General features: G+C 59.8%; 111 protein-coding genes, 6 tRNA genes, 3 rRNA genes and 4 pseudogenes (1 of these 124 running past the window's edge). 88 read left to right on the plus strand and 36 right to left on the minus strand.

Annotated features, from left to right (window positions below; genetic code table 11):
* Window positions 1-720: 720 nt before the first annotated feature.
* The 3 genes from WN982_RS01085 to WN982_RS01095 all read right to left on the minus strand — a co-directional run bounded on the left by WN982_RS01085 (window position 721) and on the right by WN982_RS01095 (window position 2,082).
* Window positions 721-855: a hypothetical protein gene (locus WN982_RS01085; protein WP_341314025.1), complete on the minus strand. Its 135-nt coding sequence runs from the start codon at window positions 853-855 to the stop codon at window positions 721-723.
* A gap of 605 nt (window positions 856-1,460) precedes the next feature.
* On the minus strand, window positions 1,461-1,781 hold the full coding sequence (locus WN982_RS01090; RefSeq protein WP_341314026.1) for a hypothetical protein: 321 nt from the start codon (window positions 1,779-1,781) through the stop codon (window positions 1,461-1,463).
* A gap of 52 nt (window positions 1,782-1,833) precedes the next feature.
* Window positions 1,834-2,082 carry a hypothetical protein gene (locus tag WN982_RS01095; RefSeq protein WP_341314027.1) on the minus strand — a complete coding sequence of 83 codons (249 nt, stop codon included), beginning with the start codon at window positions 2,080-2,082 and terminating at the stop codon, window positions 1,834-1,836.
* A 455-nt stretch (window positions 2,083-2,537) separates the two neighbouring features.
* On the opposite strand from WN982_RS01095, the gene WN982_RS01100 reads away from it, so the two are divergent.
* The 5 genes from WN982_RS01100 (at window position 2,538) to WN982_RS01120 (ending at window position 5,547) form a co-directional block, all read left to right on the plus strand.
* Window positions 2,538-3,674, plus strand: coding sequence for a HAMP domain-containing sensor histidine kinase (locus WN982_RS01100; RefSeq protein ID WP_341315687.1), 1,137 nt, complete (start codon window positions 2,538-2,540; stop codon window positions 3,672-3,674).
* 184 nt (window positions 3,675-3,858) lie between these two features.
* Complete coding sequence (locus WN982_RS01105; protein WP_341314028.1) at window positions 3,859-4,242, plus strand: response regulator; 384 nt, start codon at window positions 3,859-3,861, stop codon at window positions 4,240-4,242.
* 346 nt (window positions 4,243-4,588) lie between these two features.
* Window positions 4,589-4,744 carry a DUF3309 family protein gene (locus tag WN982_RS01110; protein WP_341314029.1) on the plus strand — a complete coding sequence of 52 codons (156 nt, stop codon included), beginning with the start codon at window positions 4,589-4,591 and terminating at the stop codon, window positions 4,742-4,744.
* A gap of 126 nt (window positions 4,745-4,870) precedes the next feature.
* Entirely contained in the window at window positions 4,871-5,047 is a 177-nt protein-coding gene (locus WN982_RS01115) for a CsbD family protein (RefSeq protein WP_341314030.1), read from the plus strand.
* 98 nt (window positions 5,048-5,145) lie between these two features.
* Window positions 5,146-5,547 carry a PRC-barrel domain-containing protein gene (locus tag WN982_RS01120; protein ID WP_341314031.1) on the plus strand — a complete coding sequence of 134 codons (402 nt, stop codon included), beginning with the start codon at window positions 5,146-5,148 and terminating at the stop codon, window positions 5,545-5,547.
* 321 nt (window positions 5,548-5,868) lie between these two features.
* Here the strand turns inward: WN982_RS01120 and WN982_RS01125 are convergent, their stop codons facing one another.
* Window positions 5,869-6,381: a hypothetical protein gene (locus WN982_RS01125; RefSeq protein WP_341314032.1), complete on the minus strand. Its 513-nt coding sequence runs from the start codon at window positions 6,379-6,381 to the stop codon at window positions 5,869-5,871.
* Window positions 6,382-6,475: 94 nt separating this feature from the next.
* Here WN982_RS01125 and WN982_RS01130 point away from each other — a divergent pair.
* From WN982_RS01130 to WN982_RS01150, 5 genes and pseudogenes are all read left to right on the plus strand, one after another.
* Window positions 6,476-7,249 (plus strand): annotated as a pseudogene (locus tag WN982_RS01130) (agmatinase); the annotation flags it as partial.
* Window positions 7,250-7,260: 11 nt separating this feature from the next.
* The gene (locus WN982_RS01135) at window positions 7,261-7,980 is read left to right on the plus strand and encodes an amino acid ABC transporter permease (RefSeq protein WP_341314033.1); all 720 of its coding nucleotides are present in this window, start codon (window positions 7,261-7,263) and stop codon (window positions 7,978-7,980) included.
* A complete protein-coding gene (locus tag WN982_RS01140; protein WP_341314034.1) occupies window positions 7,977-8,633 on the plus strand; it encodes an amino acid ABC transporter permease in 657 nt (218 codons plus the stop codon). The genes WN982_RS01135 and WN982_RS01140 overlap by 4 nt, the downstream gene beginning before the upstream one ends.
* Window positions 8,614-9,113, plus strand: a pseudogene (locus tag WN982_RS01145) (ATP-binding cassette domain-containing protein). The gene WN982_RS01140 and the pseudogene WN982_RS01145 overlap by 20 nt, the downstream one beginning before the upstream one ends.
* A 616-nt stretch (window positions 9,114-9,729) precedes the next feature.
* Complete coding sequence (locus tag WN982_RS01150; RefSeq protein WP_341314035.1) at window positions 9,730-10,914, plus strand: porin; 1,185 nt, start codon at window positions 9,730-9,732, stop codon at window positions 10,912-10,914.
* A 148-nt stretch (window positions 10,915-11,062) separates the two neighbouring features.
* On the opposite strand, the gene WN982_RS01155 is transcribed toward WN982_RS01150, so the two are convergent.
* A complete protein-coding gene (locus WN982_RS01155) occupies window positions 11,063-12,103 on the minus strand; it encodes a LacI family DNA-binding transcriptional regulator (RefSeq protein ID WP_341314036.1) in 1,041 nt (346 codons plus the stop codon).
* Window positions 12,104-12,197: 94 nt separating this feature from the next.
* Here WN982_RS01155 and WN982_RS01160 point away from each other — a divergent pair, with 94 nt between their 5' ends.
* The 11 genes from WN982_RS01160 (at window position 12,198) to WN982_RS01210 (ending at window position 24,209) form a co-directional block, all read left to right on the plus strand.
* Window positions 12,198-13,391, plus strand: coding sequence for a phytanoyl-CoA dioxygenase family protein (locus tag WN982_RS01160; protein ID WP_341314037.1), 1,194 nt, complete (start codon window positions 12,198-12,200; stop codon window positions 13,389-13,391).
* Between the two features lie 197 nt (window positions 13,392-13,588).
* Entirely contained in the window at window positions 13,589-14,503 is a 915-nt protein-coding gene (locus WN982_RS01165; protein ID WP_341314038.1) for a LysR family transcriptional regulator, read from the plus strand.
* Between the two features lie 146 nt (window positions 14,504-14,649).
* Window positions 14,650-15,573 carry an intradiol ring-cleavage dioxygenase gene (locus tag WN982_RS01170; protein WP_341314039.1) on the plus strand — a complete coding sequence of 308 codons (924 nt, stop codon included), beginning with the start codon at window positions 14,650-14,652 and terminating at the stop codon, window positions 15,571-15,573.
* Window positions 15,574-15,648: 75 nt separating this feature from the next.
* Complete coding sequence (locus WN982_RS01175) at window positions 15,649-16,530, plus strand: sugar phosphate isomerase/epimerase (protein WP_341314040.1); 882 nt, start codon at window positions 15,649-15,651, stop codon at window positions 16,528-16,530.
* A gap of 41 nt (window positions 16,531-16,571) precedes the next feature.
* Entirely contained in the window at window positions 16,572-17,564 is a 993-nt protein-coding gene (gene iolG, locus WN982_RS01180; protein WP_341314041.1) for an inositol 2-dehydrogenase, read from the plus strand.
* Between the two features lie 24 nt (window positions 17,565-17,588).
* On the plus strand, window positions 17,589-18,677 hold the full coding sequence (locus WN982_RS01185) for a Gfo/Idh/MocA family oxidoreductase (RefSeq protein WP_341314042.1): 1,089 nt from the start codon (window positions 17,589-17,591) through the stop codon (window positions 18,675-18,677).
* Between the two features lie 96 nt (window positions 18,678-18,773).
* Window positions 18,774-19,844, plus strand: a complete 1,071-nt coding sequence (chvE, locus tag WN982_RS01190; RefSeq protein WP_341314043.1) for a multiple monosaccharide ABC transporter substrate-binding protein — start codon at window positions 18,774-18,776, stop codon at window positions 19,842-19,844.
* A gap of 91 nt (window positions 19,845-19,935) precedes the next feature.
* Window positions 19,936-21,465, plus strand: a complete 1,530-nt coding sequence (gene mmsA / locus WN982_RS01195; protein ID WP_341314044.1) for a multiple monosaccharide ABC transporter ATP-binding protein — start codon at window positions 19,936-19,938, stop codon at window positions 21,463-21,465.
* A gap of 1 nt (window position 21,466) precedes the next feature.
* On the plus strand, window positions 21,467-22,675 hold the full coding sequence (gene mmsB / locus WN982_RS01200; protein WP_341314045.1) for a multiple monosaccharide ABC transporter permease: 1,209 nt from the start codon (window positions 21,467-21,469) through the stop codon (window positions 22,673-22,675).
* A 152-nt stretch (window positions 22,676-22,827) separates the two neighbouring features.
* Complete coding sequence (locus tag WN982_RS01205) at window positions 22,828-23,124, plus strand: Dabb family protein (RefSeq protein ID WP_341314046.1); 297 nt, start codon at window positions 22,828-22,830, stop codon at window positions 23,122-23,124.
* Between the two features lie 23 nt (window positions 23,125-23,147).
* On the plus strand, window positions 23,148-24,209 hold the full coding sequence (locus WN982_RS01210; RefSeq protein WP_341314047.1) for a maleylacetate reductase: 1,062 nt from the start codon (window positions 23,148-23,150) through the stop codon (window positions 24,207-24,209).
* 378 nt (window positions 24,210-24,587) lie between these two features.
* On the opposite strand, the pseudogene WN982_RS01215 reads toward WN982_RS01210, so the two are convergent.
* The 6 genes and pseudogenes from WN982_RS01215 to WN982_RS01240 form a co-directional block, all read right to left on the minus strand.
* Window positions 24,588-25,032 (minus strand): annotated as a pseudogene (locus WN982_RS01215) (type II 3-dehydroquinate dehydratase).
* Window positions 25,033-25,051: 19 nt separating this feature from the next.
* Window positions 25,052-25,885, minus strand: coding sequence for a shikimate dehydrogenase (gene aroE / locus WN982_RS01220; protein WP_341314048.1), 834 nt, complete (start codon window positions 25,883-25,885; stop codon window positions 25,052-25,054).
* A complete protein-coding gene (locus tag WN982_RS01225; protein ID WP_341314049.1) occupies window positions 25,885-27,105 on the minus strand; it encodes a CoA transferase in 1,221 nt (406 codons plus the stop codon). The genes aroE and WN982_RS01225 overlap by 1 nt, the downstream gene beginning before the upstream one ends.
* Entirely contained in the window at window positions 27,105-27,563 is a 459-nt protein-coding gene (locus WN982_RS01230) for a MaoC family dehydratase (protein ID WP_341314050.1), read from the minus strand. Before WN982_RS01230 ends, WN982_RS01225 begins: the two co-directional genes overlap by 1 nt.
* Before the next feature lies 1 nt (window position 27,564).
* Window positions 27,565-27,957 (minus strand): VOC family protein, encoded by a 393-nt coding sequence (locus WN982_RS01235; RefSeq protein WP_341314051.1) that lies wholly within the window; start codon window positions 27,955-27,957, stop codon window positions 27,565-27,567.
* Window positions 27,954-28,904: a 2-dehydropantoate 2-reductase gene (locus WN982_RS01240; RefSeq protein WP_341314052.1), complete on the minus strand. Its 951-nt coding sequence runs from the start codon at window positions 28,902-28,904 to the stop codon at window positions 27,954-27,956. The genes WN982_RS01235 and WN982_RS01240 overlap by 4 nt, the downstream gene beginning before the upstream one ends.
* Before the next feature lie 95 nt (window positions 28,905-28,999).
* Here WN982_RS01240 and WN982_RS01245 point away from each other — a divergent pair, with 95 nt between their 5' ends.
* Complete coding sequence (locus WN982_RS01245) at window positions 29,000-29,905, plus strand: LysR family transcriptional regulator (protein ID WP_341314053.1); 906 nt, start codon at window positions 29,000-29,002, stop codon at window positions 29,903-29,905.
* 76 nt (window positions 29,906-29,981) lie between these two features.
* Here WN982_RS01245 and WN982_RS01250 read toward each other — a convergent pair whose 3' ends face one another.
* Window positions 29,982-30,251: a LysR substrate-binding domain-containing protein gene (locus WN982_RS01250; protein ID WP_341314054.1), complete on the minus strand. Its 270-nt coding sequence runs from the start codon at window positions 30,249-30,251 to the stop codon at window positions 29,982-29,984.
* A 59-nt stretch (window positions 30,252-30,310) separates the two neighbouring features.
* On the opposite strand from WN982_RS01250, the gene WN982_RS01255 reads away from it, so the two are divergent.
* Window positions 30,311-30,523 carry a hypothetical protein gene (locus WN982_RS01255; protein ID WP_341314055.1) on the plus strand — a complete coding sequence of 71 codons (213 nt, stop codon included), beginning with the start codon at window positions 30,311-30,313 and terminating at the stop codon, window positions 30,521-30,523.
* Window positions 30,524-30,827: 304 nt separating this feature from the next.
* Here the strand turns inward: WN982_RS01255 and chrA are convergent, their stop codons facing one another.
* From chrA to WN982_RS01270, 3 genes are all read right to left on the minus strand, one after another.
* On the minus strand, window positions 30,828-32,180 hold the full coding sequence (gene chrA, locus WN982_RS01260) for a chromate efflux transporter (protein WP_341315688.1): 1,353 nt from the start codon (window positions 32,178-32,180) through the stop codon (window positions 30,828-30,830).
* 130 nt (window positions 32,181-32,310) lie between these two features.
* Window positions 32,311-32,571 (minus strand): DUF6723 family protein, encoded by a 261-nt coding sequence (locus tag WN982_RS01265; RefSeq protein ID WP_341314056.1) that lies wholly within the window; start codon window positions 32,569-32,571, stop codon window positions 32,311-32,313.
* A 159-nt stretch (window positions 32,572-32,730) separates the two neighbouring features.
* Window positions 32,731-33,378, minus strand: a complete 648-nt coding sequence (locus tag WN982_RS01270) for a glutathione S-transferase family protein (protein WP_341314057.1) — start codon at window positions 33,376-33,378, stop codon at window positions 32,731-32,733.
* A 118-nt stretch (window positions 33,379-33,496) separates the two neighbouring features.
* Between WN982_RS01270 and WN982_RS01275 the strand changes: the two genes are divergently transcribed.
* The 4 genes from WN982_RS01275 to WN982_RS01290 all read left to right on the plus strand — a co-directional run bounded on the left by WN982_RS01275 (window position 33,497) and on the right by WN982_RS01290 (window position 37,435).
* Window positions 33,497-34,462 (plus strand): YafY family protein, encoded by a 966-nt coding sequence (locus tag WN982_RS01275; RefSeq protein WP_341314058.1) that lies wholly within the window; start codon window positions 33,497-33,499, stop codon window positions 34,460-34,462.
* A gap of 418 nt (window positions 34,463-34,880) precedes the next feature.
* A complete protein-coding gene (locus WN982_RS01280) occupies window positions 34,881-35,531 on the plus strand; it encodes a transglycosylase SLT domain-containing protein (RefSeq protein WP_341314059.1) in 651 nt (216 codons plus the stop codon).
* Window positions 35,532-35,708: 177 nt separating this feature from the next.
* Window positions 35,709-36,392, plus strand: coding sequence for a DUF2242 domain-containing protein (locus WN982_RS01285; RefSeq protein WP_341314060.1), 684 nt, complete (start codon window positions 35,709-35,711; stop codon window positions 36,390-36,392).
* Between the two features lie 791 nt (window positions 36,393-37,183).
* Window positions 37,184-37,435, plus strand: coding sequence for a hypothetical protein (locus WN982_RS01290; protein WP_341314061.1), 252 nt, complete (start codon window positions 37,184-37,186; stop codon window positions 37,433-37,435).
* 36 nt (window positions 37,436-37,471) lie between these two features.
* Here the strand turns inward: WN982_RS01290 and WN982_RS01295 are convergent.
* Window positions 37,472-37,610: pseudogene (locus tag WN982_RS01295) on the minus strand (RtcB family protein); the annotation flags it as partial.
* Between the two features lie 84 nt (window positions 37,611-37,694).
* A complete protein-coding gene (locus WN982_RS01300; protein ID WP_341314062.1) occupies window positions 37,695-38,624 on the minus strand; it encodes a DMT family transporter in 930 nt (309 codons plus the stop codon).
* A 375-nt stretch (window positions 38,625-38,999) separates the two neighbouring features.
* On the opposite strand from WN982_RS01300, the gene WN982_RS01305 reads away from it, so the two are divergent.
* Together WN982_RS01305 and WN982_RS01310 are read left to right on the plus strand one after the other, a co-directional pair.
* A complete protein-coding gene (locus tag WN982_RS01305; RefSeq protein ID WP_341314063.1) occupies window positions 39,000-39,752 on the plus strand; it encodes an IclR family transcriptional regulator C-terminal domain-containing protein in 753 nt (250 codons plus the stop codon).
* A 227-nt stretch (window positions 39,753-39,979) separates the two neighbouring features.
* Window positions 39,980-40,192 (plus strand): hypothetical protein, encoded by a 213-nt coding sequence (locus WN982_RS01310; protein WP_341314064.1) that lies wholly within the window; start codon window positions 39,980-39,982, stop codon window positions 40,190-40,192.
* A gap of 194 nt (window positions 40,193-40,386) precedes the next feature.
* Here the strand turns inward: WN982_RS01310 and WN982_RS01315 are convergent, their stop codons facing one another.
* Both WN982_RS01315 and WN982_RS01320 read right to left on the minus strand, forming a co-directional pair.
* Window positions 40,387-40,665: a hypothetical protein gene (locus WN982_RS01315; protein WP_341314065.1), complete on the minus strand. Its 279-nt coding sequence runs from the start codon at window positions 40,663-40,665 to the stop codon at window positions 40,387-40,389.
* Between the two features lie 54 nt (window positions 40,666-40,719).
* Complete coding sequence (locus WN982_RS01320) at window positions 40,720-41,511, minus strand: Mut7-C RNAse domain-containing protein (RefSeq protein WP_341314066.1); 792 nt, start codon at window positions 41,509-41,511, stop codon at window positions 40,720-40,722.
* A 94-nt stretch (window positions 41,512-41,605) separates the two neighbouring features.
* Here WN982_RS01320 and WN982_RS01325 point away from each other — a divergent pair, with 94 nt between their 5' ends.
* Together WN982_RS01325 and WN982_RS01330 are read left to right on the plus strand one after the other, a co-directional pair.
* Window positions 41,606-42,475 carry an NAD(P)-dependent oxidoreductase gene (locus tag WN982_RS01325; protein ID WP_341314067.1) on the plus strand — a complete coding sequence of 290 codons (870 nt, stop codon included), beginning with the start codon at window positions 41,606-41,608 and terminating at the stop codon, window positions 42,473-42,475.
* Window positions 42,476-42,656: 181 nt separating this feature from the next.
* The gene (locus tag WN982_RS01330; RefSeq protein ID WP_341314068.1) at window positions 42,657-43,292 is read left to right on the plus strand and encodes a LysE family translocator; all 636 of its coding nucleotides are present in this window, start codon (window positions 42,657-42,659) and stop codon (window positions 43,290-43,292) included.
* Window positions 43,293-43,573: 281 nt separating this feature from the next.
* Here WN982_RS01330 and WN982_RS01335 read toward each other — a convergent pair whose 3' ends face one another.
* The 6 genes from WN982_RS01335 to WN982_RS01360 all read right to left on the minus strand — a co-directional run bounded on the left by WN982_RS01335 (window position 43,574) and on the right by WN982_RS01360 (window position 50,476).
* On the minus strand, window positions 43,574-44,398 hold the full coding sequence (locus WN982_RS01335; RefSeq protein ID WP_341314069.1) for an OmpW family outer membrane protein: 825 nt from the start codon (window positions 44,396-44,398) through the stop codon (window positions 43,574-43,576).
* Window positions 44,399-44,571: 173 nt separating this feature from the next.
* On the minus strand, window positions 44,572-45,819 hold the full coding sequence (locus tag WN982_RS01340) for a DUF2957 domain-containing protein (RefSeq protein WP_341314070.1): 1,248 nt from the start codon (window positions 45,817-45,819) through the stop codon (window positions 44,572-44,574).
* A gap of 100 nt (window positions 45,820-45,919) precedes the next feature.
* Window positions 45,920-47,353: a DUF2957 domain-containing protein gene (locus WN982_RS01345; RefSeq protein ID WP_341314071.1), complete on the minus strand. Its 1,434-nt coding sequence runs from the start codon at window positions 47,351-47,353 to the stop codon at window positions 45,920-45,922.
* Window positions 47,354-47,840: 487 nt separating this feature from the next.
* On the minus strand, window positions 47,841-48,788 hold the full coding sequence (argC, locus tag WN982_RS01350; RefSeq protein WP_341314072.1) for an N-acetyl-gamma-glutamyl-phosphate reductase: 948 nt from the start codon (window positions 48,786-48,788) through the stop codon (window positions 47,841-47,843).
* A 296-nt stretch (window positions 48,789-49,084) separates the two neighbouring features.
* On the minus strand, window positions 49,085-49,654 hold the full coding sequence (locus WN982_RS01355; protein ID WP_341314073.1) for a flavodoxin family protein: 570 nt from the start codon (window positions 49,652-49,654) through the stop codon (window positions 49,085-49,087).
* Between the two features lie 219 nt (window positions 49,655-49,873).
* Entirely contained in the window at window positions 49,874-50,476 is a 603-nt protein-coding gene (locus tag WN982_RS01360) for a YbhB/YbcL family Raf kinase inhibitor-like protein (protein WP_341314074.1), read from the minus strand.
* A 269-nt stretch (window positions 50,477-50,745) separates the two neighbouring features.
* Between WN982_RS01360 and WN982_RS01365 the strand changes: the two genes are divergently transcribed.
* A complete protein-coding gene (locus WN982_RS01365; protein ID WP_341314075.1) occupies window positions 50,746-51,435 on the plus strand; it encodes a response regulator transcription factor in 690 nt (229 codons plus the stop codon).
* A gap of 110 nt (window positions 51,436-51,545) precedes the next feature.
* Here WN982_RS01365 and WN982_RS01370 read toward each other — a convergent pair whose 3' ends face one another.
* Window positions 51,546-52,232: an orotate phosphoribosyltransferase gene (locus WN982_RS01370; RefSeq protein ID WP_341314076.1), complete on the minus strand. Its 687-nt coding sequence runs from the start codon at window positions 52,230-52,232 to the stop codon at window positions 51,546-51,548.
* 377 nt (window positions 52,233-52,609) lie between these two features.
* Here WN982_RS01370 and WN982_RS01375 point away from each other — a divergent pair, with 377 nt between their 5' ends.
* Window positions 52,610-53,842: an MFS transporter gene (locus tag WN982_RS01375; RefSeq protein WP_341314077.1), complete on the plus strand. Its 1,233-nt coding sequence runs from the start codon at window positions 52,610-52,612 to the stop codon at window positions 53,840-53,842.
* A 291-nt stretch (window positions 53,843-54,133) separates the two neighbouring features.
* Window positions 54,134-56,416, plus strand: a complete 2,283-nt coding sequence (locus tag WN982_RS01380) for an NADP-dependent malic enzyme (protein WP_341314078.1) — start codon at window positions 54,134-54,136, stop codon at window positions 56,414-56,416.
* 130 nt (window positions 56,417-56,546) lie between these two features.
* Here the strand turns inward: WN982_RS01380 and WN982_RS01385 are convergent, their stop codons facing one another.
* A complete protein-coding gene (locus WN982_RS01385; protein WP_341314079.1) occupies window positions 56,547-60,146 on the minus strand; it encodes an indolepyruvate ferredoxin oxidoreductase family protein in 3,600 nt (1,199 codons plus the stop codon).
* Window positions 60,147-60,504: 358 nt separating this feature from the next.
* Between WN982_RS01385 and WN982_RS01390 the strand changes: the two genes are divergently transcribed.
* The gene (locus WN982_RS01390) at window positions 60,505-60,702 is read left to right on the plus strand and encodes a hypothetical protein (protein ID WP_341314080.1); all 198 of its coding nucleotides are present in this window, start codon (window positions 60,505-60,507) and stop codon (window positions 60,700-60,702) included.
* 135 nt (window positions 60,703-60,837) lie between these two features.
* Here WN982_RS01390 and hppD read toward each other — a convergent pair whose 3' ends face one another.
* The gene (gene hppD / locus WN982_RS01395; protein ID WP_341314081.1) at window positions 60,838-61,935 is read right to left on the minus strand and encodes a 4-hydroxyphenylpyruvate dioxygenase; all 1,098 of its coding nucleotides are present in this window, start codon (window positions 61,933-61,935) and stop codon (window positions 60,838-60,840) included.
* A gap of 242 nt (window positions 61,936-62,177) precedes the next feature.
* On the opposite strand from hppD, the gene WN982_RS01400 reads away from it, so the two are divergent.
* On the plus strand, window positions 62,178-62,675 hold the full coding sequence (locus WN982_RS01400; protein ID WP_341314082.1) for an Lrp/AsnC family transcriptional regulator: 498 nt from the start codon (window positions 62,178-62,180) through the stop codon (window positions 62,673-62,675).
* Between the two features lie 80 nt (window positions 62,676-62,755).
* On the opposite strand, the gene WN982_RS01405 is transcribed toward WN982_RS01400, so the two are convergent.
* The 8 genes from WN982_RS01405 to paaA all read right to left on the minus strand — a co-directional run bounded on the left by WN982_RS01405 (window position 62,756) and on the right by paaA (window position 69,029).
* The gene (locus WN982_RS01405; protein WP_341314083.1) at window positions 62,756-63,424 is read right to left on the minus strand and encodes a GNAT family protein; all 669 of its coding nucleotides are present in this window, start codon (window positions 63,422-63,424) and stop codon (window positions 62,756-62,758) included.
* 232 nt (window positions 63,425-63,656) lie between these two features.
* Entirely contained in the window at window positions 63,657-64,265 is a 609-nt protein-coding gene (locus tag WN982_RS01410) for a TetR/AcrR family transcriptional regulator (RefSeq protein ID WP_341314084.1), read from the minus strand.
* A 14-nt stretch (window positions 64,266-64,279) separates the two neighbouring features.
* Complete coding sequence (locus WN982_RS01415; RefSeq protein ID WP_341314085.1) at window positions 64,280-65,092, minus strand: DUF1835 domain-containing protein; 813 nt, start codon at window positions 65,090-65,092, stop codon at window positions 64,280-64,282.
* A gap of 148 nt (window positions 65,093-65,240) precedes the next feature.
* A complete protein-coding gene (gene paaE, locus WN982_RS01420) occupies window positions 65,241-66,329 on the minus strand; it encodes a 1,2-phenylacetyl-CoA epoxidase subunit PaaE (RefSeq protein WP_341314086.1) in 1,089 nt (362 codons plus the stop codon).
* A 1-nt stretch (window position 66,330) separates the two neighbouring features.
* On the minus strand, window positions 66,331-66,873 hold the full coding sequence (gene paaD / locus WN982_RS01425) for a 1,2-phenylacetyl-CoA epoxidase subunit PaaD (RefSeq protein ID WP_341314087.1): 543 nt from the start codon (window positions 66,871-66,873) through the stop codon (window positions 66,331-66,333).
* Between the two features lie 22 nt (window positions 66,874-66,895).
* Entirely contained in the window at window positions 66,896-67,699 is an 804-nt protein-coding gene (paaC, locus tag WN982_RS01430; protein WP_341314088.1) for a 1,2-phenylacetyl-CoA epoxidase subunit PaaC, read from the minus strand.
* A gap of 8 nt (window positions 67,700-67,707) precedes the next feature.
* Complete coding sequence (gene paaB, locus WN982_RS01435) at window positions 67,708-67,992, minus strand: 1,2-phenylacetyl-CoA epoxidase subunit PaaB (RefSeq protein ID WP_007179854.1); 285 nt, start codon at window positions 67,990-67,992, stop codon at window positions 67,708-67,710.
* Between the two features lie 38 nt (window positions 67,993-68,030).
* Window positions 68,031-69,029 (minus strand): 1,2-phenylacetyl-CoA epoxidase subunit PaaA, encoded by a 999-nt coding sequence (gene paaA / locus WN982_RS01440; protein ID WP_341314089.1) that lies wholly within the window; start codon window positions 69,027-69,029, stop codon window positions 68,031-68,033.
* A 216-nt stretch (window positions 69,030-69,245) separates the two neighbouring features.
* Between paaA and WN982_RS01445 the strand changes: the two genes are divergently transcribed.
* The 52 genes from WN982_RS01445 to rpsD form a co-directional block, all read left to right on the plus strand.
* Complete coding sequence (locus tag WN982_RS01445) at window positions 69,246-70,871, plus strand: NAD(P)/FAD-dependent oxidoreductase (RefSeq protein WP_341314090.1); 1,626 nt, start codon at window positions 69,246-69,248, stop codon at window positions 70,869-70,871.
* 72 nt (window positions 70,872-70,943) lie between these two features.
* Entirely contained in the window at window positions 70,944-72,212 is a 1,269-nt protein-coding gene (locus tag WN982_RS01450; protein ID WP_341314091.1) for an SGNH/GDSL hydrolase family protein, read from the plus strand.
* Window positions 72,213-72,705: 493 nt separating this feature from the next.
* Window positions 72,706-74,236, plus strand: a 16S ribosomal RNA gene (locus WN982_RS01455).
* A gap of 63 nt (window positions 74,237-74,299) precedes the next feature.
* Window positions 74,300-74,376, plus strand: a tRNA-Ile gene (locus WN982_RS01460).
* A gap of 70 nt (window positions 74,377-74,446) precedes the next feature.
* A tRNA-Ala gene (locus tag WN982_RS01465) sits at window positions 74,447-74,522 on the plus strand.
* A 328-nt stretch (window positions 74,523-74,850) separates the two neighbouring features.
* A 23S ribosomal RNA gene (locus tag WN982_RS01470) occupies window positions 74,851-77,729 on the plus strand.
* Window positions 77,730-77,935: 206 nt separating this feature from the next.
* Window positions 77,936-78,048: ribosomal RNA gene (gene rrf, locus WN982_RS01475) — 5S ribosomal RNA — on the plus strand.
* Together the 16S, 23S and 5S rRNA genes with 5 tRNA genes alongside form the textbook arrangement of a ribosomal RNA operon.
* 155 nt (window positions 78,049-78,203) lie before the next feature.
* A tRNA-Tyr gene (locus WN982_RS01480) sits at window positions 78,204-78,289 on the plus strand.
* A gap of 41 nt (window positions 78,290-78,330) precedes the next feature.
* Window positions 78,331-78,404, plus strand: a tRNA-Gly gene (locus WN982_RS01485).
* A 16-nt stretch (window positions 78,405-78,420) separates the two neighbouring features.
* Window positions 78,421-78,495, plus strand: a tRNA-Thr gene (locus tag WN982_RS01490).
* A 63-nt stretch (window positions 78,496-78,558) separates the two neighbouring features.
* Window positions 78,559-79,749, plus strand: coding sequence for an elongation factor Tu (tuf, locus tag WN982_RS01495; protein WP_025496714.1), 1,191 nt, complete (start codon window positions 78,559-78,561; stop codon window positions 79,747-79,749).
* A gap of 65 nt (window positions 79,750-79,814) precedes the next feature.
* A tRNA-Trp gene (locus WN982_RS01500) sits at window positions 79,815-79,890 on the plus strand.
* A gap of 36 nt (window positions 79,891-79,926) precedes the next feature.
* Window positions 79,927-80,307 carry a preprotein translocase subunit SecE gene (secE, locus tag WN982_RS01505; protein ID WP_341314092.1) on the plus strand — a complete coding sequence of 127 codons (381 nt, stop codon included), beginning with the start codon at window positions 79,927-79,929 and terminating at the stop codon, window positions 80,305-80,307.
* A gap of 1 nt (window position 80,308) precedes the next feature.
* Window positions 80,309-80,866 (plus strand): transcription termination/antitermination protein NusG, encoded by a 558-nt coding sequence (gene nusG, locus WN982_RS01510; RefSeq protein ID WP_007180147.1) that lies wholly within the window; start codon window positions 80,309-80,311, stop codon window positions 80,864-80,866.
* A gap of 165 nt (window positions 80,867-81,031) precedes the next feature.
* Window positions 81,032-81,463, plus strand: a complete 432-nt coding sequence (gene rplK, locus WN982_RS01515) for a 50S ribosomal protein L11 (RefSeq protein ID WP_111932936.1) — start codon at window positions 81,032-81,034, stop codon at window positions 81,461-81,463.
* Window positions 81,464-82,162 (plus strand): 50S ribosomal protein L1, encoded by a 699-nt coding sequence (gene rplA, locus WN982_RS01520; RefSeq protein WP_341314093.1) that lies wholly within the window; start codon window positions 81,464-81,466, stop codon window positions 82,160-82,162.
* 302 nt (window positions 82,163-82,464) lie between these two features.
* Window positions 82,465-82,968, plus strand: a complete 504-nt coding sequence (gene rplJ / locus WN982_RS01525; RefSeq protein WP_115110037.1) for a 50S ribosomal protein L10 — start codon at window positions 82,465-82,467, stop codon at window positions 82,966-82,968.
* A 63-nt stretch (window positions 82,969-83,031) separates the two neighbouring features.
* Window positions 83,032-83,406: a 50S ribosomal protein L7/L12 gene (gene rplL / locus WN982_RS01530; RefSeq protein ID WP_054043372.1), complete on the plus strand. Its 375-nt coding sequence runs from the start codon at window positions 83,032-83,034 to the stop codon at window positions 83,404-83,406.
* A gap of 369 nt (window positions 83,407-83,775) precedes the next feature.
* The gene (gene rpoB / locus WN982_RS01535) at window positions 83,776-87,882 is read left to right on the plus strand and encodes a DNA-directed RNA polymerase subunit beta (RefSeq protein WP_341314094.1); all 4,107 of its coding nucleotides are present in this window, start codon (window positions 83,776-83,778) and stop codon (window positions 87,880-87,882) included.
* A gap of 21 nt (window positions 87,883-87,903) precedes the next feature.
* On the plus strand, window positions 87,904-92,142 hold the full coding sequence (rpoC, locus tag WN982_RS01540; protein ID WP_341314095.1) for a DNA-directed RNA polymerase subunit beta': 4,239 nt from the start codon (window positions 87,904-87,906) through the stop codon (window positions 92,140-92,142).
* Window positions 92,143-92,344: 202 nt separating this feature from the next.
* Window positions 92,345-94,192, plus strand: coding sequence for a DNA helicase RecQ (gene recQ, locus WN982_RS01545; protein WP_341314096.1), 1,848 nt, complete (start codon window positions 92,345-92,347; stop codon window positions 94,190-94,192).
* Window positions 94,193-94,402: 210 nt separating this feature from the next.
* On the plus strand, window positions 94,403-94,783 hold the full coding sequence (gene rpsL, locus WN982_RS01550; RefSeq protein ID WP_006998493.1) for a 30S ribosomal protein S12: 381 nt from the start codon (window positions 94,403-94,405) through the stop codon (window positions 94,781-94,783).
* A 179-nt stretch (window positions 94,784-94,962) separates the two neighbouring features.
* Entirely contained in the window at window positions 94,963-95,433 is a 471-nt protein-coding gene (rpsG, locus tag WN982_RS01555) for a 30S ribosomal protein S7 (protein ID WP_006053291.1), read from the plus strand.
* A gap of 133 nt (window positions 95,434-95,566) precedes the next feature.
* Window positions 95,567-97,669, plus strand: coding sequence for an elongation factor G (fusA, locus tag WN982_RS01560; protein WP_341314097.1), 2,103 nt, complete (start codon window positions 95,567-95,569; stop codon window positions 97,667-97,669).
* Window positions 97,670-97,716: 47 nt separating this feature from the next.
* On the plus strand, window positions 97,717-98,907 hold the full coding sequence (gene tuf, locus WN982_RS01565; RefSeq protein WP_025496714.1) for an elongation factor Tu: 1,191 nt from the start codon (window positions 97,717-97,719) through the stop codon (window positions 98,905-98,907).
* Between the two features lie 154 nt (window positions 98,908-99,061).
* Window positions 99,062-99,373 (plus strand): 30S ribosomal protein S10, encoded by a 312-nt coding sequence (gene rpsJ / locus WN982_RS01570; RefSeq protein WP_006998489.1) that lies wholly within the window; start codon window positions 99,062-99,064, stop codon window positions 99,371-99,373.
* Between the two features lie 201 nt (window positions 99,374-99,574).
* The gene (gene rplC, locus WN982_RS01575) at window positions 99,575-100,234 is read left to right on the plus strand and encodes a 50S ribosomal protein L3 (protein WP_007180137.1); all 660 of its coding nucleotides are present in this window, start codon (window positions 99,575-99,577) and stop codon (window positions 100,232-100,234) included.
* Window positions 100,234-100,854, plus strand: a complete 621-nt coding sequence (rplD, locus tag WN982_RS01580) for a 50S ribosomal protein L4 (RefSeq protein WP_007180136.1) — start codon at window positions 100,234-100,236, stop codon at window positions 100,852-100,854. Before rplC ends, rplD begins: the two co-directional genes overlap by 1 nt.
* Window positions 100,851-101,165, plus strand: a complete 315-nt coding sequence (gene rplW / locus WN982_RS01585) for a 50S ribosomal protein L23 (protein WP_007180135.1) — start codon at window positions 100,851-100,853, stop codon at window positions 101,163-101,165. The genes rplD and rplW overlap by 4 nt, the downstream gene beginning before the upstream one ends.
* 2 nt (window positions 101,166-101,167) lie before the next feature.
* Window positions 101,168-101,995 carry a 50S ribosomal protein L2 gene (gene rplB / locus WN982_RS01590; RefSeq protein WP_341314098.1) on the plus strand — a complete coding sequence of 276 codons (828 nt, stop codon included), beginning with the start codon at window positions 101,168-101,170 and terminating at the stop codon, window positions 101,993-101,995.
* Between the two features lie 10 nt (window positions 101,996-102,005).
* Complete coding sequence (gene rpsS, locus WN982_RS01595) at window positions 102,006-102,281, plus strand: 30S ribosomal protein S19 (protein ID WP_004199273.1); 276 nt, start codon at window positions 102,006-102,008, stop codon at window positions 102,279-102,281.
* A 7-nt stretch (window positions 102,282-102,288) separates the two neighbouring features.
* Window positions 102,289-102,621, plus strand: a complete 333-nt coding sequence (gene rplV / locus WN982_RS01600; RefSeq protein WP_007180133.1) for a 50S ribosomal protein L22 — start codon at window positions 102,289-102,291, stop codon at window positions 102,619-102,621.
* Between the two features lie 11 nt (window positions 102,622-102,632).
* A complete protein-coding gene (gene rpsC, locus WN982_RS01605; protein ID WP_020070582.1) occupies window positions 102,633-103,439 on the plus strand; it encodes a 30S ribosomal protein S3 in 807 nt (268 codons plus the stop codon).
* 2 nt (window positions 103,440-103,441) lie between these two features.
* Window positions 103,442-103,858: a 50S ribosomal protein L16 gene (gene rplP / locus WN982_RS01610; RefSeq protein ID WP_007180131.1), complete on the plus strand. Its 417-nt coding sequence runs from the start codon at window positions 103,442-103,444 to the stop codon at window positions 103,856-103,858.
* A 10-nt stretch (window positions 103,859-103,868) separates the two neighbouring features.
* Entirely contained in the window at window positions 103,869-104,063 is a 195-nt protein-coding gene (rpmC, locus tag WN982_RS01615; RefSeq protein ID WP_007180130.1) for a 50S ribosomal protein L29, read from the plus strand.
* Entirely contained in the window at window positions 104,060-104,332 is a 273-nt protein-coding gene (gene rpsQ, locus WN982_RS01620) for a 30S ribosomal protein S17 (protein WP_007180129.1), read from the plus strand. Before rpmC ends, rpsQ begins: the two co-directional genes overlap by 4 nt.
* A 290-nt stretch (window positions 104,333-104,622) precedes the next feature.
* Entirely contained in the window at window positions 104,623-104,991 is a 369-nt protein-coding gene (gene rplN / locus WN982_RS01625; protein WP_006052212.1) for a 50S ribosomal protein L14, read from the plus strand.
* 9 nt (window positions 104,992-105,000) lie between these two features.
* Window positions 105,001-105,309 carry a 50S ribosomal protein L24 gene (gene rplX, locus WN982_RS01630; RefSeq protein WP_115109799.1) on the plus strand — a complete coding sequence of 103 codons (309 nt, stop codon included), beginning with the start codon at window positions 105,001-105,003 and terminating at the stop codon, window positions 105,307-105,309.
* Window positions 105,310-105,326: 17 nt separating this feature from the next.
* Window positions 105,327-105,866, plus strand: coding sequence for a 50S ribosomal protein L5 (gene rplE / locus WN982_RS01635; RefSeq protein WP_006052214.1), 540 nt, complete (start codon window positions 105,327-105,329; stop codon window positions 105,864-105,866).
* Between the two features lie 7 nt (window positions 105,867-105,873).
* Window positions 105,874-106,179: a 30S ribosomal protein S14 gene (gene rpsN / locus WN982_RS01640; RefSeq protein ID WP_006052215.1), complete on the plus strand. Its 306-nt coding sequence runs from the start codon at window positions 105,874-105,876 to the stop codon at window positions 106,177-106,179.
* Window positions 106,180-106,193: 14 nt separating this feature from the next.
* Window positions 106,194-106,589 (plus strand): 30S ribosomal protein S8, encoded by a 396-nt coding sequence (rpsH, locus tag WN982_RS01645; protein ID WP_006052216.1) that lies wholly within the window; start codon window positions 106,194-106,196, stop codon window positions 106,587-106,589.
* Between the two features lie 18 nt (window positions 106,590-106,607).
* A complete protein-coding gene (rplF, locus tag WN982_RS01650; protein WP_028199570.1) occupies window positions 106,608-107,138 on the plus strand; it encodes a 50S ribosomal protein L6 in 531 nt (176 codons plus the stop codon).
* Between the two features lie 12 nt (window positions 107,139-107,150).
* Window positions 107,151-107,516, plus strand: coding sequence for a 50S ribosomal protein L18 (gene rplR / locus WN982_RS01655; protein WP_006052218.1), 366 nt, complete (start codon window positions 107,151-107,153; stop codon window positions 107,514-107,516).
* Window positions 107,517-107,530: 14 nt separating this feature from the next.
* A complete protein-coding gene (gene rpsE, locus WN982_RS01660) occupies window positions 107,531-108,049 on the plus strand; it encodes a 30S ribosomal protein S5 (RefSeq protein WP_006052219.1) in 519 nt (172 codons plus the stop codon).
* Between the two features lie 11 nt (window positions 108,050-108,060).
* Window positions 108,061-108,243, plus strand: a complete 183-nt coding sequence (rpmD, locus tag WN982_RS01665; protein WP_007180126.1) for a 50S ribosomal protein L30 — start codon at window positions 108,061-108,063, stop codon at window positions 108,241-108,243.
* A 29-nt stretch (window positions 108,244-108,272) separates the two neighbouring features.
* Window positions 108,273-108,707 carry a 50S ribosomal protein L15 gene (rplO, locus tag WN982_RS01670; protein ID WP_074301421.1) on the plus strand — a complete coding sequence of 145 codons (435 nt, stop codon included), beginning with the start codon at window positions 108,273-108,275 and terminating at the stop codon, window positions 108,705-108,707.
* 46 nt (window positions 108,708-108,753) lie between these two features.
* Window positions 108,754-110,100 (plus strand): preprotein translocase subunit SecY, encoded by a 1,347-nt coding sequence (gene secY, locus WN982_RS01675; RefSeq protein WP_042329256.1) that lies wholly within the window; start codon window positions 108,754-108,756, stop codon window positions 110,098-110,100.
* Window positions 110,101-110,108: 8 nt separating this feature from the next.
* Complete coding sequence (gene infA / locus WN982_RS01680; RefSeq protein ID WP_004521905.1) at window positions 110,109-110,327, plus strand: translation initiation factor IF-1; 219 nt, start codon at window positions 110,109-110,111, stop codon at window positions 110,325-110,327.
* Between the two features lie 20 nt (window positions 110,328-110,347).
* Complete coding sequence (gene rpmJ / locus WN982_RS01685; protein WP_004199844.1) at window positions 110,348-110,464, plus strand: 50S ribosomal protein L36; 117 nt, start codon at window positions 110,348-110,350, stop codon at window positions 110,462-110,464.
* Window positions 110,465-110,505: 41 nt separating this feature from the next.
* Window positions 110,506-110,871, plus strand: a complete 366-nt coding sequence (rpsM, locus tag WN982_RS01690) for a 30S ribosomal protein S13 (RefSeq protein ID WP_006052223.1) — start codon at window positions 110,506-110,508, stop codon at window positions 110,869-110,871.
* A 28-nt stretch (window positions 110,872-110,899) separates the two neighbouring features.
* Window positions 110,900-111,304 (plus strand): 30S ribosomal protein S11, encoded by a 405-nt coding sequence (gene rpsK / locus WN982_RS01695; protein ID WP_006052224.1) that lies wholly within the window; start codon window positions 110,900-110,902, stop codon window positions 111,302-111,304.
* Window positions 111,305-111,462: 158 nt separating this feature from the next.
* Window positions 111,463-112,038 carry the 5' portion of a 30S ribosomal protein S4 gene (gene rpsD / locus WN982_RS01700; RefSeq protein WP_341314099.1) on the plus strand. 48 nt of this gene lie beyond the right edge of the window, so the window shows 576 of its 624 coding nt (coding positions 1-576); its start codon is at window positions 111,463-111,465; its stop codon lies off the right edge, out of view.

Below are 112,038 nucleotides of genomic sequence, written 5' to 3' on the forward strand. Positions count from 1 at the left end.
ACCACCGAACCACCTCTATCGGGATTGCGCACCACGACAACCATGCTGACGCACACGGGATAGCGCCGGCATAGCGAGAGGGAGCCGATGCGGGTTCACCCATTGGCCAACGGTAGGGCCGCCAGCATCAACGCAGGAGGAACAGGATAGGGTCGGTGGGTTCATGGGCGTTATCCGACATTAAAAAGTCGGCTATCGTTCCGAGCAGTCCGGGATGACCTTTCTGAATGTGGCCGTATCGAACGCGTTGAAACAGAAGTTTCAACGCGCACACGAATACGTTGCTCGTAACCCGGATTGAAGTCGGTACGGTGCCGTACCCGGTTTCAAACAATCAATATTGCGTCAGCGCAGCGGCGGCCGGACCTGATACGACACGATGCTGTGCCAAAGACATGATCATGTTCAGCACGTGCTGGCGACGCGCTGTTGCAGAGGGAAATTGGGTTCGACTCTTCGCTGGTCGACTTCTCACCAGGCCGGGTATGGCGCGACCGGACAGCGTGACGATCACTGCGGGCGAGATCCGCGCTTTGAACATGACGCTCGGGGTCCGTATCCACCTTTTTTACAGAACAGCGGATTTCTGATCGTTCGAACCCGTCTCTTTCCTCATAATGGGGGCATCTCAAGATTCGGAAATTGCGCACTAAGCCGAGATGAGTGCGGCCATTGGTAGCGCACAAACCCGTTGCCGTTGAATTTGGTAATGCAGCAGGTTTATGCAACGCAAACACGAGACATATTTTTTGCGCTGGCGTTGCGCAAGCGATCGTTTGCGCAATTCCAGTACAGCGGCGAACGATCCAGTTCAGCCACGAAGGTACGGTCGCCGGTGCTGGTTTGGATGAACATAGCCCGGATCCAAACCGGGCACTTTGTCGACGCGCAGCGTCACATTCGGGCCGCACGGGATCGTCCTGCGCGGTGACAGTGATCCCGGAGCCGCTGTTCGAATTACTCTTCTGTGACCGCAACATCGTTTCGCAAGACACGCTAACAACATGTACGCTAGCGTACCGACAGTCGTCCCGCGCGTGAGGATAATTGCATGGCGTATGGCTGATGCCAGCGTGTGTGATTCCGATGGCCGCGGCAGTCGCTGCGGCTTCTTTTTGGTGCGGACAGAAAAACAGCAGGTGGCACGGGCATTTCGCGATATGCGGCCGGGGCCGCCCGCAGCCTTTTACGCACAGGCGCGTTGCGTGGGCGCGAAGCGGGAACTTTAAACGGAGTTCCGTCATGCGGCAGCCGGGGTTGTTGCACATACTGTTGGATCATCTTGAAGCCGCCGACGCTTCAAAAGCGCAGATGGCCTATTTTTTCGACTCCTGGGTCAATTTGCGGGATGCGGAGGCACCCCTTTGTCCAGCCTGCAATCTCGAAGGGTCGAGGCAGTCGCTGGCTCTATTGATGGGTAGACGGCGCACGTGGCTGGGAGTCTGCTTCGCCTGCGGCCCTCAACTCGGGGCACCGCTTGAAAGTTCGCTTTTTTGCAGATGGCCTTCACAAACTTCGTAGATGCCGCGCGTGATCGGCGACCCGTAGTCAAGGCGCCAGCCCTTTATGAACAACTTCGCGAGCGCGGCGGAATCCGTGAAGTCGGGTATGGTTAAAAACTGCGGGGCAAGCTCCTCCAAAAGCCGCCCCAGTTCAATCCGCTCAAGCCAGTCGCAATGCGCACCATTGCCGCCAAGCCAGTTGTCCATCAGGTCGATCTTGTGATCCGTTCTCAGCCGTTCGCTGGTGCGCGCGTGTGCAACGAGCTGCGCGATAACCATGTAGGAGCAGTTCCGCGCGGCTTGATCGTCAAGGTTATTGAGGTAAGAATTTCTAAGCATGTTCGGTTTGAGTCTCCGCGACTTCGAAAGCGTTTTCTTCAATCCGGTGGACAGCCCATTCGTTCGAAAAGGCGATGGCGTCGGCTTCAGTCCCAAAATCCGGCAGATTGATCGCGGCGTAGATTTCGATCTCGTCGTGTGTATGGGCTTCGATCCGATAGATTCGCGCCTGCGCAAAAAAACGGCCAACCGAGAATGTGGGGATGCTGTCAACACTGAAGTTGCGGTATATGACTCGCATGGTAGGCCTCGATCGGGTAAGCCACCGCACTGAAAATGTTGCGGAAGTGACTCAAGTGTATGTTGTCACAAGTCAATGTCGGCAGGCTATTTGTGAACCTTGGTTAGCCTGCTGCCGCGGCACTGAGCGGGCTCCGCATGTTGGGCTCAGTGCCTTCGTATGTGCGCGATAACTTGATCTCCTCGCGTTCGCCGAAAGACCTCCCCGAACGCGCAGAACGCTAATATGATAAATGGTGGTAACTATTACCCGAAGGAGGCCAATCCGCTGCATCGCAGTGGTTAACTGCAATTTCGCGAAGCCGGCCCATAGTTTTCTGGTGGAAGTGTCGCGCCATCGTGTTTGGACGTCGTTGCTCGAAATGCCAGTGAGCAAATACACTCGCCGGGGCGGCTCCGGCGACACCGCTGGCGCCGCCCGTGGAGGTGCCAGAATCAGCAAAAAAGGGGCGCATCATGATGCACGTTTTTCTCGCAAACAACCGCAATGAACTGATAGAACGGTGTCGGGCGAAGGTGGCACAGAGGCCCGCGCGCGAGGCAACCGCGCAGCAACTTCAGAATGGTGTGCCGCTGTTCCTGGATCAACTCATCAGGACGCTTCGAATGGAACAGACATCGGAGCCCTTGGACAGCCGCAAAATTTCAGGTCCCTCGGGCGGCGGGGCGTCTTTATCGGAAATCGGTGAGTCAGCGGCGCAGCACGGACGGGAGTTGTTGAAGCTCGGGTTTTCCGTTGACCAGGTCGTTCACGACTATGGCGACCTGTGCCAGGCAATTACTGACCTCGCGTACGAGCGCGACGCTCCGTTTCTGATAGACGAGTTTCGAACCCTTAACCGCTGTCTGGACAACGCAATTGCCGAGGCGGTCACCGAATTCAGCTATCAGCGCGATTTTGCGGTTGCAGATCGGCAAGCTGTTGAAATGCATGAACGGCTGGGGCTTTTCGCACACGAACTGCGTAACTTTCTTCAGACTGCAACGCTTGCGTTTACCGCAGCAAAAACCGGAAATCTAAGTTTGTCTGGAGCCACGGGGTCGGTTCTGGAGCGGAGCCTGGACGGATTGCGCGATCTGATAGACCACTCTCTGGACGAGGTTCGTACCGCCGCAGGAATTTCTTTGCAATCGAGGATGTTTTCCGTTGCCGACTTCATCGCTGAAGTGAAATATGCCGCCGACCTTGCGGCCCAGATTCGCGGATGCGTATTGACGGTTTCCACTGTAGATCCGCGGCTTGCCATCAGCGGGGATCGTGACCAGCTTTATTCGGCGGTTGGAAACCTGCTGCAAAACGCCTTCAAATTCACGCACGATCACACCGAAGTGACGTTGGACGCGTACGCGTCGTCGGACCGCGTCCTGATCGATGTGAAGGATCATTGCGGTGGCCTCCCGTCCGGTGACGCAGAACGATTGTTCCTGCCGTTCACGCAGAACGGCGAGGACAGAACCGGACTGGGGCTAGGTCTTTCAATCGCGAGGCGCAGCGTCGAGGCAAATAACGGTGTTCTGAGCGTCCGCGATGTGCCCGGCACCGGTTGTGTCTTCACGATTGCCCTGCCTCGATATGCAGTCTCCGCAAGCTGAGCGTTACCGCTGTCGGGTCATCTACGCACGATACGCGGGTCGCGGCTCACCGCTGAACCGACCCGTGTGGGGCCTTGACGGTGAAACGTAGCGATATTTCTCCAGTCTCCATGCTGGCAAAAATTCTCACCGGTTCCCCAGGTCCTGAAATTGCTGCAACTGCAAAGCAACCTGGGGAATCGAAATGTTTACTGCCGGAGTCACGCGCCTGCTTATCGCGGACGACGATCCAGATTTATTGGCCGCGTACGTACTGTTCTTTTGTGTTTGCGGTTTCGACGTCCGGACCGCCAGGAACGGGGCAGACGCGCTCGCCGAATACTGCGCGTGGCGTCCCGCAGCAGTGTTGCTCGATATCGAAATGCCGCGTCTCGACGGGCGCGCCGTGGCGAGAGAGATCCGCCGCGTCCGGGCGACACCTGCGCCACTGCTGGTCGCCATCACGGGTCTAACTGCGCTGTCTGAACGGGCGGAATCGATGCACAGCGGATTCGATCACCATTTCGTGAAGCCGGTTCTGATGCCGCTAGTCCTGGCAGCTATCACCCTGGGGCTTGCTGCGCGTTGAACAGCGAACCTGTGCAACGCAGCAACCGCGCTTTATCACGGGCGGAAGTTGAAAGCGTCTTCGGGACGGCCCGGCAATGCCCCCAAGGCGGCCGCACCCCGGCACGCGGTAGTTGCGAACTCCAGGCGAAAAAAAGAAATCTCGATGTCCACCACCGTACCGACTGCGTGGCAAATCAATGCCAGCCTCACGCTACAGACCGGGTCTTTTCTGGGTTGTGCGGATGCCCTCCAACATCACATTGAGTTTTGTAGAGATACCTCGCAAAGGGCATGAAGATTCCGGGCACTTGGCGAGAGAACGGCGACGGACTCGTCGTATCACGGAGTCGAAAGGGAGTCGTCTCATGTTAAGCATACTTTTGATAGTCGTACTGGCGTTCATATTGATGGGCGCAATGCCGACCTGGCCATACAGCCGTTCGTGGGGCTATATGCCCGGCGGGGTGCTAGGTGCGCTGCTGATCGTCGTCCTCGTACTGTTGCTTCTGGGCAGAATATAGGAGCGCAAAAATTCCTGTCTGAATGATCCGTTCACGGGCAGTCGTTGTCGGACCGTGCCATGAGAAAACGAGCAGGCGGCACGCGTTGGTTAGTTCAGTCATCCGTCATTTTCAAGGAGCAATGTCATGAACAAGGATCAAGTGAAAGGTCGCGTCGAGGAAGCAAAGGGAAAAATCAAGGAAGCTGTCGGCAAGGCCACGGGAAGCGAAGCGACCAAGGTGAAAGGCAGGGTCGAACAGGTCGCTGGCAAGACACGAGCTTTGTACGGCGATGTAAAGGAGCAGCTGAAGAAGCAGCCGTAGGACGTTCGCGCGGACAGGTTTTGAGGCGTCACGTAGTGGGTCAAAGTGCTCGCGTGACGCCTTTCTCAACGTATGCTTTCGAACCGCGAGGGTGCCCGATGAAACGGGTAGTCACGCTGGTATCGGTGGCTGTGCTCGGAACGGCTCTGATCATGGGAGCGCTGCGGGCTCAGGAGACGCTAAAATCCATCACGGAGAAGCGCGGTGATGTCGTCCAGTTGGCGACGGGGTATCGAGCCTCCCGGATCAACGGATCGCCCGTCGATAACCGCAACAAGGACAACATCGGAAGGGTTGACGATCTGATCGTCAACCCAACGGATCGGGTTCCCTACGTTATCCTCTCCGTAGGAGAGTCTCTCGGTATGGGAACCCATCTCGTCGCAGTACCGTTTGGCAGCTTTCAGGTCGTCGATAAGCAAATGCGGCTAGCCGAGGCGGTGGATCTGATTGAAACACTCGGAGGCGGCTGGTCGGCAGACGAGCTTGAATCCAGGTAGGACCGAGGGCCGAGGGGGCAAGAACACGGCCTGCCGCTGGCGCACGCCCCGAAGGAAGTCCCTCGCGGAATGCGGCGATCATGCGCTGGGTCAGGCGCGTCACGCCGGAGATCGTCAAGCGGTGGAACCGCTTTGCTACGGCAACCTGCCAGTCGTGGCGAGTCGATGAAGGCCAACGGTTTGCTGCCCGAGGACACGACGGTCCGGTCCTCGAAGTCCCACAACAAACTGATCGAGCAGGACCGACGTTTCAACAATGGCGCTCGCAAGCTCTGCAGCACCAGCTCGGAAAACGCTCAAACACGACGACTCGCGCCAATCTCATGCAGTGTCGGTCACCGGATCTCTATCGCGCGATGACGTGATATGCTGCCTGGCCGCTGCGTTGCTGTGGGACAACGCGCGCAGCGCAAGAGCGAACGCCAGTTGCGTCTCATGAGCGACTGCGCCACAGTCTTGATCGAAATGCCTGACGGCGCTGCGCAGATGCAGCGCCGCCTGCTCGTAAAGCTCCGCTGCCATTGCGTGATGCTGGGCCGCGGTCGCGCTGCTTTCGACGGAGCACGGAGGTCGGGGCACTATCAGCGGCGTACTGGCGTTGTGTTTGAGGGCGTCGTTCGCCCGGTCGATGGCGTGCAACGCATGACCGTGCGCCATCATCGCCTGATGTGCGGCGTGGGCGAAGTCTTTGCCTGCCTCGAAATGCCGTGACGCCTCGCGGTGAAATCGCCCTGCCTGCTCGTGATGCGACGCTGCGGCTTCGAGGTGTGTCAGCGTCGGATAGGCCGGCCCCGGCCCGATGGCAATCGGCGGCAGGGCGGATACTGCAATCAAGCACGCGCGATCGAACTCGAACGCCCCGACCCGTTGTCAGCTGACTGAAGCGCTATCGGATCATTTCACTACCTCCGGCAGCAATTTTTCACTTATTGGCCGGGCGCTGCACCACTACGATTTCGATGTCGGCGGCCCGATCTACGACAATCGTGCATTGAAGGTTGTCGATTGCGGCAACGTGCCAGCAGACCCACGGGACCTGAGTACGCATGGTCCACGGTCCGAGCAGGCGGTGCGCAAGATCCTGAAAGCAGGCGCGATGCCGATCATACTCGGCGGCGACCATGCGATCCCGATTCCGGTTTTGCGCGCGTTCGATGACCAGGGGCCGATCACGCTCGTGCATATCGATGCACACCTCGACTGGCGCGATGAGATCAACGGCGTACGCGAAGGCTTGTCGAGCACGATCCGCCGTGCGTCCGAAATGGAACACATCGGGGAGATTTTCCAGATCGGGCTGCGAGCTCAGGGCAGCGGCCGGCAGGCTGACTATGACGCGGCAGTGGCATACGGCTCGCATCTGATTCCGGCATACGAAGTGCACGAAGTGGGCATGCAATCCGTGCTCGACCGGGTCCCCGCGGGCGGGCGCTACTACTTGACGATCGATGCGGATGGCCTCGATCCGTCAATCGCGCCGGGCGTTGCCGGCCCCGCACTTGGAGGGATCACCTACGTACAAATGCGTCAGTTGATCCACGGCCTGGTCAAGAAGGGCCGCGTGGTCGGCATGGACATCGTTGAGATCACTCCGTCGGCTGACGTGAACAACATCACATCGATCACCGCGGGCCGGCTCATCGTCAACATGATCGGTGCTGCGGTCCGCGCCGATTACTTCGACGCTCCGCGTGTCGGCTAGCGTATACGGCCATGACCTATCAGTTCGATTTCCTGTCGATTCTCGACTACGGGCCGGTGCTGGCGAAGGGCGTCGCGCTGACGGTGGAGCTGATCGCCGTCGGCGGCGTAGCCGGGCTGGCACTCGCCGTCGCGTGCGCGTGGGGCAAGACGCAGGGGCCGCGCTCGCTCCGCTTCGCTATCGACGCATATGTCGAGCTGTTCCGCAACACCCCGTTCCTGATCCAGTTGTTCTTCGTGTTCTTCGGGCTGCCCAGCTTCGGCATTCACATTTCGTCGAACTCGGCTGCATTGCTCGCCACGATGCTGAACCTCGGCGCGTACTGCACCGAGATTCTGCGCGCCGGGATCGCGAGCGTGCCGAAGGGACAGACGGAAGCTGCGCTCAGTCTCGCGATGACGCGCTGGCAGACGTTTCGCCACGTGATCCTGCGCCCGGCGTTGCGCAAGGTCTGGCCGGCGATATCGAGCCAACTCGTCATCGTGATGCTTGGCTCGGCAGTGTGCTCGCAGATTTCGGTCGAGGAACTGTCGTACGCGGCGAACTTCATTCAGGCGCGCAATTTCCGCGCTTTCGAAACCTACATGGCGACGACGCTGATCTATTTCGGGCTCGCGGTTGCGCTGCGTGCGGTGCTACGCGTGATTGGCGATCGCTACGTGGTCGCCCGGAAGGTGAACCCCGCCGTTGCGGCGCCGATCGTCATGGCGCCGGAAGGAGTATCGCAATGATGACTTTCACGCTGTGGGACGTCGTACGCGGCTTGTTGCTCGCGCTGCGCTGGACCATTGTGCTGTCGATCGCCGCGTTCGTCGCCGGAGGTGCGGTCGGTCTGCTGATGATGACGCTGCGTGTGTCGCAACGCCCGCTTGCCCGTGCCATCGGGCGCGGATGGATCGAGCTGTTCCAGGGAACGCCACTGCTGATGCAACTGTTCATGATCTTCTTTGGCTTGGCGCTCTTCGGCGTCGAGGTGCCTGCATGGCTCGCCGCGCTCGTGGGGCTCACCTGCTGGTCGAGCGCGTTTCTCGCGGAAATCTGGCGCGGCTGCGTCGAAGCGGTGCCGCAAGGACAATGGGAAGCGTCCGCAAGCCTGGCGATGAGCCGGTCACAGCAGATGCGGCACATTATCCTGCCTCAGGCATTGCGGATTGCGGTGCCACCGACGGTCGGTTTTCTTGTTCAGATCGTCAAGGGCACAGCCGTCACATCGATTATCGGCTTTGTCGAGCTGGCGAAGGCCGGCAGCGTAATTACGAACGCCACGTTCCAGCCATTCACTACGTTCGGGTTGGTCGCATTGATGTACTTTGCGCTGTGCTGGCCGCTATCGGTCTGCAGCCGTGTTCTCGAGAGGAAGCTCCATGTCGCTCATCACAATTGAAGATGTCAGGAAGCGCTATGGCGCACTCGAAGTGCTGAAGGGAATCGACCTGCGCGTCGACAAGGGCGAGGTCATTGCGATCATCGGCAAGAGCGGGTCTGGCAAGAGCACGCTGCTGCGGTGCGTGAACGGCCTCGAACTGATCGACGGCGGTGCGGTTCACATCAGTTGTCGGGCGGCCAGCAGCAGCGTGTTGCGATTGCCCGCGCGTTGAGCATGGAGCCGGATGCGTTGCTCTGCGACGAGATTACGTCGGCGCTCGATCCGGAGCTCGTCAATGAGGTACTCGCGGTAGTACGCCGGCTCGCCGACGACGGCATGACGTTGCTGATGGTCACACACGAAATGCGTTTCGCACGCGACGTCTGCGATCGCGTCGTGTTCATGCATCAGGGGCGCGTACACGAGGCCGGTGCGCCAGATGAGTTGTTCAACCAGCCGCGCACGTCCGAACTGTGCCAGTTCCTCGGCGTCGCATAGGCCGCGACGCCCTGAGTTCCGCTTCACTGACTCTCTGGCAGCGGTTCGCAATCGGTGCGCACAAATCAAACAACTTCCTCGGAGCGTCAGACAGGCGGGTAACGTTTTAGTCTTGATCGACGGCGCTTGACGTCTCTGATTTTCCCGATTTCCGCGAAAGAGATTCCCCATTCGGCTCTTTGTCTCCACGGTTGACGAATATACACTCGGCTCGAAGTTACACGAGAACAACGCCGGAGACACACCATGCCGCAAGCAATCCACTGCTTCGCAATTCCCGTACCTCGATAAAGCGTACTCAGCGGACGCGTTCAGCAACCGCCCGGGTCGAGTTGTCACCTTATGGCTAGCGGTTACAACGCGAAAGAGCGCAGTGTTTCCTGACGACTGATTTGTGCTCCACACTCTTCGCGAGGATCTGGGTGTATGAAGTGAGCACTACGCGCATCCTTCATAGCCAGATTTTGAGGCCTGAGTTTCGCATGACTGGTGAATAAATGATCAGTCTCCAGAGCGGCCAAAAAATCAGGCGCTACCGATAGTAGAAAATGCCAGGATCCGGTTATCACCGAACAGGTGATTAATATAGTTGTACTACAAATATATAGGAGATGCGATGAGAAAGGTTCTGTTTGGGCTGCTCGCAATGACAGCGACGGCATCGGTAAGTGCGCAAAGCAGTGTCACGTTGTATGGCATCGTAGACAACGGGCTCCAATACGAGACTGGTATGCCGAAGGGACACGTGTTTGGCGCGCAAAGCGGAGGATGGGCCCAGTCGCGATTTGGCCTCAAAGGTGCCGAAGATATCGGAGGCGGCACACAGGCTATTTTCCACCTTGAATCTCGCCTCAACACACAAAACGGCAGCCTGGCCAACGGCAGTTTCTTCGAGGGGCAGGCGACCGTCGGTTTGAAAAACGACAAGTGGGGTCAACTGAAATTCGGCAATATGGGTTCGGCGGAAATCAGTCAGTATTCGGGCGATGTCGACCCACAGCAGACGAAGAAGTATGCGATTGGTACGCTGGTGCGTGGCCGGATCTTTTCGCAGGCGGGTAACGGTGCAGAATATCTGTCGCCGACGCTCGCGGGATTTACGCTGCAGGGGCAATACGACCTGACGAACTCGACGAAATGGAACTCCGGGAATCCGGGAAGCGCGCCGGGCCAGTTGGGCACATCAAGCGGTCTGGGTAGTGCTCAGGGGCGAACGGACGGCATCAAGCTGTCGTACCAGACTGGCGGCCTTTTCTGGCAGGCGACATATGACGAGGTCCGCGATCCCAACGGGCAGTTCAGCAACGTGTACCTGGCCTCGCGCTCCATCCTCACAGGCGCGACCTACGAGTTTGGCCCCGTGGTTGCGTATATTGGCTATCAGCACCTCAGTGCACCCAAGGCGTCCAATGCCGGATACTTTGGTACGGCCACTCCAACAACGCTGCCGTCAGGCACGTCGTTGCCGACAGCAGTCAATCACGAATGGATTGGAGCCATCTGGCAGACCACGCCAGCCCTTTCGATCACCGGCGCGGTGTATCACGCAAACGCCAATAACGGCAACGGTAACGCGACGCTATACACACTTGGCACGAACTATTCGCTGTCGAAGCGGACGCTGCTCTATACCGAGCTTGGTTACGTTCGGAATAGCTCGACGTCCAATCTTGGGCTCGACAGCGGACTGTATGGCGCGAACACTAATAACGACCCCGTGAGCAGCGCCGCGTCCAACACAAACCCGAACTATGGCAAGAGTCAGTTCGGCGTGATCGCGGGTATCGCCCACCAGTTCTAGACGGAGTGGAAGGGTTTGGGAGAAGGAACCCGGCTTGGCTCGCGCCGACTTGTCGCGGGGCCGTCATATCGGGTCTGCCTGACGGAGAACGATTTCCGTCAGGCGGTTTGTCTCCGCCGCCTGCACGCTGCCGGCGCCGACATCGTTATCAACGAAACCGGCTCGCTATATGTTCGGGGATATTCTCTGGCGTCACGACAACGACCGATGAAGATGGCGACACGGCTGACGCTGGCAGGAGTTTATGGAAATGCATGATGTGTTGGCACGCAGAGCGCATGTCCTGACGCAAATCGTGATGGAGAATCGCCTGTACCTTCCCCTCGCGCAGCAGGCGCACGTTGTCCCGATCCAGGTCGTGCCCGATAAAGCAGACCGGGGATTGCTGTTGCGCTTCGAGCGCTCGAAGAATGGCGACATTTCCTCCTCCCATCGAGTAGACCGCGGCGATGTTGACATGTGTCGCGAGAACCTTTTGGACCCGCGCTTCAGTTTGCGTGTCGAGACCGTGGCCGCCACTGGCGTCAACTAACGTAAGCTGCGGATATCGGATTCTCAACGCTCGCCGAAAGCTTATTTCGCGTTCCTCCTCACCCCTGAACCGTTCATCGCTCATCGTGATCAGGATGTTGCCAGGCTGCGGGCTTAACCACTGCGCCAGAAGATAGGCGGCGGTAGCGCCGGCGACCCGGTTATCCAGCCCTGCATATGCGATGCGTCCGGACAATGGGATATCGGTGAAGATTGTGATGACAGGAATGCCGCGACGCTGCAGTTCGCCTATTGCTTCAGCAATCTCGGGAACATCGCGAGCCTTCAGGAAAATCCCATGGCTTCCTCGACGTCCAATCGAGTGAAGAGCCTCGACGACTTCAGCCGTTGTCATCGTTTCCCGCATCAGAAAACGCGACCGAAAGACGACCGGGTGCATTCCCGGCAATTCTGCTTCGAGTGCGTCCTTGATCTCATCAGCAAAGCGTGCGGGAGCTTCTACGACCACGTCGATCATGAGCTTTCTCCCTGTGGTGGCCAACTGCAGCTCCTGCTTCTCGAGCTCCTTGATTGCCTGCTCGATGCGCTTGCGCGTATGTTCACGAACGTGTGCGCGTCCATTGAGTACACGGTCGACTGTGGCTACCCCGACCCCGGCCTGTAGAGCTATCTCCTTGATAAGAAAGCGGTGAGCCATCGAAGATACCTCGGATTTGATGTGTTTTTGATGTATTAATGATACCTCGTTGACAATCCATGGCGCTATGCTTGATGTACAGAGGGAGAGAGACATGGGCCGCGGCCAGGATCGCATCGAAAAACGGGGGCAGGATTGGTACCGCGAGCGCGATTGCGCTTTAGATGAATTCGCAGATCTTTTGCAGAGCGATGACAGCCGCCCGACGCGCTATGCGGCGGAAATCATGCAGCGGATTCCCGTTTACGACTGTCAGCAACTCAGTGGCATTACAGGCGACGCATCCCAGAGAGCGCAGTTGCAAGCGGAATGGGCTCGCGTCTTTCACGATGGCGCAGGGGTGCTAGTGCTACGGCGGGCATTCGCCGATTTGGGACCTGTGGATGACGCTACGGCTGTCTTCGAATCCATTATCTGCAGTGAGCAGGAGCAAGGCCAGCGTGTCGCAGACCATTTCGCAAAGGCGGGTGCGAATGACCGGATCTGGAATGCCCAGGAGAAGCTCTGCCTCCGAGCGCCCGAAGTATTCACGGAATACTTTTCGAATCCGATGCTGAGGATCGTGTCGGAAGCATGGCTTGGACCGTGCTATCAGATGACGTCACAGGTCAATGTGGTTCGCCCCGGAGGTGCTGCTCAACAGGCACATCGCGATTATCACCTCGGTTTCCAGACGGCTGAAAAGGCCGAACGCTATCCCGCGCACGTGCATCAGATGTCCGCCTTCCTCACCCTTCAGGGCGCGGTGGCGCATAGCGACATGCCGGTTGAGAGCGGTCCGACGAAGCTCCTGCCGTATTCGCAGCGATACGCCGAGGGATATCTGGCATGGCGCCGAGCCGATTTTCGGGAATATTTCGAGGCGCATTTCGTACAACTGCCGCTCGCGAAGGGCGATGCCGTGTTTTTTAATCCCGCGTTGTTCCATGCGGCCGGCGCAAATCGCACTGCAGACGTTCAACGCATGGCGAATCTCTTGCAGGTCTCGTCGGCTTATGGCCGGGCGATGGAAGTGCTCGACCGCAGGAGAATGTGCGAGGCGGTTTATCCGGTATTGCGCGAGCGTCGCGCGTCAGGGCGCATGAGTGGCACGGAAGCCGCCGCGGCAATCGCCTCCTGCGCTGAGGGATACCCGTTCCCTACGGACCTCGACCGCGATCCTCCGGTCGGCGGGTTGGCGCCGGAAAGCCAGCAGGAGCTCATGCACCGCGCCCTTGACGAGGACTGGGACCCCGCCAGATTCACGCTCGCCCTAAACGATCATGCTGCGCGACAGCGCTTCGCGTGAATTCCTGCCAGACCCCGGCGAGCAAGCATCGGAATTGATGTTTTTTTGATGTATTTTCGCCCTTCAGCGATAGAAATACTGCCGTAGTATTGCCCGCTCGTAGCGAACAGGCGATCCGCGCGAGGTTCTCGAAGTTCGCGCGCCCAGACGCTCTGTCGCGCGGCGGTACTTTAGGAAAAGTGGAGTAGTGCAAGAAGATGGACCAGTTCAAGGAACTACAGCTCTTCGTCGAGGTTGCCGAGACCGGCAGTATCAGCCGGGCTGCGGAAGCTGTGGATCTTTCCATCTCGGCGGCAAGCCGCTATCTGATCTCGCTGGAGACCCGGCTTGCCGTCCAGCTCGTGCGCAGGACGACGCGCAATCTCTGTCTCACACAGGCCGGGGCAGAGTTCCATCGGCGCTGCAAGTCCATCCTGGCAGACCTCGGCGAAGCTGAGTCGGTCATCAAGGATGCGACGGTTCGACCGAGTGGCGTACTTCGCGTCACTGCATCGCTCTCGTTCTGCATGCTGCACATTGCACCTATGCTTCCGGAGTTTACAGCGCGCTATCCGGATATCACGGTAGATGTTGTGGCCGCCAACCGTTACCACGACATCATCGAAAATGGCATCGACGTCGCAATCCGTACCAAGGTTCTTGAGGCAGACAGCAACATAACGGTCAGGCGGCTCGCTGCAACCCGCCGAATACTGTCTGCATCTCCTTCGTATCTCGAAGCAAATGGTTTGCCACGCTTCCCGGCAGAATTGGTGAAGCACAAGGTATTGAATTACGGACTCGCCGACAATCCGCGTGAGCTCGCATTCTGTCGCACAGGCGAATCCGTTCTCGTCAAGGTTAAGCCTCTGCTTGAATCCAACGACGGCCAGATACTTCGAGTCGCCGCGCTCGACGGTATGGGCATTCTCGTGCAGCCCAAGTACATCGTGTACGACGATCTCAAGGCCGGCCGCCTGGTTCCAGTGCTGGATGACTGGGACTTGCCACGACTGACGATCAACGTTGCTTTCCAGACGCGGGCACATATGCCCGTGAAGGTCCGGTTGTTTATCGATGCACTCGTCGAGCGGTTTCGGCAGAACGAATACGAGCGCCACTGGACCGCGTGACGGTCGTGCGCGTAGAGCAATCCTGCCCGCGCTTTCCCACTTTCCCAATCTGCGCGAAAGAGATTCCCTTTTCAGCTCTGTTTTGCCGGCTTCGGGGAATATAGACTCGTCTCAAAGCTGTACGAGAACATTGAAGGAGACGCCTGATGCAACATGCAGCACCCTCTGTTTCGCCATCCTCGTCACCATATTTCGATGAAGCGCGCTCGGCCGACGTCGTCAACGCTCGCATGGGGCAGAATGCCGACGAGCGGCTGCGGCAGGTCATGACGATTCTAGTCAAGCATCTGCATGCGGCGGTAAAGGAGATCGAGCCGACGCACGAAGAGTGGTTTGCCGCCATCCGCTTCCTGACTGAAACCGGTCAGATGTGCACTGACTGGCGACAGGAGTACATCTTGCTGTCGGACATCCTCGGTGTCTCGATGCTCGTCGACGCCATCAACCATCGCCGGCCGAGCGGGGCGACACCCAATACGATTCTCGGCCCGTTCTACGTTGCGAATTCGCCCGAGTATGAGAACGGCGCGAACATCTGCCTGGACGGAAAGGGTGAACCTCTGGTCGTTGCAGGACATGTGACGGACATCGAGGGCACACCTATCCCGAACGCGAAGCTGGAGGTCTGGCAGACCAATGACGATGGCTTCTACGACGTCCAGCAAAAGGGGGTTCAGCCGGAATCGAATCTGCGAGGCGCATTTACCTCGGATGCAGAGGGTCGGTACTGGTTCAAGTCCGTCAAGCCGCGCCACTATCCGATTCCGTCGGACGGGCCGGTCGGAAAACTCCTCGGTGCAATGGGACGCCACCCGAACCGTGCGGCACATCTGCATTTCATCGTGACCGCGCAGGGCTACGACCCCGTTATTACTCACATCTTCACGCCTGATTGCCCGTATCTCCCCGAGGACGCGGTGTTCGGCGTCAAGCGTGAGCTGATTGCCGAATTCAACAAGATTGACGACCCGGAAGCTGCTAAGCGCGTCGGGTTCTCATCACCGTTTTGGTCAGTGTCGTGGGACTTCACTCTCGCGACGTCCACTAAGCCCACGCGGCAAATCCCGTAATCGTTTGGCACGCGGGAGCGTGTGCTGTCGACGAACTGATGAAATTGATTAAGCTGACAAACAGGACTACTGTATATGAGCGCGAAAAACATTGAACTGCTGGCTGCGTATTGGACCCTTGCCGGCGACGTCTATCCGTGTGGGCCAGTCGAAATCAGTCCGTTCCCGCTGCGAGACCGTTGCGAAGCGGCATCGCGTGCTGGCTGGAGCGGCGTCGGCCTCATCCTCGATGACCTCGAGTACAGCATCGAAAAATACGGGCTCTCCGGCGTCAAGAATATTCTGGACGACACGGGCATGAAGTACTTCGAGCTCGAAATTCTCATGGACTGGTATCTCGATGGCGAGGTGCGGGCCAAATCGGACAGCTTCCGTCGCCGTGTCATCGAACTGGGCGGCGAACTTGGTATGCGCAATCTGAAAATCGGCGCGAACCCCTTCGACGAAAGCCCAGCCGACTTTGCGCGCATGAACGACGAATTCGCGAAACTTTGCGACGACGTGGCGACGGTTGGCGCGACGGTCGCAATCGAATTTATGCCTTTTTCTCCCATCCGGAACATCGGGGAAGCGCTGAAGATTGCTGAAGGCGCCGGCCGACCCAACGGTGGCCTGATGGTTGACCACTGGCACGTAGCACGCGGTGGCAGCCCCTATAGCGAGGTCGCCCGAATCCCAGCGCGCTTCATCAAGGGGGTAGAGCTGGATGACGTAGGCGCGCAGGTCAGAGGAACGCTGTTTGAGGATTCGAGCTTTAACCGGCAGCTTTGTGGCGAAGGTGCAGGCGACTGTCCCGCCTTTATTGATGCCCTGCAACGAGCGGGCTGCACGCTTCCTTACTACGGCGTGGAACTCATCTCCGAGTCGCACCGGAAGTTGCCCCTCGACCAGATGGCGAAGCGCGCCTACGACACCACCATCGCACAGTTCCCGGCAAAGAGCGCGGCTTCGGCCTGAGGCTTTCGACCTTAAACCACAAAGTACTTCTGGAGACTCACATGATTCGTATCGCTGTACTCGGCGCTGGCCGGATTGGCCGTATTCACGCTGGCAACGTCGCCGCAAGCCCGAACGCGAAGCTGGTTGTCGTCGCTGATCCGTTTGAGAAGGCTGCCACCTCGCTCGCTGAACGACTCGGCTGCGAAGCGTCGACGGATTGCTCGGCTGTCCTCGAGCGTAGCGACATCGATGCCGTGGTCATCGGCACGCCGACAGACACTCACATCACATTCATGTTGCAGGCCGTGGCGCGGGGTAAGGCCGTGTTGTGCGAAAAGCCGATCGACCTGGACATGGAGAAATCAATCGCGGCGGCCAAGGAAGTTGAGCGCCTCAACGGCCGTGTCATGCTCGCGTTCAACCGCCGCTTCGATCCGACGTCCCAGGCGTTTCGCAAGGCGATCGACGCAGGCGATGTCGGCGAAGTGCGCCAGGTGGTCATCTCCAGTCGCGATCCGGGCATGCCGCCTCGCGACTACGTCGAGCACTCCGGCGGGATCTTTCGCGACATGGTGATTCACGATCTGGATATGGCCCGCTGGCTGCTGGGAGAAGAGCCAGTCGAAGTCATGGCAATCGCGAGCCGGCTTGTCGACCCGTCGCTGGAAGAACTCACCGATTTTGACACGGTCATGGTGCAGCTTCGCACTGCGTCGGGAAAGCAATGCCACATCAACTGCTGCCGCGAGGCTGTGTACGGCTACGACCAGCGCATGGAAGTGTCCGGCTCCAAGGGCATGCTCCTGCAGGAGAACCTTCGGCCTTCGACGATCCGTCGCTGGACGAAGGAGGCAACCGATGTCCGCGAACCTCTCCTCAACTTCTTCCTCGAGCGGTATGAAGCGGCGTACAAGGCTGAGCTCGAAGCGTTTGTCGAGGCACTGCGTACGAACACACCTCTGCCGACATCGGTGCAGGACGGCCTCAAGGCATTGCGCCTGGCTGACTGCGCATTCGAGTCCGCGGTGTCGGGGAAATCGGTCAAGGTGTAACGGGTAATCAGGAGGAGACAAGACATGACGCGAAAGATTGGTGCCAACGAAACGGTTGGCGTTGCGTGCCTCGGCATTACTCACCCGCACACATCCGGTCGGGTCAAGGCAATCCAGCGTCGGTCCGACGCAAAGATGCTCGGTGCGTGGGACACCAGTCCGCTGCTTGAGCCGTTCGTGGATGCGCTCGGCCTCGAAGCCCGCACAAAGGACGACATTCTCGCCGACGACAACGTGCACGTCGTACTCGTGCACTCGAAGAGCGAGAAGATGGCCGACCTGACCATCGAAGCACTTGAGGCCGGCAAGTCCGTGCTGTGCGAAAAACCTGCGGGCCGCAGTTCCGCGGACGCCAAACGCATCGTCGAAGCGGTCGAGCGTACGGGCGGCCTCGTGCAGGTCGGCTACTGCTGGCGTTTCGCTCCGTCGGTTGACGCCATGCAGGCGGCGCTGAAGAGCGGCCGCCTCGGGAAGGTGGTCCAGGTGCGTGCTCACGGCGGCTGCTCACATGATGAGGCGGGAACGGCTCATATGACCCAGCCGGGCGACATCGGCGGTGCCGTGTTTGTGATTGGCTGTCACCTCGTCGACCGCATTCTCCTGCATTTTGGCCTGCCGCGATCTGTCAATGCCCGTATCACGAAGTTCCCGAACTTCCACGGCGACGAGTCTCGCGAGGATGCCGCGGGCGCCGTGCTGAACTACGAAGACAAGATCGTAGTCATCGACTTCATGTCGTGGGACGTGCTGCCCTGGACGGAAAGCTGGGATATCACGGCGTACGGCACCGAAGGCATCATGTCTTCCCGTTCGCTGCCGTCGAGCTACAAGATCTACGACGCGGGCAAGGGTGCCTATCCGGAAGGATGGACCGAATGGCAGGAAACGAGCTTCCCCGAAATCTGGGCCACGAAGAAGACCGAATATTCGCCCGACATTGCCGAAATCGGGAACCCGGTCTACTTCGACCGCGAATCGAATGCATTCTTCGACGCGCTTCGCAACGGCACGCCGTCGGTCGTTCCCGCCACACAGGCGTGCAACATCAGCCGCGTCATCGAGGCGATGTTCGCTTCGTCGAAGCAGGCCGGTGCAGAGATCTTTATCGAGTAGGAAGGTGAGCGGCCGGCCTCGTTTCGGGGCCAGCCATTAAGAACTGACTAAGGAAAGTCAGAAGTAAATTATGTAATCCTTATTAGGAGACAAACGATGAACATCGTCAAGAACGTCGCGGTGGCCGTGGCTGCCTCGATTGCACTGTCTGCGGTTTCCGTATCCGCTTACGCGCAGGACAAGGGAGTCATTGGGATTTCCCTGCCCGACAAGACAGAATCGCGCTGGATCACCGATGGCAAAAGCATGGTCGACGCGCTGAAGGCGAAGGGCTATTCCGCCGATCTCCAGTACGCCAACTATGACGTGCCGACTCAGGTCAACCAGGTTGAGAACATGCTTGCCAAGGGGGTCAAGGCGCTCGTGATTGCGCCGATCGACGGGAAGACCTTTTCCGACGCTCTGGCACTGGCGCAAAAAAATCATATCAAGGTCATCTCGTACGATCGCCTGATCAGCCAGACGAAGGACGTCGACTACTACGCCACGTTCGACAACTACGGCGTGGGTGTCCTGCAGGGCCAGAGCATCGTTGCCGCCTGGCAGAAGAAGGGCAGCAAGACGCCTTTCAACATTGAGGTCTTCGGCGGCTCTTCGGACGATAACAACGCGCATATGGTCTACGCCGGCGGGATGTCGGTACTCAAGCCGTATATCGATAGCGGGAAGTTCGTCGTTCGCAGCAAGCAGGTGCCGTTCGATAAAGTCGCCACCCGCAACTGGGATGGCGCCACGGCCCAGTCCCGCATGGACAATCTGCTGAGCGCCTTCTACGGCAACAACCGGCTCGATGCCGTGTGGACGCCGAACGACGCCATCGCGATCGGTGTGATTTCTTCGCTCAAGGGTGTCGGCTACGGTTCGGCGCAACAGCCGATGCCGATTGTCACGGGACAGGATGCGGATCTGCAGAACGTCAAGGGAATCATTCGCGGCGACCAGACGACGACCGTGTTCAAGGATACGCGCAAGCTGGCTAGCATCACGGCCGATATCGTGGACGATGCGCTGACCGGAAAGGCCGTGCCTGTGAACGACACGAAGAGTTACAACAACGGCGCGAAGATCGTCCCGACCTATCTCGTGAAGCCCATCCTCGTCGACAAGGACAACTGGCAGCCGGAACTCGTCACTAGCGGGTATTACACGCAGGCGCAGTTGAAGTAACGAAGTTCCAGCCTTCGTGGGCGCCGGCGTGCACTTGCCGCCGGCGCTACACAGACACGTATTGCACGTGACCGATCCGAGGAATACGACGATGGAAACCATTCTGGAGATGAACGAAATTCAGAAAAGCTTTGGCGCCGTCAAAGCCCTGAATAACGTCAATCTTAAAGTCCGTAAAGGCGAGATTCATGCCATATGCGGCGAGAACGGCGCGGGCAAGTCGACGCTGATGAAGATCCTGAGCGGCGTCTATCCGCACGGCTCTTACGCGGGTAAGGTGGTCTACGACGGTGAAGATCGCGCGTTCTCGGACATCGCCGACAGCGAGGAGGTGGGGATCATCATCATCCATCAGGAACTCGCACTCGTCCCCATGCTCTCGATTACTGAGAACATCTTCCTGGGTAACGAACAGTCTAAGCGTGGCGTCATCGACTGGCAGGGCTCGCGGTCCAAGGCGAAGGAACTGCTGGCGAAGGTCGGTCTGACTGACTCCCCCGATACCCCCGTAGGCACACTCGGTATCGGCAAACAGCAGCTTGTCGAAATCGCCAAGGCATTGTCGAAAGAGGTCCGTCTGTTGATCCTCGACGAGCCTACGGCAAGCCTCAACGAAAAGGATAGCGACACGCTGCTCAATCTCCTGCTGGAGTTGAAGTCGCGTGGAGTGACGTCCATCATCATTTCGCACAAGCTCAACGAGATTTCACGTGTTGCCGATGGCATAACGGTCATCCGCGATGGCTCGACTGTCGATGCGCTCGACTGCAAGGTCGGGGGTGTGAGCGAGGACCGCATCATCAAGGCCATGGTCGGCCGTGAGATGTCCGACCGTTATCCGAAGCGTGTGCCGAATATCGGCGACGTGATTTTCGAAGTCAGGGACTGGCGGGCACAGCATCCGACCCAGCGGGAGCGCGCCGTTATCAAGGGTGTCAATCTGAAGGCGCGAAAGGGCGAAATCGTCGGTATCGCCGGCCTTATGGGTTCCGGACGCACCGAGTTTGCCATGAGTGTTTTTGGTGGAGCGTACGGCCAGGACATATCCGGGACCGTGCTCATGCACGGAAAGCCGGTAGACGTTTCGACGGTACAGAAGGCGATCAAGGCAGGCCTCGCGTATGTGACCGAAGACCGCAAAGGAAACGGCCTCGTCCTTGACGACAACATCCAGCGAAACATTACATTGGCGAACCTCGCCGGCGTGTCGAAACTCGGCGTGATCAACGAACACGAAGAAATAATGGTCGCGGCTGATTTCCTGAAGAAGCTCCGTATCCGCGCTCAGGGGGGAACACATGTCGTCGCCAATCTGTCCGGCGGCAATCAGCAGAAAGTGGTGCTGAGCAAGTGGCTGTTCTCGGGACCGGAAGTGCTCATTCTGGATGAGCCCACGCGCGGGATTGATGTCGGAGCGAAATACGAGATTTACAGCATCATCAATCAGGCGGTTGAAGCGGGTAAGTGCGTGGTCTTGATTTCTTCGGAAATGCCGGAGCTTCTTGGCATGTGCGACCGCGTTTATGTCATGAACGAAGGCCGCTTCGTCGGCGAGTTCACCGCGGAGGAAGTCTCGCAGGAGAAGATCATGCGGGCAATCATGCGAAATGGAGGTATCTGAAATGCGTAAGGCACTCTCGCCGGCGGCGCCGCAGGACGCCGGAGTTAAAAATAGCGAATTCGTTCAGGTGTTCAAGCGGGCCGCCAGTGAATACGGGCTGCTGATTTCGCTCATCGTCATCATGGCATTCTTTCAGGTGTCGACGAGCGGCGTGTTGATGCAGCCGCTCAATCTGACGAATCTCGTGCTTCAGAACAGTTACATCGTCATCATGGCCCTCGGCATGCTGATGGTGATCGTTGCTGGCCACATCGATCTGTCGGTCGGTTCGACCGCGGGGTTGGTGGGCGCACTCGCAGCGGTGCTGATGGTGCAGTTCAATGTCAACTACGTGCTGGCCACCGTCATCTGTATCGTCACCGGCGCGCTGATCGGAGCCATCCAGGGTTACTGGATCGCGTTCTGGCGGATGCCATCGTTCATCGTCACGCTGGCGGGCATGCTGGTATTTCGGGGGCTGACGAACCTCGTGTTGCAGGGGCAGTCCATTGGGCCGTTCCCAGACGCTTTCGCCGCGGTCAGTTCCGGCTTCATTCCCGACGTCTTTCACGGGCAGAATCTGCACATCACGTCGATCCTGCTTGGAATTCTGGTGGGCGTGCTCTTCTTCGTGATTGAACTTCGACACCGCGCGAGCGCAACGAAATACGGTATGGGTAGCGGGTCGTTTTCGATGTTCGTCGCGAAGAACGTCATTCTCACCGGCCTGATTGTCTTCCTCTGCTACATCCTTGCGTCGTATCGCGGCCTGCCGACAGTTCTCGTCATCATGGGAGTGCTGATTGGCGTCTATACGTTCGTCATGAATCGCACCACCGTGGGCCGCCGTATCTACGCGGTGGGTGGCAACGCGAAAGCCGCGAGGTTGTCTGGAGTCAGTGTTCCGGCCATCAGTTTTATGACCTTCGTGAATATGGGTGTTCTGGCGGCATTGGCCGGCCTCATCTTCGCTGCCCGCTTGAATAGCGGCACACCGAAAGCAGGAACGGGCTTTGAACTCGATGTAATCGCTGCATGCTTCATCGGCGGTGCGTCTGCTTCGGGCGGCGTCGGGAAGGTGGTGGGTGCGGTAGTAGGTGCCTTCATTATGGGCGTGATGAATAACGGAATGTCCATTATGGGTATCGGCGTTGACTATCAGCAGGTGATCAAGGGAGTGGTGTTGCTCGCGGCTGTGTTTGTTGACGTGTACAACAAGAACAAGGCCTGAGCTTCGGATTCCGGACGTGCAGCCGGATGGCGCGGACGAGAAGCGGCCAAATTCAACGGCAGAGTGCCCGGCAGACCCAGGCGAAGCGGCTATCGATAAGAGCGCCCAAGCGGATGGATCGCGCGTGCATCAGTAGTCAACACGGAATCGACATGATTAAACACATCGTTATGTGGGATGTTCGCGGTGAGACGCCCGAGCAAAAGAAGGAAACGGCTCGACTGGTGAAAGGCGCCTTCGAAAGTCTGATCGGGAAAATCCCCGGACTAACGAAGCTCGAAGTCGGCATGGACGTGAGCGGGGTCGATTACGCCTGTGACGTTGTGCTCTACACCGAGTTTGAGGATCCGGAATCGCTGGAGGCATACGCGTCTCATCCTGAGCATCTGCGCGTCAAGCAGGTCATTGGGGACAGCCGTATCGCCCGGCATCAGGTCGATTACGTTTGAGCCGGTGAACGATAGAGAATCCTATGTACGAATTTACCTATACGACGCCTGCCTCGCGGGTAGTGTTCGGCGCCGGCAGCATGAAGCTCATCCAGCAGGAAGTCGAGACGCTGGGCGCTCGCAGGGCGCTGGTTCTGTGCACCCCGGAGCAGAGAGCGCAGGCCGAGGTCATATCGTCCCTTCTCGGTCCGTCGAGTGCCGGAGTCTTTGATGGAGCGCGGATGCATGTTCCTATCGAAAACGCCCGCCGGGCGCGCGAATACGCAAAGGTGGTGGGCGCGGATTGTGCGGTGGCCATTGGCGGAGGTTCGACGATTGGTCTCGGCAAGGCCATCGCGCTTGAATCGTCCCTGCCGATTATCGCCATTCCGACGACCTACGCGGGTTCGGAAATGACTCCGATCTACGGCATAACTGAGAATGGACTCAAGCAGACGGGTCGTGACCCAAAGGTTCTTCCCAAAACGGTCCTTTACGATCCGGAACTGTCGGTTGGATTGCCGGCTCATCTCTCGTTCGTGAGCGGCCTGAATGCAATTGCACATGCTGCAGAGGGCTTGTATGCAAAGGATGGAAACCCGGTCATGTCGTTGATGGCTGAAGAGGGAATCCGCGCGCTCGCCAATGGTCTGCGCGGCGTGAAGAAGAGCAGCAGGGACAAGACGGCGCGTAGCGATTGCCTCTATGGCGCGTGGCTTTGTGGCATGGTTCTCGGCAATGTCGGGATGGCGCTCCATCACAAGCTCTGCCACACACTTGGCGGGACGTTCAACCTTCCGCACGCGGAGACACACGCCATTGTTCTTCCACATGCACTCGCCTACAACAGTATCGTGGCGGCGGAGGCAATGACACGAATTGCGCGTGCACTTGATGCGGAGTCTGCCGCAGATGGTTTGTATGACCTGAGTCAGGAGCTCGGTGTGCCCCGGGGGCTGAGTGAGATCGGGCTACTTGAAAGCGACCTGGATCGTGCGTGCGAGGTCGCGATGTCCAATCCCTACTGGAACCCGCGTTCGGTAGAAGGAACGCCGCTTAGGGCATTGCTCCAGCGCGCCTGGGAAGGAAGCCGGCCGCGTCCTTGATGAACGCGCTGCTGATCTGCCTGGCCCCCATTTTTATGCACCCACGCGACCGACTGGAAAACGCCGGGCTAGAGACGTTCAGCAACATATCGGGACGGTCCGAAACGGGGCGGAGAACGAAACCGCTCGCGCGGTAGGGGGCTCCGGCCAATTCCGGTCATACGCCTGAAAGCGACCGTGGGCAATCGAACGGCCGCTCCGGACTTTCATAGCGGCCGTTCGAGCGCACCGCCGCTGTGGTGGCGTATCTGTGTTGGGGCGGCAGGTCGAATCGTGGCTGACTAAAAAGACGTCAAACAAAAGAGCATTGGTGAAAGCCGCACTAACGCCAATTCGTGCTGATGCCGGCTTTGGCTCGGAGCCAGATTGCCGATTGCTTCACTTATGTTTGTTCTGAGCAACTGCGGCTCGCAAGGCCAGCAGATAGCTCTCAACCCCGAAGCCGCAGATTTGCCCATCGACGATCTCGGCGAATACCGAGTGATGTCGGAACGGCTCCCGGGCGTGAATGTTGGACATGTGCAGTTCGACAACCGGGCAGGTGAGAATAGCCAGCGCATCGCGTATGCCGTAGCTGTAGTGTGTCCACGCCCCCGGCGTTGATCAGCACGGCGCCGCAGCGCTCCTCGAAGGCCATGTGAATGCGCTCGCACATTGCCCCTTCACTATTCGTCTGGAACGATTCCACCTGCACGCCAAGCTCGAAGCCGAGAGCCTGCAGCCGGGCATCGATTTCGGCCAGTGTGATCGTTCCGTACTGCACTGGGTCGCGCTTGCCAAACATATTGTGGCTGATACCGTGAAGCATCAGGACCGTTTTCATTTGTCACTCCGTTGCATTTTCAATCGAGCGGCACCGTGAGCCGGTCGATCACGGCACGAGTCTGAGGCCGCACGCCGCGCCACCACGCGAACGCTTCTGCCGCTTGCTCCACCAGCATGCCGACACCGTCCGCGACACCCAGCACACCCGCATTGCGCGCGAGTCTCAGGAAGGGCGTCAGCCGCTTGCCGTAGGCGAGTTCGTAAGCCGCGCCTGTGGGACTGAAAACACTTGGTGGAACCGGCGGCAGATCGCCGGTGAGACTGGCCGACGTCGCGTTGACCACCAGGTCGAACTGTCCCATCGCCTCAAGATTGCCGTAGCCGCAGGCGGCAAGCGGCCCGCTCGTGGCGACCTGGTCGACCAGCGCCCGAACCTTCGCGATATCCCTGTTGACGACGACCAGTTCAGCGGGTCGCGCGGCAAGGAAGGGCAGTAATGCGCCACGCACTGCACCACCCGCGCCGAGGACCAGCACACGCTTGCCGGCCATCGGCAGGTTCAGGTTCACTTCGATGTCGCGTAACAGGCCGACGCCATCGAAGTTCTCGGCGATGATCCGGCCGTCCTTAAAGCCCAACGCGTTAGCGGCACCCGCCAGTGCGGCGCGCTCGCTGCGCTCGTCGGCCATCGCGAACGCCTTCAGCTTGAATGGCGCGGTCACGTTCATGCCTTTGCCGCCCGCTGCGATGAATGCGCGCACGGTATCGGCGAACGCGTCCTGCGGCTCCAGCGGACCCTCGATCGCCGTATAGGACATGTCCTGCTGCGACTCTTCTGCAAAGAGCCCGTGGATCAGCGGAGATTTCGTGTGTCCGATCGGGTTGCCGATCACTGCGTACTGGTCGCTCATCACGGCCTCACCGTTGAATACAACACGCCATCGGTTTGCATCGCGTCGATTTCGGCCGCGCCGAAGCCCAGCGATTGCGCCACTTCCGCGTTGTGCTGACCGAGATCGGGCGCGACCTCGCGGACCGTCGTATCGCAGTCCGAGAAGCGAAAGGGCAAATTCGGCAGACGCAACTTGCCGTAGCGCGGATGCTCCTGCTCGACCACCATGCCGCGTGCGACGATCTGCGGATCGGCCAGCACCTCGTCGATGCGCTGCACCTTCGCGCAAGGCACGTCGATGCTATCCAGCAGCTCGAGCACCTGCGCGACCGGTCGGCTTGCGACCCAAGGCTTCACGACGGACAGAATGTCCAACCGGTTCGTATTGCGTCCCGCGAGGGTGTGAAAGCGGGTGTCGGTTCCGAAATCAGCCGGCCCTCCATGAGCCTCGACCAGTGCGGCGAAGCGCTTCCACGCGTCGTCCACCTGCGCTGCGATCACGAGGTCGCCGTCGGCGGCACGGAACACGCCGTAGAGCGTCGACGTGGGCATGTCGTGACCGGTTTGCTCCGGCACGATGCCTTGCATCGTGTAGCACTGCACCGCGTATTCGTGCATCGACACCAGCGTGTCGTACAGCGCCATATCGATGTGCTGGCCCCGGCCGCTCTTCACGCGACCGAGCAGCGCGGCATTGATCGCCGCCACTGCGTGAATGCCGGTGTACATATCGCCGAGCGAGATGCGCATCAGCGGCGGCGGTTCGCCGGGAGTGCCGATCATCTGCATGATCCCGCTCTTTGCTTCGGCAATCAGGCCGAAACCTGCACGATGCGCGTCGGGGCCCGTATGGCCGTAAGCTGATATCGAGCAGTAGACCAGTTTCGAATTGCGCGCAGCCAGTTCGTCATAACCGAGCCCGAGTTTGTTGAGTGCACCGGGCCGGTAGTTCTCGACGAATACGTCTGCCGAGTCGCACAGGCGCTGCATGAATTCCTTGCCGCGCGGGTCGCGCATGTTGACGCTGACGCCGCGCTTGCCCATGTTGAGCTGCAGGAAATAGCCGCTCTGCTCGTCATCGAGCACCGTGGCGTGCTGACGCCCGGCATCGCCGCTGCCGGGGCGCTCGACCTTGATGACTTCGGCTCCGAGCGCCGCGAGACAGCGCCCAACATACGGGCCGGCCAGAAAATGGCTGTAGTCGACGACGCGAATACCTTCGAGAGGACGTGCTTGCATCAGAAGGCTCCTGGTCGGCGCGGCACCATCAGGCGATGCTCACCATGCTGGACGACCTGGCCGGCCTGATTGATCAGCTCGGACGGCAACACGACGATGCCCCAGCCGGGGCGGCTCTTGCTCGCGCGCATCGCACCTACACGGAATTTCACGTGCAGCACGTCGTTGACCTTGATCGGCAGGTTGAAGTCCCACGTCCAGCCGAGCGACATCCCCGGAACGAAACAGTAGTCACTTTGAGTCTTGAGCCCATCTGCGATAGACAAGCCGAACAGCCCGTGTGCGACGATCGAGCCGAAGTGGCTCGCGTTCGCGTATTCCTCATCCACGTGCACCGGTGTGTGATCGCCAGTGAGGTCGGCGTAGGCCAGAATGCGCTCTTTGGTCACCGTGTAGTTCGGGCTCACGCACTCGTCACCCTCGCGTGCATCGTCCCAGTACTTATCGACGATCGTCATCTCAAACCTCCGCGCGTGGGTTGATCGCCAGTGCCGTTGCAACGCACGAGGCGGGCTTCGCCTGGATCAGTTCGACGGCGAGGCCGTCCGGCAAGCGAATCCAGTTGCGTCCCTGCGGCATTTCGCTGACTTCATACTGCTGCGCGGCAGCCAGCGCGGCTTCCATGTCTTCACACATCACGCCGAGATGGGCAAGCCGGCCTTCGGGACTTTCGTAGTTCGGGTTATGGATGAATTGCAGACCGCCAAGTGTCCAGTACTGCCGGGGCTCCTCGCGGGTGCCGTCCACCTCGCGCATGGTCATGCCGAGGACGTCTTCGAAAAAACGGATGTGCCAGCGAATGTCTTTCACCCAGATGGCGACATGCTCCAGATAGGCCTTGGTGGTGTTCATGCGGTTGTCTCCTTGCGTTGTCGGTCGGTCATGGCGCGCTCGATGCCCTTGATGCACGCCACCAGCGTCGCGTTGACGGGCGTCGGCACGCCGTGCCGTTGTCCCCAGCGCACGACCGCGCCGTTGATAAAGTCGATCTCGGTGATGGAGCCTTTTTCGAGGCTTTGCAGCATCGAGGTCTTGAAGGCAGGGGAAAGTCCTTCGCCGGCGAGGGTCCACGGCCGTTCGGGATCGGTGGTGGAGAGCGTTACGCCTGCCGCGTGGGCGACCGCGATCGCTTCGGCGACCGCTGCGAGCGCCGCCGTCTTCAGAAGCGGCTCGTCGTAAAGCTGCCCGTAGGTCAGGCCGGTGGTGCCCGTCAGTGCGCCTGTCGCGACATTGACCAGCAGCTTGTCCCACATCGTGCCGACGATGTTGTCGCTGACCGTGGTGGCCAGCCCGGCGGCATTGAAGGTTTCGGCGATTGCCGTCACGCGGGAGGTGATCCGGCCGTCGAGTTCGCCGATGTAAGTCGCCTTGCCTGCGACGCCGGACTCGATGTGCCCCGGATTGCGCATCACGCCGCCGACGTAGGTCTTGCCGGCCAGTACGCGTTCGCGACCCACGATGTCCGCGAGCACATCTTCGTGCCCGAGGCCGTTCTGCAACGACAGGACCAGCGTGTCTGGTCCGATCAGTTCGAGTGCACTGCGCATCGCAGCATCGGTATGAAATGACTTGACCAGCACAACTACCAGATCGACGACGCCGGCCTCGGCGGCGCGCGTCGTGGCCTGAACCTTCACGCGACGTGAGCCACTCGCATTGTCCACCCTCAGACCATCACGCCGCATGGCCTCCACGTGTGCCGCCGAACGGTTCAACAACCAGACGTCGTTGCCGCCTTCGGTCAGCGCTGCGCCAATGGCGCAGCCCAGAGCACCCGCACCCAGAATCGCAATCTTCACTGTCGTCTCCCTAATCCGGAGAACAAGATACGATTCGGTACTCATGTCGGCAATGCAATGGATACAATGGCGTCATTGCGCCAGACAATATCGCTATGAACCCCGCAGAACTCCCCGATCTGAAGCTATTGCAGCTTTTCGATCTTCTCTACGATGTCCGCAGCGTCACGCGAGTGGCGGAGCAGCTCGGACAGAGTCAGCCCACGATCAGCATCTGGCTGGGGCGTTTGCGGGAGCATCTGCAGGACCCGCTGTTCATACGAACACCGGGCGGCATGGCGCCGACGCCGCAAGCCGATGCGCTGATCGGGCCGTGCCGGGAGATTCTCGAATCGCTGCGACGCTTCGCTGCCTGGGAGATCGAGTTCGATCCAGCCACCGCGAAACGGCGGTTCCGCATCTGCATGACCGACGCCAGCCACATCACGCTGCTTCCGCGAATGCTGGCGCACGTGCGCGCGCAGGCACCGGGCATCCGTCTGGAGGCGGCGAGGATCGACGGCAATACCGAACGGGCGCTTGAATCCGGTGAGGCGGACCTTGCGATCGGTCACGTACCTTGGCTCGGCGGCGGGATTTACCAGCAGCAGTTGTACACGCAGGACTGGGTGTGTCTGATGAATAAGCATCATCCGCGCGTGCGCGGAAAGCTCGGGTTAAAGCAGTACCGCGCGGAAGGGCATGTGGTCATCGCGGCGGGGACCGGGGCGCAACTGCTGGAGCAAGCGCTCGTGCGCGAGCAGGTTGAGCGGGACGTAGTGCTCGAGCTGCCGGGTTTTCTCGGGCTGGGGGCAATCATCCAGACGACCGACCTGATCGCCACGCTGCCGCGGCATATCGGCGAGACGCTGGCGAAGGTGAATGACCTGTCGGTGCATCCGTGTCCGATACCCGTGGAGGGATTTGCGGTACGGCAGCACTGGCACGCCCGCTATCATCACGAAGCAGGAAATCGCTGGCTGCGCGATCTGGTAGCTCAGCTATTCAGCAGTTTGCGGTGACGTCTCACGAGACTGCGGTTGTCGTGGCGTCCTGGGAGGCTCTGCCTTATTGCCATGCGGAAAACAGGTCTCGCACTCACGTCTTCCACAACGCGAACTCCCCTTGCGCGAGTTCCTGTTTGAGAAAGTCGACGCAGACGCGCACCTTGGCCGACTGCGCCGAGCGTGCCGCCGACATCGCCCATACGTCGGCCGGCTGCTCCCACGCCGGCAGCACGCGTTCGAGTCCCTCGGCGAGCGCCTGTGCCACGTACGAGTGCCCGACCATCACGATGCCGTGGCCGTCGCGCGCCCAGCGCAGCACGACGTCGCTGTGGTTCGACGCCAGCGATCCCGTGACCTTCACCGGGGCTCTGGGCGGTCCAGCCTATCTTCTGGTCGCTGCTCACCAACTATCTTGGCGGCATGGCGGTCGTATCCGGCGTCGCGATGGTGAACACGATCGGCAACATCGGCAACTTCGTCTCGCCGAACGTGAAGGCATGGGCGGACGCGAGCTTCGGTTCGAGCGTGGCGGGGCTAATGCTGCTGAGCGGTGTCGTCGTGCTCGCGGCGCTGCTTTTCATCGGCGCGCGCCGCTCTTCGCAACCGGCTGTCGTGGAAGCCGTTCACCCCTGAGGCGTAGCAACGCGGTGAGGAGGTTGGACTAAGGTAAACGAATTTACCGGTGCTCATGCCGCGTAACCTACTGATTTATATAGCCCAGTTTTCACAAACATATTTGTATGCGATCACGCATCATGATGCGAAAACGGTCATCTGTGGGTGGCCGTTTTTTTGCGGTTTACCGCATGGAGGTTCGTACCCGCTCGGGTACGAGCAGCGCTTCGGTGCGACCCTACATGGCGACCGGCGCTTTGGCGCTGGACTGCATTTCAGGCAAAGTGGCTTGTCCGCAGACGGAGCCGCTCAATCCGCCCCCTCAAAAACCAACCAACCGCAGCGCAAGGCCAACAACTCCACACGCCACCACAACCGGTATTACGCCGACCTTGAAGCGAAACAACGCGACGCCTGCAGCCAACCCTATAAGCAGCGATGGCCACTCAAAGCCGCCTTGCATCCCGTGCGGCCACAACACGTGAATGGCGAAGAACGCGGCAAGATTTACGATAACGCCAACCACGGCGGCAGTGATAGCCGTCAGCGGCGCAGTGAATTTCAGGTTGCCGTGAGTTGTCTCGATGAACGGGCCGCCGAGGAAAATGAACAGGAAAGACGGCAGGAACGTAAAAAACGTCACGACGATCGACGCGACGACGGCGGATGCAAAAACGGCGTGCGGCCCGAACACAGCCTGTGTCCATCCGCCAACGAACCCGACGAAGGAGACAACCATGATGAGCGGCCCCGGCGTCGTCTCGCCGAGCGCCAGGCCATCTATCATCTGAAGTCCGCTCAACCAGTGGTAATGATCGACGGCTCCCTGGTAGACGTACGGCAGTACTGCGTATGCGCCACCGAAGGTTAGCAAGGCGGCTTTCGTGAAAAACCAGGCCATTTGCGTAAGCGTTCCGGACCAGCCGTACATGAACGTAAGGGTCGCGATGGCCGTGAGCCATATGAGCACGAAGACAGCAAGCACGGCAGTGAAACGCTTCCACGTGAACAGCGCATGTCGCGGAGTGGGTGTGTCATCGTCGAGGATGGCTGGACCAAACGCCTTGTCGCCGTCCTGGTGCACGCCGCCAACGGCGAATTTCGCTGGAGCGTACCTGCCGCCAAAGTGACCGATGACGCCGGCGACCAGGACGATGAGGGGAAACGGGACGTTGGCCGCGAAGATAGCGAGAAAGGCGGCGGCGGCGATTGCATACAGCCACGCGTTCTTCAGTGCGCGAGAGCCGATCCTGTATGCGGCGAAAACCACAATGGCCGTGACCGCCGGCTTGATGCCATACAGCACGCCTGCGACGGCTGGGACACTGCCAAAGGCCATGTAGACCCAGGAGAGTCCGATCAGGATGAACAGTGACGGAAGAACGAACAATCCCCCGGCAATCAGGCCGCCCCACGTGCGATGCATCAACCAGCCGATGTACGTGGCGAGTTGCTGCGCCTCCGGCCCGGGGAGAACCATGCAATAGTTCAACGCGTGCAAAAAGCGCTTTTCGGAAATCCAGCGTTTTCGCTCGACCAGGTCCTGATGCATGATGGCAATCTGCCCGGCCGGACCTCCGAAGCTGATCAAACCAAGCTTCAGCCAATACCACAATGCCTGGGCGAAGGTCACTGACTCGACCGACTTGACCGCTTCGGCACGGTGGTTGTTCATTTCATTTTCCGACGTGAGTCGACTTGGCGCGGCCGCATTCCAGACAACCGCAGCAGATAAGCCAGGTTTGCGCAGACAAGTCATCCGTTGCTCGTTCGGTGACCAACGAAATCCAATGCCGCTTCAGCGTCTACAACTCCGGACGCGCCAGATCGCTGCTCACGATATGTTCGCCATACACTTGCGCCGCCGCGACCGCTTCGAGCCTGGTCGCGAACGGCCCGAGTTCCGGCGCGCCGTCGAAGGGGAACAGCACACGGCCATCGGTGGTTCGAACCACTTTCAACACGCCGAAGAAGCGCCGGTAGCCAGCCAGTTTCGACGTCGCCGAAACTTCAAAGTCGTCCTCGGACGTCGCGGGTACGCTGGGAATAAATGCGGTCTTGCTCATACCTGAAAACATCTCTTGTTCGATGGGGCAGCACCTGCCCGGAAGGCGAGCGCTTCACCCGGTTGTCCCGGGGAAGGCACTTCACCGATGGCGTTCATTGTCTCAAATCTCAGCGGATTCAACCCGATACGTAACAAGCCGGGCGCACCGCGCAACGCATCACGAGCCCTTGAGTGCCGCCTCATGTTCAGCCGCGAGTGCCACGTCGATCTCGCTCACCTTTACGAAACTCGGCCGCGAGCAAATGCGCCTGGCGTATTCGAGCAATACCGGCGTTTCCGGCACCAGCTTGAACATCATCCCCCAATGCAGCGCGATGCCCCACAAGATATCCGCGGCGGAAATCCTGTCTCCGAGCAAATAGGGCGACGCTTGCAGCTGGCTGGCCACCGTCCCGATCATCGAATCGAAATCGCCGTAAGGTGAGGTGGCCAACGGCGCCGGTTCACGCTTCATTGCCTTGTCGACCAGCGCCGGCTCGTAGCACGCCGCGTAATACACCAGCCATCGAAGATAGGGCCCGCGCGACGGATCGTCGAACGCAGGTGCGAGGCCGGCTTCGGGAAACAGGTCGGCCAGATAGATAAAGATGGCGACCTGCTCCGTGACCAGCGCGTCACCGTGATAAATCGCCGGCACCTTGCCAAGCGGGTTGATCGCGAGATACGGCGCCTTGCGCTGCTCGCCGGCCTTCATGTTCAGCACCTTCAATTGATACGGGGCGTGGAGTTCTTCAAGCAGCGTGAGCGCGCTGACGGAGCGGCATTGCGGTGAATGGAACAGCGTGATCGTGCGGTCTGTGGTCATGGCGAGGCCCCTTGGTTAAACGTCTTAAGGAACGGCAACGGTGATACGGCACCGGATCCACCCATCCTAAGCGCCCATACCTGTCAGTTTGTGTCAGGTATGGCCTACACTTGTCCGCATGCGAGCCAGCCGCCTACTTTCCATCCTGATGACGTTACAAGCGCGCGGGCAGGTCACTGCCCAGTCGCTCGCCGACGAATGTGCGGTCTCGTTGCGCACCATCTATCGCGACATTGACGCGTTGAGCGCCGCAGGCGTGCCCGTGCATAGCGAGCGCGGCGCGGAAGGTGGCTACCGTTTGCTCGACGGCTACCGGACGCGGCTCAACGGTCTGTCGTCGCAAGAAGCCGAGGCGCTGTTCCTCGCCGGATTGCCGGGGCCGGTGCAAGCGCTGGGTCTCGGGGCGGTGATGGCGGGCGCGCAGACCAAGCTGCTCGCCGCGTTGCCCGTGGAACTGCGCTCGACCGCCGAGCGCATGCGCTCGCGTTTTCACCTCGACGCCCCCGCCTGGTTCTCCGATGCCGACCAGCCCGCGCATCTGCCGCTGATCGCCAACGCGGTCTGGGAGCAGCACCCGTTGCAAATTCGTTATCAAAGCTGGAAGGCCGAAAAGTTTCGCCGGATCGAACCGCTCGGCATCGTGCTGAAAAGCGGCGCGTGGTATGTGGTCGGGCGCGTAGATACGGATATCCGCATCTACCGCATCTCTCGCATTCGCGATTTGAGCGTTCTGGACGAAACCTTCGAGCGCCCGTCCACCTTCGATCTGGCGACGTTCTGGCAAGACAGCACGCAGCGTCTTTCCGAAGAGATGCATGCAAGCAAGGCGACGCTGCGCCTGTCGCCGTGGGGCATGAAAATGCTCGAAGCCTTCACGTCGCCATTCGCGTGCGCCGCGGCCACGATAAGCGAGCCGGATGCCGCGGACGGCTGGTGCACCGTCACGCTGCCGGTCGGCTCGGTGAGGCAAGCATGTGCAGAGTTGCTGCGCTTCGGCACCGAAGCCGAAGTGCTGGCGCCGCCCGAATTGCGCGCGCTGATGGCGGAGGTTGCTGCCGCCTTGCATCGTCGCTACGGGCAATGATGCCGCCGCGTGGCTTTCTCAACGGACGATACGCGGCACGCTTCAAGGACGTATTCGGTCAGAACATCTTCGCCGATCGCACCAGGGCGTTCACGCAAGCAATGTACGCGATCGAGCGCTTCGAACTCGAAGACCCGAGTTTTCACCCGTGCACAAACAAGTTCGATTACTACCGCGACGGAAAAGTGCAACTAACGGCACAAGATCTGCGACGCAAAAAGCAGGTGAGTGCACGGTGTGGTCCGAGCAGGATATCGACGATGTCGCCGCTTTCCTCACCACGCTGAATGACGATTACGTCCTGAAGGCCAAGCCGTTGAAGTGACACGCGCCAAAACACTGGCCGGTCCGCTTTGGTCAGACGAATTTTGGGGCAGCGCTATAATGCGCGAATCCTTTTCCTTCTCCGTCCTCCGTCATGAGCCGGTTACTTTGCCTGATCGTGCTTTCGATCGGCCTGATGCAAGCCGCAATGGCCGAGGAAAATACCGACCGCATGTCCGCGTATCTGACGCACAAGTTCGGTCTGACGAAGGACAAGGCTCAAAAGATTTCGGACGCGGTGCAATCCGCCGCTTCGAAGTATTCACTCCCGCCGGCACTGCTGCTGGCGATCATCTCGATCGAATCCCGCTTCAAGGAAAAGGCCAAGGGCGCCAACGGCGCAACCGGGCTGATGCAGGTCGTGCCGGGCGCCCACAGAGGGCTGCTGAGAAACGTCAAGGACCTCACCGAGCCGACCACCAACATCGAAGTCGGTTCGGCGATCCTGTACGGCTACATGCGCTCGGCCAATGGCGACCTGAGCGCGGCGCTCAAGAGCTACGGCGGGTCGCGAGCATACGCGCAGAAGGTGAGCTTGCGCGTCGAAGACTTCGCCGAAGTAGCCGGCTCGCAGGACGCGGCGCAGTACCCGGACGCGCTGGCCGGCGGGTGCGAGGCTCGTTCGGCCGATCGTTGTGCGGCGCCGGGCAACTGGGCCAACTCCTTTGCGATGCCGGCCGGCAACGCTGCAGGGGCGATCGGCGCGCCGGGGTTGTCGAACGGATTGCCAGCGGCGTCGAACTGAGCGCCTGCTTCTTTTCCCTTTTTCCATTTACGTTGCAGCGGACCTCGGCGCTGTAACGGGCGATCACGTCGTGTAAGGCGACGCGAGGCGCGGGCTGCACGCTTTTTACGCAGCTTGCGCAACGCGCTCTACAATGCATTTCCATTCGAGTTCACGTAGCGCCCCTTCCGATCGACCATGTTCACCTCGCTTTTCAAAACCACCACCGCCTCGCTGTTCGGGTTGCTCACGCTTGCGGCTTGCAGCAGCGCTCCGCAGCCGAAATTCCAGCAGGAATTGTTCGAAACGGGCGCGAGCCCTTACGCACGCAATTTCAACTCGAATACCACCGATACCTGCGAGGCTGCGCGCCGCGCTTTGCTGAGCCAGGGTTATCTCACGACCATGACGCGCACCGACACCGTCGACGGTACGAAGAATTTCCAGCCCACCGGAGATTCGCATGTCGTCGTGGAGTTTCATGTCGTCTGTACGCCGGGTGAAGAGGCGAGCGATACGAGCATCGTCTACGTGAACGCCGTGCAAAACGGCTTTGCTCTGAAGAAAAGCGATACGTCTGCGAGCGTTGGCCTGAGCGTGCTGGGATCGTTGTCGTTGCCGATCCGTTCGAACAGCGACGCGATGGTCAAGATTTCAAGCGAGACCATTCCGTCGGGCAAGTTCTACGACCGCTTCTTTGGACTCGTCGACCACTATCTGCAGACGGTGGTGCGTACTCAGCCCGTGACTAACATCCACGTCGAGGCGCGCATATTGCCGATGCCTGTCGAAGCCACGGTTCCTGCGCCCACTCCGGCGCTGCCCGATGCGGTGGGGCAGGCTGCTTCCGTACAACCTGCAAGCGGGAGCGCGGCGCCCTGATCACATCCGGCTGCGGCTGCGGCTGTGTCGTGGCTGCGCTCAGCGCTCGCTCAGCCTTTGATTTCAGCGTGCAGTGGTACTTGTCCTATGTCTTTTACTTCATACGTATATATATGTAGTAATAGTTAACAAGGGTTAACCCCTTCTGTGGATAAGTCTCAAATTCTCCGCCGTATCAACAGCATGCGAAGACGATAACGTTGCGGAACACGTCTGTAGAAAAACTACAAAGGTGGGATAACTTTAGCGGTGCTCGCGAACCGTCCCGCTTTATCAAGATTCCGCGCACAGGCTGTCCGACGCCCTATCCCGAAGTTATCCATAGGCATATGTGGATAACTCAAGCGCTTCGCAGCGCCTTAGCATGCCGCTTCCCACCGGCTTTTCATTCATACCATCCGCTCGCCACCGTACATACTTCGACGCCCGGATGCGCGCACATTGAAGGCGGACGGTACGAAGATTGCGTGTCTCTTTTTGCAAGCGCAACTGTTGCTATTTAGTCAAAACCATTTCAGCAACGGCCGATCCAGGCATAAAGTTAAAGTGTTTTCTGAAGTCATTGGTGCAGTGCGGGGGTGTGCGATGAAACGCAGAACAGCACGACAGCTAGTCCGTCTTCTTTCGGATATCAGACATGCCGCTCATTGCAGCACGCTGCGGGCGGCGGCGACCAACCGGGCCATAGCCCTCGCCTCCGCGGAACACGACGCGGACGCAGCCGGCGAGAGTGCTGAAAGCACCGAGGCCGTGCGCGAATCGCGTCGCGACAAACCGGCCCGGAGCGAATCATGAGATCCGCGAGCGAACAATCGCTGCGTTTCCTTGTCGAGAAATGGCTGGCGCCCGGACCGTCGAGTCCGGTTCACGTTACCGAATTCAGCCGTACCCGCTTGGGTGGCAGGCGTTATGTACGCGTCGAGGCGTCATCGGAAACCGGCTCGCGTGGTTTGTTTTTCTTTCGTCACGACGACGGCTGCTGGTGCGTGTTTCCACCCACCGCGGACATCCCAAAAATTTTCACCCAGCCGCGCGCGGCTTAGCGTCGAAGCGCGCGGAGAACGACCCGCGCGCTATCGCTATTCCAGTCCCCTCACGCACACCACTTGCCGCAGCGTGTGAACCACCTCGACAAGACTGCGCCGCCATCACCGCGTCGATGTCCTTGTAGGTCATCGGGATTTCGTCGATCACGTCTTCGTCCTTGCGGCATTCAACCGAACGATGCTGACCGCCTGCGTAAATATCTGGCCTGCTTCGGCGTGGAATGGGGCGACTGGCTACGCGTTCAATAGGCGTGACTCAGGAAGCATGAGGCAGCCGCTCGCGTCCGCGACGCCACGCCGGCATCACCTGACACACGATCAAACCCGTCAGCATGAGCGCGCATCCGAACAGCGCCCGCGCCGATAGCGTCTCGCCGAGCACGAGCCATCCCGCCAGCGCGGCGAACACACCTTCCATGCTGAAGATCACCGCGGCATGCGAGGGCGCCGCATGCTTCTGCGCGACCACCTGGATCGTATAAGCGACGCCGACTGACAACGCACCGCCATAAAGAATCGTCGGCGCGGCGCGCACGATCACCGCGAGACTGATCGGCTCGATCGCGAGCCCGACCAGCAGACACGCGATGCCGCAAGTCACGAACTGCACGAGCGCCAACATCAGCGGATCGTGCCGCGACGCGAAGCGGCCGACCAGCATCATCTGTACGGAAATCACCAGCGCGCCGGCGAGCTGATACCAGTCGCCGTACAGCATCGAAAACTGTTCGTTGACGCTCAGAAAATACATGCCGACCGCTGCGAGCGTCGCGCCGAGCCAGGTGCCGATTCCCGTGCGATGCCGAAACAGCACGCCCAGCAGCGGCACGATCACGACATACAGCGAACTGATGAAGCCGGCGTTGGCGACCTTGGTGTATTGCAGACCGATTTGCTGCAAGGAAATCGACGCGGACAGCGCGATGCCGAGCAGCACGCCGGCGCCGAACAATTCGCGTGCGCCGCCGGGTTCACGTTTGGACAACTCGTCGAGCGCGGAGCGTCGCACACAAACGATCATCGTCAGCACGACCAGCGCACCGAGCAAAAAGCGCAGGCCAGTAAACAGAAACGGCCCAATTGCATCCAGACTCAAGCGTTGCGCGACGAAGGCGGAGCCCCAGATCATCGCCGCGATCAGCATCAGCAGATTGGCGCGCAGGTGTTGGCGGGTGTCAGGTTTCAAAGGCAGTTTCTAAAGTCGGTTTTCAGGCTTCAAGCAAAGCCAAGGCTCATAGGTGGCGAAGCGCGTCTTGCAGCTATTCAGATATTCCCCGATCGACTGCACAAGGCGATCGTCATCCTCGATCAGCGGCACGCTGGTTTTGAGACGGGCTTCGTTTATGTCGCGGTCTCCACTATGAGGCGCCGATTCTAGCCGCGTGCGTGCGTGCCCGATACGCCGGTAGACACTCGCGAACACTTGAAGACAATTGCGCGTCCATCAAATGAGCCGGCGTCGAATCCCACACCGGGCGGCTACTGCGCGATAATCGCGCAACGGCCATGCGGCTGACGGGACGACTGCGCCGCCGGGCCGACCGATTTTCAGGCAAGCACAATGGATGAGAAAGACTGGATCGCCGGCGCCGCGAAGGCGCTTGCGATCATCGAAGCATTCGACGAAGAGCACGCGCGCATGACGCCGACCATGGTAGCCTCGCGCGCCGCGCTGTCGCGCACGGCGGCGCGTCGCTATCTGCTGACGCTGCGCGAACTCGGCTACGTGGATACCGACGGCAAGTTGTTCTGGCTGGCACCGCGGGTGCTGCGCCTCGGCCAGTCCTATCTGGATTCAGCGCGCTTGCCGCGCACCGTGCAGCCGTTCCTGCAGCGTATTACGGCGACCGTGCAGGAAACCGCGCTGGTCGCGATTCTCGACGAACACGACGTGGTCTACGTCGCGCGCAATGGCGTGAACCGGGCGATGGCGGTCGGTTTTGTGCTCGGCTCGCGGGCGCCCGCGCCGTTGTCGTCGGCGGGCCTGATTCTGCTGGCGTTTCGCGCGCCGGAGGACATCGAGCAGTGGCTCGCCTCGTATCCGATCAAGGTGTTCACGCCGCACACATATTCCACCATCGAGAAGTTACGCGAGGTGCTCGGCGAAATCCGCCGCAATGGCTACGTCGTCACCGACCAGCAACTGGAGTTAGGTATGCGCGGCGTCGCGGTGCCGCTGCGTGACCGGCACGGCTCGGTGGTAGCGGCGATCAGCGTCAGCATGCCGATCGGCCAGGAGTCGGCGAACGCCGCGCTGCACCGGGTGCTGCCGACCTTGCAGGAAACCGCCAGCTTGCTGCGTAATCTGGTCTAAAGCAACGCCCTAGGTAATTGCCCTAATGCGGCATGCTTAATGAGTGAAAGCATCGCGAAAGCAACGTGTCTCCCGGAAAATACATATCGAGTTTTGGGCATGACAAACCGCCTACACTGCGTAATACTCTCCCGCGGGGAGCGGGAAGGCGCCTCAAGCCATGTCTGCTTCACCGTGCAGCTAATTCATTCACATTGACTCAGTCGTTCAGGTTTGGGGAACAACACATGAAAAAAGTTATCGCCTCGCTCGCAGCCGCTTCGATCGCGCTGGTTTCCGTTCAAGCTTTCGCACAGGCATCGGACACGGCAGCGCCGGCTGATGCAGCTAGCGCACCGAAGAAGCATCACATCAAGAAGCTGAAGACGCACGGCAAGCGCGCTCCGGTTTCGGCAGCAGCTTCGGCAGCTGGCACGAACGACAAGGGCACGGCGAACTAAGCTGACGCCTGGGTTCGTGGGGCGAGCCTCGCCGGTTTGTGTCTGTGCGCCGATAGTCGGCTAGTGCAGGGCGGTTCCGGTTCAGCGTCGCCAGCTAAAAGGCCAGAGCTTATGCTCTGGCCTTTTTTGTATTCGGGCAGCGGTTTGCCGGCCGTGACGCGGACAAAACGCGGCAATAGCGCGCTCGACAGCGCTTAGCCAGCGAGGCCGCGCTTGATGACCTCGTTCAGCAGTCCGCTCATGCCTTCCGGATGCGTAGCAGCCCGGTCCTTCAGTTCAGCGACCAGGTCGCCGTTCAGCTTGCAGGCAAACGGGACCAGGCCCTGTGCCTGATCGAGCTTGCGCTGCTCGCGGCGGTCGAGCTTCGGCTCGGCCGCCGCGGCCTTGCCGAAACGCTCGGCGGTCGACAGCTTCATTGCGTTGTTCAGTTTGAGTGCCTTGTTCTTTTCAAGGTCGGTTTTTTTCATCGCCATACGGAAGGCCTCTGCCAGATAAGTAATCCCGCATTGTACGCATCGCGCCGCGCGTTACGTGAGCGGCGGTGCCCGGGGTTCAGACGGGGGGTAAGCGGACCGGCTTTGCGCACCGGTCACGCTGTCCATCAAGGCGCGCATTCTCTGCCAATGCGTGCCTTCCCAGAACACGCGCCGGCAGACGTCGCAGGTGACGAATTGCGTATGCCGTTTCAGTACGCCTTCGGGCGCGCGGCCGGCGACATCTTCTTTGGCGATACGCCGCAGCGGCGCATTGCACATCAGGCACAAACGAAACGGCTGCGCGCTGCCGGCCAGATCGAGCCGTTCGAACACTTCGCGCAATTGCTCGCGGGGCCTCAGGGTACGCACGTAGCAGCCGTGCGTGATGGTGCGCCGTTTTAATAACTCACGGTCGCGTGTCAAAACGATGCGCTGTTGTTCGGCGGCGAGCGCTTCGATATCGGCGTCGGGATAATGGTTGTCGTAGAGCGTATCGAAGCCTGCCAGCCGCAACAGCGGTGCGAGACCGCCCAGATGCGCATCGGCGATGAAGCGCATGACGCGCAGCGGCCGTTCGCGCACGCGTAACAGCGGCTGGATGTCGAGCGCTTCAAACTTCGGATAAACGGCAATCCGGTCGCCGTCCGACAGCGGGTGATTGAAACCGACCGATTCGCCATTCACCAGAATCAGCTCGACTTCGGTATGCGGTACGCCAAGCGCCTCGATCATGTGCTTCGCGGTGGCGCCGCGCGCGCAGGCGCAACTGAACGCGCGCCGGCGCAGCGGCCGGGCGAGAAAATCGTTCAGCTCCTCATAGAAGCGGAAAGTCGCGGTGACCATCGCATCAGTATCGCACCGTGTTTCGATGCGCGCTGTCCTGCACGTGTAGCGTGGGTGTGCTCTACTTCCAGTTCTTTAGAAGATGGAGCGACAGATGGACATCGGTTTTATCGGTCTCGGCGAGATGGGCGCCGCGATGGTTGCAAACATTTTGAAAGCCGGGCACCAGGTGCGCGTGTGGAACCGCTCGCCGGAACGCGCGCAGCCGCTCGTCGATGCAGGCGCGCGGATCGTCGCGACGCCGGCCGAAGCGTTTGCGGGCGACGCCGTGTTCTCGATGCTCGCCGACGATGCCGCGCTGCGCGAAGTCATCACTGCGTCGCTGCTGGAACACGCTCCGCGCGGGTTGATCCACGTGAACATGGCAACGATCTCGGTGGCGCTGGCCGAGGAACTGGCGACGGCGCACGCGTCGCGCGGCGTCAACTATGTCGCCGCGCCGGTGATGGGACGGCCGGATGTCGCGGCGGCGGGCAAGCTGACGATCGTCGCCGGCGGTCCAGCTGAGGCGATTGACCGCGTGCAGCCGATTTTCGACGCCATCGGCCAGAAAACGTGGCGCATCGGTTCACTGCCGCAGCAGGCGAACGTGATGAAGCTGGCGGCGAACTTCATGCTGGCCGCGGCCGTCGAGACGCTCGGCGAGGCGGCCACGCTGGTGACCGGTCACGGCCTCGCCATGCAGGATTTCCTCGATGTGATCACAAGCGGCCTTTTCCCGGGGCCGGTCTATCAGGGCTACGGCAAGATGATCGCCGAGCAGCGCTACGAGCCGGCGCTGTTCAAGGCGCGCCTCGGGCTGAAGGACGTGCGCCTTGCGCTGGCAGCCGCCGACGCGGTGACGACCCCGCTGCCGATCGCAAGCGTCGTGCGCGACAGCCTGCTGGAAGCGGTGGCTCATGGCGACGGCGAGAAAGATTTCGCGGTGCTGGGCGAGGTGGCGGCGCGGCGGGCAGGGCGCTGAGCATCTGCGTGTGGGCGTCGCGCAAAGGCGCGCCCGCGAGGCGTGGCAGGCTTCGTACCCGGGCGCTGAGACCGCGCGTGGCTTCCCGCTGCGAAGCGGCAGCACTGCGGCGCCGTGGATTCGCGTGGGCGGGCATAATAGCCGCCCGATCCTCTTTCCCGCGCTTCCCGCGCCGATCCTCATGAGTCTGCATACCTGGTGGCTGTTCGCCGCCACCGTCTTCGTCGTTTCCGCGATTCCCGGTCCGAACATGCTGCTGGTCATGACGCACGGCGCCCAGCACGGCCTGCGCCGCTCCAGCGCGACCATGGCCGGATGCCTGTCGGCGCTGGTGCTGATGCTGGCAGTGTCGGCGGCGGGCCTTGGCGTGTTTCTCGAAGCATGGCCGGCGATGTTCAACGCGCTGCGCATGATCGGCGCGGCGTACCTCGTCTATCTGGGCATCAAGGCATGGCGCGCGCCGGCCGACGAAGGCGCCGCGGGCGAAGCCGACGAGCTGGCCGCAAAACCCGTGCGTTCGCGCATCGCGCTGTTTCGTAACGGCTTCCTGGTGGCTGGCAGCAACCCTAAAGCCATCCTGTTCGCCGCCGCGTTGTTGCCGCAATTCATCGACGCCACGCAGCCAAAACTGCCGCAGTTCGGCGTACTCGTCGCCACGTTCGCGACGATCGAGGTGAGCTGGTATCTGGTGTATGCCGGATTCGGCACGCGGATCGGCGCCAAATTGAAGAGTCGCAGCGTCGCGAAGATGTTCAATCGTCTGACGGGCGGTGTGTTTGTCGGCTTCGGCGCGATGATGGCGCTGGTGCGCCACTAGGCGCATACAGGGTGCCGATGCGAATTCGGCCGGCAAAGTGTTGCGCATAAGCAACGTTGAGGGTCAACCCTAATTGGAATGTTGCGTCGCACCAAACCATTTGCTATAGTTCGTCTTGTCTCCTCCATGTCTCCTCTGATATGGATTCAGCCCGCCAACTTAGGCGGGCTTTTTTTTACCCCGAATTTCGCGCATCGCCCAGAAACAGAAAACACAAAGCCGTCTGCCCCGTGAACGGGCCGCCGGCTTTGTCGCGTCGGCGTTTGCGTCGAGCCTGGAACTTAGAACTTGTACGAGACTGCCAGGAACGAAATGATCGGATCGGCTTTCAGCTCCGCCTTGGAGACACCCAGTTCCGTGCCGTCCGCCGCCTTGACGATGACCGACGAGGTCGTCTTCAGCGGAATGTACGTGACCGAGGCCACCATGCCCCAGTGATCGGTGATGTTGTACGACAGGCCCGCATTGAACACCGGCTGCCATGACGACGAAGCCTTCGCCGACACCTGCGTCTGCCCCGGCTTGCCCGCGCCTGCTGCCAGCACCGCGCCGAGGTTGTTCTGCGTCGATGTCACGAAGTTCGGGCTCAATTGGACATCGGAGAACCAGTTGTAGGACACGCCGATACCGACGAACGGCCTGAACTTCGCGGTCGGCGCATTGAAGTAGTACTGGAACAGCAGCGCCGGGCTCCACTGGCGCACGCTCTTTACGATCGGATTGGCCTGCGGATCGCCGAGATTCTGCTGGCCGAGCGCGCCTGCCGGTCCCGGTGGTTTGATGGTGCCGTGCCCGTAGAGCTTGAAGACCGGCGGCACGCCCGCCACCGTCGATACCGCGATGTGATCGGTGAGGTAATGGCTGAACACGAGGCCGACCGTATTGGCGCGATTGGTCGACAAGCCCGTGCCGGCTGACGTGAAGGAGCTCGGCAGACGCAGCGGCGTATTGATCGGCGTCGGTGCCACGTTGGTGGTGAGCGGCGTGCTCGAATCCTGCGGCATCACGTGGAACCAGCCGAGCACGGCGACGTTGTCGCCCGCATGTTGCGCGTGGGCACTGGCGGACAGGCAAGCGGCCAGTACCGCGAGATAGATTTTTTTCATGTTGTTCCTCCTCCTGAAGCGCGCCTCGCGAGACGCGCGGCGGCGGCCCGGTTACCCGGCCGTTGCGCTGAATACGCTGTGCTCTGTGGGCACCGGCTGCTGTGTTGACGCCTGTACGCAGCAGCCGGGACGTGCACGCCTCGTCGCGTGTTGGCGACGCGTGGCTTTGCCCGTTACTGGACGAAGGCGCCGATCGTGAAGTACGGCGAAGCCGCGTTGGTCAGATCGAGGTAGCCGAACACGCCGCCCGTGAAGATCATCTTTCCGGTCGGTGTGGTGCCAGTCGAAGCACCCACTTGCGTCGTCGTCACCACACCCGGTACGGCTTGCGTGAAGTCCAGATTCAGCGCCGTCGCGAGCGATGCCTGCGACGCGTTGAACGGATCGAGCAGCGTCGCTTGCGTGCCTTCCAGAGCGGTGGTGCGATAGTTGAACTGGCTATCCACACCGATGTACTCACCGTTTTGCGAGTTCACCGCGATCGAGCTTTGCGGCGCCAGAATCGAGATGCCCGATTCGTCATCCGCATACGGCCCGAGTTCGCCGTTCTGCGGCACGGTGACCGACGAGTTCGCCGCGCCGGCGCGAACCAGGATCGGCACCAGCTGGTTGCGCAGCTTGCCGACGATCATGTAGCCCCTGGCTTTCGGCGTAGTGGCGAGCGTCGGCTTTGCCTGGCCGAGGAACTTGTCGGTTTCGAACGCGCCGCTGCCGTCGGATGCCTGCACGAAGTTCGTGCCCGGCTGCTGGCATTTGCCCGCGTTGATCCCGGAGTTGTCGCATTCGCTCCACGTGCCGTCCGCGTTGATCGTGATCTTCGAATCGACCGCGACCGGCGCGAAGTTTTGCGACGGAACCTGGTGATAGCCGAGCTGGTTGTAGGTGCCGACCACGTTCGCGAGGTTCGTTTCAATCGACGAGAAGCCGATGAACGGGTAGTACGGGAACTTGGTATCGGGCACCGCGCCCACGCCGAGAATGCCGCCGAACGAAATTTCCGCGCCCGGAATCGTGCCGCCCGCCACGCCTTCGCCGACGAAAATACGCGCCGGACGATTCGGGTCGAGACTCGCGCCGTTCAGACGGAACGCGCACTGATTGAGCTTGTTCGTCGGCAGCAGGGTTTCCTGAGTCAGCGTGCCGCTCGCGCTCTGGCCGGCACGCGTCGGTACGACGGTGCCGGTGGTCGCCGGAATTGGCGATTCGATGTAGTTGACCTGCCAGGTCATCTTGGTCGTATCGAGCTGCAGCTTGACCAGTTCGCCGTCCCCGCCGCCGCCCGTAAACACCGTGCCGTAATCGAGCGAGGCGGGACACAAGCGAACTTCAGTCACCGGTCCATCGCCGCTGCCACCACCGCCACCGCACGCCCCCAGTAACGGCGCCGCAAGAGCAAGCACCGAAAGGAATTTCCATTTCATACAGCCTCCTGAATTTTCTCGTTGTGAGTGGCCGGCTCCCAGTCCAGCCACCATTTGCTCTATTTATTTCTCGTACTGCGAACTGCTGACCGGCCGTCCCTTATTTGCTGATCTGCGCTCCGACGCCGAAGTACTGCGCGCTGGAGGCGGTGCTGTTGAGCTGCGAAGTCGGCGCTACGCCGCCATTCATCGTGTCCTGAATGGCGATCGCGTACAGGCCACCGGAGGCAATCGCGAAACCGGTCTTGCCGTTCTTGTCCTGCACACCGACCAGCCCCGGGCTCGGCAGGCTGTAGCCCAAACCGAAGCCGTCTTCCGCCGTGGAAGTGGTCGGATTGATGAAGGTGCCCACGCCGCCCTGGATCAACGTTGCGGTGTACCTGAAGTTCGAATCCGCGCCGACATAGCCGCCGTCGAAGCCGCCAGATGCGAGCGGTGTGGCTGCAGCGAGCATGGCGATGCCGGATTCGTCGTCGACCTTGGCGTCGAGATGCAACGGCGGCGTGCCGAGGTTGACCGAGCCGGTGCGGATGACGAGCGGCACGGTTGCGCCGTTGATCTGGCCGAGAATCATGTGTGCCTGAGCCGACTTGCCGCTCGGCTGATTAAACGGCGGCAGCTTCAGTTGCGCACCGATCTGCGGCGCCTGCTGACTGTCGAAATAGCCGCTGCTGTTGACGGTCCACGCCGTACCGGTCGACAGGCATCCGCTTGTACTCGGATTGAAGGCGGCGTTTGCCGGGTTGGAGCCGGTGCAGTTGCCGCTTGCGTCGAAGGTTTCAACCGTGTTGGTGGCCGTTGCGGCGTAAGAACCCGAGGGCACGATGTGGTAGAGCAGGCCGTTGTAGGTGCCTGCCAGCTTGGTGATGTCCGTCGTCGTGCTGGCGAAACCGAGGAACGGATAGAAGTCGAAATGCCGCTTGGGCACGGCACCGATGTTCTGCAGGCCCGGCAACGGAGCAATGGTCAGCCCGGCGTACTCGACCGTCGCGCCTGGAATGCCGCCGCCGGCTACGCCCAGGCCGACCAGGATCATCGGTGGGTTCGGATTGTTGACGAAGTCCGGCGTCGTGTAAGTCGTACCGTCGGCAGCCGCGGTGCCGGTGCCTTTGCCGAGGATGAACGCGCAACGTGTTTGTTCCGCGGTCGGCAGCATGCCGGTCGGCGGATGGATCACCGCGCCGGTGATCTGTGTGCCTTCACGCGTCACCGTGACGTCGGCGCTGGTCAACGGGATCGGCGACTTGAGCCACTTCAGCGTGTAGGTCATCGCGGTGGCGTCGATGTTCAACTGCACCACTTCGCCGCTGCCTGCGCCACCGAGGAACGTGGTCTTCACGATGTCGGCGTTGGCCGGACACAGCGGGGCAGCGCCCGCGCCTTGGGCCGGCGGACCTTGGACGCCACAGCTCGAACCCGAGCATTGCGCCGAATTGATCGGGCCCGGATTGTCGGCTTTGCCGCCTCCGCAAGCGATGAGAAATGGGACCGTGGCAATGGCCATTGCCAGGCCTCGAGTAATGGCATCCGACATGCTGCTGTCTCCCTTCATGTAATTGTGCGAAGTAATTTCGCTGCGCTGTTAATGCCTGTCAATTGAAAGAACCGTCTAAAAAGACTGATTCAAACAGCGCTTTTTTTGCGGGACGCATACAGGGTGGACGTTGGTGGTCCTTTTAAACAAAAAAGGAAATTTCACTGCGGCGGCGGTACCGTTGCTTCGCTGCACACGCTTACCAGACAAGCGTCACAGCAAAATGGCTCCATCATGTTCGAACGACCGTTCGCGAAAAAATCAGGAGTTTCCCCAGGCGGAAAACTATGCTGTGCCGGGCATTTGTGGGAATGATTTACCGGCCGATGATGAGCAGTCCGATTTTTATTTTTGAAGTAATGCGGGCTACTACCGATTAACTGCGAAAGGTGGATTTGACGTGCGGGGTTTTAAAACAGAAAAGCCGGTCTTTGCAAACCGGCTTTTCTGTGGATTGACGGTCGACGCCGTCAGGATCGCGCACGTATTAGCGTTTCAATCCGCTTTCTTCAGCGGCGCCGATTGCGAGGTTCATACATTGGATCGCCGCGCCCGATGCGCCTTTACCCAGGTTGTCCAGACGCGCGACGGTCACGAAGCGCTCTGCGTTGCCGAACACAAACAGGTCGACGCGGTTGGTGCCGTTGTTCGCCTGCACGTCGAAGAAGCCGCTGTTGAGGTTTGCGTCTGCTTCGAACGGGGCAACGTGCACGAACGCCTCGCCCGCGTAGTACTCGGCGAACAGTGCCTGCACGTCTTGCGGCGTTGCGTTCTTGGCCAACTGGTTCGGCGAGAAGAAGGTGGTGACCGCCAGACCCTTGTAGAAGTCGCCGACGATCGGCGTGAACACCGGTGCCGACTTCAGGCCGGTATGCGCCGCCATTTCCGGCAGATGCTTGTGCGTGAGACCGAGCGCGTAGGGACGCGGGCTCTTGAGCTTGTTGTCGCCGCCTGCCTCGTAGTCGGCAATCATCTTTTTGCCGCCGCCGCTGTAGCCGGTGATCGAGTATGCGTGCGCGGCGAAGTCCGGCGCCACGACGCCTGCTTCGACGAGCGGACGCATCGCCAGCACGAAGGCCGACGCGTGGCAGCCTGGCACGGCGATGCGTTTCGCGGTGCGCAGACGCTCGCGTTGCGAGCGAGCCAGTTCGGGCAGACCGTAAGCCCAGTCGGCGGAAGTACGGAACGCCGTGCTGGCGTCGATCAACACGGTGTGATCGTTGTCCACCAGCGAGGCGGATTCGCGCGAGGCGACATCCGGCAGGCACAGGAACGTGACGTCCGATGCGTTGATGAGACGACGGCGCTCGTCGAGGTCTTTGCGCTTCGCTTCTTCGATACGCAGGATCTCCACGTCGGCGCGTTGCGACAGGTATTCGAAAATCTTCAGGCCGGTCGTGCCTTCCTGTCCGTCGACAAAAACTTTCGTGCTCATCTCGATCTCACTGACTTGCTTGCTGGAAATGGGGCGCGACACCGCGCCGGAACGTTATTTTAAGACCTGATGGCGGCGGCCGTGCAAAACGGGGTGAAAAAACGACGATGCGCGCCAAACATGACATCGGAGTGACCGGTTATGCGGCAGATGCAAGCCGTTGACGGTGGATTCAGAGCAGATTGGAGGGCGGAGTGTGCGGGTGCATCGCGCGCCCGTCGATGCGCGCGGCGCTTTCGGCAAAGATCTGCCGCAGGCGCCGTGGCTTCGGGACGCAAGCTGCTCGAGCTGATGCGCTAGCGGGCAGCAATCCACCGCGCCGTGACCCCGGCGATGCGGGCACCGAACATCCGCGCCGTTTCCAGATCGCCCGCTGGCGGCGCTTCTTCCGGCGAAGCATCCGCCGGCGATTGCGCCAGCAGACCGGTGAATCCACCCACATAGTTCAGATCGTTGCGGGTCGCGGCCTTGGTGTTCGACGGCATCATGCCGGTGCCTGCCCAGATCATGCTGTGTTGCATGGCCAGCGTGACGAAGTACTGGATGGTCGAGAACTTGTCGCCGTTCATGGTCGCCGAGTTGGTGAAGCCGGCGGCGATTTTGTCCTTCCACGTCTGGCCGAACCACGGTTTCGAGCTGGCGTCGGCGAATTTCTTGAAGTCGGCGGAAGGACCGCCCATATAGGTCGGCGCGCCGAAGATGATCGCGTCGGCTGCAGCCAGCTCGGCCCAGCCTGCGTCGTCGATTTCTCCGACCGGCATCAGCCGGCCGTCCGCGCCGGCTTCGACGGTGCCCGCCAGCACGGCCTCAGCGACTTTCTTCGTGTGGCCGTAGCCGCTGTGATAAACGATGACGATCTTCGACATGGCACTCTCCGGCAAGGTGAAAAAGGGAATGGGTCAAGCACGGCAAAGGTGTGCGGGTGGATCGGCGCGACATCGACAAGCATTGCGTACACCGGCCTGCTGCACATTAGCGTGCGCGGATGACAGAATTTCCGCTCGGGTCGCAATCCGATGCAAGCCGTGCGCCCGTTCGCGCACCGGCTCGACGATTCGTGAACTCGAGCATGAGGACGGCCGGCGCTACCGCCCGTAATTGACCACCATCCGCGCACTGCCGAGCGTCGCGGTGCCGATTTCGTGATCGAACATCAGCGCGGGGCGGCCTTGCGCGAGCCGCAGGTCGGCGGTGCTCAGCGCATAAACGGTGATCACATAGCGATGTGGCTTGCCGGGCGGCGGGCAAGGGCCGCCGTAACCGTCGATGTCGAAGTCGTTGCGCGCTTCGACCGCGCCGAGTTTTTTAAGGAAGCCGGACGAGCTGGCGTTCTCCGGCAAGCGGTCGACGGTGGCGGGAATGCCTGCGACCGCCCAATGCCACCAGCCGCGGCCGGGCGCATCCCCGTCGAATATCGTGACCGCGAAGCTGCGCGTGCCGGTTGGCGCGTCGTGCCACGTCAATTGAGGCGAGCGGTTGCCGCCTTTGCAGTCGTCCTGATTGAAAACCTGCGCGGCATCCACCGTGCCGCCCGCATGGAAGCTGGCACTGGTGAGCGCGAATGCGCCTTCGGCGAGCGCGTGAGGGCCATGCGCCGCCAGTAGCGCGAGACTCAGCATCGCGCAGGTGAAAGACGGCAGACGACGGTGGGGCGAAGCAAGCGAAACAACCAGGCAACGCGAGCGCATGTGCCGGCTCTCCTGTCAGGGCGCGAGGCGGTCGTCCTCGCAATCATTATTGTCCCTATTTTGTGCCCCAAGGTCGAATCAAGTCTAACATTAGCCCCGTTGATCGTTGGGTACCCCAGTTCGCGGGCTTGGTTTGAGGGAAATCGGCTATAGTCGGAGGAAATTGTCTGCGTGGACAAAAGACAGCGCGCCCGAATAGTCCGAATACGCAGAATAGAAAAGGCATAACGGAAGTTGTGGAGAGTGGTTTATCAGTCGAGGGGAAGGCAATGCCTGATCTAGTCAGGGTCGTGGTGGCCGATGACCATCCGTTAATTCTGTTCGCCGCCGAACAAGCTTTGCTCAAGTTTCCAGGGATGCAGGTGGTCGCGCGTGCGCGCCAGTCAACCGAGTTGGTGAAGGTGCTGCAGACGGTTGCCTGCGACGTGCTCGTGACGGATCTGGCGATGCCAGGTGGGCAATATGGCGACGGTCTGCCGTTGATGGGCTATTTGCGCCGCAATTTCCCCAACATTCCCATCGTCGTGCTGACGATGCTGGAGAACGCCGCGTTGCTCAAGCGGCTGAGCGAACTCGGCGTGACCTCGGTCGTCCACAAATCGGACGATCTGAGCCATATCGGGCTCGCAGTGCTGCACGTCAGCCGTAACCTCGAATACTTGAGCCCGTCGGTCAAGGCGGCGCTCGATACGCTGCGCATGAACGCTGGCGGCAAGAGCGACGAGGTCATGCTGTCGAGGCGTGAACTCGAGGTGGTGCGCCTGTTCGTATCCGGCATGACGATCAAGGAAATCTCGGAGCAGCTCAATCGCAGCATCAAGACGATCAGCACGCAGAAGAACACGGCGATGCGCAAGCTCGGCATCGATCGCGATTCGGAGTTGTTCCAGTATGCGCAGAGCAACGGCTTGCTGAATTTGTCGTCACATTCGGTGGATGGTACTGGCGGCGCGTCCTAGCTGCCGCTGTGCTTGTGTCCTGCGGGGCGAGGCCGATGAAAAAAGGCCGCCTGTCTTTCCGACAGGCGGCCTTTTTTTATTCCATCCGCGTCGAGCGGGTACGCTGCAGCTTACTGCGGCGTCGAGGTTGCGCCGCCGTGCGCCGCGGACCATTCAGCCGGTGCGTGGAGGAATTTTTCCACTTCGTCGAGCGTCTTGGTGTCGAAGTAACCCGCTTGCTTGGCGACGCGCAGGACGTCCCACCACGTGGCAAGCGCGTGCAGATCGACGTCGATGTCTTTCAGCACCGACACGCTTTCCTTGAAGATGTTGTAGTGGAACAGCACGAAGCAGTGGTTAACCGTGGCGCCGGCGGTGCGCAGCGCGTTGATGAAGTTGATCTTGCTGCGGCTGTCGGTGGTCAGGTCTTCGACGAGCAGCACGCGTTGGCCTTCGGTCAGCAAACCTTCGATCTGCGCGTTGCGGCCGAAACCCTTCGGCTTCTTGCGCACGTATTGCATCGGCACCATCAGGCGGTCGGAGAGCCATGCCGCGAACGGGATGCCGGCGGTTTCGCCGCCGGCGACCGCGTCGATCTGCTCATAGCCGACGTCGCGCAGGATGGTGGCTTCGGCCATTTCCATCAGACCGCGGCGCACACGCGGATACGAGATCAGCTTGCGGCAGTCGATATAAACCGGGCTCGCCCAGCCGGACGTGAAAATGTACGGTTTCTCCGCGTTGAAGTGCACTGCTTGCACTTCCAGCAGCATCTTGGCGGTGGTGTCGGAGATCGTCTGGCGATCGAAGCCTGTCATGGGCGGATCCTTGGGTGTGAGCGGGGGAAGGCGGGCGCGGAGCCCGGTGGTGCAGCAAGCGGCGTATGCCGCGCCGTTGTGACCGAAATGCCGGGCGGAATACGCAACCGGCCAGTGGAGTGCAGGCCGGTGTTTGCTGCGCGCGTAGCCCGACACTTTACCCGAATTGCACCCTTCCGAGGAGGCCGTCGTGCGCGCCGGCGGCGAATGGCGGCCGTAACGTTCTCGCTGAACGAGCCTCTCAACCTTCTGTTGGACCAACTTCGCTGTTCGCTTTTTGGCTAGCTTGTGAGCGGCCAGACCCGCCTTTACACTCACGCGAATTTCCCGGGCGGCCGTGCGTTGATGCCGCCCCTATGGCCTACGGAACGCTTTCAATGACAGCCGCATCTTCTGCCACCGACACCCGGACACCCGTCAAAAGCGGCTACGCCGGCCGCGCGCTGATCGCCTCGGTGCTCGGTTACGCGATGGACGGCTTCGATTTGCTGATCCTCGGTTTCATGCTGCCGGTGATTGCCGCCGATCTGCATCTGTCGTCCACGCAGGCCGGCTCGCTAGTCACGTGGACGCTGATCGGCGCCGTGGCCGGTGGGCTGATCTTCGGCGTATTGAGCGACTATTTCGGCCGCGTGCGCATGCTCACGTGGACGATCCTGATCTTCGCCGTGTTCACCGGCTTGTGCGCCGTGGCGCAAGGCTATGCCGACCTGCTTGCCTACAGGACGATTGCGGGGGTTGGCCTCGGCGGTGAGTTCGGTATTGGTATGACGCTGGTGGCCGAAGCGTGGCCGGCTTCGCAGCGGGCGCGCGTGTCGTCGTATGTCGGGCTCGGTTGGCAACTCGGGGTGCTGGCGGCCGCGTTGCTGACACCGCTGCTGTTGCCGGTGATCGGCTGGCGCGGCATGTTCGCGCTTGGTCTGCTGCCGGCGGTGGTGTCGTTTTTTGTGCGGCGGCACGTCGAGGAACCGGCGCTGTTCGCCGCGCGCGTGGCGCGCGGGATGCGCAAGCTGCCGCTGAAACTGCTGGTGACGGATGCACGCACGACGCGCGCCAGCATCGGCGTGGCGATTCTTTGTTCGGTGCAGAACTTCGGCTATTACGGTCTGATGATCTGGCTTCCGAGCTATTTGTCGAAGACCTTCGGCTACTCGCTGACGAAGTCCGGACTGTGGACTTCCGCGACGATTCTCGGCATGGCGTGCGGCATCTGGCTGTTCGGCATCGCCGCCGACCGCTTCGGTCGCAAGCCGACGTTCCTGTTCTACCAGGCGGGCGCCGTCGTGATGGTGTTCGTCTACGCACATTTGACGACGCCGATGGCGTTGTTGATCGGCGGCGCGGCAATGGGTGTGTTCGTCAACGGGATGATCGGCGGCTATGGCGCGCTGATCTCCGAGCTTTATCCGACCGATGCACGCGCCACCGCGCAGAACGTGCTGTTCAACGTCGGACGGGCGGTAGGCGGCTTCGGTCCGGTCGTCGTGGGCGCGTTGGCGGCACACTATTCGTTCGGCGCAGCGCTCGTGTTGCTCGCGTCGATCTATCTGCTCGATATCTTCGCTACGCTGTTTCTGATCCCCGAACGACGCGGCGCCGCGCTCGAATGACACGCGCGCGGCGGCGAGCAAAACGCCCGCTGGATGCGGCGCTGCAGCATGGCGGCGCCTTGTTTCGCCGATGGTGAGCCGTGTTAACCACTCAGTGCATCGACGCATTCGGGGTGTACACTAACCGACCCGCGTAGCACTCCGCACCGTCTTGTCCTCCGCCGAGGCTCGACGCCGCGCCCAACCGGCGCATGCGAAAACCGCCGCAGTCGATTATCTATTCGATAGACGCAAGCGACGCCTACGGTGCAGTGTGCCGGGCCCAATTTCTTACGTCTCGCAGGCTAAAAAATGGACGAACAACTTAAGCAAAGCGCTCTCGCATACCACCAGAATCCGAAACCCGGCAAGATTTCGGTCACGCCCACCAAGCCGCTGTCGAACCAGCTCGACCTGTCGCTCGCGTACTCGCCGGGCGTCGCCGCGGCCTGTATGGCGATCTACGAAGAACCGCTCGACGCGCAGAAGTACACCTCGCGCGGCAACCTCGTCGGCGTGATCACGAACGGCACGGCCGTGCTCGGCCTCGGCAACATCGGTCCGCTCGCCGCGAAGCCGGTGATGGAAGGCAAGGGCTGTCTCTTCAAGAAGTTCGCCGGCATCGACGTGTTCGACATCGAACTCAGCGAGTCCGATCCGGACAAGCTGGTTGAAGCGATCGCCATGCTCGAGCCGACTCTGGGCGGCATCAACCTCGAGGACATCAAGGCGCCGGAATGCTTCTACATCGAGAAGAAGCTGCGTGAGCGCATGAAGATTCCGGTCTTCCACGACGATCAGCACGGCACCGCGATCATCGCTTCGGCGGCGATCCTGAACGGCCTGAAAGTGGTCGGCAAGAAGCTCGACGAAGTGAAGCTGGTGTGTTCGGGCGCGGGCGCTGCTGCGATCGCGTGTCTGGATCTGCTGGTGAACCTCGGCCTGTCGAAGAAGAACGTGCTCGTCGCGGATTCGAAGGGCGTCATCTACGAAGGCCGCGGCAACCTCGATCCGTCGAAGGAACGCTACGCGGCGAACACCGAAGCGCGCTCGCTGGCTGATGCGATCCGCGGCGCCGACGTGTTCCTCGGCTGCTCGAGCGCCGGCGTGCTGAAGCCGGAAATGGTCGCCGAAATGGGCACGCGGCCTCTGATTCTCGCGCTGGCGAATCCGGAACCGGAAATCCGCCCGGAAGACGCGAAGAAAGTGCGTCCGGACTGCATCATCGCGACTGGCCGTTCGGACTACCCGAATCAGGTCAACAACGTCCTGTGCTTCCCCTTCATCTTCCGCGGCGCGCTGGATGTCGGCGCGACCACGATTACCGAAGAAATGAAGCTCGCGTGCGTGCGCGCCATTGCAGAGCTGGCCGAAGAAACCGATCAGGGCGATGAAGTCGCCAAGGCTTACGAAGGTCACTCGCTCGAATTCGGTCCTGAATACCTGATTCCGAAGCCGTTCGATCCGCGCCTGATCATCAAGATCGCGCCGGCTGTCGCGCAAGCCGCGATGGATTCGGGTGTCGCGACCCGTCCGATCAAGGACATGGACGCGTACCGTGAAGAACTCGGCACGACCGTGTACCGCACCGGCATGGTGATGCGTCCGGTGTTCGCCGCGGCGAAGTCCGAGCCGGCACGCATCGTGTTCGCCGAAGGTGAAGATGAGCGCGTGCTGCGTGCCGCGCAATTCGTGCTGCTGGAAAAAATCGCCAAGCCGATTCTGGTGGGTCGTCCGTCAGTGATCGCGATGCGTCTGAAGAAGATGGGCTCGAAGCTCAAGTGTGGCGAAGATTTCGAGGTCGTCGATCCGGAAGACGATCCGCGCTATCAGCAATGCTGGCAGGCATACCACGAACTCGGCGCGCGCGAAGGCGTGACGCCGGACGTCGCGAAGGCCGCGATGCGCAAGTTCAACACGCTGATCGGCGCGATCCTCGTGCGCCTCGGCGAAGCGGACGGCATGATCTGCGGGATGATCGGCCAGTACCACACGCATTTGAAGTTCATCGAGCAAGTGCTGGGTAAGGCGGAAAACGTGGAGAACTTCGCCGCGATGAACCTGCTGATGCTGCCGGGCCGCAACCTGTTCATCTGCGACACGTACGTGAATGAAACGCCGACCGCCGAACAGCTCGCCGACATGACGATGCTGGCTTCGCGCGAGATCGAGAAGTTCGGCATCACGCCGAAGGTCGCGCTGCTGTCGAATTCGAACTTCGGCAGCGCGCCGTCTGCGTCGTCGCAACGCATGGCTGCGGCGCGCAAACTGATCACCGAACGTGCGCCTTCGCTCGAGATCGACGGTGAAATGCACGGCGATGCGGCGTTGTCGGAAGTGGTCCGCAAGGCCGCGTTCCCGGGCACGACGCTGACCGGCGAAGCTAACCTGCTGATCATGCCGAACGTCGAAGCGGCGAACATCGCGTACAACCTGCTGAAGATGGTCGGTGGCGAAGGCGTGACGGTTGGTCCGTTCCTGCTGGGCGCGGAAAACCCGGTGCACGTCCTGACGCCGGCTGCGACCGTGCGACGCATCATCAACATGACGGCAGTGGCTTCGGCTAATGCACGTAAGCGGGTGAACGTACAGTAGTGCGGATGGGTTGATGGTCGACGCGGCGCCGCATCGCGGCGTTCGCGGCAGGCCTGCAAGAGCGCCACGGAAGCGGATTCCGTGGCGTTTTTTTATTTCAGACTCATGCAAACCGATTAAGTCAGCGGGATCACGCCGCGTGCTGAGTCTTTCCTGCCTCCGGCGAGCGCCAGCGCGTCAGCAACTCGTTCCACTTGACCCGCACGCCCTTCAGATTGTTTTCCTTCACGTGGCCATAGCCGCGGATGCCGTCCGGCAGATTCGCCAGTTCGATTGCCAGTTCCCGCTTCGTCGCCGTCAGGCCGCCGATCAGCTCGCGCACCAGTGCCTCGTATTCGGCGATCAGCGCGCGTTCGGTGCGACGTTCCTCCGTCTTGCCGAACGGGTCGAGCGCCGTTCCGCGCAGGAACTTGAGCTTCGCCAGCACGTGCATTGCGTTGAACACCCACGGACCGTACTTCTTCTTCACCAGGTGGCCTTGGGCATCCTTCTTCGAGAACGTTGGCGGCGCGAGGTGGATGTGCAGCTTCCAGTCGCCTTCGAAATTCGCCTTCAGTTTTTCGATGAACGCCGGATCGCTGTACAGACGCGCGACTTCATACTCGTCCTTGTACGCCATCAGCTTATGGAGGTTCTTCGCGACGGCTTCGGTCAACGGCAACTGGTCGTCGATCGAATCGAGCGCTGATTCCGCCACGCGCACTTGCGACACCAATGCGCGATAACGGTCCGCGTACGCGGCGTTTTGCCATGCGGCGAGGTAGTCGGCGCGCTTGTCGATCAGCGTGTCGAGCGCCTTCGGTGTGTGCAGCGAGATGATCTTGCTGCTCGCCGTTTCCGCTGCGCTGCCGCGTCCTTGCGATTGCGCGAGCTTGCGCACAGCGGCCAGATCGTGCGCGGCGCGACGGCCCCATTCGAACGCCGCACGATTCTTCTCGACCTGCACGTTGTTCAGTTCGATCGCGCGCATCAGCGACTGATACGTCAGCGGTACCCAGCCGCGTTGCCATGCGTAACCGAGCACGAACGGGTTCGTATAGATTGCGTCGCCGAGCAGCGCGACGGCGAAGTGATTCGCGTCGACCGTATCGACACCCTCGTCGCCGGCGCCGGCGCGCACATCCGCTTCCGTGCTGCTGCCCGGGAAGCGCCAGTTCGGGTTCTTGATGAGCTCGGCCGTCGGCGTGTGTGCGCTATTCAGCACGACGCGCGTGCGGCCCACTTGCATCCGCGAGACGCATTCGTCGCTAGCTGTGACGATTGCGTCGCAGCCGATCACGAGACTGGCTTCGCCCATCGCAATGCGTGTCGCGTGGATGTCGGCTGGCTGGTTGGCGATCTGCACGTGGCTCATCACGGCGCCGCCTTTTTGCGCGAGGCCGGTGACGTCGAGTACCGTGACGCCCTTATTCTCCAGATGCGCGGCCATACCGAGCAGCGCGCCGATCGTCACGACGCCGGTGCCGCCGACGCCCGTCACCAGCACCCCGTAAGGACGCGTGATCGACGGCAGTTCGGGTTCCGGCACCGGTGGCATCGCATCACCAACGATGCCTGAGGCCGCCTTAGGCTTACGCAGTTGCCCGCCTTCCACCGAGACAAAACTCGGGCAAAACCCGTTCACACACGAGAAGTCTTTGTTGCAGGTCGACTGATTGATCTGGCGCTTGGTGCCGAACTCGGTATCGAGCGGCTCGACCGACAGACAATTCGACTTCACCGAGCAATCGCCGCAGCCTTCGCACACGGCCTCGTTGATCACGACGCGGCGCGCCGGATCCGGATACGTGCCGCGTTTCCTGCGACGGCGCTTTTCAGTGGCGCAGGTCTGGTCGTAGATCAGGATCGTCGTGCCGGAAATCTCGCGAAGCTGGCGCTGCACCTCATCGAGTTTGTCGCGATGATGGATGTCGATGCCCGGGGCGAGGCCGACGTTCGCGCTGTACTTCTCCGGTTCGTCCGTGACGATCACGATCTTCGTCGCGCCTTCGGCGGCAAGTTGATGCGTGATTTGCGGCACGGTCAGCACGCCGTCGACCGGCTGGCCGCCCGTCATGGCGACCGCGTCGTTATAGAGGATCTTGTAGGTGATGTTCGCTTTCGACGCGATTGCCGCGCGAATGGCGAGCAGGCCCGAGTGGAAGTAGGTGCCGTCGCCGAGGTTGGCGAACACATGCTTGTCGTTGGTGAACGGCGCCTGGCCGACCCACGCGACGCCTTCGCCGCCCATCTGGCTGAAGGTGCTGGTGCTGCGGTCCATCCACACGGTCATATAGTGACAGCCGATGCCGGCCATCGCGCGTGAGCCTTCCGGCACATTGGTCGACGTGTTGTGCGGGCAACCCGAGCAGAACCACGGCTTGCGCTCGGCTTCGACGCGCGGCCGCGCCAATGCTTTTTCCTTCGCTTCGATCACGGCGATACGCGTGGCGATGCGAGCGCGCACGTCGGACGGCAGGTCGAATTTGTCGAGCCGCGTGGCGATCGCCTTGGCGATGATCGCGGGCGACAACTCGTAATGTGCCGGCAGCAGCCAGTTGCCCATCGGCACCGACCATTCGCCGCCCGCGCCGTCTTTTTCGTCGAACTTGCCGAACACCCGCGGACGTTGCGCGTCCGGCCAGTTGTACAACTCTTCCTTGATCGCGTACTCGAGAATCTGACGCTTTTCTTCAACCACCAGAATTTCGTCGAGGCCGCGCGCGAAGGCTTGCGCGCCTTGCGCTTCGAGCGGCCATACGCAACCGACCTTGTATAGACGGATGCCGATACGCGAACAGGTGTCGTCGTCGAGACCGAGATCGGTCAGCGCCTGACGGACGTCGAGATAGGCCTTGCCGCCCGTCATGATGCCGAAGCGCGCATTCGGCGAATCGATTTCGACGCGATCCAGTTTGTTCGCGCGCACGTAGGCGAGCGCCGCGTACCACTTGTAGTCGAGAAGACGCGCTTCCTGGACCAGCGGCGGATCCGGCCAACGGATGTTGAGACCGCCCACGGGCATCGCGAAGTCGTCCGGCAGAATGATTTTCGTGCGGTGCGGATCGATATCGACCGAGGCCGACGATTCGACCACGTCGGTCACGCACTTCATCGCGACCCACAAACCGGAATAGCGGCTCATCGCCCAGCCGTGCAGGCCGAAGTCGAGATATTCCTGCACGTTCGACGGGAACAGCACCGGCAGACCGCAAGCCTTGAAGATGTGTTCGGACTGGTGTGCGAGTGTAGAGGATTTGGCCGCGTGGTCGTCACCGGCCAGTACGAGAACGCCGCCGTGCTGCGAGGAGCCAGCCGAGTTGCCGTGCTTGAAGACGTCGCCGCTGCGGTCGACGCCCGGGCCTTTGCCGTACCACATCGAGAACACGCCATCGTACTTGGCGCTCGGGTACAGATTGACCTGCTGCGAACCCCACACGGCAGTCGCCGCCAGGTCTTCGTTGACGCCGGGCTGGAACACGACCTGGTGTGCGGCGAGATGCTTTTGTGCCTTCCACAGCGACTGGTCGAGTCCGCCGAGCGGCGATCCGCGATAACCGGAGATGAAGCCGGCGGTATTGAGTCCCGCAGTCCGGTCGCGTTCCTGCTGCAGCATCGGCAGACGCACCAGCGCCTGGATGCCGCTCATGTAGGCGCGGCCGCGTTCGAGGGTGTATTTGTCGTCGAGCGTGACGGAAGACAACGCGGCTTCGAGCGAGGCTCGCTGACCTGCGTCTAGCGGGGCATTCATTATGTGTACTCCTCCACCGAGTTTGGGATCACCAAAACTTTTTTGGACCGCCGCATCTTGTGAATGCGTAAGGCCGGGGTCGCCATATTGACGTGTTTTAAGTGATGGTAGCACTGGTGAAAACCCGCCGCTTTGGCTCAAAAATGCGGCGCTGCAGCGCGATTTTCGAGGATTTGCGCCGGATAGCCGTCACCGTCGGCTGCTTGGGTCTTGCCGCTGTAACAAGCTGTAAAAGCTTCAAAACTGCGGAACCGAGGTTGAAATGTCTGTCTAATCCCCCACCTGTGAGCAATGTCCGCGCAACGCTCCGCATTCGGTGGAGCTTCACGGCAGCAGGGCAGTCAGAAAAGGAGTACGCATGAACACTAGAAATATCCAGACGTTCCTGATGGTCTCGGCCGCATTCTTCGCAATGAGCGCACCGGTGCGCTCGGGCACCGCTGGGACGCTGTCGTCGAACGCAGTCACCCGCACGGCTCAAGTCGCGCCGGCGCGCATTGCGGTGGAGCGGGTAACGCCATCCACGAAGGCCGACGAGGAAGAGCAGAATTCGTGATGCGTCGCTGATGCGACGTGTCGGTTGAAAATCCGGCCGTTGTTTGGCTGCGGACAACGGCGCAAACGACAAAGGGCGAAGATCGCAAGATCTTCGCCTTTTTTATTTCAGCAGGCCCACCTTGGGGCAGAGACGTTAAGCCTTGTCCTGCACCACGCCACGGCGGATCTGATCCAGTTCGATCGATTCGAACAACGCCTTGAAGTTGCCCTCGCCGAAGCCTTGGTTGCCCTTGCGCTGGATGATCTCGAAGAAGATTGGGCCGATCTGGTTTTCGGTGAAGATCTGCAGCAGCAGATCGTCCGGCGCGCCGTCGATCAGGATCTTGCGCTTGCGCAATTCGTCGAGCGGCTCGCCGTGGTTCGGCACGCGGCGGTCAACGAGTTCATAGTACGTGTCGATTGTATCGAGCAGCGAGATGTTCGCCGCGCGCAAGCCGTCCACCGTACGATAGATGTCGTTGCTACCGAGCGCGATGTGCTGGATACCTTCACCGTGATACGCGTCGAGGTATTCCTGGATCTGGCCGGCCGTGTCTGACCCTTCTTCGTTGATCGGAATGCGGATCTTGCCGCACGGCGAGGTCATCGCCTTCGACTTCACGCCCGTCACCTTGCCTTCAATGTCGAAGTAACGCACTTCGCGGAAGTTGAACAAACGCTCGTAGAACTCCGCCCATTCCTGCATGCGGCCGCGGTGGACGTTGTGCGTCAGATGGTCGATGTAGGTGAGGCCGTGGCCGACCGGATTCGGGTTCGCGCCCGGAATCGGCTCGAAGTCGACGTCGTAAATGTCGATGTTGCCGATGCTGTTCGGCTCAGCGCCGTTCTTGCCACGCCAGCGGTCGACGAAATAGATCAGCGAATCGCCAATTCCCTTGATCGCCGGGATGTTCAGTTCCATTGGGCCGGTTTTGTTGTCGAAGCCCCAGGCGCCTTTTTCCAGAGCCAGCTTATAAGCCTTTGCGGCGTCCTGAACGCGGAAGGCAATCGCGCAGATCGACGGGCCATGCAGGCGCGTGAAACGCTGCGCGAACGAATCCGGTTCTGCGTTGACGATGAAGTTGATTCCACCCTGGCGATACAGCGTCACATCTTTATGACGATGCCGCGCGACGGCCGTGAAGCCCATCTGTTCGAAGAGCTTGCCGAGCGCCTTCGGATCCGGCGCGGTGTATTCGATGAATTCGAAGCCGTCGGTACCGACGGGATTGTCCCAAGTTGAAACCTGCATTGTCTCTCTCCTGTGTCGACCAGAGTTAGCGCTTTAGCGCTTACTCTGGTCCCATGCAAAGCTAAGTCGACCAGAGTTAGCGCTTACTCTGGTCCCATGCAAAGCTAAGGGGCGGGGCGCATATGGCGCGATTGAATGACGCAAGTGTAAAGGCGGACCCGCGGCGAAAACTTGCGAACTTAATTGCATACCGATACGCTGGAGCTATTTTCTAGCTTAATTTTTCGTGCGGACGGCAGAAAATGGCCAATATAGAGATAGATGCTATCGACCGGCGTATTCTGGCGATCCTTCAGGAGAATGGCCGGTTGTCGAATCAGGAGATCGCGGAGCGCGTCAACCTGTCGCCTAGTCCATGTTTGCGGCGTATCCGCAGGCTGGAGGAGAGCGGAGTGATTCGCGGTTACGTCGCGCTGCTTGATGCGCAAAAGCTTGGGCTCGATCTGCTCGCCTACGTCAATGTGCGGCTGGAAAAGCGCCGCGGTCCGGCGCTCAGCCCGCGCGGCGACGCCACGCATGCCGATCTGTTCCGCGCAGCGGTGCAAACGTGGCCGGAAGTGGTCGCATGTCACGCGATGACTGGTGACATGGATTACCTGCTGCGTGTGCAGGTTGAGGATATGGCGCACTTTTCACGGTTCGTGCAGGACCAGTTGCTGCACCATCCATCTGTAATCGACGTGAAGACGAGCTTTTCGCTCGAGAAGTTCAAGGAGACGACGGCGCTGCCGATTTTGTAAGTACCGGGCGCGACGCGCGGCAGGAAAACAGAAAGGGCGGCCTTGGCCGCCCTTTGTCATTTCCGCCCGAAGTAGGCCGCTTACGCTGCGGCTTCCGCCGGCAAAAACGATTCGAAAAGCTTCGATGTCCGACGTGCCTGACGCTTGAGCGCGTAGTCGAACACCGCGGCTTGCTCCTGCAGCATTTCCGCGATGATGCTCGATTGATCCGCCGGCGGCAGCGTCAGATAGGCGTCGGCCTCACCGTACGCGTATTCGATCTTCATGCCGGCCTTCTTCGCAATGTGCATCATGGTCGAATTGCGCGACAGGCAATGCATATAGAGGGTGGTGACATGCGTATTGCGGCTGCGAATGGCGGCGCGCTCGAAGAGCTTGGTACCGATACCTTGACCGCGCACACTTTCCAGCACCGACACGCCGAACTCGGCCGTGCGCTTATCGCCTTCGGCCGGCAGATACGCCAGATGGCCGACGCCGGTCAGTTGCAACTGGCCATTGAACACGCCGAAGACGGTGTCGCGCGTGAAGTCGATCGCGCGGACGTAGTTTTCGATGACGTGGTCCGGCACGATCTGACCGAAGCGCAACAAGCGATCGTCTTCGTCGAGTGCGAGGAAGTGGGTGAGCAGCCGTTCGCGGTCGACGGCAGTGAGTTCCCGAACCAGAGCAGGCGCGCGACCAGTTGGCTGCAACGGGCGATCGTCTGCAATGATCGGCTCAGCGGCACGGGGTGTAAGCATGTTCATGGTCAGGTTCTCCTTGTAATCAAGCGGTTTGGTGCACCGCAAAAACGATTTTAGCGGAAACGCATACCGCGCACTAGGGAAAACCCGTATCAATATTTGACTAGATTGCCTAAAAAGTTTGCTCCCTATTTTTATGTAGTTGATTTTTAAGAAAAAATAAATTGAACGAGCGTTCGTGACGAAGTGTCGCGTATCGGCGACTATTTCGTCACAACAATGTTGCCGTGCGCAATCACGTCGGCGCTGCGCTCAATCCGTGGTCCACCATGCCGACCACCTGCTCGGCAAATTCCCGATAGCCCATCCGCCCGTCTGGCTTGAGCCAGGTGAAGGTCCAGTTGATCATGCCGAACACCATCATCGTGAGGGCGGTCTGGTTTTCGCGCGTTGCGCGCTCCGGATAGGCGCGCGCCAGTTGCCGCGCGAACGCCGCGACCACGTCGCGCTGGCGGTTCAAAATGACCTCGCGCTGGGTGTCGACCAGATATTTCACGTCATTCAGGAGCGCGACGTGCCGGCTGTGCGACGTCTCGTACTCCGACAGAAACGCGCGAATCAATTCGGCGAACGTTTCCCGTTCCGTCAATCCACGGCGTTGGCTCGCGCCTTCTACCTCGGCGATGATCAGCATCAGCCGCTTCGTGTAACGGTCCAGCAGATCGAACAGGATTGCTTCCTTGCTCGCGTAGTAGTGGTACAGGCGCGCTTTCGAAGTGCCGCTCGCGGCGGCGAGATCGGCCATCGACGTGCTCGGATAGCTGGTTTGGGCGAATTTCGCTGCGGCTAATTCGAGAATCTGGTCGCGCTGGGTTTCGTGGTCGGGGGCTCGAGTGCGGGCCATAGTCGTTGATTTTATTAGTGTGGACAGGGAGTCAGGGCGGCGCACAGCTCCAGCGTGCGCCACGCGGTCGCGTCGCCGCGCAGCTTGATGTGCCTGCTCGCGGCCAGTTCGCGCAAGCGCCACAGCACAATGCTGTCACTGACCAGAAACCAGAGTTCGGCGGCCCTCAATTCGGCGGCAATCCGTGCGGCCGGCTGCCAGGTGTCGCTCGCGTGCTCGAGAATCAGTGCGTCGAGGTCGGCGAAGCTGCCGCTCGTGAACGTGTTGTCGCGCCAGCGCCGCGTCTCGCCGTTCGCCTGTTTGACTTCCTGCCATTCGAGTGCGAGCCGGCTGATCCGTAGCACCGAAATCGGCGCGGCATCCGACAGACGGGCTTGCAGCACGATCGGCGGGAACATGCCGACGGACGTCGCGCGGTCCCTGCGGCTGTGCGCCCATGCGCCCGGATCGGTGAGGTCGCGAATCGACAGGCGCACGTCGTTGAGCCGCTGCGGGCTGTGACGCAAGTGGTAGCAGACGCGGCGCAGCATCAGTTGATCGGACGCGCTCTCGCCGTGCCAGACCACCAGATTCGCGTCGCCGCCCGCGATCGTTTCCAGCGCCGCCGTATGCTCGCGGAATTCTCGACGGAAATCACGCTTCGTGTCGGCGCTGACGCGATCCCAGAAGTCTGCCCGCACGTCAGGCGCGTCGTCGATGCCGCGTAGCGGGCCGACTGCCAGATCGTCACGCAGCGCGTGCACGCGTTCGTCGCGGCCCGCCTCGTGCAGCGCGGTGCGCAGTGACTCGGCGGCGACATCGCCGTTGGTGAGGTGGATCGTGCTCATCGGCTGTGGCTTGGGCTGGCAAATAACAAAAAGGGCCGCTCGTCGATGCGGACGATTGTCCGATCAATGAGCGGCCCCTAGTGTAAGCGGATCGCGGACCTGCTGAAAGCACTACGGCCGTCACACGTCAGCCGCGCTGCGCCCCAATTCAACGCTCGTCGTAGCTCACCACGACGCGATCGCTGATCGGATGGCATTGGCAGGTGAGCACGAAACCGTCGCGAATTTCGTGTTCTTCCAATGTGTAGTTCTTTTCCATCTTGACCTCGCCTTCCAGCACCTTTGCGCGGCAAGTGCAGCAGACGCCGCCCTTGCATGCGTAAGGCAATGCGAGACCGGCGCGCAAGCCGACGTCGAGCACGCTCACGCCCTGATACGGCAGACGGAGTTTGCGCTTCTTGCCGTCGAGGACGATTTCGAGGTCCGCGGCGGGCGTGTCGTCGGTGATTTCGACCGGCGGCACGCCGGCTTGCGGCAGCGGCGAGCCGAAGCGTTCGACGTGTACCTTCTCAGGCGGCACACCGGCGGCTTTCAACGCGGCTTCGGCGGCATCCATCATCGGAGCGGGGCCGCAGATGAAGGCTTCGTCGATCGCATCCGCCGGCAACAGGTTTTCGATGAAGGCCGCGCATTTTTCCTGATCGAGCACACCGTTGAACAACTCGACGTCCTGCAAGTCGTCGGACAGCACGTGATAAAGCACGAAGCGGTTCATGAAGCGATTCTTCAGATCTTCAAGCTCTTCCGCGAACATGATCTGATCGACGCTACGGTTGCCGTACACCAGCGTGAACGTGCTGCGGGGCTCGATCTCCAGCGTTGTCTTGATGATCGCGAGCACCGGCGTGATGCCCGAGCCGCCGGAAAACGCGATGTACTGCTGGCCCTGGTCCGCGTTCAGATGCGTGAAAAAGCGGCCGTCCGGCGTCATGACGTCGATTGTGTGGCCGGGTTGCAGCGTGTCGAACGCGAAGTTCGAGAAACGCCCGCCGCGCACGCGCTTGATGCCGATGCGCAGTTCGCCGTCGCGATCGTAATCGGTGACGCCGACGCAGATCGAATACGAACGGCGCGTTTCCTCGCCGTCGATGTGCGCTTTCAACGTGACGAATTGGCCCTGCGTGAAGCGGTATTGATCGCGCAGTTCGACAGGGACTTCGAAAGCGACCGAAACCGCGTCGGCGGTTTCGGGCCGCACTTCGCGGATACGCAGCGGGTGAAATTGCGGGGTAGCCATATCAGTACGGTTTGAAGTAGTCGAAGGGTTCGCGGCAGTCGAGGCAGCGGTACAACGCCTTGCAGGCCGTCGACCCGAATTGCGCGAGGCGTTCGGTATGGGCCGAGCCGCAACGCGGGCAGCAGGGCACCGTTAGGGCGCGCGGCATGAAGCGGACCACGTTTTCCCGGGACGGCGCGGTGCTGCCGCAGTTGCCGACAGGCGGCGCGATGCCGTAGGCGCGCAGCTTTTCGCGCGCGTCCGCGGTTATCCAGTCGGTGGTCCATGCCGGCGCGAGCACGGTGGCGATCCGGTAGGGCTTGAGCTCCGCCACTTCGAGCGCATGGGCGACGTCTTCCGCGATCTGCGACATGGCCGGGCAGCCGGAGTAGGTCGGCGTGATGACGACTTCCAGCGCGCCGTCGGTGGCACGGCGCACGTCGCGCAAAATGCCGAGCTCACGAATCGACACCACCGGGATTTCCGGATCAGGCACCGTTTCGAGCGCGGCCCATGCGCGTTCAAGCGCGGTGTCGGCGGCGGACATGGCAGTCGAGGTCGTCATCGTCAGGTTTCCGTTGAGGCGCTTACCAAGTGGCGCCGGGATGCTGGCGCGCGAGGCTCTGCATTTCGGCCAGCACGAAGCCCATGTGCTCCGAATGCTCGCCGTGCTTGCCGGTCGTGATGTGCTTCACCGCTTCGGGCAGCGTCAGCGTGGCTTCTTCGAGCGTGGCGCGCACGTCGTCGAGCCATGCCGCCTCGAGTTCCGACGTTCGTGGGCCGATCCCGGCGGCGGCGATGATCTCCTCCACGGCGTCCGCGCTGAAGAACTCACGCGTGTACGGCAGCAGATAATCGAGCGCGGCTTGTGCGCGGCGATGCGATTCGTCGGTGCCGTCGCCGAAACGGATCAGCCATTCGCCGGCGTGATGCACGTGATAGCTGGTTTCCTTGATCGACTTGGACGCGATCGCCGCGAGCTGCTCGTCCGTCGACGCAGTGAGCGCCGTCCACAGATGTGCCATCAGCGTCGAGTACAGAAAATTGCGCACGATCGTGACCGCGTAGTCCTTCTCCGCTTGCGCGGTGCCGGCGAGCGGGCCGTAATGCGGCAACTCGGCCAGCGTGTAGTTGGCGAACTCGCGTTCGGCGCGGAAGTACGCGTAGTCGTCTTCGGTGCGGCTTTTGCCGGTGAGCTGCTGTTCCAGCGAGGCGGCGTGCGTGTACAGCAGGCGCGCCTGGCCGATCAGATCGAGGCTCATGTTGGACAGCGCGATGTCTTCTTCGAGGATCGGGCCGTGGCCGCACCATTCGGAATTGCGCTGACCGAGGATCAGCGCGGTATCCGCGAGGCGCAGCACGTATGACAGATGTTGGGGCGTGATGTCCATGGGCGCGCTTACATGTGGTTGACTTCGTCGGGGAGCGTGTAGAACGTCGGGTGGCGGTAAATCTTGTCGCCAGCCGGTTCAAACAGCTCCGCCTTGTCTTCCGGCGCGGACGCCGTAATCGCCGACGACGGCACCACCCAGATGCTCACGCCTTCCTGGCGGCGCGTGTAGACGTCGCGCGCCATGCGCAGCGCCATCGGCGCGTCGGCGGCGTGCAGACTGCCGCAATGTTTGTGGTCGAGTCCCTGCTTGCTGCGCACGAAGACTTCCCAAATCGGCCATTCCTTGTTCATGCTGATCTCCTGATTCTTTGCCTGGTTTGTCGCCCGGTTCAGGCGGCGTGCTGCTGTGCACGCTGGCGTTGCTTTTCGGCGTGGGCGAGGGCGGCTTCGCGCACCCAGGCGCCGTCGTCGTGTGCTTTCACGCGGGTGGCGAGGCGTTCGCGATTACATGGGCCGTCGCCATTCACGACGCGCCAGAATTCTTCCCAGTCGATGTCGCCATAGTCGTAGTGGCCGCGTGCTTCGTTCCACTTCAGGTCCGGGTCCGGCAGCGTGACGCCGAGCACCTTGGCCTGGTCGACGGTGGCGTCGACGAATTTCTGGCGCAGATCGTCGTTGGAAATGCGCTTGATGCCCCATTGCGACGACTGATTGCTATGGATCGAGTCTTTGTCGCTCGGGCCGAACATCATCAGCACCGGCCACCACCAGCGGTTCACGGCCTGCTGGACCAACTCGCGTTGTGCTTCGGTGCCGCCCATCATCGACATCAGCGCGTCGAAACCCTGGCGCTGATGGAACGACTCCTCCTTGCAGATGCGGATCATTGCGCGGGCGTAGGGGCCGTAGGTGCAGCGGCACAGCGGAATCTGGTTCATGATCGCCGCGCCGTCGACCAGCCAGCCGATCACGCCGACGTCTGCCCACGTGGGCGTCGGGTAATTGAAGATGCTCGAATATTTGGCTTTGCCCGAGTGCAGTGCGGCGATCAACTGATCGCGCGACACGCCGAGCGTTTCGGCCGCGCTATATAGATAGAGGCCGTGGCCGGCTTCGTCCTGCACTTTGGCGAGCAGGATCGCCTTGCGCTTCAGGCTGGGCGCGCGCGTGATCCAGTTGCCTTCCGGCAGCATGCCGACGATCTCCGAATGCGCGTGCTGCGAGATTTGCCGCACCAGCGTTTTGCGGTAGGCCTCAGGCATCCAGTCCTGCGGCTCGATCTTGCCGTCGGCCGCCATGACTGCATCGAATTGAGCCTGCTCGGGCGCACTCGCGGCCGCATCGAGCGGGGCGACATTGCCGGGGATATCCAGGGATTGCGTGTACATGGGGACGCTCTCAGCGGAAGTTGTCTGTGTTTGCGCAGTATAAATCAACCGACCGGTCGGTTAATAAATTTTTTAAGATGAAGTGAGTGTCTCGATAGAGGATGGCGGGAGTCATGCCCGACGCGTTTCGCGACTGCCGCTGCCCCGCGCCGACGCATAACCTATAAAATTGCGAATTGGCCGCGATTTGCGGCCTTCCTGCATCCCCCGGTACTCATGTTACGTCTAAGCGAAATCAAACTCCCGCTCGACCATCCCGAAAGCGATCTCGAAGCAGCGATCCTCGCGCGCCTCGCGGAACTCGGCGTGGCTGCGGACGGCTTCCTCCGATACACCGTGTTTCGCCGTGCGCACGATGCGCGCAAGCGCGCCGATATCAAGCTGACGTATATCGTCGATGTCGAGGTGAAAGATGAGGCGGCCGCGCTGAAGCGGCTTACCGCAGTCCCGCACTGCGGCGTGACGCCGGATATGACGTACCATTTCGTCGCCAAAGCGCCGGCGCAATTGACCACGCTGCGCCCGGTCGTGATCGGCATGGGCCCGTGTGGCCTGTTTGCTGGCCTGATCCTCGCGCAAATGGGCTTCCGGCCGATCATCCTGGAGCGCGGCAAGGCCGTGCGCGAGCGCACCAAGGACACTTTCGGCCTGTGGCGCAAATCGGTGCTGAATCCCGAATCGAACGTGCAGTTCGGCGAAGGCGGCGCGGGTACGTTTTCGGACGGCAAGCTTTATAGCCAGATCAAGGATCCGAAGCACTACGGCCGCAAGGTGCTTGATGAATTCGTCCGGGCAGGCGCGCCGGAGGACATTCTTTATCTGAGCCGGCCGCATATCGGCACGTTCCGGCTCGTCAGCATGGTCGAAAAGATGCGCGCGACCATTCATGAACTCGGCGGCGAGGTTCGGTTCGAGACCCGGGTCGACGATATCGAGATCGATCAGGGCAAAGTGCGCGGACTGAAGTTATCGACCGGCGAAACCTTGCGCTGCGATCACGTGGTGCTGGCGGTCGGCCATAGCGCGCGGGACACCTTCCAGATGCTGCACGATCGCGGCGTCTATCTTGAAGCGAAGCCGTTTTCGCTTGGTTTCCGGATTGAGCATCCGCAGGGTTTGATCGATCGCAGCCGTTTCGGCAAGTTCGCGGGCCACAAGCAGCTGGGCGCCGCCGACTATAAGGTGGTGCATCACTGTAGCAACGGGCGCGCGGTCTACAGCTTCTGTATGTGTCCGGGCGGCACTGTAGTGGCGGCGACTTCCGAACCTGGCCGCGTGGTCACTAATGGCATGAGCCAGTACTCACGGGCGGAGCGCAATGCAAACGCGGGGATCGTTGTCGGCATTACGCCGGACGATTATCCGGGAGGCCCGCTCGCCGGCATCGCCTTTCAGCGCAAGTGGGAAGAACGGGCGTTCGAGTTGGGCGGTGGGAATTATCAGGCGCCGGGTCAGCTGGTCGGCGACTTTATCGCTGGCCGGCCGTCCACGTCGCTGGGTTCGGTGGTGCCGTCATACAAGCCTGGCGTACATCCGACCGATCTCAGCACCGCGTTGCCCGATTATGTGATCGAAGCGATTCGCGAAGCGTTGCCGCAGATGGACAAGAAGATTGCCGGATTTGCGATGCATGATGCCGTGCTCACCGGCGTTGAGACGAGAACGTCGTCGCCGATTCGGGTGCGTCGCCGGGACGATTATCAGAGTATGAATGTCGAGGGGCTGTATCCGGCTGGGGAGGGAGCGGGGTATGCCGGCGGGATCTACTCGGCAGCCATCGACGGGATCGAGGTGGCCGAAGCATTGGCGTTGAAGATGACTGGGGCGCAGACCGCAGCTTGAGTGGGGCGGGGCGACCGCGGTGGCCGGGGTGATCGGGCACAATGCACGTTTCGCCTCGAACCGACCACCCGAATGACCATTCGCATCCTGGCCGCCGCATGTGGCGCGGCGCTGCTGTCTCAATTCGCCGTTTCCCCGACTGCTTTCGCCGCCGACGCCCCTGCGCACTGGGTCACCACTTGGGCGACGGCGCTGCAACCCATTCCCCAGCAAGCGGATTTGCCGCCGTTGTACCGGGCTCCGGAGGTGGCAGGGCGTACGGTTCGCCAGATTGTCTACCCGACGCTGTCGGGAAAATCCGCACGAATCCATCTCAGCAACGAGTACGGCAAGACACCGCTGGTCGTCGACGATCTGCGGATCGCGCGCTCGGCTGGCGGTGCAGCGGCGCAAGGCAATGGCGACGCGCGCGTGACGTTTGGCGGCAGGACGGCCGTGAGTATCCCGGCCGGCGGCGAGCTGGATAGCGATCCGGTGGCGATCGACATCGCTGAAGGCGCGCCATACGCGATCAGCGCGTTCATGGGGCCGGAGCAGCGAATCGTGGCGTGGCATAGGGTGTCGAGCCAGGTGAACTACGTTTCTGCACCGGGCAATCACACCGCCGACCCTTCCGCCGATTCATTTCGCGGCCGTTTTACGCACTACGTGTGGGTGACCGGTATGTCGGTGGAGGCGCCTGCATCGGCTACCGTTGCGGCGATCGGCGATTCGATCACCGACGGTATGCGCTCCAGCCTCAATCAGAATCGTCGCTGGCCGGACGCGCTGGCACGCCGGGTCGCCAGCACCAGCGATCGGTCGACTGCGATCGTCAATCTCGGTATCAGCGGCAACCGTTTGCTTAGCGACTCCCCCTGCTACGGCGACGCGCTCGTCAAGCGCTTCGATCGCGACGTACTCGAACACCCGGGCGTCAAGACGGCGATTCTGCTGATCGGCATCAACGACATCAACTTTGCAGAGATGCCTGCTCACAGTGGTCTCGACTGCGATTTCCCGCATACCTCAGTGACGGCCGCTGATCTGATTGCCGGCTATCAAAGGGTGATCGCCGCCGCACGGCAAAGCGGCGTGAAAGTATTCGGCGCGACGCTAACGCCGGCATCCTTGCCGGCGCCGCGCGAGAGTATTCGGCTTGCCGTCAACCAATGGATCCGAACCAGCCGCGCGTTCGACGGCGTGGTGGATTTCGACGCCGCGCTGCGCGACCCGGCACAGCCTGAGCGTCTGCAACGAGCCTACGATAGCGGCGACCACATCCATCCCAGCGACACAGGCTACGCAGCAATGGCTCAGGCGGTCCCGCTGGACGCCGTGGTGAATTCGACCCGGAAATGACTCGCCAAAAAAATATCTTCGTCAAACCCTTGTCACATCGCTGATGTTCGCCTAATATTCGCCTCCTCGTTTGCGAACGAGCGCCGCTGCAGAAACCAGCGGCCGTAGCGTCAACAAGGTTTTAAGCGAAAGCGGAAAAAAGTTGTTGACGAAACGAAAAAGAGTCTTCATAATCTCGTTTCTCTGCTGCTGATGCAGCGACGCAGAACGAAGCGGTGCCGGGTGGTTGTGAGGTTGACGACGCGCGGTGGCGGTTTGGTGGTGAATGCGCACTCGATCTTTAAAAATTAACAGCCGATAAGTGTGGGCGCTTGATGCGCGACGCGCTGATGGATTCTTCGGGGTCTGTCGACAAGCGAAAGTATCAAGTCTCACACTGGTATCAAGGAAAGGTTTTCCTGCTGGGGTGGATTCACGCCGGCAGGAGGATCATTCGTCAGTACGTTGAGTGAGCGACCGGTTGGTAAAACAACCGAAAAACAGTAACAGGTTTGAACTGAAGAGTTTGATCCTGGCTCAGATTGAACGCTGGCGGCATGCCTTACACATGCAAGTCGAACGGCAGCACGGGAGCAATCCTGGTGGCGAGTGGCGAACGGGTGAGTAATACATCGGAACGTGTCCTGTAGTGGGGGATAGCCCGGCGAAAGCCGGATTAATACCGCATACGCTCTACGGAGGAAAGGGGGGGATCTTCGGACCTCCCGCTACAGGGGCGGCCGATGGCAGATTAGCTAGTTGGTGGGGTAAAGGCCTACCAAGGCGACGATCTGTAGCTGGTCTGAGAGGACGACCAGCCACACTGGGACTGAGACACGGCCCAGACTCCTACGGGAGGCAGCAGTGGGGAATTTTGGACAATGGGCGCAAGCCTGATCCAGCAATGCCGCGTGTGTGAAGAAGGCCTTCGGGTTGTAAAGCACTTTTGTCCGGAAAGAAAACCTCTGGGTTAATACCCCGGGGGGATGACGGTACCGGAAGAATAAGCACCGGCTAACTACGTGCCAGCAGCCGCGGTAATACGTAGGGTGCAAGCGTTAATCGGAATTACTGGGCGTAAAGCGTGCGCAGGCGGTCCGCTAAGACAGATGTGAAATCCCCGGGCTTAACCTGGGAACTGCATTTGTGACTGGCGGGCTAGAGTATGGCAGAGGGGGGTAGAATTCCACGTGTAGCAGTGAAATGCGTAGAGATGTGGAGGAATACCGATGGCGAAGGCAGCCCCCTGGGCCAATACTGACGCTCATGCACGAAAGCGTGGGGAGCAAACAGGATTAGATACCCTGGTAGTCCACGCCCTAAACGATGTCAACTAGTTGTCGGGTCTTCATTGACTTGGTAACGTAGCTAACGCGTGAAGTTGACCGCCTGGGGAGTACGGTCGCAAGATTAAAACTCAAAGGAATTGACGGGGACCCGCACAAGCGGTGGATGATGTGGATTAATTCGATGCAACGCGAAAAACCTTACCTACCCTTGACATGTATGGAATCCTGCCGAGAGGTGGGAGTGCCCGAAAGGGAGCCATAACACAGGTGCTGCATGGCTGTCGTCAGCTCGTGTCGTGAGATGTTGGGTTAAGTCCCGCAACGAGCGCAACCCTTGTCCCTAGTTGCTACGCAAGAGCACTCCAGGGAGACTGCCGGTGACAAACCGGAGGAAGGTGGGGATGACGTCAAGTCCTCATGGCCCTTATGGGTAGGGCTTCACACGTCATACAATGGTCGGAACAGAGGGTCGCCAACCCGCGAGGGGGAGCCAATCCCAGAAAACCGATCGTAGTCCGGATCGCACTCTGCAACTCGAGTGCGTGAAGCTGGAATCGCTAGTAATCGCGGATCAGCATGCCGCGGTGAATACGTTCCCGGGTCTTGTACACACCGCCCGTCACACCATGGGAGTGGGTTTTACCAGAAGTGGCTAGTCTAACCGCAAGGAGGACGGTCACCACGGTAGGATTCATGACTGGGGTGAAGTCGTAACAAGGTAGCCGTATCGGAAGGTGCGGCTGGATCACCTCCTTTCTCGAGCTAACGTGTCAAACGTTGAGCGCTCACGCTTATCGGCTGTGAAAAAGACAGACTCAGGGGTCTGTAGCTCAGTCGGTTAGAGCACCGTCTTGATAAGGCGGGGGTCGATGGTTCGAATCCATCCAGACCCACCACTGTTTCTGCGGTGGCTGATCAACTGAAACCTCTGGGTATGAGTACAGGTAGTGATATCTGTGTATGACTGGGGGATTAGCTCAGCTGGGAGAGCACCTGCTTTGCAAGCAGGGGGTCGTCGGTTCGATCCCGTCATCCTCCACCAATCCTCAATGCCGGTTTTACTGCGGTGAACATTGAAAGATGTTTGCGGTGTAGTGAAACAGGCATTGGCGATTGAGCCAGTCAGAGTGATATGAAGCAGAGCTTTATATCGGCTGTCGTTCTTTAACAATCAGGAAGAAGTAGTAAAGAGATTCACGAAAGGATACTTAGAGATGGGTGTCCGAGTAGGTGAATCAGGGTTGTGATTGTATCAATGTATTTTATAAGTGATCGAAAGATTGCTTTGGAATACGGCGCAACACGAATACTCAACCTGTAACGATGTGATGAAGTCATGCGCAAGCGTGGCGGAGACACACCCGTTATAGGGTCAAGCGAACAAGTGCATGTGGTGGATGCCTTGGCGATCACAGGCGATGAAGGACGCGGTAGCCTGCGAAAAGCGGTGGGGAGCTGGCAAACGAGCTTTGATCCACCGATATCCGAATGGGGAAACCCACTCCGTATGGAGTATCCATGGCTGAATACATAGGCTATGCGAAGCGAACGCGGTGAACTGAAACATCTAAGTAACCGCAGGAAAAGAAATCAACCGAGATTCCCAGAGTAGTGGCGAGCGAAATGGGACCAGCCTGTACTCTTTATCTTCATTGTTAGTCGAAGGCTCTGGAAAGTGCCGCCATAGCAGGTGATAGCCCTGTAGACGAAAACAGCGAGGAAGAACTGGGTGTACGACAAGTAGGGCGGGACACGTGAAATCCTGTCTGAAGATGGGGGGACCATCCTCCAAGGCTAAATACTCGTGATCGACCGATAGTGAACCAGTACCGTGAGGGAAAGGCGAAAAGAACCCCGGGAGGGGAGTGAAACAGATCCTGAAACCGCATGCATACAAACAGTCGGAGCCTCGCAAGGGGTGACGGCGTACCTTTTGTATAATGGGTCAGCGACTTACATTCAGTGGCAAGCTTAACCGATTAGGGCAGGCGTAGCGAAAGCGAGTCCGAACAGGGCGTTCAGTCGCTGGGTGTAGACCCGAAACCAGGTGATCTATCCATGGCCAGGATGAAGGTGCGGTAACACGTACTGGAGGTCCGAACCCACTAACGTTGAAAAGTTAGGGGATGAGCTGTGGATAGGGGTGAAAGGCTAAACAAACCTGGAAATAGCTGGTTCTCTCCGAAAACTATTTAGGTAGTGCCTCGTGTATCACCTTCGGGGGTAGAGCACTGTCATGGTTGTGGGGTCCATTGAGGATTACTACGCCATAGCAAACTCCGAATACCGAAGAGTGCAATCACGGGAGACAGACATCGGGTGCTAACGTCCGGTGTCAAGAGGGAAACAACCCAGACCGCCAGCTAAGGTCCCCAAATATTGCTAAGTGGGAAACGAAGTGGGAAGGCTAAAACAGTCAGGAGGTTGGCTTAGAAGCAGCCATCCTTTAAAGAAAGCGTAATAGCTCACTGATCGAGTCGTCCTGCGCGGAAGATGTAACGGGGCTAAGCAATATACCGAAGCTGCGGATGCACAGTAATGTGCATGGTAGGAGAGCGTTCCGTAAGCCTGCGAAGGTGCATTGAAAAGTGCGCTGGAGGTATCGGAAGTGCGAATGCTGACATGAGTAGCGATAAAGGGGGTGAAAGGCCCCCTCGCCGTAAGCCCAAGGTTTCCTACGCAACGTTCATCGGCGTAGGGTGAGTCGGCCCCTAAGGCGAGGCAGAAATGCGTAGCTGATGGGAAGCAGGTTAATATTCCTGCACCATTGTTAAATGCGATGGGGGGACGGATCGCGGAAGGTTGTCCGGGTGTTGGAAGTCCCGGTTCCTGTGTTGGAGAAGGCGCTTTGGCAAATCCGGGCGCGCAATTCAAGGGCATGGGACGAGTGATCTAGGTCACGAAGCAACTGGAAGTGGTTCCAAGAAAAGCCTCTAAGCTTCAGTTTAACAAGACCGTACCGCAAACCGACACAGGTGGGCGAGATGAGTATTCTAAGGCGCTTGAGAGAACTCGGGAGAAGGAACTCGGCAAATTGGTACCGTAACTTCGGGATAAGGTACGCCCCTGTAGCTTGACTGGCCTGCGCCAGAAGGGTGAAGGGGTTGCAATAAACTGGTGGCTGCGACTGTTTAATAAAAACACAGCACTCTGCAAACACGAAAGTGGACGTATAGGGTGTGACGCCTGCCCGGTGCCGGAAGATTAAATGATGGGGTGCAAGCTCTTGATTGAAGTCCCGGTAAACGGCGGCCGTAACTATAACGGTCCTAAGGTAGCGAAATTCCTTGTCGGGTAAGTTCCGACCTGCACGAATGGCGTAACGATGGCCACACTGTCTCCTCCCGAGACTCAGCGAAGTTGAAGTGTTTGTGATGATGCAATCTCCCCGCGGCTAGACGGAAAGACCCCATGAACCTTTACTGTAGCTTTGCATTGGACTTTGAACCGGTCTGTGTAGGATAGGTGGGAGGCTGTGAAGCGTGGACGCCAGTCTGCGTGGAGCCGTCCTTGAAATACCACCCTGGTTTGTTTGAGGTTCTAACCTTGGCCCGTGATCCGGGTCGGGGACAGTGCATGGTAGGCAGTTTGACTGGGGCGGTCTCCTCCCAAAGTGTAACGGAGGAGTACGAAGGTACGCTAGGTACGGTCGGAAATCGTGCTGATAGTGCAATGGCATAAGCGTGCTTAACTGCGAGACCGACAAGTCGAGCAGGTGCGAAAGCAGGTCATAGTGATCCGGTGGTTCTGTATGGAAGGGCCATCGCTCAACGGATAAAAGGTACTCTGGGGATAACAGGCTGATACCGCCCAAGAGTTCATATCGACGGCGGTGTTTGGCACCTCGATGTCGGCTCATCTCATCCTGGGGCTGTAGCCGGTCCCAAGGGTATGGCTGTTCGCCATTTAAAGAGGTACGTGAGCTGGGTTTAAAACGTCGTGAGACAGTTTGGTCCCTATCTGCCGTGGGCGCTGGATATTTGAAGGGGGCTGCTCCTAGTACGAGAGGACCGGAGTGGACGAACCTCTGGTGTACCGGTTGTCACGCCAGTGGCATCGCCGGGTAGCTATGTTCGGAAGAGATAACCGCTGAAAGCATCTAAGCGGGAAACTCGCCTTAAGATGAGATATCCCCGGGGCTTCGAGCCCCTTGAAGGGTCGTTCAAGACCAGGACGTTGATAGGTCAGGTGTGGAAGCGCAGTAATGCGTTAAGCTAACTGATACTAATTGCCCGTAAGGCTTGATCCTATAACAGGTGTGTGTCGGCAGCCGTTAGTGCTTTGGCACTTATGGATGCCCCACCCTGCGCCACGCGCAGGGTCTCCAGAACACACAGGTTGAGATCAGTGTTGTGCCGGAAACAACACAGCCCAACGCATTACCGAGAGACATCCTCTCAGCTACTTCTTCCAGATTGGCGGTATTGCCCCAGGGCAGTACGGCAACAAGTCATGCCTGATGACCATAGCGAGTCGGTCCCACCCCTTCCCATCCCGAACAGGACCGTGAAACGACTCCACGCCGATGATAGTGCGGATTCCCGTGTGAAAGTAGGTAATCGTCAGGCTCCCCTGCAGCAACAGAAACCCCACCCCGAAACGGTGGGGTTTCTGCGTTTACGGCGGCGTCAGAATCACTATATAAGTGAGAGCTATGAGTTTGGGACGGTCAAGCAAGCCTTGACAACAAGCGGTTGTTCCCTCATAATCATCAGTTCTCTGCGGAGGGGTGCCCGAGTGGCTAAAGGGGGCAGACTGTAAATCTGTTGGCTTACGCCTACGTTGGTTCGAATCCAACCTCCTCCACCAGAATGCAAGCTGTAGCAGTAGTTGGGAATCCATGGATCCTTGCGGGTGTAGCTCAATGGTAGAGCAGAAGCCTTCCAAGCTTACGACGAGGGTTCGATTCCCTTCACCCGCTCCAGTGACACAGCAGTAGCGCCCATGTGGCTCAGTGGTAGAGCACTCCCTTGGTAAGGGAGAGGTCGGCAGTTCGATCCTGCCCATGGGCACCAGAAGTACTCGGTGATTGTTTGCGCGCGGCGCAACGTACGGATAAATCCTCTTAGGAGTCGAAAATGGCCAAGGGTAAGTTTGAGCGGACCAAGCCGCACGTGAACGTCGGCACGATCGGTCACGTTGACCACGGCAAGACCACGCTGACGGCGGCGATCACGACGGTGCTGACCAAGAAGTTTGGCGGCGAAGCCAAGGCATACGACCAGATCGATGCGGCGCCGGAAGAAAAGGCACGTGGTATCACGATCAATACGGCACACGTCGAGTACGAAACGGCTAACCGCCACTACGCACACGTCGACTGCCCGGGCCACGCTGACTATGTGAAGAACATGATCACGGGCGCAGCGCAGATGGACGGCGCGATCCTGGTGTGCTCGGCAGCAGACGGCCCGATGCCGCAAACGCGTGAGCACATCCTGCTGGCGCGTCAGGTCGGTGTGCCGTACATCATCGTGTTCCTGAACAAGTGCGACATGGTGGACGACGCTGAGCTGCTGGAACTGGTCGAAATGGAAGTGCGCGAACTTCTGTCGAAGTACGACTTCCCGGGCGACGATACGCCGATCATCAAGGGTTCGGCCAAGCTGGCGCTGGAAGGCGACACGGGCGAGCTGGGCGAAGTGGCGATCATGAACCTGGCTGACGCGCTGGACACGTACATCCCGACGCCGGAGCGCGCAGTTGACGGCTCGTTCCTGATGCCGGTGGAAGACGTGTTCTCGATCTCGGGTCGTGGCACGGTGGTGACGGGTCGCGTTGAGCGCGGCGTCGTGAAGGTCGGCGAGGAAATCGAAATTGTCGGTATCAAGCCGACGGTGAAGACGACCTGCACGGGCGTGGAAATGTTCCGCAAGCTGCTCGACCAGGGTCAGGCAGGCGACAACGTTGGTATCCTGCTGCGCGGCACGAAGCGTGAAGACGTGGAGCGTGGCCAGGTTCTGGCCAAGCCGGGTTCGATCAACCCGCACACGCACTTCACGGCCGAAGTGTACGTGCTGAGCAAGGACGAAGGCGGCCGCCACACGCCGTTCTTCAACAACTATCGTCCGCAGTTCTACTTCCGGACGACGGACGTGACGGGCTCGATCGAGTTGCCGAAGGACAAGGAAATGGTCATGCCGGGCGACAACGTGTCGATCACGGTGAAGCTGATCAACCCGATCGCGATGGAAGAAGGCCTGCGTTTCGCAATCCGCGAAGGTGGCCGTACCGTCGGCGCAGGTGTCGTTGCCAAGATCCTCGAGTAACGCCAGATAGTTCTCGTTGATCGGTAGTTTCGGGGTTGGCGGTGTCGTCAACCCCAAAATGGTTTAGGGGTATAGCTCAACTGGCAGAGCGTCGGTCTCCAAAACCGAAGGTTGGGGGTTCGATTCCCTCTGCCCCTGCCAACTCTCGCGCCGTATGTGGCGCTTCGTTAAGGTGTTATGGCGAATCCTTCCGTCGAAACTGTAAATACATCCGGCGACAAGCTGATGCTCGTCGCGGGCGTATTGTTGGTCTTGGCCGGGTTCGTGGGGTTCTTCTGGCTCAGCGGCCAGGAATGGTACGTCCGCGGAGCCGCCTTGGCTGTTGGCGCGATCGCGGGTATCGCAGTCGGTCTTCTCTCCGCGCCTGGCAAGGGTTTCATCGCTTTCGCCAAAGACTCGTATAAAGAAGTCCGTAAAGTTGTCTGGCCGACTCGCAAAGAGGCCACCCAGACAACGCTGGTGGTGTTCGGCTTCGTGTTCGTCATGGCGATCTTTCTTTGGGTTAGCGATAAATCCATCGAATGGGCGATTTTCTCGGTGATTCTGGGTTGGAAATGATATGAGCGATACTCCGGCATCCCCGAGCGGCAAACGTTGGTACGTCGTGCACGCCTACTCCGGCATGGAGAAGAGCGTGCAACGCGCGCTTCAGGAGCGCATCGAACGTGCTGGCATGCAAGACCAGTTTGGTCAAATCCTCGTGCCGACTGAAGAAGTGGTCGAGGTGAAAGGCGGTCACAAGTCGGTGACCGAGCGTCGTTTCTTCCCGGGCTATGTACTTGTGGAAATGGAAATGACCGACGAAACGTGGCACCTCGTGAAAAACACGGCAAAGGTGACGGGCTTCGTGGGCGGTGCGCGTAATCGTCCGAGTCCGATTTCCCCGCGGGAAGTCGAGAAGATCATGTCGCAAATGCAGGAAGGCGTGGAAAAGCCGCGTCCCAAGACCCTGTTCGAAGTAGGCGAAATGGTGCGGGTGAAGGACGGTCCGTTCACGGATTTCAACGGCAGCGTCGAGGAAGTGAACTACGAAAAGTCGCGCGTCCGTGTTTCCGTTACAATCTTCGGCCGCGCAACGCCGGTCGAGCTGGAATTCGGCCAGGTCGAAAAGCTGTAATCCAGAATTCTACGGGGCGCACCAATCGGTGCGTCCCGTATTTCGCGCTTACGGTCCGCGTAATGGCCGTTGAGGAGCGTAAGTAGTCAGTTTTTCGGCGAACGCGCGCTACTACTCACTGAACGCCCGCATGTACCAATGCGGTGTTCCAAAGAGGTTTTCAACATGGCAAAGAAAATCATTGGCTTTATCAAGCTGCAGATTCCTGCAGGTAAAGCTAACCCGTCGCCGCCGGTCGGTCCGGCACTGGGCCAGCGCGGCCTGAACATCATGGAGTTCTGCAAGGCGTTTAACGCGCAGACTCAAGCAATGGAACCGGGTCTGCCGATTCCTGTCGTGATCACTGCGTTCGCGGACAAGAGCTTCACGTTCGTTTTGAAGACGCCGCCGGCTACGGTTCTGATCAAGAAGGCAGCGAAGATCGACAAGGGTTCGAGCAAGCCGCATACCGACAAGGTCGGCAAGATCACGCGCGCTCAAGCTGAAGACATCGCTAAGGCCAAGATGCCCGATCTGACGGCAGCTGACCTGGATGCCGCGGTTCGTACGATCGCTGGCAGCGCCCGCTCGATGGGCATCACCGTGGAGGGCGTGTAAATGGCTAAGCTTTCAAAGCGTCTGCAGGCATTTGCAGCCAAGGTCGATCGTCAAAAGCTGTACGCGATCGACGAAGCTCTGTCGATCGTGAAAGAGTGCGCAAGCGCGAAGTTCGACGAGTCGATCGACGTCGCAGTGCAACTCGGCATCGATGCGAAGAAGTCGGACCAAGTGGTTCGTGGCTCGGTCGTGCTGCCGGCTGGTACCGGTAAATCGGTTCGCGTGGCAGTGTTCGCACAAGGCGAAAAGGCTGAGCAAGCTCGTGCAGCTGGCGCAGAAATCGTCGGTATGGAAGACCTGGCTGAACAGGTCAAGGCCGGCAATCTGAACTTCGACATCGTGATCGCTTCGCCGGACACGATGCGCGTCGTCGGTACGCTGGGTCAAATCCTCGGCCCGCGCGGCCTGATGCCGAACCCGAAGGTCGGTACGGTTACGCCGGACGTCGCAACCGCGGTCAAGAACGCCAAGGCTGGTCAGGTGCAATTCCGTGTCGACAAGGCCGGTATTATCCACGCCACCATCGGCCGTGCTTCGTTCGAGCCGACGGCTCTGCGTAGCAACCTGAACGCTCTCGTCGAGGCGCTGCAAAAGGCGAAGCCGGCAACGAGCAAGGGTGTGTACCTGCGCAAGGTTGCGCTGTCGAGCACGATGGGCGTTGGCGTTCGCGTCGACCAGGCATCGATCGCAGCACAGTAAGAAATTTCATCGCCTCGATGTGAATCGAGGCGGTTTTATGGGCTTTGGGCGGTCGCAAGATGGCAGTCTGCATCGAGCGACCGGTTGTCAAAGACCGTTGGCGGGAACGCAGCAGGTGGGCGAACCCTTAATGCAAAGCCAACGCAGATGGCGAACCCGAAAAGGTTTTGTAGTGATGAAACCGTTCGATCTCCGCAGCAATGTGGGCGTCGGGCGGTCGAAATACTCCTGACTGGTCGGACGCCGTTATTGAACGCGGTACACAAGGCGCACGCTGCGTGTATCGAATCTGGAGGTTAACCGTGCCACTCAACAAAGAAAGCAAGCAGGCCGTCGTCGCTGAGGTTGCCGCGCAAGTCGCGAAAGCCCAGACCGTGGTTCTGGCTGAGTATCGTGGGATCACGGTTGGCGATCTGACCAAGCTGCGCGCGAAAGCGCGTGAGCAACAGGTTTACCTTCGCGTGTTGAAAAACACGCTGGCGCGCCGCGCTGTCGAAGGTACCCCGTTTGCTCCCTTGGCAGAGCAGATGACCGGTCCCCTGATCTACGGCATCTCGGAAGATGCCATTGCTGCTGCTAAGGTCGTCAACGACTTCGGCAAGAGCAATGACAAGTTGATCATCAAGGCTGGTTCCTACGAAGGCAAGGTGATGGACAAGGCTGGCGTGCAAGCGCTGGCAAACATCCCGAGCCGCGAAGAACTGCTCTCCAAGCTGTTGTACGTTATGCAAGCACCTGTTTCCGGCTTTGCGCGCGCTCTGGCCGCGCTGGCAGAAAAGAAACAAGGCGAAGAAACCGCTGCGTAACGCACTTCAGTCGAGCGTGATTGATCGCTGGCTGTATCCGAATTCAATTTAGGAGTATTTCAAATGGCAATCGCAAAAGATGACATCCTCGAGGCAGTAAGCTCGATGTCGGTTCTGGAACTGAACGAGCTGGTCAAGGCGTTCGAAGAAAAGTTTGGCGTGTCGGCAGCTGCTGTTGCAGTGGCAGGCCCGGCAGGCGGCGGCGCAGCAGCTGCTGCTGAAGAGCAAACCGAATTCACGGTCAACCTGACGGAAGTCGGCGCGAACAAGGTTTCGGTCATTAAGGCTGTTCGTGAACTGACGGGTCTCGGCCTGAAGGAAGCGAAGGACCTGGTCGACGGTGCACCGAAGCCTGTTAAGGAATCGGTACCGAAGGCCGCTGCTGAAGAAGCCAAGAAGAAGCTGGAAGAAGCCGGCGCGAAGGCTGAAATCAAGTAAGTTTCAGCGCGCTGTGCGAAGGCTGGCGGTTTTCCACCGCCGGCCTTTTTGTGCTTTGTGGGGACCACGTTTTTGCCGGGTAATTTCGGCAAGAACATGGCCCCAGAAGCCAAAGAAAACCGCCTTTCGGCAACATCGACCGGCGTTTTTCTTTGTCTTCTGAAGCGACTGCAGAAGGCAAGTTTGGTCGGGTAGCGGGCAACACAGGCATCCGCTGCCGTCAGCCAGCGGTTGGTAGCGGCCAACCACCAAGCTTCTAGGCTCGTTCAAGCCATCGGACGGCCATCGGGTCTCAGTCGGTGAACACTCGGGTTGTCTCATCAAGGTATCCTGCCTCGACAACAATGCCCGCCGTGATTCGGAGATCGTATGCAATATTCCTTCACCGAGAAGAAGCGTATTCGCAAGAGTTTTGCGAAGCGCCCCATCGTTCACCAAGTACCTTTCCTGCTGGCTACCCAGCTTGAATCATTCAGCACGTTTCTGCAAGCAGACACGTCGTCCACGCAACGCAAGCCGGAAGGCCTGCAAGCTGCGTTTACGTCCGTTTTCCCGATCGTTTCGCATAACGGTTTCGCTCGTCTGGAGTTCGTCAGCTACATGCTGTCGCCGCCGGCATTCAACATCAAGGAATGTCAGCAGCGCGGTTTGACGTACTGCTCGGCACTGCGCGCGAAAGTGCGCCTGGTGCTGCTCGACAAGGAATCGCCGAGCAAGCCGGTCGTCAAGGAAGTGAAGGAGCAGGAAGTGTACATGGGCGAAATTCCGCTCATGACGCCGACGGGTTCGTTCGTCATCAACGGCACGGAGCGCGTGATCGTTTCGCAGCTGCACCGTTCGCCGGGCGTGTTCTTCGAACACGACAAGGGCAAGACGCACAGCTCGGGCAAGCTCCTGTTCTCGGCACGTATCATTCCTTACCGCGGTTCGTGGCTCGACTTCGAATTCGATCCGAAGGACGTGCTGTATTTCCGCGTCGACCGCCGCCGCAAGATGCCGGTCACGATCCTGCTGAAGGCAATCGGCCTGACGCCGGAGCAGATCCTCGCAAACTTCTTCGTGTTCGACAATTTCACGCTGATGCCGGAAGGCGCGCAGATGGAATTCGTTCCGGAGCGTCTGCGTGGCGAAGTCGCACGTTTCGACATTTCGGATCGTGACGGCAACGTGATCGTCCAGAAGGACAAGCGGATCAACGCTAAGCACATTCGCGATCTCGACAACGCGAAGACGAAATTCATTTCGGTGCCGGAAGACTATCTGCTCGGCCGCGTGCTGGCGAAGAACGTCGTCGACGGCGACACCGGTGAAGTCATCGCCAACGCGAACGACGAAATCACCGAAACCGTCCTCGAAAAACTCCGCGAATCGAAGATCAAAGATATCCAGACGCTCTACACGAACGATCTGGACCAGGGTCCGTATATCTCGTCGACGCTTCGTATCGACGAAACCGCGGACAAGATGGCCGCGCGCATCGCGATCTACCGCATGATGCGCCCGGGCGAACCGCCAACCGAAGAAGCGGTCGAGGCGCTGTTCAACCGTCTGTTCTACAGCGAAGACGCATACGACCTTTCCAAGGTGGGTCGTATGAAGTTCAATCGTCGCGTGGGCCGCGACGAAATCGTCGGACCGATGACGCTGCAAGACGACGACATCCTCGCAACGATCAAGATCCTGGTCGAACTGCGTAACGGCAAGGGCGAAGTGGACGATATCGACCACTTGGGCAATCGTCGTGTGCGTTGTGTCGGCGAACTGGCGGAAAACCAGTTCCGCGCGGGTCTCGTGCGTGTCGAGCGTGCTGTGAAGGAACGCCTCGGCCAGGCCGAAAGCGAAAACCTGATGCCGCACGACCTGATCAACTCGAAGCCGATTTCGTCGGCGATTCGCGAGTTCTTCGGCTCGTCGCAGCTTTCGCAGTTCATGGACCAGACGAACCCGCTGTCGGAAATCACCCACAAGCGCCGTGTTTCGGCACTAGGCCCGGGCGGTTTGACGCGTGAGCGCGCTGGCTTTGAAGTCCGCGACGTGCACCCGACCCACTACGGCCGTGTGTGTCCGATTGAAACGCCGGAAGGTCCGAACATCGGCCTGATCAACTCGCTCGCACTGTACGCGCACCTGAACGAATACGGCTTCCTCGAAACGCCGTATCGCAAGGTCGTGGACAGCAAGGTGACCGATCAGATCGACTATCTGTCGGCGATCGAGGAAGGCCGCTACGTGATTGCTCAGGCGAACGCGGCTGTGGCAGCTGACGGCTCGCTGACCGACGAACTGGTGTCGTCGCGTGAAGCTGGCGAAACGCTGATGGTCACGCCGGACCGCATCCAGTACATGGACGTGGCGCCGTCGCAGATCGTGTCGGTGGCAGCATCGCTGATTCCGTTCCTCGAGCACGATGACGCGAACCGCGCATTGATGGGTTCGAACATGCAGCGTCAGGCTGTGCCGTGTCTGCGTCCTGAAAAGGCCGTGGTCGGTACGGGTATCGAACGCACGGTGGCAGTCGACTCGGGTACGACGGTTCAGGCATTCCGCGGTGGTGTGGTCGATTACGTCGACGCAGGCCGTATGGTGATTCGCGTGAACGACGATGAAGCCGTTGCTGGCGACGTCGGCGTGGACATCTACAACCTGATCAAGTACACGCGTTCGAACCAGAACACGAACATCAACCAGCGCCCGATCGTGAAGGTCGGCGATATCGTGTCGCGTGGCGACGTGCTGGCTGACGGCGCATCGACCGACCTCGGCGAACTGGCTCTCGGCCAGAACATGCTGGTCGCGTTCATGCCGTGGAACGGCTACAACTTCGAAGACTCGATTTTGATCTCGGAGAAGGTGGTTGCTGACGACCGTTACACGTCGATCCACATCGAAGAACTGAACGTCGTTGCTCGCGATACGAAGCTCGGACCGGAAGAAATCACGCGCGACATCTCGAACCTGGCTGAAGTGCAACTCGGCCGTCTCGACGAATCGGGCATCGTCTACATCGGCGCTGAAGTCGAAGCAGGCGACGTGCTGGTCGGCAAGGTGACGCCGAAGGGCGAAACCCAGCTGACGCCGGAAGAAAAGCTCCTGCGCGCGATCTTCGGCGAGAAGGCTTCGGACGTGAAGGACACGTCGCTGCGCGTGCCGTCGGGCATGAGCGGCACGGTGATCGACGTTCAAGTGTTCACGCGTGAAGGTATTCAGCGCGACAAGCGTGCGCAACAGATCATCGACGATGAACTGAAGCGTTATCGCCTCGACCTGAACGACCAGTTGCGTATCGTGGAAGGCGATGCATTCCAGCGTCTCGCACGTATGCTGACCGGCAAGGTTGCGAACGGCGGTCCGAAGAAGCTCGCGAAGGGTACGAAGATCGAACAGGCTTACCTGGAAGATCTTGACCACTACCACTGGTTCGACATCCGCCTCGCGGACGAGGAAGCAGCGGCACAGCTCGAAGCGATCAAGGATTCGATCGAACAGAAGCGTCACCAGTTCGATCTCGCGTTCGAAGAAAAGCGCAAGAAGCTCACGCAAGGCGACGAACTGCCGCCGGGCGTGCTGAAGATGGTCAAGGTGTATCTGGCAGTCAAGCGCCGTCTGCAGCCTGGCGACAAGATGGCCGGCCGTCACGGTAACAAGGGTGTGGTGTCGAAGATCGTTCCGATCGAAGACATGCCGTACATGGCCGATGGCCGTCCTGCTGACGTCGTGCTCAATCCGCTCGGCGTGCCGTCGCGGATGAACGTGGGTCAGGTTCTCGAAGTGCATCTGGGCTGGGCCGCGAAGGGTCTCGGCTGGCGTATCGGCGAAATGCTGCAACGTCAGGCGAAGATCGCTGAACTGCGCGAATTCCTGACCAAGATCTACAACGAGTCGGGCCGCGCTGAAGAGCTGGACAGCTTCACGGACGACGAAATCGTCGAGCTGGCGAAGAACCTGCGCGAAGGCGTGCCGTTCGCTACGCCGGTGTTCGACGGTGCGACGGAAGAAGAAATGTCGCGCGCGCTGGATCTGGCATTCCCGGACGACATCGCGAAGCAGCTCGGCATGACGCCGTCGAAGAACCAGGTGCGTCTGTACGACGGCCGCACCGGTGAGATGTTCGAACGTACGGTGACGGTCGGCTACATGCATTACCTGAAACTGCACCACTTGGTCGACGACAAGATGCACGCGCGTTCCACGGGCCCGTACTCGCTCGTCACGCAGCAGCCGTTGGGCGGTAAGGCGCAGTTCGGTGGCCAGCGTTTCGGTGAAATGGAAGTGTGGGCGCTCGAAGCGTACGGCGCATCGTACGTGCTGCAAGAAATGCTGACGGTGAAGTCGGACGACGTGACCGGCCGGACCAAGGTGTATGAGAACCTGGTCAAGGGCGATCACGTGATCGACGCCGGCATGCCGGAATCCTTCAACGTGCTCGTGAAGGAAATCCGCTCGCTCGGTATCGACATCGACCTCGACCGCAACTAATCGGACTACGGAGAGAAAGCAATGAAAGCTCTGCTCGATCTATTCAAGCAAGTCCAACAGCCTGAAGTTTTTGACGCCATCAAGATCGGTCTGGCCTCGCCCGACAAGATCCGTTCGTGGTCGTTCGGTGAAGTGAAGAAGCCGGAAACCATCAACTACCGGACGTTCAAGCCGGAACGCGATGGTCTGTTCTGCGCGAAGATCTTCGGGCCGATCAAAGACTACGAATGCCTTTGCGGCAAGTACAAGCGCCTGAAGCATCGCGGCGTGATCTGCGAAAAGTGCGGCGTCGAAGTGACGCTCGCCAAGGTGCGTCGCGAACGGATGGGCCACATTGAGTTGGCCTCGCCGGTTGCGCACATCTGGTTCCTGAAGTCGCTGCCGTCGCGTTTGGGCATGGTGCTCGACATGACGCTGCGTGACATCGAACGCGTGCTGTACTTCGAAGCATACGTGGTGATCGATCCGGGCATGACGCCGCTGAAAGCGCGGCAGATCATGACCGAAGAGGATTACTACAACAAGGTCGAAGAGTACGGTGACGAATTCCGTGCCGAGATGGGCGCGGAAGGCGTGCGCGAACTGCTGCGTGCGATCAACATCGACGAGCAGGTCGAGATGCTGCGTACCGAACTCAAGAACACGGGTTCGGAAGCGAAGATCAAGAAGTACGCGAAGCGCCTGAAGGTGCTCGAGGCTTTCCAGCGTTCGGGCATCAAACCTGACTGGATGGTGCTCGAAGTGCTGCCGGTGCTGCCGCCGGAACTGCGTCCGCTGGTGCCGCTGGATGGCGGCCGCTTCGCGACGTCGGACCTGAACGACCTGTATCGCCGCGTGATCAACCGTAATAACCGGTTGAAGCGTCTGCTCGAACTGAAGGCGCCTGAAATCATTGTTCGCAACGAAAAGCGGATGCTGCAGGAAGCCGTCGATTCGCTGCTCGATAACGGTCGCCGCGGTAAGGCGATGACCGGCGCGAACAAGCGTCCGCTGAAGTCGCTCGCTGACATGATCAAGGGTAAGGGCGGTCGTTTCCGTCAGAACTTGCTCGGTAAGCGCGTTGACTACTCGGGCCGTTCGGTGATCGTGGTCGGCCCGACGCTCAAGCTGCATCAGTGCGGTCTGCCAAAGCTGATGGCGCTCGAACTGTTCAAGCCGTTCATCTTCAACAAGCTGGAAGTGATGGGTGTCGCTACCACCATCAAGGCTGCGAAGAAGGAAGTCGAGAACCAGACGCCGGTGGTGTGGGACATCCTGGAAGAGGTGATCCGCGAGCATCCGGTGATGCTGAACCGTGCGCCGACGCTGCACCGTCTTGGCATTCAGGCTTTCGAGCCGGTGCTGATCGAAGGTAAGGCAATTCAGCTGCATCCGCTCGTTTGCGCGGCGTTCAACGCCGACTTCGACGGTGACCAGATGGCTGTGCACGTTCCGCTGTCGCTCGAAGCGCAGATGGAAGCACGTACGCTGATGCTGGCTTCGAACAACGTCCTGTTCCCGGCCAACGGCGATCCGTCGATCGTGCCGTCGCAGGATATCGTGCTCGGCCTGTACTACGCGACCCGTGAAGCAGTGAACGCCAAGGGCGAAGGCCTGACGTTCACGGGCGTCTCGGAAGCGCTGCGTGCATACGAGAACAAGGAAGTCGAACTGGCCTCGCGCGTCAACGTGCGGATCACGGAAATGGTCCACAACGAAGACACGTCGGAAGGCGCGCCGAAGTTCGTGCCGAAGATCACGCTGTATGCGACGACCGTCGGCCGTTCTATTCTGTCGGAAATCCTGCCGCCGGGCCTGCCGTTCTCGGTGCTGAACAAGCCGCTGAAGAAGAAGGAAATCTCGCGCCTCATCAACACCGCGTTCCGCAAGTGCGGCCTGCGTGAAACGGTGATTTTCGCCGACCAGTTGATGCAGTCGGGTTTCCGTCTGGCAACGCGCGCTGGTATTTCGATTTGCGTGGACGACATGCTCGTGCCGCCGCAGAAGGAAACCATCGTTGGCGACGCCGCGAAGAAGGTGAAGGAATACGACCGTCAGTACATGTCGGGTCTTGTCACGTCGCAAGAGCGCTACAACAACGTGGTCGACATCTGGTCGGCAACGTCGGAAGCGGTCGGCAAGGCGATGATGGAACAGCTGTCGACGGAACCGGTGGTCGATCGCGACGGCAATGAAACGCGTCAGGAATCGTTCAACTCCATCTACATGATGGCCGATTCGGGTGCTCGTGGTTCCGCAGTTCAGATTCGTCAGCTGGCCGGTATGCGTGGCCTGATGGCGAAGCCGGACGGCTCGATCATCGAGACGCCGATTACGGCGAACTTCCGCGAAGGCCTGAACGTGTTGCAGTACTTCATCTCGACCCACGGTGCACGTAAGGGTCTGGCTGATACGGCACTGAAGACGGCAAACTCGGGTTACCTGACGCGTCGTCTCGTCGACGTCACGCAAGACCTGGTGGTGGTCGAGGACGATTGCGGTACGTCCAACGGCGTCGCCATGAAGGCGTTGGTCGAAGGCGGTGAAGTCGTCGAAGCGCTGCGTGACCGTATCCTCGGTCGCGTGACGGTGGCTGACGTCGTCAATCCGGAATCGCAGGAAACGCTGTACGAAACGGGCACGTTGCTCGACGAAGACGCGGTCGAAGAAATCGAACGCCTCGGCATCGACGAAGTGCGCGTGCGTACGCCGCTGACTTGCGAAACGCGTTACGGTCTGTGCGCAGCCTGCTACGGCCGCGACCTGGGTCGTGGCTCGTCAGTGAACGTCGGTGAAGCAGTCGGCGTGATCGCTGCTCAGTCGATCGGTGAACCGGGCACGCAGCTCACGATGCGGACGTTCCACATCGGTGGTGCGGCATCGCGTGCAGCAGTGGCTTCGTCGGTCGAAGCCAAGTCGAACGGTACGGTGCGTTTCACGGCGACGATGCGTTACGTCACCAACGCGAAGGGCGAGCAGATCGTCATCTCGCGTTCGGGCGAAGCGATGATCACCGACGACCACGGCCGCGAGCGCGAACGTCACAAGGTGCCGTACGGCGCGACGCTGTTGCAACTGGACGGCGCGCAGATCAAGGCCGGCACGCAACTGGCGACGTGGGATCCGATGACGCGTCCGATCATCACCGAGTACGGTGGTACGGTGAAGTTCGAAAACGTCGAAGAAGGCGTGACGGTTGCCAAGCAGATCGACGATGTGACGGGTCTCTCGACGCTGGTCGTGATCGACGTGAAGCGCCGTGGTTCGCAAGCGTCGAAGACGGTGCGTCCGCAGGTCAAGCTGCTCGATGCGAACGGCGAAGAAGTCAAGATCCCGAACACCGAGCACTCGGTGCAGATCGGCTTCCAGGTTGGCGCTCTGATCACCGTGAAGGATGGTCAGCAAGTGCAGGTCGGTGAAGTGCTCGCACGTATCCCGACTGAATCGCAGAAGACGCGTGACATTACCGGCGGTCTGCCGCGTGTGGCGGAACTGTTCGAAGCACGTTCGCCGAAGGACGCAGGTATCCTGGCGGAAGTCACGGGTACGACGTCGTTCGGTAAGGACACGAAGGGCAAGCAGCGTCTCGTTATCACGGACCTCGAAGGCAATCAGCACGAGTTCCTGATCGCGAAGGAAAAGCAGGTTCTGGTGCACGATGGTCAAGTCGTCAACAAGGGCGAAATGATCGTCGACGGACCGGCGGATCCGCACGACATCCTGCGTTTGCAGGGCGTCGAAGCGCTGTCGCGTTACATCGTGGACGAAGTGCAGGACGTGTACCGTCTGCAAGGCGTGAAGATCAACGACAAGCACATTGAAGTGATTGTTCGTCAGATGCTGCGCCGCGTGCAGATTACGGACAACGGCGACACGCGTTTCATCCCGGGCGAACAGGTCGAGCGGTCGGATATGCTCGATGAAAACGACCGTATGATCGCGGAAGACAAGCGTCCGGCAACGTACGAAAACGTCTTGCTCGGTATCACGAAGGCGTCGCTGTCGACCGATTCGTTCATCTCCGCGGCGTCGTTCCAGGAAACGACCCGCGTGCTGACCGAAGCGGCGATCATGGGCAAGCGCGACGATCTGCGCGGGCTGAAGGAAAACGTGATCGTCGGCCGTCTGATTCCGGCCGGTACGGGTCTTGCGTTCCACAAGGCGCGCAAGAGCAAGGAACTGTCCGACCGAGAGCGTTTCGATCAGATCGCAGCGGAAGAGTCGTTCGAATTCGGTACGCCGGAAACCCCGGCCGCCGAACAGCACCACTCAGGCGAGTAAGTCCCGGCGGCGCAAGCCGCTTGGGCTCACCAGCCAGCGAAGCCGCTCAGTTTCGACTGAGCGGCTTTTTTTATGCGCCTCTTTTTTGTGCGTCTTTGTGGATTCGTTGGCCGAACGGCTAACGTTGCCGCAAAGCGCGGGCGCAGCACGAATGCGTTGGTAAAATTCGTGTCACCGGCTTTACGCTGCTTCTCTCAAATTCATGTCCCGTCCGCTCGAAATCCTCAACGAAGTCTTCGGTTACCCCGCGTTCAGAGGGCAGCAGGGCGAAATTGTCGAGCACGTCGCCGCCGGCGGCGATTGTCTTGTGCTGATGCCGACGGGCGGTGGCAAGTCGCTGTGTTATCAGATTCCGTCGCTGGTGCGGCGCGAAGCGGGCTGCGGAGCGGGAATCGTGGTGTCGCCGCTGATCGCGCTGATGCAGGATCAGGTGGCGGCGCTCACCGAAGTGGGCGTGCGCGCGGCGTATCTGAATTCGACGCTGTCGAGCGCCGAAGCCATGGCCACCGAGCGTGCGTTGCGCGAGGGCGAAATCGATCTGCTGTATGTGGCGCCGGAACGGCTGATGACGCCCCGTTTCCAGGAGTTGCTGGAACGTACTCGCATCGGTTTGTTCGCAATCGACGAAGCGCATTGCGTGTCGCAGTGGGGACACGATTTCCGTCCTGAGTATATTCAGCTATCAGTGCTGCACGAGCGCTTCCCGAACGTGCCGCGCATTGCACTCACCGCCACTGCCGATGCAATCACGCGTGACGAAATCATCCACCGTCTGGCGCTGGACGATGCGCGCATCTTTGTTTCGAGTTTCGATCGGCCGAACATTCGCTACCGCATCGTCGAAAAAGACAATGCGCGCACGCAACTGCTCGACTTCATTCGCGCGGAACACTCGAAGCCGGACGGCACGACCGACGCCGGCGTGGTCTATTGCCTGTCGCGCCGCAAGGTCGAAGAAACGGCGGAGTGGCTGAAAGAAAAGGGTATGCGCGCGTTGCCGTACCACGCCGGCATGGAGTTCGAAATCCGCCAGAAGCATCAGGAAATGTTTCAGCGCGAGGAGGGCATCGTGATGTGCGCGACGATCGCGTTCGGCATGGGTATCGACAAACCCGACGTACGCTTTGTGGCTCACCTTGATCTGCCGAAGAGTGTCGAAGGGTACTACCAGGAAACGGGCCGTGCGGGCCGCGATGGCATGCCGGCCAATGCCTGGATGGCGTACGGTCTCGGCGACGTCGTGCAGCAGCGCAAGATGATCGACGAATCCGACGCCGATGACGCACATAAGCGCGTGCAGACCGGCAAGCTCGACGCGTTGCTCGGTCTTTGCGAGGCGGCGACTTGCCGGCGTGTGCGGCTGCTTGCGTACTTCGGCGAATCGAGCAAGCCGTGCGGCAACTGCGACAACTGTCTGGAGCCGCCAGACACATGGGATGCGACGCGTGAAGCGCAGATGGCGTTGTCATGCGTGTTCCGCGCGCAGCGAGCGAGTGGTTTTCACTTCGGCGCCGGTCACCTGATCGATATCCTGCGGGGCAACCGCAGCGAGAAGATTATGCAACGGGGTCACGAGAAGCTGACCACCTTCGGGATCGGCGCGGCGCTCGGTGAGCCGGAGTGGCGCGCCGTGTTTCGCCAGCTCGTCGCGTTCGGCTATCTGAGCGTCGACCACGAAGGATTTGGCTCGCTGGTGCTCACTGAGGCCAGTAAAGCAGTGTTGAAGGGCGAGCAGAACGTCACGATGCGCCGCTACGTAAAGCCGACGCGTACTCGCCAGTCGCCTGGACGAACCAGTGAGCGTGCCGACCCGACGATCGGCATGGGCCCGCGCGAACGCGCCCGGTGGGACCGCCTGCGGGCTTGGCGCACCGAAACCGCGAAAAGTGACGGTGTGCCGGCCTACGTCATTTTCCACGACGCCACGCTGGCGGAAATTGCCCGCAACGGTCCCGATTCGATCGAAGATTTGCGCGGCATTCCAGGCATGGGTGCACGCAAACTCGACCGTTTCGGCGACGAGTTGCTGGAAGTCGTCGGCGCCGACTGAGCCGTGTGCGGGTCGGCAGGCGTGCGAAACATTGCAACCTGTTGACTCGCTTAGTGTTTTCGGAATACTATGCTAGGTTCCGGTTCTTGGAATGCCCGCGCGCGGAGTCAATTCATGCGCTGACAGTCTGGTCCGGAAGTTCGATGCGCAATCGTTTCTGCTTTGCCCGGAAACAGATGCGTCGATTTTGTTCAATTTCAGGAATAAACAATGCCAACCATCAATCAACTGGTTCGCAAAGGCCGCGCGTCGGAAACGACGAAGAGCAAGAGCCCGGCTTTGCAGGACTGCCCCCAGCGTCGCGGCGTGTGCACCCGTGTGTACACCACGACGCCTAAGAAGCCGAACTCGGCACTTCGTAAGGTTGCCAAGGTGCGCCTGACGAACGGCTTCGAAGTCATTTCGTACATCGGTGGTGAAGGCCACAACCTGCAGGAACACTCGGTCGTGCTGATTCGCGGCGGCCGTGTTAAGGACTTGCCGGGTGTGCGTTACCACATGGTTCGCGGCTCGCTGGATACCCAGGGCGTCAAGGATCGTAAGCAAGCTCGCTCGAAGTACGGTGCGAAGCGTGCCAAGGCTGGCAAGTAATAGCCGGTCAGTGTAGTTTCAGGTCGCCTGCAAAGGCGGTAATAGCGGTGGTGCCGGAATCGCCGGTGCTGTCGAGTAAGTGGTCACCCGACCAGGCTGGTAAGTCGTTAGAGATGAATCGGGTTAGTTGGTGGCCGCGGGGCTAAAAATAGCTCCAACTGAAAAGTAAAGGAAGAAACATGCCGCGTCGTCGCGAAGTCCCCAAGCGGGAAGTGTTGCCGGATCCGAAGTTCGGTAACGTAGATGTAGCTAAGTTCATGAACGTGCTGATGCTCTCCGGCAAGAAGTCGGTTGCCGAGCGTATCGTGTACGGCGCTTTCGAACAGATCCAGACCAAGGGTGGCAAGGACCCGCTGGAAGTGTTCACGGTAGCGCTCAACAACGTCAAGCCGGTGGTGGAAGTTAAGAGCCGCCGCGTTGGTGGTGCGAACTATCAGGTTCCGGTCGAAGTGCGTCCGTCGCGTCGTATGGCATTGGCGATGCGTTGGTTGCGTGAAGCCGCGAAGAAGCGCAGCGAAAAATCGATGGCCCTGCGTTTGGCAGGTGAACTCTCCGAAGCGGCCGAAGGCCGTGGCGGCGCGATGAAGAAGCGCGACGAAGTTCACCGGATGGCAGAAGCCAACAAGGCGTTCTCGCACTTCCGTTTCTAAGCTTCCCGAACTCGGGTTAGCAGAAAAAGCGGAAAGAAATTCCGGGCGGGTGCGCTTACAAAGCGCCTCGCCCGTTTGTGTTACAGCGCGATGGGTATTTTCTCGCATCGCGTCATCCCAATAGAGGATCAAAGTGGCTCGCAAGACACCTATCGAGCGCTACCGTAACATCGGTATTAGCGCTCACATCGACGCCGGCAAAACGACGACGACCGAGCGCATCCTGTTCTATACCGGCGTGAACCACAAGATTGGTGAAGTTCACGACGGCGCTGCCACCATGGACTGGATGGAGCAGGAGCAGGAACGCGGCATCACGATCACGTCCGCTGCTACCACGGCATTCTGGAAAGGCATGGCCGGCGACCGCGCTGAGCACCGCATCAACATCATCGACACGCCGGGCCACGTCGACTTCACGATTGAAGTTGAGCGCTCGATGCGCGTGCTCGACGGCGCATGCATGGTGTACTGCGCAGTGGGCGGCGTGCAGCCGCAGTCGGAAACCGTGTGGCGTCAGGCTAACAAGTACAAGGTTCCCCGTCTCGCGTTCATCAACAAGATGGACCGTACCGGTGCGAACTTCTTCAAGGTCTACGACCAGCTCAAGCTGCGTCTGAAGGCGAATCCGGTTCCGGTCGTGGTGCCTATCGGCGCGGAAGAAAACTTCACGGGCGTCGTCGATCTGCTGAAGATGAAGGCGATCATTTGGGACGACGCGTCGCAAGGCACGAAGTTCTCGTACGAAGAGATCCCGGCGGAACTGGTCGACTCGTGCAACGAGTGGCGCGAGAAGATGGTCGAAGCGGCTGCTGAGTCGAACGAAGACCTGATGAACAAGTACCTCGAAGAGGGCGAGCTGACGGAAGCGGAGATCGTCAAGGGTCTGCGCGACCGTACGATCGCTTGCGAAATCCAGCCGATGCTGTGCGGTACCGCGTTCAAGAACAAGGGCGTGCAACGTATGCTGGACGCCGTGCTCGACTTCCTGCCGTCGCCGATCGACATCCCGCCGGTTACCGGCGAGCTGGAAAACGGTGAGCAAGGTGAACGCCGCGCTGCTGACGACGAAAAGTTCTCGGCACTGGCATTCAAGATCATGACGGATCCGTTCGTCGGCCAGTTGATCTTCTTCCGTGTGTACTCGGGCGTTGTGAATTCGGGCGACACGGTGCTGAACGCGACCAAGGACAAGAAGGAACGTCTGGGTCGTATTCTGCAGATGCACGCGAACCAGCGCGAAGAAATCAAGGAAGTGCGCGCAGGCGACATCGCTGCAGCAGTCGGCCTGAAGGACGCGACGACCGGCGACACGCTGTGCGATCCGCAAAGCCCGATCGTGCTCGAGCGCATGATTTTCCCGGAGCCGGTGATTTCGCAGGCTGTTGAGCCGAAGACGAAGCCGGACCAGGAAAAGATGGGTTTGGCCCTGAACCGTCTGGCTCAGGAAGATCCGTCGTTCCGCGTTCAAACGGACGAAGAATCGGGTCAAACCATTATTTCGGGCATGGGCGAGCTCCACCTGGAAATTCTGGTTGACCGGATGAAGCGTGAATTCGGCGTCGAAGCAACCGTCGGCAAGCCGCAAGTGGCGTATCGTGAAACGATCCGCGGCAAGGCGGTAGACGTCGACGGCAAGTTCGTCAAGCAGTCGGGTGGTCGCGGCCAGTACGGTCACGCGGTCATCACGCTCGAGCCGAATGAGCAGGGCAAGGGCTACGAGTTCCTGGACGAGATCAAGGGCGGTGTGATTCCGCGTGAATACATCCCGGCAGTCGACAAGGGTATCCAGGAAACGCTGAAGGCTGGCGTGCTGGCAGGCTTCCCGGTCGTTGACGTGAAGGTTCACCTGACGTTCGGTTCTTACCACGACGTTGACTCGAACGAAAATGCGTTCCGCATGGCCGGTTCGATGGCGTTCAAGGAAGCAATGCGCAAGGCGCAGCCGGTCATCCTCGAACCGATGATGGCTGTGGAAGTTGAAACGCCGGAAGACTACATGGGCAACGTGATGGGCGACCTGTCGGGCCGTCGCGGTATTGTTCAGGGCATGGAAGACATGATTGGCGGCGGCAAGATCGTTCGCGCCGAAGTGCCGCTGTCGGAAATGTTCGGCTACTCGACGTCGCTGCGTTCGCTGAGCCAGGGTCGTGCAACGTACACGATGGAGTTCAAGCACTACTCCGAAGCACCGCGCAACGTGTCTGAAGCGATCATCAACGCGAAGTCGAAGTAAGCGCGCGGCAAGTCATTCAACGATTAACTTTTTGAAAGAAGAGAAACATGGCTAAAGGTAAATTCGAACGGACCAAGCCGCACGTGAACGTCGGCACGATCGGTCACGTTGACCACGGCAAGACCACGCTGACGGCGGCGATCACGACGGTGCTGACCAAGAAGTTTGGCGGCGAAGCCAAGGCATACGACCAGATCGATGCGGCGCCGGAAGAAAAGGCACGTGGTATCACGATCAATACGGCACACGTCGAGTACGAAACGGCTAACCGCCACTACGCACACGTCGACTGCCCGGGCCACGCTGACTATGTGAAGAACATGATCACGGGCGCAGCGCAGATGGACGGCGCGATCCTGGTGTGCTCGGCAGCAGACGGCCCGATGCCGCAAACGCGTGAGCACATCCTGCTGGCGCGTCAGGTCGGTGTGCCGTACATCATCGTGTTCCTGAACAAGTGCGACATGGTGGACGACGCTGAGCTGCTGGAACTGGTCGAGATGGAAGTGCGCGAACTTCTGTCGAAGTACGACTTCCCGGGCGACGATACGCCGATCATCAAGGGTTCGGCCAAGCTGGCGCTGGAAGGCGACACGGGCGAGCTGGGCGAAGTGGCGATCATGAACCTGGCTGACGCGCTGGACACGTACATCCCGACGCCGGAGCGCGCAGTTGACGGCTCGTTCCTGATGCCGGTGGAAGACGTGTTCTCGATCTCGGGTCGTGGCACGGTGGTGACGGGTCGTGTTGAGCGCGGCGTCGTGAAGGTCGGCGAGGAAATCGAAATTGTCGGTATCAAGCCGACGGTGAAGACGACCTGCACGGGCGTGGAAATGTTCCGCAAGCTGCTCGACCAGGGTCAGGCAGGCGACAACGTTGGTATCCTGCTGCGCGGCACGAAGCGTGAAGACGTGGAGCGTGGCCAGGTTCTGGCCAAGCCGGGTTCGATCAACCCGCACACGCACTTCACGGCCGAAGTGTACGTGCTGAGCAAGGACGAAGGCGGCCGCCACACGCCGTTCTTCAACAACTATCGTCCGCAGTTCTACTTCCGGACGACGGACGTGACGGGCTCGATCGAGTTGCCGAAGGACAAGGAAATGGTCATGCCGGGCGACAACGTGTCGATCACGGTGAAGCTGATCAACCCGATCGCGATGGAAGAAGGCCTGCGTTTCGCAATCCGCGAAGGTGGCCGTACCGTCGGCGCAGGTGTCGTTGCCAAGATCCTCGAGTAAAATCGCGGATTGAACTTGCAGTAAGTGGTGCCCGGAGCCGGGCGCCTGTCGATAGGAGTTGGCGCTTCAGCGCTTACTCCTATCCCATGCCCGGCTCTACGTTCTTTTACTATCTGGCGGCGCAATACCGCCTCGCTCTTTCCAAGGAATTGTCATGCAGAACCAGAAAATCCGTATTCGCCTGAAGGCTTTCGACTATCGCCTGATCGATCAATCGGCAGCTGAAATCGTCGACACGGCAAAGCGGACTGGCGCAATCGTTCGTGGTCCGGTGCCCCTGCCGACCCGCATTCAACGTTTCGACATCCTGCGTTCGCCGCACGTCAACAAGACGTCGCGCGATCAGCTCGAAATCCGTACGCACCAACGCCTGATGGACATCGTCGATCCGACGGACAAGACCGTCGACGCACTGATGAAGCTGGACCTGCCGGCTGGCGTGGACGTGGAAATCAAGCTGCAATAAGGCTTCCAGAGGTTGTCCGGCTTGCCGGGCAACGCTAAGTCATTGATTGCTTGCGGAAAACGAAAAGCCTCGCTATAATGCAAGGCTTTTCGCGCATTTGCGCAAAAAAGTCGGTGTGCTGCAGCATGAATTCATGTCCGAAACGGCGCCGGCATTTTGTAAATTAGCCCCGACCAATCGCAGTCGGGAATGGAGAAAACGATGAGCCTTGGACTCGTAGGTCGCAAGGTTGGCATGACCCGTATCTTCACGGCAGAAGGGGATTCGATTCCCGTTACCGTGCTGGACGTGTCCGACAACCGCGTGACGCAGATCAAGACTGTTGAAACCGACGGCTATACGGCCGTGCAGGTTGCATTCGGTACGCGCCGTGCATCGCGTGTAACGAAGCCGTTGGCCGGTCATCTCGCCAAAGCCGGTGTTCAAGCCGGTGAAATCCTCAAAGAATTCCAGATCGATGCTGCCAAGGCTGCCGAGTTGTCGAACGGCACCGTGGTCGGTCCCGACCTGTTCGAAGTAGGCCAGAAGGTCGACGTGCAAGGCGTGTCGATCGGTAAGGGCTACGCCGGTACCATCAAGCGTTACAACTTCGCATCCGGCCGTGCATCGCACGGTAACTCGCGCTCGCACAACGTGCCGGGTTCGATCGGTATGGCGCAGGATCCGGGTCGTGTTTTCCCGGGTAAGCGCATGACCGGTCACATGGGTGACGATACGGTAACCGTGCAAAACCTCGAAATCGCTCGTATCGACGCTGATCGCAAGCTGTTGCTGGTCAAGGGCGCCGTTCCGGGTGCGAAGGGTGGCAAGGTATTCGTTACGCCGGCCGTGAAGACGCGTGCCGTGAAAGGAGCGAAATAATGGAACTTAAGCTCCTGAATGCCAATGGTCAGGAAGGTGCAGGCGTTAGCGCGTCGGACGTCGTGTTCGGCCGCGATTACAACGAAGCCCTGATTCACCAGGTCGTGGTGGCGTACCAGGCGAATGCCCGTAGCGGCAACCGCGCGCAGAAGGACCGTGAGCAAGTCAAGCACACGACCAAGAAGCCGTGGCGCCAGAAGGGTACGGGCCGCGCCCGTGCCGGTATGTCGTCGAGCCCGTTGTGGCGCGGCGGTGGCCGGATCTTCCCGAATTCGCCGGAAGAAAACTTTTCGCACAAGGTCAATAAGAAGATGCATCGCGCAGGTCTCTGCTCGATCTTCTCGCAGCTGGCCCGCGAAGGCCGCATCTCGGTGGTCGACGAGCTGACGCTCGAAGCGCCGAAGACGAAGCTGCTGGCCGAAAAATTCAAGGCGATGGGTCTCGACTCCGTGCTGGTGATTACCGACACGGTCGACGAAAACCTGTACCTCGCGTCGCGCAACCTCGCCCATGTGGCAGTTGTCGAGCCGCGTTACGCCGACCCGCTGTCGCTGATCTACTTCAAGAAGATCCTGATCACGAAGGCTGCGGTCGCCCAGATCGAGGAGTTGCTGTCATGAGCGAGATTCGCAAGAACGATCATCGTTTGATGCAGGTCCTGCTCGCGCCGGTGATCTCCGAAAAGGCGACGCTGGTGGCCGACAAGAACGAGCAAGTTGTGTTCGAAGTCGCGCCCGATGCCACGAAGCAGGAAGTGAAAGCTGCAGTCGAGCTGCTGTTCAAGGTGGAAGTCAATTCCGTCAACGTGCTGGTCTCGAAGGGCAAAGCCAAGCGTTTTGGCCGCTTCATGGGCAAGCGTAAAGACGTGAAGAAGGCGTACGTCTGCCTGAAGCCCGGCCAGGAAATCAACTTTGAAGCGGAGGCCAAGTAATCATGGCAATCGTTAAAGTTAAGCCGACTTCGCCGGGTCGCCGTGCGATGGTCAAGGTGGTCAACAAGGATCTGCATAAGGGCAAGCCGTTCGCACCGCTGCTCGACTCGCAGAGCTCGACCGCCGGCCGTAATAACAACGGCCACATCACCACGCGTCATAAGGGTGGTGGTCACAAGCATCACTATCGTGTCGTCGATTTCCGTCGCACGAAGGATGGCATTCCGGCCAAGGTCGAACGTCTTGAGTACGATCCGAACCGTAGCGCGAACATCGCGCTGGTTCTGTACGCAGACGGCGAGCGCAAGTACATCATCGCTCCGAAGGGTGTGACGGTTGGCCAGCAACTGATGTCGGGTTCGGAAGCGCCGATCCGCGCAGGTAACACGCTGCCGATCCGCAACATTCCGGTCGGTACGACGATCCACTGCATCGAAATGCTGCCGGGCAAGGGCGCGCAAATGGCGCGTTCGGCTGGTACGTCGGCGATGTTGCTGGCTCGTGAAGGCATCTACGCACAGGTCCGCCTGCGCTCAGGTGAAATCCGCCGCGTTCACGTTGAATGCCGCGCGACGATTGGTGAAGTTGGCAACGAAGAGCACAGCCTCCGTCAAATCGGTAAGGCTGGCGCGAACCGCTGGCGCGGTATCCGCCCGACGGTGCGTGGCGTTGCAATGAACCCGGTCGATCACCCGCACGGTGGTGGTGAAGGCAAGACGGCTGCAGGTCGCGATCCGGTGAGCCCGTGGGGCACGCCTGCTAAGGGTTATCGCACCCGCAGCAATAAGCGCACGACGAGCATGATCGTCCAGCGCCGTCACAAGCGTTAAGGAGTAGGCAATGGCACGTTCTGTAAAAAAAGGTCCGTTCTGCGACGCCCATTTGCTGAAGAAAGTTGAGGCGGCTGCAGCTTCGCGGGATAAGAAGCCGATCAAAACCTGGTCGCGCCGTTCGACGATTCTGCCGGATTTCATCGGTCTGACGATTGCTGTGCACAACGGCCGTCAACACGTCCCGGTGTACATCTCGGAAAACATGGTCGGCCACAAGCTTGGCGAGTTCGCATTGACCCGGACGTTCAAGGGTCATGCAGCCGACAAGAAGGCTAAGAAATAAGGGGCTCATGATGGAAGTGAAAGCAATTCATCGCGGTGCCCGCATCTCGGCGCAGAAAACGCGCCTTGTGGCTGACCAGATCCGCGGTTTGCCGGTCGACAAGGCGCTGAACGTTCTGACGTTCTCGCCGAAGAAGGCTGCGGGAATCGTGAAAAAGGTCGTGCTGTCGGCGATCGCGAATGCGGAGCATAACGAAGGCGCCGATATCGATGAGCTCAAGATCACGAGCATCTACATCGACAAGGCTGCGTCGCTCAAGCGTTTTACCGCGCGCGCTAAAGGCCGCGGTAACCGCATCGAGAAGCAATCCTGTCACATCACTGTGACGGTCGGGAATTAAGGGGTCATACGATGGGACAGAAAATTCATCCGACTGGCTTCCGTTTGGCCGTCAGCCGTAATTGGGCGTCGCGTTGGTACGCGAACAACAACAATTTCGCGGCGATGTTGCAGGAAGACATCGGTGTTCGTGAATACCTGAAGAAGAAGCTGAAAAACGCTTCGGTTGGTCGCGTCGTTATCGAGCGTCCGGCAAAAAACGCGCGCATCACGATTTATAGCTCGCGTCCGGGTGTGGTCATCGGTAAGAAGGGCGAGGATATCGAGCTGCTGAAGTCAGAACTGCAACGCCGCATGGGCGTTCCGGTCCACGTCAACATCGAAGAAATCCGCAAGCCGGAAACCGATGCGCAACTGATCGCTGATTCGATCACGCAACAGCTCGAGCGCCGGATTATGTTCCGCCGCGCGATGAAGCGTGCGATGCAAAACGCAATGCGTCTGGGTGCTCAAGGCATCAAGATCATGAGCGCTGGCCGCCTGAACGGTATCGAAATCGCTCGTACGGAATGGTATCGCGAAGGTCGCGTGCCCCTTCATACGCTGCGTGCTGATATCGACTACGCAACTTCGGAAGCGAAGACGACGTACGGCATCATCGGCGTGAAGGTGTGGGTCTACAAGGGCGACACGCTCGGCCGCAACGACGCACCGGTGGTTGAAGAAGTCGCCGAAGAAAAGCGTCCGCGCCGCAACGCACGTCCGGGTGGCGATCGCCGTCCGCGTCGCGATGGTGAGGGTGGTGGCCCGGCAGGTGCACGCCGTGGCGCTCCTCGTCGTGCTGGCGGTGCCGGCGGCGACGGGAAGACTGGAGAATAACGATGCTGCAACCGAAACGCAGAAAGTATCGCAAAGAGCAGAAGGGTCGTAACACCGGTATCGCTACCCGCGGCAACGCGGTATCGTTCGGTGAGTTCGGCTTGAAGGCTATCGGTCGTGGTCGCTTGACCGCGCGCCAGATTGAAGCGGCACGTCGTGCAATGACGCGTCACATCAAGCGTGGTGGCCGCATCTGGATCCGCATCTTCCCGGACAAGCCGATCTCGCACAAGCCGGCTGAAGTACGTATGGGTAACGGTAAAGGTAACCCTGAGTACTACGTCGCAGAGATTCAACCGGGCAAGATGCTGTACGAAATGGATGGCGTAACCGAAGAGCTGGCACGCGAAGCGTTCCGTCTGGCTGCAGCTAAGCTGCCGCTTAAGACGACGTTTATCGTGCGTCAGCTCGGCGCCTAAGGAGCAAATGATGAAGGCTTCCGAACTTCACCAGAAAGATCAGGCCGCGCTCAACAAGGAGCTGTCGGACCTGTTGAAGGCGCAATTCGGCCTGCGCATGCAACTCGCGACCCAGCAGCTCACGAACACGAGCCAGCTGAAGAAGGTTCGTCGCGACATCGCACGTGTGCGGACCGTCCTGACTGAGAAGGCGAACCAGAAATGAACGATAGCGTAAAAACCTCGCTCAAGCGGACGCTGGTCGGCAAGGTCGTCAGCAACAAGATGGACAAGACGGTCACCGTGCTGGTTGAGCATCGCGTGAAGCACCCGATCTACGGCAAGTACGTTGTGCGTTCGAAGAAGTACCACGCGCACGACGATGCGAACACGTACAACGAGGGTGACCTCGTTGAAATCCAGGAAACGCGTCCGATTTCGAAGACGAAAGCTTGGGTTGTGGCTCGCTTGGTCGAGGCTGCTCGCGTCATCTGACGCCGCAAAGTTGTAGAAGTAATTGAAATCGCAGTAAGTTTCGCTTGCAAGACCGAGATTATCAGTTATAATCTCGGTCTTCCCTCTTTTATGGGAGCCCCGTCGCGGGCGAAGTTGGTGGGGGAAGCGGTGCGGGCGCCAGTCTGTTCCGTAGGATTCACCGGATTGCGATGGCGGGTTTCGTTTGCCGTCGCTGCTGTTCTAACCCAAGCAGCCGATTGGCTGACGGGACCAAGACTGACCGGGTACGCCATGGTGGTGTGACCGGATTAAGTTGGGAAAGATAAACCATGATCCAGACCGAAACTCGGCTTGAAGTGGCCGACAACACGGGTGCGCGTGAAGTCATGTGCATCAAGGTGCTCGGCGGCTCGAAGCGTCGTTATGCCAGCATTGGCGACATCATCAAGGTGACCGTCAAAGAAGCAACGCCGCGCGGGCGCGTGAAGAAAGGCGAAATTTATAACGCCGTGGTGGTTCGTACCGCCAAGGGCGTGCGCCGTCAGGACGGCTCGCTGATCAAGTTCGATGGCAATGCCGCAGTGTTGTTGAATGCCAAGCTCGAACCTATTGGCACCCGTATTTTCGGGCCTGTCACGCGCGAGTTGCGCAGCGAACGATTCATGAAGATCGTTTCGTTGGCACCTGAAGTGCTGTAAGGAGTCGCGATGAACAAGATTCGCAAAGGTGACGAAGTTATCGTCATCACCGGCAAAGATAAGGGCAAGCGCGGCATCGTGCTGTCCGTTGGCGAAGGCAAAGTGATTGTCGAGGGTATCAACCTCGTCAAGAAACACGTCAAGCCGAACCCGATGAAGGGTACGACGGGCGGTGTGGAAGCCAAGACGATGCCGCTGCAAATTTCGAACGTCGCATTGGTCGACGCGAATGGCAAGGCGTCGCGTGTAGGCATCAAGGTCGAAGGAGACAAGAAAGTCCGTTTCCTTAAGACGACCGGTGCCGAGCTGAGCGCCTGACGCAGCGGAGTAAAAAAATGGCTCGTTTGCAAGAGTTTTACAAAGAAAAGGTTGTACCCGGCCTCATCGAGAAGTTCGGTTACAAGTCCGTGATGGAAGTGCCGCGCATCACCAAGATCACCCTGAACATGGGCCTTGGCGAAGCGGTTGCTGACAAGAAGATCATCGAAAACGCCGTTGGCGACCTGACGAAGATCGCAGGCCAGAAGCCGGTGATCACGAAGGCACGCAAGGCAATCGCTGGCTTCAAGATCCGTCAGGGCTATCCGATCGGTGCAATGGTCACGTTGCGTGGTCAGGCAATGTACGAATTTCTGGACCGTTTCGTGACGGTTGCGCTCCCCCGTGTGCGTGACTTCCGTGGCGTGTCGGGTCGTGCGTTCGATGGTCGCGGCAACTACAACATCGGTGTGAAAGAGCAGATCATTTTCCCCGAAATCGACTACGACAAGATCGACGCACTGCGTGGGCTGAACATCAGCATCACGACGACTGCGAAGACCGACGACGAAGCAAAGGCTCTGCTCGCCAGCTTCAAGTTCCCGTTCAGAAACTGAGGTTACCGTGGCTAAACTGGCACTGATCGAACGTGAAAAGAAGCGTGCTCGCCTGGCCGCTAAGTACGCTCCCAAGCGTGCTGAGCTGAAAGCGATCATCGGCGATATGAGCAAGTCGGACGAAGAGCATTACGCAGCACGTCTGGAACTGCAACAACTGCCGCGCAACTCTAACCCGACCCGTAAACGCAATCGTTGCGCAATTACCGGTCGCCCGCGTGGCACGTTCCGTAAATTCGGGCTGGCGCGTAACAAGATTCGCGAAATCGCGTTCCGCGGCGAGATCCCTGGCCTGACCAAGGCGAGCTGGTAATAGGAGAAACGTAAATGAGCATGAGTGATCCTATCGCCGATATGCTGACTCGCATCCGCAACGCGCAGATGGTCGAGAAAGTTTCGGTGACAATGCCCTCGTCGAAAGTCAAGGTTGCGATTGCGCAGGTCCTGAAGGACGAAGGCTATATCGATGATTTCGCAGTGAAGTCCGAAGGTGCGAAGTCTGAATTGAACATCGTGTTGAAGTACTACGCTGGCCGTCCGGTTATCGAGCGCATTGAACGCGTTTCGAAGCCTGGTCTGCGTGTGTACCGCGGCCGTAACGACATCCCCGTGGTCATGAATGGCCTCGGCGTGGCAATCGTGTCGACGCCGAAGGGCGTGATGACGGACCGCAAGGCGCGTGCAACGGGCGTTGGCGGCGAAGTCATCTGCTACGTCGCTTAAGGCCGAAAGGAGAGAAACATGTCTCGAGTAGGTAAAAGCCCGATCGCGCTGCAAGGCGCAGAAGTGGCCCTGAGCGACGAACGCATTACCGTCAAGGGCCCGCTGGGTACGATTTCGCAGGCTGCGAACAGTCTCGTGAAGGTGGTGAACGACAACGGCACGCTGAAGTTCGAGCCGGTTGACGAAAGCCGCGAAGCGAATGCGATGTCGGGCACGATGCGCGCACTGGTTGCGAACATGGTGAACGGCGTGACGAAGGGTTTCGAGCGCAAGCTGACGCTGGTTGGCGTCGGTTACCGCGCACAAGCGCAAGGCGACAAGCTGAACCTGTCGCTGGGTTTCTCGCACCCTGTGGTGCACCAGATGCCGGAAGGCGTCAAGGCTGAAACCCCGACGCAAACCGAAATCGTGATCAAGGGGATCAATAAGCAACAAGTTGGCCAGGTCGCTGCAGAAGTGCGCGGCTATCGCCCGCCGGAGCCCTACAAGGGCAAGGGTGTGCGCTACGCCAACGAGGTTGTGATCCTCAAAGAAACGAAGAAGAAGTAAGGGTGCGCAATCATGGATAAGACTCAATCTCGCCTGCGCCGCGCTCGTCAGACGCGTATCAAGATCGCTGAGCTGCAGGTCGCGCGTCTCGCCGTGCATCGCACGAACACGCACATCTATGCGCAAGTGTTCTCGCCGTGCGGCACCAAGGTGCTCGCCAGCGCGTCGACGCTCGAAGCCGAAGTGCGTGCGCAACTGGCTGATCAGACGGGCAAGGGCGGCAACGTCGCTGCTGCGACCCTGATTGGTAAGCGCATTGCAGAAAAGGCTAAGGCTGCCGGCATCGAATCCGTCGCCTTCGACCGTTCTGGTTTCCGTTACCACGGCCGCGTGAAAGCGCTGGCTGATGCGGCACGCGAAGCCGGACTCAAGTTCTAAGGGAAGAATTCGTCATGGCAAAGATGCAAGCGAAAGTTCAGGCTGACGAACGCGACGACGGCCTTCGTGAAAAAATGATTTCGGTCAACCGCGTGACCAAGGTCGTGAAGGGTGGCCGGATTCTCGGTTTCGCCGCACTGACCGTGGTTGGCGACGGTGATGGCCGCGTCGGTATGGGCAAGGGCAAGGCGAAGGAAGTGCCGGTCGCTGTTCAGAAGGCGATGGAACAGGCTCGCCGCAACATGTTCAAGGTGCCGCTTAAGAACGGTACCCTGCAGCACGAAGTGCACGGTAAGCACGGCGCATCGATGGTCCTCCTCGCTCCCGCGAAGGACGGTACCGGTGTGATCGCTGGCGGCCCGATGCGCGCAGTGTTCGACGTGATGGGCGTGCAGAACGTTGTGGCCAAGAGCCACGGTTCGACGAACCCGTACAACCTCGTTCGTGCAACGCTCGACGGTCTGCGCAAGCAGTCCACGCCGGGTGACATCGCGGCGAAGCGTGGCAAGTCCGTCGAAGATATTCTGGGCTAAAGGTGGACACCATGTCTGATAAAACTGTCAAGGTCCAGCTCGTCAAGAGCCTGATCGGCACCCGTGAAACGCACCGTGCGACGGTGCGTGGCCTGGGCCTGCGCCGACTCAACTCGGTTAGCGAGTTGCAGGACACGCCGGCTGTGCGCGGCATGATCAACAAGGTTTCGTACCTCGTTAAGGTCATCAGCTAAGCGGCTGACCAGGACTCAAGGAGTTGATAATGGAATTGAATAACCTGAAGCCGGCTGAAGGTTCGAAGCACGCTAAGCGTCGCGTCGGCCGCGGTATCGGCTCCGGTCTGGGCAAGACTGCTGGCCGTGGTCACAAGGGTCAGAAGTCGCGTTCGGGTGGCTTTCACAAGGTTGGCTTCGAAGGCGGTCAAATGCCGCTGCAACGTCGCCTGCCGAAGCGTGGTTTCACCTCGCTGACGAAGGAATTCGTCGGTGAAGTGCGTCTCTCTGATCTGGAAAAGCTGCCGGTCGACGAAATCGATCTGTTGGCTCTTAAGCAAGCCGGCCTGGTCGGTGAGTTGATCAAGAGCGCCAAGATCATCGCGACGGGCGAGCTGAAGCGCAAGATCGTTGTGAAGGGTCTGGGTGCGACGAAGGGTGCGCGCGCTGCTATTGAAGCAGCCGGCGGCTCTTTTGCCGAGTAACGCGCAAGTTATTTGCCGTCACTAGCATTTGCATCGGAGAAGGTACTTGGCTAACAGCCCGAGTCTCGCAAAACCCGGTCGCAGCGCGGCGAAGTTTGGCGATCTGCGTCGGCGGGCAGTGTTCCTGCTGCTGGCGCTGATCGTCTACCGTATCGGCGCGCACATTCCGGTGCCGGGTATCGACCCGGACCAACTGGCAAAGCTGTTCCAAAGCCAGTCGGGCGGCATCCTTGGCATGTTCAACATGTTCTCGGGTGGCGCACTTTCGCGGTTCACGATTTTTGCGCTGGGGATCATGCCGTATATTTCGGCGTCGATCATCATGCAGTTGTTGGCGATTGTCTCGCCGCAGCTGGAAGCGCTAAAAAAGGAAGGGCAGGCTGGTCAACGGAAGATTACGCAATACACGCGTATCTTTACGGTCCTGCTGGCGACATTCCAGGCGTTCGGCATCGCCGTCGCATTGGAAAATCAGCCGGGCCTGGTGATCGATCCGGGGATGGTGTTTCGGTTGACGACGGTCGTGACGCTGGTGACCGGCACGATGTTCCTGATGTGGCTGGGTGAGCAGATCACGGAACGTGGCCTTGGTAACGGTATCTCGATCATCATTTTCGGCGGTATTGCGGCGGGTTTCCCGAACGCAATCGGTGGTCTTTTCGAACTGGTGCGAACCGGCTCAATGAGCATCATCTCCGCGATTATCGTGGTCGCGCTGATTGCTGCAGTGACGTATCTGGTGGTGTTCATCGAACGCGGCCAGCGCAAGATTCTTGTGAACTACGCCAAGCGGCAAGTCGGTAACAAGATTTACGGCGGACAGTCTTCACATCTGCCGCTGAAGCTGAACATGTCGGGCGTGATTCCGCCGATCTTTGCATCGTCGATCATTCTCTTCCCGGCAACCATCCTGAACTGGTTTAGTTCGGGGTCGCGTACCAGCTGGTTCGCAGACACGTTGCACAACGTGGCCGAAGCCCTTAAGCCCGGTCAACCCGTGTACGTGTTGCTGTACGCGTTGGCGATCGTTTTCTTCTGTTTTTTCTACACCGCGTTGGTGTTCAACAGCAGAGAAACGGCCGACAACCTGAAAAAGAGTGGCGCTTTCGTCCCAGGCATCCGCCCGGGCGATCAAACGGCGCGATATATCGACCGCATCCTCACGCGTCTGACGCTGGCCGGTGCGATCTACATCGTGTTTGTTTGTCTGCTGCCCGAGTTTCTGGTGCTGCGCTGGAACGTGCCGTTTTATTTTGGTGGAACGTCGCTGCTGATCATTGTCGTCGTCACAATGGATTTCATGGCGCAGGTGCAGTCGTACGTTATGTCGCAACAGTATGAATCGCTGCTGAAGAAAGCTAATTTCAAAGGCGGCGGCGTCCCGATGCGTTGAAAGGACTTATGGCCAAAGACGATGTTATCCAGATGCAGGGTGAAGTCATCGAAAACCTGCCTAACGCTACCTTTAGGGTGAAGCTGGAAAACGGCCATGTCGTATTGGGACACATATCCGGCAAGATGCGGATGCACTACATCCGAATCTTGCCGGGCGACAAGGTGACGGTTGAATTGACGCCTTACGATCTGTCGCGTGCGCGGATCGTGTTCCGGGCGAAGTGATTTGAAAAAAGGGTAATATCATGAAAGTGATGGCATCGGTTAAGCGCATTTGCCGCAATTGCAAGATCATCAAGCGCAAAGGCGTTGTGCGCGTGATTTGCAGCTCTGATCCGCGCCACAAACAGCGTCAAGGCTGAACGCCGCGCTTTTGCTTGCGCTTTTTGTTTGAGGAAAAACAATGGCTCGTATCGCAGGGGTTAACATCCCGAATCACCAGCATACCGAAATCGGCCTGACGGCAATTTACGGTATCGGCCGCACGCGCTCGCGCGACATTTGCGTCGCTGCTGGTGTGGCATTTTCGAAGAAGGTCAAGGACCTGAACGACGCAGACCTCGAAAAGCTGCGTGAAGAAGTCGGCAAGTTCATCGTTGAAGGCGATCTGCGCCGTGAAACGACGATGAACATCAAGCGCCTGATGGATCTCGGCTGCTACCGTGGCGTGCGTCACCGCAAGGGTCTGCCCCTGCGTGGCCAACGCACGCGTACGAATGCCCGTACGCGCAAGGGTCCGCGTCGTGCAGCGCAATCGCTGAAGAAGTAAGCGGAACTGACAGTTACAGGAAAACGTAATGGCTAAGGCTTCGAACAACTCCGCGGCGCAACGCGTTCGCAAGAAGGTCAAGAAGAACGTCGCCGAGGGCGTGGTTCACGTTCACGCGTCGTTCAACAACACCATCATCACGATCACCGATCGTCAAGGCAACGCACTTGCTTGGGCAACGTCGGGTGGTCAGGGCTTCAAGGGCTCGCGTAAGTCGACGCCGTTTGCAGCTCAGGTGGCAGCCGAATCGGCCGGCCGCGTGGCGATGGAATACGGCGTGAAGAACCTCGAAGTGCGGATCAAGGGCCCCGGTCCTGGCCGTGAGTCCGCGGTGCGCGCGTTGCATGGTCTTGGTATCAAGATCACCGCGATCTCCGACGTGACCCCGGTCCCGCACAACGGCTGCCGTCCGCCGAAGCGTCGTCGTATCTAAGACGCTGTTTTGGCAAGCGCCTGTTGCCGCCGGGGTTTGAAAACCGGTGACGACGGGCTGCTTGCGCTTTGATGAATTGACTAAGCCCACCGTTCGGCCCAAAGGGTTCGGACTAGCGCGGACGCGAGTTCGCGTGATCAATCAACGAAGGAATCAACGTGGCACGTTATATCGGCCCTAAGGCCAAGCTGTCCCGCCGTGAAGGCACTGACCTCTTCCTGAAGAGCGCCCGTCGTTCGCTGGCTGACAAGTGCAAGCTTGACAGCAAGCCCGGCCAGCATGGCCGCACCTCGGGCGCACGTACGTCCGATTACGGCACGCAGCTGCGCGAAAAGCAAAAAGTGAAGCGCATCTACGGTGTCTTGGAGCGTCAATTCCGCCGTTACTTCGCTGAAGCTGACCGCCTGAAGGGCAACACGGGTGAAAACCTGCTGCAATTGCTCGAATCGCGTCTGGACAACGTCGTGTATCGCATGGGTTTCGGCTCGACGCGCGCTGAAGCACGTCAGCTCGTGAGCCACAAGGCGATCGTGGTTAACGGCGTCGTGTCGAACATCCCGTCGATGCAAGTGAAGGCAGGCGACGTCGTCGCAGTGCGCGAACAAAAGAAGAAGCAAGCGCGCATTCTCGAAGCGCTGTCGCTGGCTGAGCAAGGCGGTCTGCCGAGCTGGGTCGCTGTCGATTCGAAGAAGTTCGAAGGCACGTTCAAGCAAAAGCCGGAACGCAGCGACATC

It is taken from the genome of Paraburkholderia sp. IMGN_8 (genome assembly GCF_038050405.1).
Lineage (GTDB): Bacteria > Pseudomonadota > Gammaproteobacteria > Burkholderiales > Burkholderiaceae > Paraburkholderia.

Bases quoted from the DNA above. Each gene is read 5' to 3' on its own strand.
- WN982_RS01315 (WP_341314065.1), bottom strand. From the start codon at position 40,665: ATGGCGATGAAAAAAACCGACCTTGAAAAGAACAAGGCACTCAAACTG.
- rpsK (WP_006052224.1), top strand. From the start codon at position 110,900: ATGGCTAAGGCTTCGAACAACTCCGCGGCGCAACGCGTTCGCAAGAAG.
- rpoB (WP_341314094.1), top strand. From the start codon at position 83,776: ATGCAATATTCCTTCACCGAGAAGAAGCGTATTCGCAAGAGTTTTGCG.
- rpsS (WP_004199273.1), top strand. From the start codon at position 102,006: ATGGCACGTTCTGTAAAAAAAGGTCCGTTCTGCGACGCCCATTTGCTG.
- rplL (WP_054043372.1), top strand. From the start codon at position 83,032: ATGGCAATCGCAAAAGATGACATCCTCGAGGCAGTAAGCTCGATGTCG.
- WN982_RS01330 (WP_341314068.1), top strand. From the start codon at position 42,657: ATGAGTCTGCATACCTGGTGGCTGTTCGCCGCCACCGTCTTCGTCGTT.
- rpsJ (WP_006998489.1), top strand. From the start codon at position 99,062: ATGCAGAACCAGAAAATCCGTATTCGCCTGAAGGCTTTCGACTATCGC.
- rplC (WP_007180137.1), top strand. From the start codon at position 99,575: ATGAGCCTTGGACTCGTAGGTCGCAAGGTTGGCATGACCCGTATCTTC.
- rplV (WP_007180133.1), top strand. From the start codon at position 102,289: ATGATGGAAGTGAAAGCAATTCATCGCGGTGCCCGCATCTCGGCGCAG.
- infA (WP_004521905.1), top strand. From the start codon at position 110,109: ATGGCCAAAGACGATGTTATCCAGATGCAGGGTGAAGTCATCGAAAAC.
- WN982_RS01100 (WP_341315687.1), top strand. From the start codon at position 2,538: ATGATGCACGTTTTTCTCGCAAACAACCGCAATGAACTGATAGAACGG.
- WN982_RS01340 (WP_341314070.1), bottom strand. From the start codon at position 45,819: ATGAAATGGAAATTCCTTTCGGTGCTTGCTCTTGCGGCGCCGTTACTG.
- nusG (WP_007180147.1), top strand. From the start codon at position 80,309: ATGAGCGATACTCCGGCATCCCCGAGCGGCAAACGTTGGTACGTCGTG.
- rplK (WP_111932936.1), top strand. From the start codon at position 81,032: ATGGCAAAGAAAATCATTGGCTTTATCAAGCTGCAGATTCCTGCAGGT.
- WN982_RS01310 (WP_341314064.1), top strand. From the start codon at position 39,980: ATGAAAAAAGTTATCGCCTCGCTCGCAGCCGCTTCGATCGCGCTGGTT.
- WN982_RS01450 (WP_341314091.1), top strand. From the start codon at position 70,944: ATGACCATTCGCATCCTGGCCGCCGCATGTGGCGCGGCGCTGCTGTCT.
- rplD (WP_007180136.1), top strand. From the start codon at position 100,234: ATGGAACTTAAGCTCCTGAATGCCAATGGTCAGGAAGGTGCAGGCGTT.
- paaA (WP_341314089.1), bottom strand. From the start codon at position 69,029: ATGTACACGCAATCCCTGGATATCCCCGGCAATGTCGCCCCGCTCGAT.
- rplP (WP_007180131.1), top strand. From the start codon at position 103,442: ATGCTGCAACCGAAACGCAGAAAGTATCGCAAAGAGCAGAAGGGTCGT.
- WN982_RS01140 (WP_341314034.1), top strand. From the start codon at position 7,977: ATGATGACTTTCACGCTGTGGGACGTCGTACGCGGCTTGTTGCTCGCG.
- WN982_RS01165 (WP_341314038.1), top strand. From the start codon at position 13,589: ATGGACCAGTTCAAGGAACTACAGCTCTTCGTCGAGGTTGCCGAGACC.
- WN982_RS01085 (WP_341314025.1), bottom strand. From the start codon at position 855: ATGTTCATCCAAACCAGCACCGGCGACCGTACCTTCGTGGCTGAACTG.
- WN982_RS01175 (WP_341314040.1), top strand. From the start codon at position 15,649: ATGAGCGCGAAAAACATTGAACTGCTGGCTGCGTATTGGACCCTTGCC.
- rplA (WP_341314093.1), top strand. From the start codon at position 81,464: ATGGCTAAGCTTTCAAAGCGTCTGCAGGCATTTGCAGCCAAGGTCGAT.
- WN982_RS01255 (WP_341314055.1), top strand. From the start codon at position 30,311: ATGGCGGTCGTATCCGGCGTCGCGATGGTGAACACGATCGGCAACATC.
- WN982_RS01185 (WP_341314042.1), top strand. From the start codon at position 17,589: ATGACGCGAAAGATTGGTGCCAACGAAACGGTTGGCGTTGCGTGCCTC.
- WN982_RS01160 (WP_341314037.1), top strand. From the start codon at position 12,198: ATGGGCCGCGGCCAGGATCGCATCGAAAAACGGGGGCAGGATTGGTAC.
- rpsH (WP_006052216.1), top strand. From the start codon at position 106,194: ATGAGCATGAGTGATCCTATCGCCGATATGCTGACTCGCATCCGCAAC.
- rpsM (WP_006052223.1), top strand. From the start codon at position 110,506: ATGGCTCGTATCGCAGGGGTTAACATCCCGAATCACCAGCATACCGAA.
- WN982_RS01110 (WP_341314029.1), top strand. From the start codon at position 4,589: ATGTTAAGCATACTTTTGATAGTCGTACTGGCGTTCATATTGATGGGC.
- WN982_RS01210 (WP_341314047.1), top strand. From the start codon at position 23,148: ATGTACGAATTTACCTATACGACGCCTGCCTCGCGGGTAGTGTTCGGC.
- WN982_RS01325 (WP_341314067.1), top strand. From the start codon at position 41,606: ATGGACATCGGTTTTATCGGTCTCGGCGAGATGGGCGCCGCGATGGTT.
- rplB (WP_341314098.1), top strand. From the start codon at position 101,168: ATGGCAATCGTTAAAGTTAAGCCGACTTCGCCGGGTCGCCGTGCGATG.
- tuf (WP_025496714.1), top strand. From the start codon at position 78,559: ATGGCCAAGGGTAAGTTTGAGCGGACCAAGCCGCACGTGAACGTCGGC.
- iolG (WP_341314041.1), top strand. From the start codon at position 16,572: ATGATTCGTATCGCTGTACTCGGCGCTGGCCGGATTGGCCGTATTCAC.
- WN982_RS01355 (WP_341314073.1), bottom strand. From the start codon at position 49,654: ATGTCGAAGATCGTCATCGTTTATCACAGCGGCTACGGCCACACGAAG.
- WN982_RS01445 (WP_341314090.1), top strand. From the start codon at position 69,246: ATGTTACGTCTAAGCGAAATCAAACTCCCGCTCGACCATCCCGAAAGC.
- rplR (WP_006052218.1), top strand. From the start codon at position 107,151: ATGGATAAGACTCAATCTCGCCTGCGCCGCGCTCGTCAGACGCGTATC.
- WN982_RS01305 (WP_341314063.1), top strand. From the start codon at position 39,000: ATGGATGAGAAAGACTGGATCGCCGGCGCCGCGAAGGCGCTTGCGATC.
- WN982_RS01170 (WP_341314039.1), top strand. From the start codon at position 14,650: ATGCAACATGCAGCACCCTCTGTTTCGCCATCCTCGTCACCATATTTC.
- WN982_RS01385 (WP_341314079.1), bottom strand. From the start codon at position 60,146: ATGAATGCCCCGCTAGACGCAGGTCAGCGAGCCTCGCTCGAAGCCGCG.
- paaB (WP_007179854.1), bottom strand. From the start codon at position 67,992: ATGAACAAGGAATGGCCGATTTGGGAAGTCTTCGTGCGCAGCAAGCAG.
- WN982_RS01235 (WP_341314051.1), bottom strand. From the start codon at position 27,957: ATGAACACCACCAAGGCCTATCTGGAGCATGTCGCCATCTGGGTGAAA.
- rpsQ (WP_007180129.1), top strand. From the start codon at position 104,060: ATGAACGATAGCGTAAAAACCTCGCTCAAGCGGACGCTGGTCGGCAAG.
- rplE (WP_006052214.1), top strand. From the start codon at position 105,327: ATGGCTCGTTTGCAAGAGTTTTACAAAGAAAAGGTTGTACCCGGCCTC.
- rplX (WP_115109799.1), top strand. From the start codon at position 105,001: ATGAACAAGATTCGCAAAGGTGACGAAGTTATCGTCATCACCGGCAAA.
- WN982_RS01390 (WP_341314080.1), top strand. From the start codon at position 60,505: ATGAACACTAGAAATATCCAGACGTTCCTGATGGTCTCGGCCGCATTC.
- rplN (WP_006052212.1), top strand. From the start codon at position 104,623: ATGATCCAGACCGAAACTCGGCTTGAAGTGGCCGACAACACGGGTGCG.
- paaD (WP_341314087.1), bottom strand. From the start codon at position 66,873: ATGACGACCTCGACTGCCATGTCCGCCGCCGACACCGCGCTTGAACGC.
- secE (WP_341314092.1), top strand. From the start codon at position 79,927: ATGGCGAATCCTTCCGTCGAAACTGTAAATACATCCGGCGACAAGCTG.
- tuf (WP_025496714.1), top strand. From the start codon at position 97,717: ATGGCTAAAGGTAAATTCGAACGGACCAAGCCGCACGTGAACGTCGGC.
- rplO (WP_074301421.1), top strand. From the start codon at position 108,273: ATGGAATTGAATAACCTGAAGCCGGCTGAAGGTTCGAAGCACGCTAAG.
- chrA (WP_341315688.1), bottom strand. From the start codon at position 32,180: ATGAACAACCACCGTGCCGAAGCGGTCAAGTCGGTCGAGTCAGTGACC.
- WN982_RS01285 (WP_341314060.1), top strand. From the start codon at position 35,709: ATGTTCACCTCGCTTTTCAAAACCACCACCGCCTCGCTGTTCGGGTTG.
- mmsA (WP_341314044.1), top strand. From the start codon at position 19,936: ATGGAAACCATTCTGGAGATGAACGAAATTCAGAAAAGCTTTGGCGCC.
- WN982_RS01365 (WP_341314075.1), top strand. From the start codon at position 50,746: ATGCCTGATCTAGTCAGGGTCGTGGTGGCCGATGACCATCCGTTAATT.
- rpsC (WP_020070582.1), top strand. From the start codon at position 102,633: ATGGGACAGAAAATTCATCCGACTGGCTTCCGTTTGGCCGTCAGCCGT.
- WN982_RS01120 (WP_341314031.1), top strand. From the start codon at position 5,146: ATGAAACGGGTAGTCACGCTGGTATCGGTGGCTGTGCTCGGAACGGCT.
- WN982_RS01375 (WP_341314077.1), top strand. From the start codon at position 52,610: ATGACAGCCGCATCTTCTGCCACCGACACCCGGACACCCGTCAAAAGC.
- WN982_RS01380 (WP_341314078.1), top strand. From the start codon at position 54,134: ATGGACGAACAACTTAAGCAAAGCGCTCTCGCATACCACCAGAATCCG.
- WN982_RS01155 (WP_341314036.1), bottom strand. From the start codon at position 12,103: ATGGCTCACCGCTTTCTTATCAAGGAGATAGCTCTACAGGCCGGGGTC.
- WN982_RS01090 (WP_341314026.1), bottom strand. From the start codon at position 1,781: ATGGTTATCGCGCAGCTCGTTGCACACGCGCGCACCAGCGAACGGCTG.
- argC (WP_341314072.1), bottom strand. From the start codon at position 48,788: ATGAGCACGAAAGTTTTTGTCGACGGACAGGAAGGCACGACCGGCCTG.
- rpmD (WP_007180126.1), top strand. From the start codon at position 108,061: ATGTCTGATAAAACTGTCAAGGTCCAGCTCGTCAAGAGCCTGATCGGC.
- paaC (WP_341314088.1), bottom strand. From the start codon at position 67,699: ATGGACATCACGCCCCAACATCTGTCATACGTGCTGCGCCTCGCGGAT.
- WN982_RS01225 (WP_341314049.1), bottom strand. From the start codon at position 27,105: ATGCAAGCACGTCCTCTCGAAGGTATTCGCGTCGTCGACTACAGCCAT.
- WN982_RS01135 (WP_341314033.1), top strand. From the start codon at position 7,261: ATGACCTATCAGTTCGATTTCCTGTCGATTCTCGACTACGGGCCGGTG.
- rpsL (WP_006998493.1), top strand. From the start codon at position 94,403: ATGCCAACCATCAATCAACTGGTTCGCAAAGGCCGCGCGTCGGAAACG.
- WN982_RS01335 (WP_341314069.1), bottom strand. From the start codon at position 44,398: ATGAAAAAAATCTATCTCGCGGTACTGGCCGCTTGCCTGTCCGCCAGT.
- WN982_RS01275 (WP_341314058.1), top strand. From the start codon at position 33,497: ATGCGAGCCAGCCGCCTACTTTCCATCCTGATGACGTTACAAGCGCGC.
- WN982_RS01245 (WP_341314053.1), top strand. From the start codon at position 29,000: ATGAACCCCGCAGAACTCCCCGATCTGAAGCTATTGCAGCTTTTCGAT.
- WN982_RS01290 (WP_341314061.1), top strand. From the start codon at position 37,184: ATGAGATCCGCGAGCGAACAATCGCTGCGTTTCCTTGTCGAGAAATGG.
- WN982_RS01410 (WP_341314084.1), bottom strand. From the start codon at position 64,265: ATGGCCCGCACTCGAGCCCCCGACCACGAAACCCAGCGCGACCAGATT.
- paaE (WP_341314086.1), bottom strand. From the start codon at position 66,329: ATGGCTACCCCGCAATTTCACCCGCTGCGTATCCGCGAAGTGCGGCCC.
- hppD (WP_341314081.1), bottom strand. From the start codon at position 61,935: ATGCAGGTTTCAACTTGGGACAATCCCGTCGGTACCGACGGCTTCGAA.
- WN982_RS01095 (WP_341314027.1), bottom strand. From the start codon at position 2,082: ATGCGAGTCATATACCGCAACTTCAGTGTTGACAGCATCCCCACATTC.
- WN982_RS01280 (WP_341314059.1), top strand. From the start codon at position 34,881: ATGAGCCGGTTACTTTGCCTGATCGTGCTTTCGATCGGCCTGATGCAA.
- WN982_RS01270 (WP_341314057.1), bottom strand. From the start codon at position 33,378: ATGACCACAGACCGCACGATCACGCTGTTCCATTCACCGCAATGCCGC.
- rpoC (WP_341314095.1), top strand. From the start codon at position 87,904: ATGAAAGCTCTGCTCGATCTATTCAAGCAAGTCCAACAGCCTGAAGTT.
- rplF (WP_028199570.1), top strand. From the start codon at position 106,608: ATGTCTCGAGTAGGTAAAAGCCCGATCGCGCTGCAAGGCGCAGAAGTG.
- WN982_RS01115 (WP_341314030.1), top strand. From the start codon at position 4,871: ATGAACAAGGATCAAGTGAAAGGTCGCGTCGAGGAAGCAAAGGGAAAA.
- WN982_RS01360 (WP_341314074.1), bottom strand. From the start codon at position 50,476: ATGCGCTCGCGTTGCCTGGTTGTTTCGCTTGCTTCGCCCCACCGTCGT.
- WN982_RS01345 (WP_341314071.1), bottom strand. From the start codon at position 47,353: ATGTCGGATGCCATTACTCGAGGCCTGGCAATGGCCATTGCCACGGTC.
- WN982_RS01150 (WP_341314035.1), top strand. From the start codon at position 9,730: ATGAGAAAGGTTCTGTTTGGGCTGCTCGCAATGACAGCGACGGCATCG.
- WN982_RS01105 (WP_341314028.1), top strand. From the start codon at position 3,859: ATGTTTACTGCCGGAGTCACGCGCCTGCTTATCGCGGACGACGATCCA.
- WN982_RS01205 (WP_341314046.1), top strand. From the start codon at position 22,828: ATGATTAAACACATCGTTATGTGGGATGTTCGCGGTGAGACGCCCGAG.
- WN982_RS01415 (WP_341314085.1), bottom strand. From the start codon at position 65,092: ATGAGCACGATCCACCTCACCAACGGCGATGTCGCCGCCGAGTCACTG.
- rpmJ (WP_004199844.1), top strand. From the start codon at position 110,348: ATGAAAGTGATGGCATCGGTTAAGCGCATTTGCCGCAATTGCAAGATC.
- WN982_RS01400 (WP_341314082.1), top strand. From the start codon at position 62,178: ATGGCCAATATAGAGATAGATGCTATCGACCGGCGTATTCTGGCGATC.
- WN982_RS01320 (WP_341314066.1), bottom strand. From the start codon at position 41,511: ATGGTCACCGCGACTTTCCGCTTCTATGAGGAGCTGAACGATTTTCTC.
- recQ (WP_341314096.1), top strand. From the start codon at position 92,345: ATGTCCCGTCCGCTCGAAATCCTCAACGAAGTCTTCGGTTACCCCGCG.
- rplW (WP_007180135.1), top strand. From the start codon at position 100,851: ATGAGCGAGATTCGCAAGAACGATCATCGTTTGATGCAGGTCCTGCTC.
- WN982_RS01370 (WP_341314076.1), bottom strand. From the start codon at position 52,232: ATGACAGGCTTCGATCGCCAGACGATCTCCGACACCACCGCCAAGATG.
- chvE (WP_341314043.1), top strand. From the start codon at position 18,774: ATGAACATCGTCAAGAACGTCGCGGTGGCCGTGGCTGCCTCGATTGCA.
- rpsG (WP_006053291.1), top strand. From the start codon at position 94,963: ATGCCGCGTCGTCGCGAAGTCCCCAAGCGGGAAGTGTTGCCGGATCCG.
- aroE (WP_341314048.1), bottom strand. From the start codon at position 25,885: ATGAGCGACCAGTACGCAGTGATCGGCAACCCGATCGGACACACGAAA.
- mmsB (WP_341314045.1), top strand. From the start codon at position 21,467: ATGCGTAAGGCACTCTCGCCGGCGGCGCCGCAGGACGCCGGAGTTAAA.
- rpmC (WP_007180130.1), top strand. From the start codon at position 103,869: ATGAAGGCTTCCGAACTTCACCAGAAAGATCAGGCCGCGCTCAACAAG.
- rpsE (WP_006052219.1), top strand. From the start codon at position 107,531: ATGGCAAAGATGCAAGCGAAAGTTCAGGCTGACGAACGCGACGACGGC.
- WN982_RS01265 (WP_341314056.1), bottom strand. From the start codon at position 32,571: ATGAGCAAGACCGCATTTATTCCCAGCGTACCCGCGACGTCCGAGGAC.
- WN982_RS01405 (WP_341314083.1), bottom strand. From the start codon at position 63,424: ATGAACATGCTTACACCCCGTGCCGCTGAGCCGATCATTGCAGACGAT.
- WN982_RS01230 (WP_341314050.1), bottom strand. From the start codon at position 27,563: ATGACGATCGTCGATAAGTACTGGGACGATGCACGCGAGGGTGACGAG.